Source organism: Cellulosimicrobium sp. I38E (assembly GCF_001647255.1).
GTDB classification, from domain to species: Bacteria; Actinomycetota; Actinomycetes; order Actinomycetales; family Cellulomonadaceae; genus Cellulosimicrobium; species Cellulosimicrobium cellulans_E.
Genome location: NZ_LUAZ01000061.1, coordinates 54,966 through 145,680 on the forward strand (window position 1 = coordinate 54,966; position 90,715 = coordinate 145,680).

A 90,715-nucleotide genomic window follows, 5' to 3' on the forward strand; every position below is an offset into this window, starting at 1 on the left:
GTCCGGTCGTCGCCTGCTCGTAGGTGATGAGACCGGCCGCGTATGCGAGGCTCCACACGGCCCAGGCGACCGCGGCGCAGCCCGCGAACCCGCCGAGGAGCGTCGCCAGCGCCGACCCCGCGATCCCGCGCCGTCGCCGCACGACCGCGTAGCAGATGGCCGCGATGGGGGCGAACTCCGGCCCGACCACCATGGCCCCGATGATGAGGATGGGCTGGTCCAGCAGCCGCCCGATCCCGGCGATGAGCGTCGCGAGGAGGAGGAACACGAAGAACGTGGCGGAGGGTCGGGAGTCCTCGCGCGACGTGTCCGCGAGCTGCGCCCACAGGACCCCGTCGGCGGGGTGGCCCGGCGCCGCCTCCTCGGCCGCGACCGCGGCGTCCGCCACGACCGTCACCGGCTCCGTGACGACGATGCTCCCGTCGGCCGGGACGCCCGCGTGCCGGAGGGTCCGCATGACGTTGTTCGCGTTCTCCCGCGCCATCTCGAACCACAGGACGTCGCCCCGGCCGTCGAGCGCCGCGCCGGGAACCACGGCCAGGTCGCACACGGTCGGGTCGGCGTCGAGGACGGGACGCAGACGTTCGACGAGGTCGTGCCCCGCGGTGACCCGCACACTCAGCATGGCGCCATCGTGCCAGCCGGGCGCCGCCCGTCGGGGACGCGTCCCGTCAAGGTTCCGGCAGAGGGCGTCAAGGTTCCGTCAGAGCCCCGTCCGGAGCCCTCCCGCCGGGCGTAGAACGGCAGTGCGCCCGGGTTCCGGACGCCGGCACGACGCCCCGCCGCGGGCGCTCGCCGACCCTCGTCGAGAAGGCGTTCCCACCATGGCCGACCTGGCCTTCCTCCTCCTCACCGTCGCGTTCTTCGCGACGGTCGCGCTCGTCGCGCGTCGTCACGGCTCCTCCGGAGGTGCCCGGTGATGGTCCTCGACTGGATCGCGCTCGGTGCCGTCGTCGCCGTGCTGGGCTACCTCTTCGTCGCGCTGCTCCGCAGCGACCGGGCCCGGTGAGCGCCGTGGAGACGACGGTCGACGCCGCGGTCGTGTGGGCGGCCGTCGGTCAGGTCGCGCTCCTCGTCGCGGCGCTCGCGGCGGTGCACGCGCCGCTCGGCGCGTACATGGCGCGCGTGTACACCTCGTCGCGCCACCTGCGGGTGGAGCGCGCGGGCTACCGGCTGGCGCGCGTGGACCCCGACGCGGAGCAGCGCTGGAGCACCTACCTCTTCTCGCTGCTGGGCTTCTCGCTCGCCTCGGTCCTCCTCCTCTACGCCCTGGGCCGCCTCCAGGACCACCTGCCGATGAACCTCGGGTTCACGGGGCTGGACCCCGCGGGTGCCTGGAACACGGCGGTCTCGTTCGTGACGAACACGAACTGGCAGTGGTACTCGGGCGAGGCCGCGGCGGGCCACCTCCTCCAGATGGCAGGGCTGGCCGTGCAGAACTTCGTCTCGGCCGCCGTCGGGATGTCGGTCGCGATCGCGCTCGTGCGCGGGTTCGCCCGCTCCGGGACCGACGCGCGGATCGGCAACTTCTGGACCGACCTCACCCGGTCCGTGGTCCGTATCCTGCTCCCGATCGCGTTCGTCGCGGCGGTCGTGCTCGTGGCGAACGGCGTCATCCAGAACCTCGGCCCGCACACCGCGGTCGAGACGCTCGCCGGCGGGACGCAGCACGTCCTCGGCGGTCCCGTCGCCTCCCAGGAGGCCATCAAGGAGCTCGGGACCAACGGCGGCGGGTTCTTCAACGCGAACTCGGCGCACCCGCTGGAGAACCCGAACCCGTTCACGAACGTCTTCGAGATCTTCCTCATCCTGCTGATCCCGTTCACCCTCCCGCGCACGTTCGGCCTCCTGGTCGGCGACCGCCGCCAGGGCTGGGCCGTCCTCGGCGCGATGGCCGGGCTGTTCGCCGTCGCGCTCGCGCTGACCACGTGGGCGGAGCTCGCCGGGCCGGGTGCCGCGCCCCAGGCCGCGGGCGCCGCGCTGGAGGGCAAGGAGACCCGGTTCGGTCTCGCCGCGAGCGCCCTGTTCGCGACCGCGACGACCGGCACGTCGACCGGCGCGGTCAACGCGATGCACGACTCGCTCACCGCGCCCGGCGGGGGAGTGGTGCTCTTCTCGATGCTGCTCGGCGAGATCGCCCCCGGCGGCGTGGGCGCGGGGCTCTACGGGATGCTCGTGGTCGCCGTCGTCGCGGTGTTCGTCGCGGGACTCATGGTGGGCCGCACGCCCGAGTACCTGGGGAAGAAGATCGGGCGCCAGGAGATCACGCTCGTCGCGCTGTACGTCCTGACGACCCCGGCGGTCGTGCTCGCCGGCACGGCGCTGTCCGTGGTCCTGCCCGACGGGCTCGCCGGGCAGCAGGAGGGTGGCCCGCACGGGCTCACCGAGGTGCTGTACGCGTTCGCGTCGGCCGGGAACAACAACGGCTCCGCGTTCGCCGGGCTGTCGGCCGGGACGCCGTACTACAACACGCTGCTCGGGCTGGCGATGCTCGTCGGCCGCTTCGTCCCCATCGCGCTCGTCCTCGCCCTCGCGGGGCGCCTCGCCTCCCAGCGGTCGGTCCCGCCGTCCGCCGGCACGCTGCCGACCCACCAGCCGCTGTTCGTCGGCCTGCTCGGCACGGTCGCGCTCGTCGTCGTCGGCCTCACGTTCGTCCCCGTCCTGTCCCTCGGTCCTGTCGTGGAGTCCCTGTCATGAGCACGCCGCTCGCTTCCGTCCCTCAGCTGCCCGGCACCCCGGCGTCCCCCGCGGGTGCGCCTGACGGCGGCCCGCACGGCGACCGTCCCGGCGGCGGGCGTCGTGCCCCGCGGGCGCTGTCTCTCGCACAGGTGGGCGCGGCGCTGCCCGCCGCGGTGCGCAAGCTCGACCCGCGGGTGCTGTACCGGTCGCCGGTGCTGTTCGTCGTGGAGCTCGGCGCGGCCGCGACGACGGTGCTCGCCGCGCTGGACCCGGACCTGTTCTCGGTCCTCGTCGCGGCGTGGCTGTGGGCGACGGTCCTGTTCGCGACGCTCGCCGAGTCCGTCGCGGAGTCGCGGGGCAAGGCGCAGGCGTCGAGCCTGCGCGCGACGCAGCGCAGCACGACGGCGCGCCGCGTGGACGCGCCGGCGGACACGCTCGCGGCCGGGTCGAGCCTGCACCTGCTGCCGACGGTCGACGTGCCGTCGTCGAGCCTGCGGGTGGGCGACGTCGTCGTGGTCGTCGCGGGGGAGACGATCCCGGGCGACGGCGACGTGATCGAGGGCGTCGCGTCGGTCGACGAGTCGGCGATCACGGGCGAGTCCGCCCCGGTGATCCGTGAGTCGGGCGGCGACCGCTCGGCCGTGACGGGCGGGACGGTCGTCCTGTCCGACCGCATCGTCGTGCGGATCACGGCGCCGGCCGGCCAGACGTTCGTCGACCGGATGATCGCGCTCGTCGAGGGCAGCGAGCGCCAGCGCACCCCGAACGAGATCGCGCTCAACGTGCTGCTCACGTCGCTGACGATCGTGTTCGTCCTCGCCGTCGCGACGCTCCAGCCGTTCGCCGTGTACTCGGGGGCGCGGCAGTCGCTCGTGGTGCTCGTCGCCCTCCTCGTGTGCCTCATCCCGACGACGATCGGCGCGCTGCTGTCCGCGATCGGCATCGCGGGCATGGACCGCCTGGTCCGGCGCAACGTGCTCGCGATGTCCGGGCGCGCGGTCGAGGCGGCGGGCGACGTCGACGTGCTGCTGCTCGACAAGACCGGCACGATCACGCACGGCAACCGGTTCGCGACCGAGGTGCTGCCCGTCGGCCGTGTGGGCGCGGGCGAGCTCGCCGACGCGGCGCGCCTGGCCTCCCTGTCCGACGAGACGCCGGAGGGGCGCAGCATCGTCGACCTCGTGACGTCGACGGACGGGCGTCCGGCGGCGGACCTGGTGCGCGAGACCGCCGGCGCGGAGTTCATCCCGTTCACGGCGCAGACCCGGATGTCCGGCGTGGACCTGCCGCTGCCCGACGGCGGCGTGCGGCGCGTGCGCAAGGGCGCGGGCTCCGCGGTCCAGCGCTGGGTGCACTCCACGGGCGGGAGCGTGACGGGCCCGGAGACGGACGAGCTCGCGGCGCACGTCGAGACGGTCAGCGGGCAGGGCGGCACGCCGCTGGTGGTCGCCGAGCAGGTGGGCGACGGCCCGGCGCGGGTGCTCGGCGTCGTCCGGCTCAAGGACGTCGTCAAGGACGGGCTGCGCGAGCGGTTCGACCAGCTCCGCGCGATGGGCATCCGCAGCGTCATGGTCACGGGCGACAACGCGATCACCGCGCGGGCCATCGCGGCCGAGGCGGGCGTGGACGACGTGCTCGCCGAGGCCACGCCCGAGGACAAGCTCGCGCTCATCCGGCGCGAGCAGGAGGGCGGGCGCCTCGTCGCGATGGCCGGCGACGGCACGAACGACGCGCCCGCGCTCGCCCAGTCCGACGTCGGCGTCGCGATGAACACGGGGACGACGGCCGCGAAGGAGGCGGGCAACATGGTCGACCTCGACTCGAACCCCACGAAGCTCCTGGAGATCGTCGAGATCGGCAAGCAGCTCCTCATCACGCGCGGCGCGCTGACCACGTTCTCCGTCGCGAACGACGTCGCCAAGTACTTCGCGATCCTGCCCGCGATGTTCCTGGGCGCGTTCCCCGCGCTCGAGGTGCTCAACGTCATGCGCCTGTCGAGCCCCCAGTCCGCGATCCTCTCCGCGGTGATCTTCAACGCGCTGATCATCGTGGTGCTCGTCCCGCTGGCGCTGCGTGGGGTGCGGTACCGCCCGGCGTCCGCGTCGGCGCTGCTCCGGCGCAACCTCCTGGTCTACGGGCTCGGCGGCCTCGTGGCGCCGTTCGTCGGGATCAAGCTCGTCGACCTCCTCGTCTCCCTCCTCCCGGGCTTCTGAGCCCGGTGCCGAAAGGAACTCCCGTGCCCACCTCCTCGCAGGTCCCGTCCGGCGCCCGTCCGTCGACCGCCGGCGGCGCCGTCTCCTTCGTCCGCCAGTCGTGGGCGGGGCTGCGCGTCCTGCTCCTCATGACCGTCCTGCTCGGCGGGCTGTACCCGCTCGCGGTGACGGGGGTCGGCCAGGCCGCCTTCGGGTGGCAGGCGAACGGCTCGCTCGTCCGCGCGGACGGGACGCGGGCCTCGTCGGTCGACGACACGGGGGCCGACGGCGCCCCGGTCGTCGGGTCCGCCCTCGTCGGCCAGGCGTTCGGCGAGCCGGGGACGGCGCCCGAGTGGTTCCACGGCCGCCCGTCCGCGGCCGGGGACGGTTACGACACCCTCGCGTCCGCGGGGTCGAACCTGGGGCCGAACAACCCCGACCTGGTCGCCGCGATCGAGGCGCGCCGGGCGGCCGTCGCCGCGGAGGACGGCGTCGACTCGGCGAGCGTCCCGCCGGACGCCGTGACGGCGTCGGCCTCGGGACTCGACCCGCACGTGTCGCCCGCCTACGCGGACCAGCAGGTCGAGCGCGTCGCCGCGGCGCGCGGGCTCGACCCCGCGGCGGTGCGCGCGCTGGTCGACGACGCCGCGGCCGGGCGCGTGGCCGGTGTGCTGGGCGACCCGCGCGTGAACGTGCTCGCGCTCAACCTCGCGCTCGAGAGCCTCGCGCCCACCGGCTCGGACGCGTCCTGACGTGCGGCGTGATGGACTGCGCACATGAGTGCCGACACGCCTGACGGGCGGCGCCGGGGGAGGCTGACGGTCTACCTCGGCGCCGCGCCGGGCGTCGGCAAGACCTTCGCCATGCTCGACGAGGCGGTGCGCCGCCGGGCCCGCGGGACCGACGTCGTGGTGGGCCTCGTCGAGACGCACGGGCGCCCGGCCACGGCGGCGAAGATCGGCGACCTCGAGGTGGTGCCGCGCCGCGCCGTCGGGCACCGGGGCGTCGAGCTCACCGAGCTCGACGTCGACGCCGTGGTCGCGCGCGGCCCGGACGTCGCGCTCGTGGACGAGCTCGCGCACACGAACGCGCCCGGCTCGCGCCACGCCAAGCGGTGGCAGGACGTGCACGACCTCCTCGACGCCGGGATCGACGTCGTGACGACGGTGAACGTGCAGCACCTGGAGTCGCTCACCGAGGACGTCGAGGCGATCACGGGCGTCCGCCAGCGCGAGACCGTCCCCGACCACGTGGTGCGCGAGGCCGACCAGATCCAGCTCGTCGACCTCTCTCCCCAGGCGCTGCGCCGACGGCTCGCGCACGGCAACGTCTACCGGGCCGAGCAGATCGACGCGTCCCTCTCCGCCTACTTCCGCGAGGGCAACCTCACGGCGCTGCGCGAGCTCGCGCTCCTGTGGCTCGCGGACCGGGTCGACGACGCCCTCACGCGCTACCGCGCCGACCACGCGATCTCGGGGACCTGGCCCGCGCGCGAGCGCGTCGTCGTCGCCGTCACCGGTGGGCCGGAGAGCGCGACGCTGCTGCGGCGCGGCGCCCGCATCGCCGAGCGGGCGGCCGGGTCGGAGCTGCTCGCCGTGCACGTGCTCGCGACCGACGGGTTGCCCACGGCGTCGCCCGCCGCGATCGCGGCCGACCGCGCGCTCGTCGAGTCGCTCGGCGGCACCTTCCACACGGTCGTCGGGGAGGACGTCGCGTCGGCGGTCGTCGACTTCGCGCACGGCGCCAACGCGACGATGGTCGTCGTCGGCGTCTCACGGCGCTCGCGATGGCGCGAGGCGTTCCTCGGCTCGACGAGCGCGGAGATCGCCCGGCTCTCGGGCTCGCTCGACGTGCACCTCGTCACCCACGAGCGCGCGCGGTCCGGGAGGGTCGCCCGTCGGGGCTGGAGCCCGTTGTCCGCCCGACGGCGCGTCGCGGGTTTCGTCCTCGCCGTCGCCGGCCCGATGGGTCTCACCGCCCTGCTCGACGCCGGCCGGGAGGCGGTCGGTCTCCCGACGCAGGTCATGCTCTTCCTCGCGCTGTCGGTCGGCGTCGCGCTCGTCGGGGGCATGTGGCCCGCTCTGGCCTGCGCCGTCGTCTCCTTCCTCTGCCTCAACTGGTTCTTCACGCCGCCCACCGGCCTGCTCACCGTCGCCGACCCGGAGAACCTGCTCGCGCTCCTCGTGTTCGCGCTCGTCGCGGCCGCCGTCGCGTCGGTGGTCGACCTCTCGGCGCGCCGCACGGTCCAGGCGTACCGGGCGCGCGCCGAGGCGTCGACGCTCGCCGCCCTCTCCCGGTCCGTCCTGTCCGGCGAGGACACGGCCGAGGCCGTCGTCGCGCGCCTCGCCCAGACCTTCCAGCTCCGCCGCGTCGCGCTGGAGGAGCGGGCGCGCACGGACGGGCGGGCCCAGGCGTGGTCGACCGTCGCGGTCGCGGACCGCGCCGTCGACACCGGGATCCCGGGCACCGCGAGCACGGACACCACGAGCCCGGTCCGTCGCGCCCGGCGCGGCCACGGACACGGTGAGGAGACCCGGACCGTGGTGAGCGTCGACGACGACCTCCGGCTCGTGCTCGACGGCCGTCCGCTGCCCGCGGGCGACCGCCAGGTGCTCGAGGCGTTCGGCGCGCAGGCCGGCATCGTGCTCGAGTACCGGCGGCTGCGCGAGGAGGCCGCGCACGCGGCCGTCCTCGCCGAGGCGGACGCGACCCGCACCGCCCTGCTCGCGGCCGTCTCCCACGACCTGCGCACCCCACTCGCGGCGATCCGCGCGGCCGTCGACGGGCTGCGCTCGCCCGGCGCGGTCCTGGAGCCTCAGGACCGGACGGCACTCGTCGAGACCGCGGCGTCGGAGACCGAGCGGCTCGAGCAGCTCATCGACAACCTGCTCGACCTCTCGCGCCTCCAGACGGGGTCCGTCGCCCCGGTCCTGCGGGACGTGTCGCTCGAGGAGATCGTCCCGGTCGCCGTCGAGCCGCACGGCCCGCGCGTCGCGCTCGACGTGCCCGAGGACCTGCCCCTCGTGCGCACCGACCCCGGCCTCCTCGAGCGCGTCGTCGCGAACGTCGTCGCCAACGCCGTGCGGTTCGCGCCCCCGGAGGAGCCCGTCCGCGTCCGGGCGTCAGCGTCAGGCGGCATCGTCGAGGTGCGGGTCGTCGACCTCGGGCCGGGCGTGCCCGACGACGCCAAGGAGCGGATGTTCGAGTCCTTCCAGCGGCTCGGGGACGCCGGCGGGCACGGCGTGGGGCTGGGGCTCGCCGTCGCGCGGGGGTTCTCCCGCGCCGTCGGTGCGACCCTCGTCCCCGAGGACACCCCGGGCGGAGGCCTCACCATGGTCCTGACCGTCCCCGTCGCGCCGCCGCGCGAGCCGGGGGCACGCACCGAGCGGGAGGAGCGCGCGTGAGCGACGACCCGGCGACCCACCACGTCCTCGTCGTCGACGACGACCCCGGCCTGCTGCGCGCGATCGCCATCACGCTGCGCACCCACGGCTGGAAGGTCAGCACCGCCACGTCGGGCGGGGCCGGCATCGACCTCGTCGCGACCGACACCCCCGACGTCATCCTGCTCGACCTCGGCCTGCCGGACCTCAGCGGGTTCGACGTCATCCGGGCCGTGCGGGCCTGGAGCACGGTGCCGATCGTCGTGCTCTCCGCGCGCCACCTCGGTGACGACAAGGTGGACGCGCTCGACGCCGGCGCCGACGACTACGTCACCAAGCCGTTCGCGATGCCCGAGCTCATGGCGCGGCTGCGTGCCGCCGTCCGGCGCTCGGCCGGCTCCGCGCGCGACGGGTCCGCGGTCGTCGAGGCGGGCGACCTGCACATCGACCTCGCGCGACGCCGCCTCCTGCGGCGCGGCGCCGAGGTGCGGCTGAGCCCCACGGAGTGGGCGCTCCTCGAGATCCTCGTCGCGCAGCGGGGCCGCGTCGTCGAGCGCGAGCACCTGCTGCGCGAGGTGTGGGGGCCGACCGCCACGCGCGACACCCACTACCTGCGGGTCTACCTCGCGCAGCTCCGCCGCAAGCTCGAGGACGACCCCGCGGTGCCCCGCCACCTCATCACGAGCCCCGGCATCGGCTACCGGTTCGAGGAGTGACCCGACGCGTCGTCCACGACGCGCGCGAGCTCGCGCACGACGGCGCCCGGCAGCGCGGGCGGGAACAGCAGCGCGCGCTGGAGCTCGCCCGCGCGCCAGCCGTCGCACGCGAGCGCCGCGAGCACGAGCGACGACGGCGCGCCCTCCTCGCGCCACGCGCGCAGCACGAGCGCGTGCACCGCGTGCTGCCCCTCGGGGACGTCGTCGCGCGCGACCCCGCCCAGCGCGTACAGGCGCAGGAGCGCCGCGGCCTTGCGCGAGTCGTCGAGCGCGGCGACCGACGCCGCGACCGCCGCGCGCGACGGGTCGAGGCGCAGCGGCGAGAGGTCGTCGAACCCGGACTGCAGGACCTCTAGCGCGACGTCGTCGACGAGCGTCTCCGCGTCGCCGAACATCGAGCGCAGCGTCGACTCGCTGCGCTCGCAGCGGCGGGCGACCGCGGCGAGCGTGACGTTCTCGACCCCCTCCTCGAGCGCGACCCGCAGCACGGCGTCCACGAGCGGGCGCTCGTCGTCGCGGAACGGGTCCTCGTCGAGGTCCACGTCGCGGAAGACGACGGCGCTCGCCGGCGGCCGCACGTCGGCGTACCGGGAGAGGTCGCCGATCAGGTCCTCCCACTCGGCCTCGGTGAGGTCGTACGCGTCCTGGTAGAGACCGAGCCACGTCCCCTCGAGCGCGAGCGCCGCGACCCACGTGCGCGGGTCGGGGACGCCCGCGGCGCCGTCCGGCCCTCGGCTCGGCTCCTGGGTGGGGATCGCGGCGACCCACTCGTGCAGGGTGGCCCTGGCCGAGCGCGTCGCGTCGCTCCGGTCGGGCGTGGACATGACCGTCACCTCCGTGGTCGGAAAAGGTGGATCGAGCCTAGCCGGAGGCCGCGACGGTCTCGCGTCAGGGACGCGGGACGTCGCGGCGGCGGAAGCCGACCAGGCCCAGCGCGACGAGCGCCACGGCGAGGAGCGTGAGCCAGACGAACGGCCACGGCTCGACGTCGGCCCCCGGGAGCTGGGGGACGTGCCAGAACGGCGAGACGCCGCTGGCCCAGGACGGGAGGTCGAGCAGGGCGCCGAACATCGTCACGACGAACGAGTAGGCGAGGAGCGCCCAGGCGAGCGCCGCGAGCCCCGGACGCCAGCCGAAGGCCGCGACCGCGACGCCCGCGACGACCGCGATCGCCGGGAGGTACGCGAACGACGCGGCGAGGTAGTCGCCGAACCCGAAGGCGTCCTCCCCGACGCTCAGCGCGCCGAGCCACAGCCCGACGGCGCTCACGGCGAGCAGCACCGACGTCCCGACCAGGGTCACGACGAGCTGGGCCCCGAGCCAGCGGACGCGCCCGACCCCGGTCGCGAGCACGGGCTCGAGCCGCCCCGCCGTCTCCTCGCCGCGGGCCCGCTGTGCCGACGCGACCGCGAAGCCGCCCGCGCCGAGCCCGAGGAAGAGGGCCATGATCGCGACGAACCCGCCCACGAGGTCGGTGGCGTCGCCGAGCATCTGCGCGATCTCGGGGTTGTCGGCGACCATGTCGCCCACGGAGTCGACGAACGTCCCGCACGCGAGCGCGGTGACGCCGACCCCCACGGCCCACGCGACCACGGACGCGCGCTGCTGGCGCCACGCGAGGGCGAGCGGGCTCGCGAGCCACCCGGCGGCGTCCGGCCGGCCCGCGCGTGGAGGGACCAGGCCCGCGCCGAGGTCGCGACGCGCGGCGAGCGCCGCGCCCAGGGCGAGGAGCAGCACGACGAGCGCGACCGAGAGGCCGAGGGGCCACCAGCGCAGGTCGACGAACGCGCGGATCTGCTGCGCCCAGCCGATGGGGGAGAGCCACGAGACCCAGCTCCCGTGCTCCTCCTGGACGTCGCCGACGGCGCGCAGCAGGAACGCGACGCCGAGCACGGCGAGCGCGAGGCCGCTCGCGGCGCGCGCGTGCTCGGTGACCTGGCTCGTCACGACCGCGACGGCGCCGAACACGAGCCCCGTGACCCCGACGGCCGCGCCGAGCGCGAACGAGTCGACGGCGTCGAGCCCGGTCGCGACGAGGACCGCTCCCGTCGCGAGCGCGATCGCCGCGTTGGCGACGAGCGCCGCGACGAACGCCGCCGTCGCGGGGGCGTGGCGCCCGACGACGCCGGCCCGGACGAGCTCCGCCCGCCCGGTCTCCTCCTCGGCGCGCGTGTGCCGCACGACGAGGGAGATGCTCATGATCGCGACGGCGACCATCACGGTGAGCGCCATCTCGTTCGCGATCATCGCGCCGAGCGTGTAGTCCTCGATCCCGTACTGCGGTCCGGACAGCATGATCCCCGCGGGGCTCGAGACGAGCGCCGCGCGCGCCTGGCGGTCGGCCGCGGTGGGGTAGAGCGTGTCGAGCGCGACGGCCGCGTACCCGAACAGGAGCGCGATCGACGCCGTCCACACGGGGATGCGGACGCGGTCGCGGCGCAGCACGAAGCGCAGCAGCGTGGTCCAGCCCGTGGCCGCGCGGCCGCGCCGGTGCGGCTCGGGCGCGACGGCGGCGCGCCGCCTGCTCGGTGGTGCCGCCGTGCGAGCGGACCCGGGGGCGCTCACAGCGCGCCCGCCCCGTCGAGCACGGCGAGCTCGTCGCCGTAGTGGCGCAGGAACAGCTCCTCGAGCGACGGGGGGTTGACCGTCACGGAGCGCAGGCCGAGGTCGGTGAGCGCGCGCAGCACGGCCTCGACGTGGTCGTTGTCGACGTCGAACCGCGCCCGCGTGCCGTCCGCGCCCGGCTCGACGACGAGGTCGTGCACGCCGTCGAGCGCGTCGAGCGCCGAGGGGTCGCGCTCGGTCACGGCGGTGACCGACGACCGCGTGAGGTGCCGCAGCTCGGTGAGCGTCCCCGACTGGACCGTGCGGCCCGCGCGGATGATCGTCACGGTGTCGCAGAGCTTCTCGACCTCGGCCAGGATGTGGCTCGAGAGCAGGACGGAGCGGCCCTCGGCCGTCACCTCGCGCACGCACTGCGTGAACACGGACTCCATGAGGGGGTCGAGGCCCGACGTCGGCTCGTCGAGGACGAGCAGCTCGACGTCGGACGCGAACGCCGCGACGAGCGCCACCTTCTGCCGGTTCCCCTTGGAGTAGGTGCGCGCCTTCTTCGACGGGTCGAGCTCGAAGCGGTCGAGCAGCAGCTTCTTGCGCTGCGGGTCGACGCTCCCGCGCAGGCGGGTGAGCAGGTCGATCGCCTCGCCGCCGGTGAGGTTGGGCCACAGGTTGACGTCGCCGGGCACGTACGCGAGGCGCCGGTGCAGGTCGACGGCGTCGTGCCAGGGGTCGCCGCCGAGCAGCCGGGCGCTGCCGGAGTCGGGGCGCAGCAGCCCGAGCAGCACCCGGATGGTGGTCGACTTGCCCGCGCCGTTCGGTCCGAGGAACCCGGCCACCTCGCCCGCGCGGACGGTGAGGTCGAGGCCGTCGAGCGCCTGCACGTGGCCGAAGGCCTTGCGCAGGTCGTGCACCTCGACGGCGGGGGTCGTGCTCGTCATCGCGTCTCCTCCTGGTGGGTGGTGTGCTGCACGTAGGCGTCGAGCAGCGTCGGCTCGACGAAGAGTCCTTCGGTGAAGACCTCGAGCGCGGGGAGCATCACGCGCTCGACGTACTCGCGGAGGTCCGCCTCGGGGTCGCGCGGCTCGCTCCGCTCGCGCAGCGCGCCGTCGATCAGCAGCGAGCCGAGCGAGAGCGAGACGAGGTAGCGCGCGCGGGCGGCCTCGTCGCGGCTGGGGCGGATGACGCCGGCGGCGACGCCGGACTCCATGTACTCGAGCGTGACCTGCGTGAGGTGCTCGACGAACGACCGCGCGAGGTCCCCGCCCGCCTGGAGGCTGCGCAGCGTGTACTCGAACACGGGCGCGTAGTCCTCGATCCCGGCGAGCTGGGTGAACAGCGCCATCGGCCCGGCGGCCGGGTCCTGCGGCGAGATGGCGTCGGTCTTGGCGGCGCGCACGGCGTCGAACACGTAGTCGTCGCACGCGCGGCGGAGCCCGTCCTTGGACCCGAAGTGGTGCACGACGAGCGCCGCGCTCACCCCGGCGTCGGCGGCGATGGTGCGCAGCGGGGCGCCGAACCCGTCGCGCGCGAACCGCGAGATCGCGGCGTCGCGGATGCGGGCGCGGGTCGTCAGGTCGTCGGTGGTCGACGGCGCGGGGCGGGCGCGGCCGGTCGGTGAGGGTTTGTCTGAACGCACGTTCAACAGACTAAACACTTGTTCAATGCCTGTCCACCACGGGGGAGCGCTCTGCCGCGGCGCACCCCTTGACGCCGCTGGCCGGGGCCGGTTGAGTGGAGGTCACGACGCGATGGGAGCGCTTCCATCCGTCGTCCCGCACCCCGTGTCGATCGAAGGAGATCCGCATGAGACGTCGTGCCGTCCTGTCCGCCGCCGCCGGGCTCGCGCTCGCGGCCCCGCTGCTCGTCGTCGGCGGGAGCGCCGGCGCCGCCCCGACCCCCGCCGCGCCCCGGGCGACGGCCGCCCCCGCGGCGGACGACGTCGTCGGGCCGGAGACCCGCCTCTACGTGGACCCCTTCTCCACGACTCTCCAGGCCGCCGCCACCCTCACGGGACAGGCGCGCGCGGACGCCCAGCTCCTCGGGTCGTTCCCGTCGGCCTCGTGGTTCACCGGCGGCACGCCCGACGAGGTGCGCGACGACGTCGCGTCCGTCGTGCAGGCGGCCGCGACGGACGGCGCGGTGCCCACCGTCGTCGTCTACAACCTCCCGTTCCGCGACTGCGCGCAGTACTCCGCGGGCGGCGCCGCGGACACGGCCGCCTACACGGCGTGGGTGGACGCCGTCGCCGAGGGGATCGGCGACGACCCGGCGATCGTGATCCTCGAGCCGGACGGGCTCGGGATCATCCCCTGGTACACCGACATCAACGGGAACGCGGAGTGGTGCCGCCCCGCCGAGCTCGACCCGGAGACCGCCGCGGCGGACCGGTTCGTCCAGCTCAACCACGCCGTCGACGCGCTCACGGCGCTCCCGGCCACGTCCGTGTACCTCGACGGGACGCACAGCGGGTGGCTCGGGGTCGGCGACATCACCGACCGCCTGATCAAGGCGGGCGTCGAGCGTGCCGACGGCGTGTTCGTCAACGCGTCCAACTACGTCGAGACCGAGCGCCTCGTGAAGTACGGGACGTGGATCAGCGACTGCGTCAACCTGTCGGTGAACAGCTGGTGGGAGCCCGCGTGGTGCGCGAGCCAGTACTACCCGGCGAACCCGGACGACTTCTCCACCTGGGGCCTCACCGACGCCGCGTACGCCCAGGCGTACGCGGACACGGGCGTCGTGCGCGACCCGGCGGTGCAGAAGCACGTCGTCATCGACACGAGCCGCAACGGCCAGGGCCCGTGGACCGCGCCGCCCGGCGCGTTCCCCGACCCGGAGGTGTGGTGCAACCCGCCCGACCGGGGCCTCGGCGAGCGGCCGACGACGGACACCGGCGACCCGTTCGTCGACGCCTACCTGTGGATCAAGGTGCCGGGGGAGTCCGACGGGAAGTGCTACCGGGGCACCGGCGGCCCGCTCGACCCCGCCCGCGGCATCGAGGACCCGGCCGCGGGGCAGTGGTTCGTCGAGCAGGCGGCCGAGCTCCTCGCGCTCGCCGTGCCCCCCGTCGAGCGCCCGACCTGCGAGGTCGCGTACACCGTCCACGGGACGTGGCAGGGCAAGAAGGGCAGCGGCTTCATCGCCCAGGTCGAGCTCCGCAACACCGGCACGGCGCCGCTCGACGGGTGGGAGCTGCGCTGGACCCCCGACGGGGACCAGCGGCTCACCGACGTGTGGGGCGCGCGGGCCGGGCGCGACGGTGACGCGGTCACCGCGCACAGCCTGTCGTGGAACGCGACCGTACGGCCGGGCGCGACCACGACGTTCGGCTTCGTCGCGTCGGGCACCCCGGGTGCCGACCCGCAGCTCGTGACCCTCGGAGGGCGCCCGTGCCACGTCGTCTGACCCCTCGCCAGGGGGTCCGGGCCGCCCAGGTCGCACAGATCACGGGCACTCGGGGCGAGAGACCCCTGCCGTTCCGGGCCAGACACCCGTAGGCTGGGGGTAGCCGTCGGCGGCACCGCCGGCGCCACGTCCCGGCGCGTCGGACCGTCGGGACGTCGAGAGGCCCGTCGCACTCGTGCGACGGGCCTTTTCGGTGCCGGTGCCTCGACGCCGTGCGCCGGGCGACGACGAAGGGCCCGCCGCGAGTGCGGCGGGCCCTTCGGTCTGCGGAGGATGGGGGATTCGAACCCCCGAGGGCTGTTAACCCAACACGCTTTCCAAGCGTGCGCCATAGGCCACTAGGCGAATCCTCCTGGTGCGACGGCCGGACGCGCCCAGGGCGCACCGACAGCAGCGCAACGAGGATACCGGACCGCGGCGCCCGGGCCGAATCGCCCTCACCGGAGCGGGTTTCTGGTGGGGCGCCGACCTGGGCTAGGGTGGGTGCAGACCCCTCGTGCGGCATCATCTCGCCGAACTCCCCCAGGGCCGGAAGGCAGCAAGGGTAGGTGAGCTCTGGTGGGTGTGCGGGGGGTCCTTCATGTCTCCGGGCGCCCTGTCTCCGGACGGGCGCCGGCCCACCGCCGCGGAGCCGGCCGGTGTGGCGCAGATCTCTTCCTGCTCGAGCGAGACGGGCACCCCCGGGGCGCCTGACGCCCGATATATCCCGGTTCAGTCGCCCGAGTTCCCGACATGCGACCAGTTTGGCGTCCACATGATGGACGATCCGGCTCGGGGATTGGCGCGCGGGGCGTCGCCGTGCTCATGATGTCGGCATGACCCGGAACCACGTCGCCACCACGACCCCGCGCGCAGCGTCCTGCGCCGGCACGTCGTGCTGTCGTGGCGTGCACACCGGGCGAATGTGCGGCTGCTGACGCCGTCGTGACCCGCAGGGAGACCTGCGCCGCACCTGCCGCGTCGTCCTGACGACGCCGCCCCCGCTCGCCGCGTGGCTGATGGCCCGCCGGAAGCACCCCGAACCCCACCCCTCGCAGGACCGTCCCTGCACCCCGGCCCGCCGGTCGCCACCCGTGACCGACGCCGCCGCCACCGGAAGGAACTCCCATGTCGTTCTCGACCACCCGCAAGCGTCTGACCTGGACCGCGATCGCCGCGACGGCCGCCCTCACCCTGACCGCCTGCGGCGGCGGCGACGACACCGCGGGCGGTGCCGCGAGCGGTGACGCGGCGGACCCGATCCGCGTCGGCGTCGTCGGCGCGTCCGACGACAAGTGGGCCGTGTTCCAGGAGCAGGCCGAGGCCGAGGGCATCGAGATCGAGCTCGTCGACCTCCAGGACTACACGCAGGCGAACCCGGCGCTGTCCCAGGGCGAGCTCGACGTGAACCAGTTCCAGCACCTGCAGTTCCTCGCGGGCTACAACGTGGACGCGGGCGACGACCTCCAGCCGATCGGCGCGACCGCCGTCTACCCGCTCGGGCTGTACTCGTCCAAGCACACGTCGCTCGAGGAGATCCCCGACGGCGGCCAGGTCGCCGTGCCGAACGACCCGACCAACCTCGCGCGTGCGCTCCTCGTGCTCCAGGAGGCCGGCCTGGTCGAGCTGAAGGACGGCGGGAGCTCCATCTCCACCGAGGCCGACGTGCTGCCCAGCTCCAAGGTGACGGTCACGCCCGTCGACGCCGCGCAGACCCCGATCCAGCTCCAGTCCGTCGACGCGTCGATCATCAACAACGACTTCGTCGAGGATGCGGGCCTCAAGCCCGAGGACGCCCTGTTCCAGGACGACCCCGACTCCGACGCCGCCAAGCCCTACATCAACGTGTGGGTCGCGCGGGCAGAGGACAAGGACGACGAGACGCTGCTCAAGCTCGCCGAGATCTCCCACTCGCCGGAGGTCGTCGAGGCGGAGAAGAAGGCCTCGGGCGGTACCGCCGTCATCAAGGAGAACTCGCCCGCCGAGCTCCAGGAGATCCTCGCCGGCATCGAGGACGACATCCGCAACTCCTGATGCCGTCGCCGCGAGGGCGGGCGCGCACGTCGCGTCCGCCCTCGCGCGCCGTCGTGCCCGGGGGAGGACGATGGCAGGCGAGCGGCACACCCCGACAGGCGGCCCTGACGACATGCCTGGTGATCCCAGGTGACCCAGGCGGCCCCGGCCCGGAGGCCCGGCCTCCGACGAGAGGAACCCGACGTGACCGACGTCCCCCGCGACGAGGGCGGTGACGAGCAGCCCGCGATCGAGCTGCGCCACGTGAGCAAGACGTTCGGCGAGGGTGACGGTGCCGTGCACGCCGTCGACGACGTCTCGCTGAGCATCCGCCGCGGCGAGATCTTCGGCGTCATCGGCTACTCGGGCGCCGGCAAGTCGACGCTCGTGCGGCTCGTCAACGCGCTCGAGAGCGTGACGAGCGGCGAGGTCGTCGTCGACGGCCAGGTGATCACCGGGCTGCCCGAGCGCCGCGTGCGCGAGGTGCGCTCGCGCATCGGCATGGTCTTCCAGCAGTTCAACCTGCTGTCGTCGCGGACGGTCGCGGGGAACGTCGCGTACCCGCTCAAGGTGGCGGGCTGGCCGCGCGAGAAGCGCGCCGCGCGCGTCGCGGAGCTCCTCGCGTTCGTCGGCCTCGCCGACAAGGCGAAGGCGTACCCGCGCCAGCTCTCGGGCGGGCAGAAGCAGCGCGTGGGCATCGCCCGCGCGCTCGCCGCGCAGCCGACGATCCTCCTGGCCGACGAGGCGACGTCCGCGCTCGACCCCGAGACGACGCGCGAGGTGCTCGCGCTCCTGCGGCGCGTCAACGGCGAGCTCGGCATCACGATCGTCGTCATCACGCACGAGATGGAGGTCGTGCGCTCGACGTGCCACCGCGTCGCCGTGATGGAGCACGGCAAGGTGGTGGAGACGGGCGACGTGTACGACGTCTTCTCCGCGCCCGGCGCGGACGCCGCCCAGCGGTTCGTCGGGACGGCGCTGCACGACCGCCCGTCGCGCGACACCCTCGCGCGGCTGCGCGAGCGGCACCCCGGCCGGCTGGTCACGGTCGGCGTGCGGGAGGGCGCGCACACCGGGTCGGACCTGTTCCGCCTGCTGCGCGAGCACGACGTCGACGGGTCCGTCGTCTACGGCGGGATCTCCGAGGTGGGGGAGCGGCCGTTCGGGTCGCTCACCGTCGAGCTCGACGCGCCCGAGGACCGCATCGCGCCGTTCCTCGTCGCGCTCGCCGAGCGCGCCGACGTCGTGGACCTGGGGACCGCGGCCCAGCCGCTCGACGATCCGCGGGTGGCGCGGCTCGACGCCGACCCGGGCGGCGATGACGCCACCGCCGACGGCCCCGCCGCAGGGCGAGGCGACTCGCTCGGTGCACCCGGGGTCTCCTTCCGCCACGGCATCCCCGGAGGTCTGTGATGAACCGCGACTGGTCCACCCTGTGGCCCATCCTCTGGGAGGCCTTCGGGCAGACCCTCCAGATGGTGTCCATCGCGCTGCTCACGGGCGGTGTCGCGGGCCTGGCGCTCGGCATCGCGCTCTACGTCACGCGGCGGGGGAACCTGCTCGACAACCGGTGGGTGTTCGGCGTGCTCAACGTGCTCGTCAACATCGTGCGGCCCATCCCGTTCATCATCTTCGTCACGCTGCTCGGGCCGGTGACGCTCCAGGTGGTCGGGACGACGCTCGGCACCGAGGCGTTCATCTTCCCGCTGTCCGTGATGACGGCGTTCGGCACGAGCCGCATCGTCGAGCAGAACCTCGTCGGGATCGACCCCGGCGTCATCGAGGCGGCACGGGCCATGGGGGCGTCGTCGTGGCGCATCATCACGACCGTGCTCGTCCCCGAGGCGCTCGCCCCGCTCATCCTGGGCTACACGTTCCTCTTCATCGCGGTGCTCGACATGTCCGCGGTCGCAGGCCTCATCGGCGGTGGCGGCCTGGGTGACTTCGCGATCCGGTACGGGTACCAGCGCTACAACTGGGGCGTCGTGATCGTGACGGTGCTCGTCATCATCGCGATCGTGCAGGTCGCGCAGCTCCTCGGCAACTGGCTCGCCCGCAAGGCGCTGCACCGCTGAGGACCGGCCTCGTGCGTGTGGGTCGCGGCGTCTAGAGTGACCGGGGTGAGCACCGCCCTGTACCGCCGCTACCGGCCCGAGACCTTCGCCGAGGTGATCGGTCAGGACCACGTGACCGCGCCGCTCATGCAGGCGCTGCGCAGCGGTCGGGTGAACCACGCCTACCTGTTCTCCGGCCCGCGCGGGTGCGGCAAGACGACGAGCGCGCGCATCCTCGCGCGCACGCTCAACTGCGAGCGCAACACCCCCGAGACGCCGCTCGACACCCCGTGCGGGCAGTGCCCGTCGTGCGTCGAGCTCGCGCGCGGGGGTCCGGGCAGCCTCGACGTCGTCGAGATCGACGCGGCGTCGCACAACGGCGTCGACGACGCGCGCGAGCTGCGCGAGCGCGCCGCGTTCGCGCCGGCCCGCGACCGGTACAAGATCTTCATCCTCGACGAGGCGCACATGGTGACGCCCCAGGGCTTCAACGCGCTGCTCAAGCTCGTCGAGGAGCCCCCGGAGCACGTGAAGTTCGTCTTCGCGACGACGGAGCCGGACAAGGTCATCGGGACCATCCGCTCCCGTACGCACCACTACCCGTTCCGCCTCGTGCCGCCGGACGTCCTCGGCCCGTACCTCGAGGAGCTGTGCGCCGCCGAGCGCGTCACCATCGGCAGCGGGGTCGTACCGCTCGTCACGCGCGCCGGGGGCGGCTCGGTGCGCGACTCCCTCTCGGTCATGGACCAGCTCATCGCGGGCGCGGAGGACGGCGCCGTGGAGTACGAGCGCGCCGTCGCGCTCCTGGGCTTCACGCACGCGACGCTGCTCGACGACGTCGTGGACGCGCTCGCCGCGCGCGACGGCGCGAGCATCTTCCGGGTCGTCGACCACGTCATCGCGACGGGGCACGAGCCCCGGCGCTTCGTCGAGGACGTCCTCGAGCGCCTGCGCGACCTCATCGTCATCGCGGTCTCCGGCGACGAGGCGCAGGCCGTGCTGCGCGACCAGCCCGCCGACCAGCTCGCGCGCATGCGGGCCCAGGCGCAGAACCTGGGTGTGGCCGAGCTCTCGCGCGCGGCTGACCTCGTCAACGCGGCCCTGACGGAGATGACCGGCGCCACCTCGCCGCGGCTCCACCTCGAGCTCCTCATGGCGCGACTCCTCCTGCCCGGCGCCGACGACGGCGCTGCCGGGTTCGCGGCGCGCCTCGACCGGCTCGAGCGCGGGGGGCTGGGCGCGGTCGCCCTCGCACCGGCAGCCGTCGCACCGGGATCCGAGGCGTCGCCCGCCCCGGGCGCTCCGGTGAACGACGGCGCGGGGCGGGGGCCGGCCACGACCTCACCGTCGTCCGGGCTCACCGGTGCTGCCGCTGTGCGCGCCGCGCTGCGCCCCAACCGGTCCACCCCGTCCGCCCCCGCCGCACAGCCGGGTATCGCCGCCGCACCGGCCGACGCGCGGCCCTCCGCCGAGGCGGCCGAGCCCAGCCCCACCGTGGCTGCTCCCACAGAGGTCGTCGAGGACGAGCGGGCCTCGGCGCCAGCGTCCGCCCCGTCGGCACCCGACCAGGGGACCTCGTCCGCTCCGGGCGAGGGCGCTGTCGCGTCGAGCATCACCGGGCCCGCGCGCGAGGACTCCACGGCGCCTGCCGCGCCCGTGCCGCCCTCTCCCGCGACCGCCACGGTCGAGCAGGTCGAGCCGACCGGTCCTGCCACGCAGGCCGGCCCGACCCCGCAGGACGGCGCGGTGTCGCCGGCGCGCAAGGAGGCTGCGCCTCCCGGGCGTGCCGACGCCGCCCCCGCGCAGCCGGAGGCAGGCCGCCCGGCACAGCCTGCGGGGAGCGCTCCGTCCGGCGACGCGAGCCCGGCGCTCACGACCGAGGAGCTGCGGCGGCGCTGGCCGGAGGTCCTCGAGAACCTGCGCGCCAGCCCCGTGACGTGGTCCCTCGTCAGCGCGAACGCGCAGGTGGCAGAGCTGGGACCGGACGTCCTCTACCTCGCGTTCCCGTCGCCGGGGCTCGCGCGGACCTTCTCCTCCGCGCGGCACACGAGCGCGGTCCAGGACGTCGTCTACCAGACGCTCGGGCTCCAGGTGCGGGTCGAGCCGCGCCTCGACGAGGGCGGTGCGGGCGGCGGCGGTCAGGCCCCGGCCCCTGCCGCCCCGGCGCCCGGGTCCTCCGCTCCGGCCCCCGTCGCAGCCGGCCCGGGCGGATCGCGTCCTGAGCCGGGCCCGGGGGAGCGCCGCCAGGACGTTCCCCTGGCGTCGGTCAGCGCACCGGGCCGTGTCGTGGCGTCGGGCGCGGGCACGGCCCCGACCGCGCTCGCGTCGGGAGCGGTCGCACCGCGCGGCGCCGTCGCGTTGCAGGAGCGACCCGTCGCGACGGAGGCCCCCGTGGCCACCGTGGGCGACGACGGTGGCGTGCCGGTCGTCGACGACGCGGACGAGGCCTGGCTCGCCGGAGCCTCGGCACCCGAGCCCGTACCCGCGCCCCGTGTCGACGCGGCGGACGAGGCGTGGCTCGCGGGGGCGCCCGCCGAGCCGCCGGCCGACCTCGACGACGGCCCCGAGCCGGAGCCCGTCCTCGAGAGCGCCCCCGCGCGCACGACGTCCGCAGCGCAGGCACCGGACTCCCCGGCACCGGCCACGCCTGGGACCCCGCCGCGCCAGGAGCCTTCTGCCCGTGCGGGGGTCCCCGTCGCGACGGTGGACGCGTCGGGCGCCCCGTTGCGCGGCGTCTCCGCGGCGCGCGCGGCGATCGCCGCGGCCACGACGGCGCGCGTCTCCCGGCCGGCCGAGGCGCCCGCCCGACGGGACGCGTCGTCCACGGTCGACCCGATGGACGACCTCCCGTCCGCAGACGACCCCGACATCGTCTCGACGGGCCTCGTCGGGACGGCGCTCGTCGTGAGCCTGCTCGACGGCAAGATCATCGAGGAGATCCAGGACCAGGTCTGACGCCGCCGCCCGAAACAGGGTGCCCGGTGCCGGACACGAAGAGGGCATGAGCCCACCTCCCGTGGCGGACCGCGCCGAGCGGTTCCGCGCCCTCTACCAGGACACGTACGCCGACGTGCTGCGGTTCGTGCGCCGGCGTACCGACGAGGACCGCGCCGAGGACGTCGTGCACGAGGCGTTCGTCGTCGCGTGGCGACGGATGCACGACCTGCCGCCGTCCCGTGACGCGCAGCGGGCCTGGCTGTTCGGGGTCGCGCGCGGCTGCCTCCTCAACGACCGGCGAGCGAGCACGCGACGCGGCGCGCTCGGCGTCCGGCTCGCCGCCCAGCCCGAGCCCCTGCTCCCGTCCCCGGACGAGCTGACGGCGGCGCGGTCCGAGCTCGCCACGGCGTGGCACCGGCTCGCGCCCGACCACCAGGAGGTGCTGTCGCTGCTGCTCTGGGAGGACCTGACGTCCGCGGACGCCGGGCGGGTCCTCGGCATCTCCGCGGTCGCGTACCGGCTGCGCCTGTACCGCGCACGTGCGGCGCTCCGGCGCCTGCTGTCCGCGGACGAGGGGCCGGGCGTGGACGGTCCTGGGCGCCGGCCCGCCGTCCCGCTCGCTCGATCCTTCGACGTCCCCGCCCAGGAGGTGCTCCGATGACCCACGACGACCTGACCACCCTCCGGGGGCTCGACCGCGCCCCCGCGTCCGGCCTCTCCGCCGCCGAGGCCGCGCGCGCGGCGCAGGGCCTCGACCGCATCCTCGCCGGCGAGGAGCCGGACGGGGCGGGCGCCCGCGCGGTCGGGCACCTGGCCGCGCAGGCACGGCGCCGCGCCGTGCGCCGGGTCGGTGTCCCGGTCGGTGTCGCCGCGGTGGCCGCGGCGGCGTTCGCGCTCCCGTTCGTCGGCCCGGCGCCGCACGCGCTCGCGTCGTGGACACCCGAGCCCGTCCCGCTCTCCGCGCAGGACCTCGCGGTCCTGGACGAGGCGTGCCGTGCGCGCATCGGCCCGGAGCGGAGCGTGACGGCCGACGACGTGGTGCTCGCCGAGCGACGCGGCTCCTGGGTGGCGGTGATGTACCTGTACGACGACGACGCACGAGCGCAGACCCTGGAGTCGTCGTGCGTCGGGTACCTGCCGCCCGGCGCGGACGAGGCGGAGGACGTGTCCGGGGGGACCGCGAGCGCGGGCGACCTCGTCCCGTCGTCCCGCGGTGTCACGGAGGGGTCGATGTCCCAGTGGGGCGGCAGGCCGTACCCCTGGAGCCGCGAGCGGCCGGTGCTGTCGATGACGAACGGGCAGGCCGGTGCCGACGTCGCGGCGGTGACGCTGCGGCTCGCCGACGGCACGGCCGTCGAGACCACGATCGAGGACGGCGTCTTCGTCGCCTGGTGGCCGGGCGAGATCTTCGACCCGACGACGGTCGGCGGGCCCAGCGGACGGGGCGGCCCGGAGCCCGCGATCACGTACGAGGTGACGTACACGGACGGGTCCACGCGGACGGTGGCGCCCGAGCTCCCGGAGTGACCCTCGTCCGAGCACGGTCCCGGCCCCGCCATGACGGCGCCGGGCCGGGACCGACCCGGCCACGACGGCGGCGGGCCGGGCCCGGCATGTGGGCCGTGCCCCGTAGGCTGGGGGCGTGTACGAAGGCGCTGTCCAGGACCTGATCGACGAGCTCGGCCGACTTCCCGGCGTCGGGCCCAAGAGTGCGCAGCGCATCGCGTTCCACCTGCTCGCCGCGGACGCCGCGGACGTGCGCCGGCTCGCCGACGCGCTCACCGAGGTGAAGGCGCGCGTGCGCTTCTGCGAGACGTGCGGCAACGTCGCGGAGTCCGAGCAGTGCCGCATCTGCGCGGACCCGCGCCGCTCGCCCGAGGTGATCTGCGTCGTGGAGGAGCCCAAGGACGTCGTCGCGATCGAGCGCACGCGCGAGTTCCGCGGGCGGTACCACGTGCTCGGCGGCGCCATCAACCCGATCGAGAACGTGGGTCCGGGCGACCTGCGGATCGCCGAGCTCATGGCCCGGCTCGCCGACGGGCAGGTCACCGAGGTGATCCTCGCGACCGACCCCAACGTCGAGGGCGAGGCCACGGCCACGTACCTCGCGCGCATGCTGGGCCCGATGGGCCTGCGCGTGACCCGCCTCGCGTCCGGGCTGCCGGTCGGGGGAGACTTGGAGTACGCGGACGAGGTGACGCTCGGCCGGGCTTTCGAGGGCCGACGTCTCGTCGGCGGCTGACGAGAGGTGACAAGCATGGGGGAGATCGAGAACGACCCCGACCTGCGGGAGATCGCCGAGGGCATGGCCGCGCAGGCGCGCGCGTTCCTCACGACGGCGACCCAGGTCGCGTCGGGGGCCGCACCCGGGGCCGTGCTGCCCCTGCTGCTGCTCGCGCTGTCCGACGCGCTCGCCGCGGGCGCACGGCTCGGGGCGATGGGCGACGTCGTCCCGGTCGAGCGCTTCGAGCCCGACGCCGGCCGCGACACCGACGTGGACCCGCTGCGGACCGCGCTCTCCCAGCTCTTCGACGGGTTCGACGACTACGCCGAGATCACCGACCCGCTCGTGGGCGCCGAGGTCGGGGCCGCGTCCCTCTCGGGCGATCTCGCGTGCGTCGCCGAGTGCCTCGCGAAGGGCCTCCAGCACTACGACGGCGGCCGCGAGCTCGAGGGCCTGTGGTGGTGGCAGTTCTCCTACGTCTCGCTCTGGGGGGAGCGTGCCGCGAGCGCGCTGCGCGTGCTCCAGCTCGCGCTCGCGCACCTGCGCCTGGACGTCGAGGACGACGTCGCGGCCGAGGCGGAGTACGACGCCCTCCAGTCCTGAGGCGCGGCCCGCGGGCCGCGCGCCGCGATCAGGCCGGTGCGTTCTTCGAGCCGTAGTGCGCCGCGAGCGCAGGGTAGTAGCTGTCCCACACCACCGTCGCGGGGTCGCGCCCGGCGCGTGCGGCGGCCAGGCGGTCGAGGTAGTACTCCCACCCCGGTCCGATCGACCCGGCGTCCTCGTCCGGGCCCAGCGCCTGGCGGAACACGAGGGCGGTGGTGCCGCCGTCGTCGTTTAGGTCGATCTCCAGGTGCCACGACGTCTCGCCGACGGCGGTCTCGACCACGAGCCGGTGCGGTGGGTCGCAGCGCAGGACCCGGCACTCGTCGCCCTCCGTCGCGCCCTCGGCGGTCATGACGAAGCGCACGCTCCCCGTGGTTGGGTCCCCGTCCCACGTGCCGATCCACGGCTCGAGCCCCGCCGGCTCGGTGAGGCTCGCCCAGACGTCCGCGACGGGTGCGGCGAAGGTCCGGCGCAGCACGATCCACCGGCCGTCGTCCTCGCGCACGACGGAACCGGTCGGCTCGACCTCAGGGTTCTCGGACGTCTCGGTCATCACAGCAGCGTAGGCAGACCCAGGCCCACGGGGAAGTGTGCGGCGTGGTACCACTAGGGGGTGCTGCCCGCCTTCTCCCTCCCGGTCTCCGGCGGGCTCGAGATCGACGGCCTGACCGTCCTCCTGCTCGTGCTCGCCGCCCTGACGGCGGGGTGGATCGACGCCGTCGTCGGCGGGGGCGGCCTCGTCCAGCTCCCCGCGCTGCTCCTCGTGCCCGGCATCAGCCCGGTCCAGGCGCTCGCGACGAACAAGCTCGCGAGCATCATGGGCACGTCCGTGAGCGCCGCGACGTACTACCGGCGGGTCGGGCCCGACCTCCGGACGGCGGGCCCGATGGCGCTCGCGGCGCTGGTCGGCGCGATCGGCGGCGCAGCCCTCGCGTCGCGCATCCCCGCCGAGCTGTTCAAGCCGATCATCCTCGTGGTGCTCGTCGGGGTCGCGGCCTACACGATCGCGAAGCCGAAGCTGGGGCACACGACGAACCTGCGCTGGGAGGGCAACGGGCACCGCTGGGCCGCGGCCGGGATCGGCCTCGTCATCGGCACGTACGACGGCCTGCTCGGCCCGGGTACGGGGACGTTCTTCGTCATCGCGCTCGTGAGCATCCTCGGGTACGCGTTCCTGCCCGCGTCGGCGCTCGCGAAGATCGCGAACTTCGCGACGAACGCGGGGGCGCTGATCTTCTTCGTCCCGTACGGTGCGGTGCTCTGGGGCCTCGGCCTGCTCATGGGAGCGGCGAACCTGCTCGGCGCCTACGTCGGCGCGCGCATGGCGGTCGCCAAGGGGAGCGCGTTCGTCCGGGTCGTGTTCGTCGTCGTGGTGGGGGCGCTCATCCTCAAGCTCGGGTACGACGTCGTCGCCGACCTGACGGCCTGACCGCGGTATCCGAGGCCGGCGATCCCGGCCTGGTGTCAGGTGGTGTCAAGAATGTTGTCGCCAGGTCTTGCAGTGACACCACGAGTGGTGCCATGATGGCGTCATGGACCTCACCCCGTATGTCGACGACCTCCAGACCCGCCTCGCCGCCGCCGCGGACGCCGCCGGGGACGACGGCCGTCGGCTCGCCGAGCGGCTGACCGCGCCGCTCGACGCCGCCGTACGGCTCGTCCTGCTCGACGCGCTCTCGGACGCGGCGGGCGAGATCTCCGCGGAGCTCGCGCCCGGATCGGTCGACGTGCGACTGCGGGGCGGCGCCCCGGAGTTCGTCGTCGCCGCCCCGGCCCCCGCGGCCCCGCCCACGGCTCCCGGTGAGCCGGCCTACGGCGTCGCTCCGGCGTCCGCGGCGACGCCCGCCGCGCCGCCCGCCGTCGGGCCGGCCGACGTCGAGTCCGGCGCCACGACCCGCACGACCCTGCGCCTGCCCGACCACCTCAAGACGCAGGCCGAGACCGCCGCCGCCCGCGACGGCGTCTCCGTCAACACCTGGCTCGTGCGCGCGGTCGCCGCCGCGCTCGAGCAGTCCACCGGACGCCCGGCCGCGCAGGCCCGTCCGCAGCCGCGCGGCTCCGCCCGCGTCACCGGCTGGGTGCGCTGACCGCTCCCGGTCCGCGCGCTCGCCCCTCCCACCACCCGCTGACACCACACCGACACCACCGTTGGAGCTCCGTCATGCCCACTTTCCCTGCACCGCACCCCGTCCCGGTCGTCGTGGACGTGCCCTTCGCCAACCTGCACGTCGTCGCCGGCGACCGTGACGACGTCGTCGTGACCGTCCTCCCCACGGACCCCTCGAAGTCCGGCAGCGTCCGCGCGGCCCAGGACGTCCGGGTCGACCGCGACGGGGACGCCGTCACGATCCTGTACCCCGGGTCGTGGAAGCAGTTCGTCCTGCCGTTCGCGGCCGGGACCGCCGACATCACCGTCGAGCTCCCGGCCGGCTCCGACCTGCGCGGCAAGGCGGGCACCCTCTACACCGAGGGGTCCCTCGGTGCCGTCGACATGACGCTCTCCGTCGCCGACGTCCGGCTCGAGGACGTCGAGCGGCTGGACCTCAAGGCCTCGGCCGGGTCGGTCGTCGTCGGCCGGGTCGCCGGCACCGCGGACGTCAAGGTCAGCGCGGGCTCCGTGCGGATCGGCGAGATCGCCGGCGACGGCACGATCAAGGCCAGCAACGGCACGACGACGGTCGGCGCCGTCACGGGCAGCCTCGCCGTGCAGGGCGCGCACGGCGAGATCGCCGTGACCCGGGTGGTCGGCACCCTCACCGCGAAGTCCGCGCACGGCGGCATCCGGGTCGACCGCCTGGAGTCCGGCAGCGTCACCCTCAGCACGTCGTTCGGCTCGATCGACGTGGGCGTGCCGGAGGGCACGGCCGCGTTCCTCGACGCGAGCTCCGAGCACGGCAGCGTGCGCAACCACCTCACGCCCACGGAAGGCCCCGTCGAGGACGAGGCCACCGCGGAGATCCACGCCAGCACCGGCTTCGGCGACGTCGTCGTCCGCCGACCCTGACCCCACCTGAGAGAGACGGAGACCTGGACATGTCTGTCGACCAGTCCCTCGCGCCCGCCGTGCGGGTACGAGGCATCGAGAAGTCGTTCGGCGACCTGCGCGTGCTGCGCGGGGTCGACCTGGACGTGACCACCGGGAGCATCTTCGCGCTGCTGGGGTCCAACGGGGCGGGCAAGACGACGCTCGTGCGGATCCTGTCGACGCTGCTCACGCCGGACGCCGGGACCGCGAGCGTCCACGGGCACGACGTCGTCGACCAGCCCGGGCAGGTCCGGGAGTCGATCTCTCTCACCGGGCAGTTCGCCGCGGTCGACGAGGTCCTCACGGGCCGGGAGAACCTCGTGCTCGTCGCGCGCCTGCGCCACCTGAAGGATCCCGGCCACGTCGCGGACGACCTGCTCGCCCGCTTCTCCCTGACCGACGCGGGCTCGCGCCGGGCGGGGACGTACTCCGGCGGCATGCGCCGCCGCCTCGACATCGCGATGAGCCTGATCGGCGACCCGCCGGTCATCTTCCTCGACGAGCCCACGACCGGCCTGGACCCGCAGGCGCGCATCGAGGTCTGGGCCACGGTGCGCGAGCTCGCCCAGGGTGGCACGACCGTCCTGCTCACGACGCAGTACCTCGACGAGGCAGAGCAGCTCGCGGACCGGATCGCGATCCTGCACCGCGGCACCATCATCCAGAACGGCACCCTGGCCGAGCTCAAGGCGCTCCTGCCGCCCGCGCAGGTCGAGTACGTCGAGAAGCAGCCGTCCCTGGAGGACGTGTTCCTCTCCCTCGTCGGCGAGACCGGCGAGGACCCCACGACCCCGACGACCGCCGAGGGCACCCAGCCCGCCGGAGAGGAGCTCCGATGACCACGCACGTCCTGGCCGACACCCGTGTCCTGACCGGCCGCTCGCTGCGCCACATCCTGCGCAGCCCGGACACGATCATCACGACCGCCGTCACCCCGATCGCGCTCATGCTGCTGTTCGTCTACGTCCTCGGCGGCGCGATCGACACCGGCGCCGCCGGGTCGTACATCGACTACATGCTGCCCGGCATCCTGCTCATCACCGTCGCCTCGGGCGTCGCGTACACGTCCTACCGGCTGTTCCTCGACCTCCAGGGCGGCATCTTCGAGCGCTTCCAGTCGATGCCCGTCGCGCGGTCCAGCGTCCTGTGGGCGCACGTGCTGACGTCGCTCGTCGCGAACCTCGTCTCGGTGACGATCGTCGTCGGCGTCGCGCTCCTCATGGGGTTCCGCACCGGGGCGTCGATGGGCGCCTGGCTCGCCGTGCTCGGCATCCTCGTCCTGTTCACGCTCGCCCTGACGTGGCTCGCGGTGGTCGCCGGCCTCTCCGCCAAGACGGTCGACGGCGCGTCGGCGTTCAGCTACCCGCTGATCTTCCTGCCGTTCATCAGCTCCGCGTTCGTCCCCACGGACACCATGCCGGCGCCGGTCGCGTGGTTCGCGGAGAACCAGCCGGTCACCGCGATCGTCGACACGCTGCGCGCGCTGTTCGGCGGGCAGCCCGTCGGCTCCGACATCTGGGTCGCGCTCGCGTGGCTCGTCGGGATCCTCGCCGTCGCGTACGCGTGGGCCGTCGCGATCTACCGGCGCAAGATGCGCTGACCGGGGGACGCGAACGGTCCCGGCACGGTGGAGGCGTGCCGTCCGAGCCAGGGGCGTGGCGCGGACGGCGTCCCGTGCCGGGACCGTCTGCCGGTGAGGGGCCGTGGTACGGCCCCTCACCTGTCTGTGCGGCGACCGCTACGCGGAGCGCTCGGGCCGGCCGGCCGGGATGACGTCCGGTCCGCCGGTCGCCTGGTCGGCCTCCGTCACCGCACCGATGTCGTCGCCGTGCACCGGCGCGCCCGGCAGGTCGACGTGCGGGGAGTCGGGCGGGGGCGGGGTGACGCTGCCCTCGAGCAGGTCGGGGCGGTCGGCGACGGTCGTGATGCCGCTCGAGACCTTGTAGCCCTTCTTGCGCATGGCGCGCGCCCGCTCGCCGGCCGACCGCAGGCGCGGGTTCACGTACTCGTCGATCCCGAAGTTGATGAGCGACAGGGCCATGCCGAGCAGCGCGATGCACAGGCCGGCGGGGACGTACCACCACCAGTAGTCGGGGAACGCGCCGTTCTGCTGGGCCCAGAAGAGGATCGTGCCCCAGTTGAGGTTCGTGATGGGGATGACCCCGATGAAGGCGAGCGTCGTCAGGCCGAGGACCGCGGCGGTCACGGTGCCGACGAAGCTCGACGCGATGATCGCGGTGAGGTTCGGCAGCATCTCGACGGCGATGATGCGGTGGATCGGCTCGCCGTTCGCCCGTGCCGCCTGGATGAAGTCCCGGTTCCGGAGCGACAGCGTCTGCGCCCGCAGGACGCGCGCGCCCCACGCCCAGCCCGTGATCGCGAGCACCGTGGAGACGAGCAGGAGGCTCGGGTTCTCCTGCTGGGACGCCACGATGATCATGAGCGGCAGGCCCGGGAGCACGAGGAAGACGTTCGTGAGCGCCGAGAGCGACTCGCTGCGCCAGCCCGCGATGTACCCCGCGGTCACGCCGATGATCACCGCGACGAGCGTCGCGATGATGCCGGAGACGAACCCGACGACCAGCACGCCCCGCGTGCCGTAGATGATCTGGCTGAGGACGTCCTCGCCCATGTGCGTCGTGCCGAGCAGGTGCTGCGCGGACGGCGGCTGCTTGAGTGCGGTGAAGTCCTTCTCGAGCGGGCCGTAGGGCGCGAGGAGGTCGCCGAAGATCGCGACGAGCGTGAACACGCCGAGGATGATCAGGCCGGTGAGCGACTTGCCGTTGCGGAACATCGCGAACGACGCCCCGGCACGGCTCGCGAGGCCGCGTCCGGAGGAGCCGCCCGGGGGGGCCGGCGGGGTCGCGGGCGCGGTGGCCTCGCTCGTCGCGGTCGTGGTGGTGGACGTCATGGCTCAGGCCTCCGTCTGACGCGTGCGCGGGTCGAGGGCGGCGTAGGCGACGTCCGCCAGGATGTTCGCGACGAGGACCGAGAGCGTGATGACGAGGAAGAGTCCCTGCATCAGCGGGTAGTCCTTCGCGTTGGTGGCGTCGAGCAGCAGCTTGCCCACCCCGGGGTAGGAGAAGACGAGCTCCATGACGAGCGTGCCGCCGACGATGAAGCCGAGGGACAGGGCGAAGCTCGAGAGCTGCGGCAGCACCGCGTTGCGCGACGCGTAGCGCGTGAGCACCTTGCGGGGCGGGAGGCCCTTGGCCTGGGCCACCGTCACGTAGTCCTCGTCGAGGACGGTGATCATCATGTTCCGCATCCCGAGCACCCAGCCGCCGAGCGACGCGACGACGATGGTCAGGGCGGGCAGCGTGCCGTGCTGGATCACGTCCCAGGCGAACTCCCACGACCACTCGGGCGACGCGCCCTTGCTGTACGCGTGGGACGCCGGGAACCAGCCGAGCATGCTCGAGAAGACCGCGATGGCGATGAGGCCCATCCAGAAGTACGGGACGGTCGAGAAGAACGTCGAGATGGGCACGATCGCGTCGGCCTTGCTCCCGCGGCGCCAGCCGATGATCGCGCCGAGGCCGCTGCCGAGGAAGAAGCTGAGGATCGTCGCGATGCCGACGAGCCCGAGCGTCCACGGCAGGGCGGCGGCGATCACGTCGCCCACGGGGGCGAGCCCCTTGGAGAACGAGCGACCGAGGTCGCCGCTGAGCATGAGGCCCCAGTAGTCGATGTACTGCTGGAAGAGCGACCGGCCGTCGTCGAGCCCGAAGAGGGTGCGCAGCGACTCGGCCGCCTCGGGGCTGATCTTCCCCTGGTTCTTCGCGAGGTACGCGGAGACCGGGTCGCCCTTCATCATGCGGGGCAGGAAGAAGTTGATCGTGATCGCCGCCCAGGCGGTGAACAGGTAGAAGGCGGTGCGGCGGGCGAAGAATCGCAACGGGATCAGCTCCTCGACGATGCGGGGCCGGTGCCGGAGAAGTGGACCTCCGGGTTGGGCGAGGCATCGCGTAGCGCGCGGGTGTAGGGGTGCTGGGGCTCGAGGATCACGTCGTCGGCCGGCCCGTGCTCCACGACCTTGCCGTGGTGCAGGACCATGATCTCGTCGCTGAAGTGGCGCGCGGTCGCCAGGTCGTGCGTGATGTAGAGGACCCCGAGGTTCGCCTCGCGCTGGAGCTCGGCGAGGAGGTTGAGGACGCCGAGGCGGATCGACACGTCGAGCATCGAGACCGGCTCGTCCGCGATGAGCAGCGACGGGCGCGACGCGAGGGCGCGCGCGATCGCGACGCGCTGGCGCTGCCCGCCGGACAGCTCGTGCGGGCGGCGGTCCACGACGCCGCCGTCCAGGTGGACGCGGTCGAGGAGGCGGTGTACCTCGGCGTCGACGTCGTCCTTCGGGACCACGTGGTCGAGGCGCAGCGGGCGCTCGAGGTGGTGGCGGATCGTGTGGCACGGGTTGAGCGACGCGAACGGGTCCTGGAAGACCATGCGGATCTGCTGCCGGTAGCGGCGCAGCGCCCGTCCCCGGCGGGGGATGGGGGCGCCGTCGAGCAGGATCTCGCCGGACGTGGCGCGCTCGAGCTGCGTGAGGATCTTCGCGATCGTCGACTTGCCGCTGCCGCTCTGCCCGACGAGCGCGATGGTGCGCCCCGAGGTGAGCGTGAAGCTGACGTCGTCGAGCGCGAGCAGGTCGCCGGAGCCCCGGACCTTGTACTTCTTGCTGACGTGCGAGAACTCGAGGGTGGTCATCAGACCTGGCCTCCTGCGCTGGTCGTGGCAGTGCTCGCGGCCGCGGCCGCGGGCTCCGACCGGCCGCGCACGAACCCGCCTCGCTCCCCGGTGAGGCTCGGGAACGAGCCGAGGAGCGTGCGCGTGTACTCGTGCTGGGCGTGGTGGTAGATGTTCGCCGCGGTGTCGAGCTCGACGATCCGGCCCTGGCGCATGACCGCGATCCGGTCCGAGATCTCGAGGAGCAGCGGGAGGTCGTGCGTGATGAAGATGACCGAGAAGCCGAACTGCTTCCGCAGGTCGGAGATCTGCTGGAGGATCTCGCGCTGCACGAGGACGTCGAGCGCCGTCGTCGGCTCGTCCATGATCATGAGCTGGGGCTTGAGCGCCAGGGCCATCGCGATCATGACGCGCTGGCGCATGCCGCCGGAGAGCTCGTGCGGGTAGGAGCGCAGCCGGTCGCGTCCGACGCCGACGAGGTCGAGGAGCTGGGCGCTCTCCTCGGTCCGCTCGGCCTTGCTCATGCGGGGGCGGTGCGCCTCGAACACGTCGCCGAGCTGCTTGCCGACGGTGGCGACCGGGTTGAGCGCGTTCATCGCCCCCTGGAACACCATCGACGCCTTGTCCCACCGGAAGCGGCGCATCGCGTCGTCGTCCAGCGCGTTGAGGTCGACGTCCTCGCCCGACTCGTCGTGGAAGATCGCCGATCCCGAGGGGATGACGGCCGGCGGCTTGAGGAGCCGCTGGATGCCGTACGCGAGCGACGTCTTGCCGCAGCCGGACTCGCCGGCGAGGCCGAGGATCTCCCCGCGGTGCAGCGTGAGGGAGACGTCGCTGACGGCCTCGACGGGCGGGTCCACGTCGTAGACCACGCTGAAGTGCGAGACGGTCAGCAGGGGTTCGGTGTTCACGGGTCCTACCTGTTTCTGTGCTGGGGCCGGGCCGCACCGAGGCTCGCGCGGCGCGCGCCGCGCGAGCCTCGGTGCCCTCACTCGGCCGGCTTGAGCTGGGTGAGGATCAGCACCGCGGTCGGCTGCGTCGGGTCCGCGTTGATGTACGGGTCGTCGTCGCTCGGCCAGCCGACGTAGTTGCGCGTGTTGAACTCCGTGATGAACGGGCGTGTGCCGATCGGCATGACCGGGACCTGCTCCACGAAGATCTTCTGCGCCTCGGCGATGGCCGTCGCGCGGTCCTCGTCCGTCGTCGCCGCGAGGTACGCGTCGAGGGCGGCCGTGGCCTCCGGGCTGTCGAAGCGGCCGAAGTTGTAGTCGGCGGCCTCGCCGATCGGCTTGAGCCAGCGGGCGTCCATCGTGTCGCTGTAGATGTCGTACGGCGTCGCGCCGGTCTCGGTCCAGTGCAGGATCGCGTCGAAGTCGCCCGTGCCCTTGGCGGCCCACCACGAGTCCGAGTCGGGCGTGTCGACCGTGGCCTCGACGCCGATCGCCTTGACCGACTCCGCGATGAGGCTGATGCCGGTGACGTAGTCGTTCCAGCCCTGCGGGACGCTGAGCTGGAAGGTGACGGGCTCGCCGTCGGGGTCGATCAGGGCGTCACCCTCGAACGTGTACCCGGCGTCGGTGAGGACCTTCTTGGCGCCGTCGACGTCGACCTCGTACTCCTCGCCCGCGAACTCGTCCGAGATGAACGGGTCGCCGGCCGGGGTCGGCAGTCCCGTGACGGAGGTGAGCAGGGGGACGCCGCCCTCGCGGGCGATCTGCTGGTGCTGCTCGCGGTCGATGACCATGTTGACGGCCTGGCGGAACGCGACGTCGTCGAACGGCTTCTTGGTCGTGTTGACGAACATCGCGTCGATGCCGAGACCGGCGGGGGCCCAGTACACGTTGTGCTCCGGGTCCTTGTCGACGAACGCCGACTGCACGTTCGGGAGGAACGCCTGCGCCCAGTCCGCGTCGCCGTTGGCGAGCGCGGTCGTCAGGGCGCTGTTGTCGTTGTAGGAGACGTAGTACAGCGTCGGGACCGCGAGCTCGCCGCCCCAGTAGTCGTCGCGCGCGTCGAGCTGGACGCTCTCCGTGCTGAAGCTCGTCAGCGTGTACGGGCCGGTGCCGACGGGGTCGGGGTTCGTCTCCGTCGTCGGGTCGGCGACGCCCTCCCACACGTGCTTCGGGACGACGAACCGGTGCAGCACCTTGTCCTGCTTGGCGAACATCGGCGTGCCGAACGTGACGGTGACCTTGTCGCCGTCCACGGCGACGTCCTTGATGTCGAGCGCCGCGGTGTTGAGCTCGGGCGTGTCGACCAGGATCTGGTACGAGTACGCGATGTCGTCGGCCGTGAGGTCCTTGCCGTCGCTCCACTTCACGCCCTCGCGGGTCGTGAGCGTCACTGACGTGTAGTCCTCGGACCACGTGATCTCGGACGCCAGCCACGGACGGACCTCGTCCGACGGGTTGACGACGTTGACGATGCCGACGGGCTCGTAGATGGCGTTGACGTAGCCGAGCTTGAGCGCGGACGAGTCGCCGATCCACGGGTTGTTCGACTCGGTCGCGATCGCGCCGTCCGGCTTGGCGATGGTGAGGGCGGCGCCCGCGCCGGAGCCGGTCGTCTCGTCGTCGTTGTTGCCGCCCGTCGACGAGCAGCCGGTCAGCACGAGTGCTGTCGCGATGCCGAGGGCGATCGCGGAGGCCTTCAACCTCATGAATCTCTCTCCTTCGAGGGAACATCGTCCCCGGCGCGGTGCCGGGGCGGTGGAGCGTACGGGTGAAACGGAAGGTGGCGTGGGGCGCTGGGTCGCCCCGCGTGGACCGCGGTCCGGGCTACTCCTGTTCGGTGGTGCTGCCCTGCACCCGGACCGCGGTGTCCAGGCGGAGGTCGTGGACGGAACGCCCCACCCGGAGCCGGTAGGTACCGGCCGGGAGGTGCCAGCGTCCGCTGTCGGTGTCCCACACCTCGAGCTGACGGCGGGGGACGGTCACGGTGACGTCGGCGGAGGCCCCCGCGGCGACGTCGACGACGGCGAACCCGCCGAGCCAGCGGACCGGGCGGTCGCGCTCGGCGACCGGGGCCGACGCGGGCGCGACCGGGGGCTCGACGTAGACCTGGACGACCTCGCGGCCGTCGCGGGACCCGGTGTTGGTGACGCGGACCGTGAGGATCACGTCTCCGTCGGGCGTGCGGGCGGGCAGGTGCTCGGCCTCGTCGGACGCGTCGTACGACCACGTCGTCCAGCCCAGACCGTGCCCGAAGGGGGCGGCGGGGACCGCGCCCGAGCGCTCCCACGCGCGGTAGCCGACGTGGACCCCGTCGGCGTACTCGACGACGCCCTGGTCGGGGACCGCGTGCGGGACGGGGACGTCGGCCTCGGCGGCCGGGAGGGTCCAGGGGAGGCGGCCGGCCGCCTCGACGGCGCCTGCGAGCACGTCCGCGATCGAGTGCCCGGCCTCCTGGCCGGGGAACCAGACCCACAGCACGGTGCGGGCGCGGTCGAGCCAGGGGAGGAGTACGGGCGCGCCCGCGTTGACGACGACGACCGCGTCCGGGTCGGCGTCGAGGATGCGCTCGACGAGCTCGTCCTGGCGGCCGGGCAGCGCGAGCGACGTGCGGTCCCAGCCCTCGGACTCGACCTCCTCGTTCGTCCCGACCACGACGACGGTCAGGTCGGCGGCGCGGGCGGCCTCGACCGCCTCGGCGATCTCCTGCTCGGCGCTCGGCGCAGGGACGCGGTGGCGCAGCTCCGCGCGGACGAGGTTGCCGTAGCCCTGGGCGCGCGTGACGAAGAGCGAGGCACTGACCCGCACGCGCCGCGGCGCGTCGACGTGCACGGTCGCGGGGACGCCCGCCGGGTTGTTGATCGACGAGTCGAGGATGACCTCGACGCCGGAGCGGCGGTCGTCCTTCGCGACGACGACGCCGTCGATCTCGATCGTGTGGCCCGGGACCGTGCCCACCTCGAGCACGTGGTCGCCGGGCTCGTCGAGGAGGACGTCGACGTCGAGCACGACGGTGTCGACCTCGGCGGGCAGGTCGCGCAGGAACCCGTCCCAGCGGGGCAGGACGGACTTGCGGAGCGTCGCGCCCTCGGCGTCGAGCCACGTCACCGCGACGGCGGCCCCGTCGGCGCTGCGTCCTTCCACGTCGAGGCGGGGGGCGAACCGGCGCGCGTCACCGCCGCGGGCCACCGTGAGCGTGGCGTCGGGCCAGCGCGCGGCCAGGCCCTCGGCGGGGGTGACGACGTGCGCGGGGTTGACGGTCGAGCTGCCGCCGCCGAGCACGTGCGGGCGCACGGCGTTGGGGCCGACGAGCGCGATCGACCGCGGCGCGGGCCGGTCCCAGACGGGGTTCTCGGCGTCGGAGCGCAGGACGACGGTGCCCGCGGCGGCGGTGCGGCGGACCAGGGCGCGCAGGTCGCCGTCGTGCGTGACCGGGCGCGCGGGCTCGTCGAGCGCGCCGACGCGACGCGCGAGCAGGAGGATGCGCGCGACCTTGTCGTCGATCTCGCGCTCGGGGACGCGGCCGTCCTCGACCGCGCGGACGAGGGCGTCCTCCCACGGGCCGCCGGGTCCGGGCATGACGACGTCGAGCCCGCCGTTCGCGGAGAGCTCGGTCGTGTGCGTCGCGACCCAGTCCGAGACCACGGCGCCGTCGAACCCGAGCTCGTCCTTGAGGACGTCGGTGAGCAGGTGCCGGTGCCCGGTCATGGGGCCGGACTCCACGCCGTCGTCCACCTGGTTGTAGGCCGCCATGACGGACCACGCCCCCGCCGCGACCGCGTCCTCGAACGGTGCGAGGTAGACCTCGCGCAGCACGCGAGGGTCGACGTGCGACACGTACGACGTGCGCTGGGTCTCGGAGTCGTTGGCGACGTAGTGCTTGACGCACGCGGCGACGCCCTGGTCCTGGAGCCCGCGCACGACGCTGGTGCCGATCTGGGCGGTGAGGTACGGGTCCTCGGAGTAGCACTCGAAGTGCCGTCCCCCGACGGGCGTGCGCTGGATGTTGACCTGAGGGGCGAGGACGACGTCGACGCCGTGCGTGCGCGCCTCGCGGGCGAACGCCTGACCGGTCTCGTGCGCGGCGGCCCGGTCCCACGTCGCGCCGATCGCGCTGGGGGAGGGGAAGAGGATCGAGGTCTCGCCCTCGACCTCGCTCGTGCCGCGGACCCCGACGGGCCCGTCGGACATGACGACGGGGCGCAGCCCGAGCTCGTCCAGGGCGTGCAGGCGCCACATGGACCGGCCGGTGAGGAGGCGGACCTTCTCGCGGAGGGGCAGCTCCTGCGCGCGGGTGCGCAGGGTGTCGAGCTCCGCGGGGTCGCGCTCTCCCGCGAGGGACTGCGATGTCACGTACGTGCTCCTCGTCGTCGAGTCGTCTGTCGAGCGGAGAACTTACCGTGCAGTCAGTAAGTTGGCAAGAATCTGCGTTTCCGCAGGTCAGATCGATATCTCACCGTGACATTCGGCGAGAGTGTGGCTCGGAGGTGGCGTCGCGTGCGTAGGATCACCCCCGGACGGCGACGGACCGAGGACGTGCTCGGTGCACGGAACGCCGACGTCGGCGCCGACGGTGGCGCACCGGGCACCACGACGAGGAAGTGACGAGGCGATGACCACGAGCAGGCGGCGCCCCCGCGTGCGGGAGGAGACCCTCCGGCGCCGCGAGGAGATCCTCAAGGCCGCCATGGCGACCTTCGGGAGCAAGGGCTACCACAACGGCCCCCTGGCGGAGATCGCGGAGCAGGTCGACATGACCCACGCCGGGATCCTGCACCACTTCGGGTCCAAGGACCACCTCCTCCTCGAGGTGCTGCGCTACCGCGACGAGAGCGACGTCGCCGGCCTCGACGGGCAGCACATCCCGGGCGGCATCGACATGTTCCGCCACCTGGTCCGCACGGCGTTCCTCAACGCGCAGCGCGCCGGGATCGTGCAGACGTACGCCGTGCTCTCCGCGGAGTCCGTGACCGACGACCACCCCGCGCGCGCCTTCTTCGAGGGCCGGTACCGCACGCTGCGGAGCGAGGCCGTCGAGGCGTTCGAGGCGCTGTGCGCGGAGCGGGGCGTCGCCGTCCCCGCGAGCGTCCGGCACGCGTCGGCGTCGATCCTCGCGGTCATGGACGGGCTCCAGGTCCAGTGGCTCCTCGACCCCACGCAGGTGGACCTCGGCGAGGCGAGCCAGTTCGCGATCGAGGCGATCGTCGCCGCGGTGCTCGACCCGCGACCGTCCCCGCTCGGCCTCGACGGCACGGGTGACGGCGAGCAGCCCGTGGCGCTCGACGGCGTCGTGCCCGCCGAGGCGGCCGGACAGCCCGTGGGGGCCGTGGGGGCCTGACCCCGGGCCCGGCGCTCCGTCGCCCGCGGACCTTCGGTCCCGCGTGGTCACGACCACGGGCCCTGTCCGGGGCGTCCGGCGACGGCGAGGATCGAGGTCGTGCAGACCCTCGCCCAGGCGTTGACCACCCAGTCGGAGGCGGCCCGGAAGAAGGTCGGCTCGGCGAGACGCCCGGCGCGCTACCTCGTCGCCGCGATGCTCGCCGGCGCGTACATCGGCGTCGGCGTCGTGCTCATGGTCGCGACGGCCGGGCCCTTCCTCGCGGCCGGGTCGCCGGGGGAGCGGCTGGTCGCCGGGGGCGTGTTCGCCGCGGCGCTGACCCTCGTCGTGTTCGCCGGGGCCGAGCTCGGGACCTCGGCAATGATGATCCTCGCCCAGGGCGTCGCGACGCGCGCCGTCCGGGTGCGCGACGCCGTCCTCACCCTCGGCCTGTGCCTCGTCGGCAACCTCGCCGGCTCGATGCTCTTCGCGTTCGCCGTGACGAAGGCCGGGGTGCTGCACTCCAACGCGGCCGCGGGGGAGATGGTCGCGTCCATGCTGCGCGCGAAGGCCCACGAGACCGGCGGCGAGCTCTTCTTCCGCGGCGTCCTGTGCAACCTCCTCGTGTGCGCCGCGATCTGGGCCTGCGGTCGCCTGCGTTCCGAGGCGGGCAAGGCGATCGTCCTGTTCTGGGCGATCCTCGCGTTCATCGCCTCCGGGTTCGAGCACGTGGTCGCCAACATGACGACCTTCTCGCTCGGCCTCCTCGGCGGCCTGGGCCCGACGACGTGGGCCGACTTCGCCCGCAACCTCACCTGGGTCGGCCTCGGCAACCTCGTCGGCGGCGCCCTCGTCGTCGGCCTCGCCTACGTCGTCGTCGCGGGCCCGGCGCGAGACGCCGAGCGGGGTGCGCGCTCGACGGACGCGACCTCGAGGCCGGTCGTGCTCCCCGTGCCGGCGATCCGGCGCGCGACCGCACCCCTCGACCGGAGCCATCGCGCGGGCTGACGCCGTCGCCGCCCGGCCCGCATGGCGGGACGGGCTTGGCCGGAGCGCGGGACGCGTGCGTATCATCGATCGACCCACAAGCACCCGGCGGGCCGTTGAGAGAGACGGAGGCCGGCGACAGATGGAGCAGCACGTGGCACTTGTCGTGCAGAAGTACGGCGGTTCGTCGGTCTCGGACGCCGAGAGCATCAAGCGCGTGGCCAAGCGCATCGCGCAGACCAAGCGGGCCGGTCACGACGTCGTCGTCGTGGTCTCGGCGATGGGCGACACGACGGACGAGCTCATCGACCTCGCGCAGCAGGTCACCCCCCTCCCGCCGCAGCGCGAGATGGACATCCTCCTCACCGCGGGCGAGCGCATCTCGATGTCGCTGCTCGCGATGGCGATCAACAGCCTGGGCGTCAAGGCGAAGTCGTTCACGGGCCAGCAGGCCGGCGTCATCACCGACGCCGTGCACGGCAAGGCGCGCATCGTCGACGTCGTCCCGCACCGCATCCGGGAGACGATCGAGCGGGGCCAGGTCGCGATCGTCGCGGGCTTCCAGGGCGTCACGCAGTCGACGAACGACGTGACGACGCTCGGACGCGGCGGGTCGGACACGACGGCCGTCGCGCTCGCGGCGGGCCTCGACGCCGACGTGTGCGAGATCTACACCGACGTGGACGGCATCTTCACGGCCGACCCGCGCATCGTCCCGAGCGCGCGCAAGATCGACCGCATCACGTACGAGGAGATGCTCGAGATGGCGGCGAGCGGGGCCAAGGTCCTCGCGCTGCGCTGCGTCGAGTACGGCCGCCGGTACGGCGTGCCGATCCACGTCCGCTCGTCGTTCAGCGGCAAGGAGGGCACGTTCGTCAGCGCGGACGCCTATTCCGCGCCCCGTCCCGCCGACGCCGCCCCCCGCTCCGCAGACCTTCCCGAGGAGACCGTCATGGAAGACCCGATCATCTCCGGCGTCGCGCACGACCGCAGCGAGGCCAAGATCACCGTCGTCGGGGTGCCCGACGTGCCCGGGACGGCCGCGCGCATCTTCGAGGTCGTCGCGGGCTCGGGCGTGAACATCGACATGATCGTGCAGAACGTCTCGGCCGCCCGGACGGGCCTGACCGACATCTCGTTCTCGCTGCCCGAGGGCGACGGCCCGGCCGCGATGTCGGCGCTGTCCGCGCTCCAGGGCGAGATCGGGTTCGACTCGCTCCAGTTCGACGACCAGATCGGCAAGCTCTCGCTCGTCGGGGCGGGCATGAAGTCGCACCCGGGCGTCTCCGCCAAGCTCTTCGGCGCGCTGCGCGACGCCGGCATCAACATCGAGATGATCTCCACCTCGGAGATCCGCATCTCCGTCGTGACCCGCGAGGACTCGCTCGACGACGCGGTGCGCGCCGTGCACACCGCGTTCGAGCTCGACGCCGCCGACGGCGAGGCCGTCGTCTACGCCGGCACCGGCCGCTGAGAGGACGAGGAACCATGAGCACCGAGAACCGTCAGGGCCTGCACGTCGCCGTCGTCGGCGCGACCGGCCAGGTGGGCGCCGTCATGCGCCGCCTCCTCGACGAGCGCGACCTCCCCGTCGCGAGCATCCGCTACTTCGCGTCGGCGCGCTCGGCCGGGTCGACGCTCCCGTGGCGCGGGACCGACGTCGTCGTGGAGGACGTCGCCGCGACCTCGACCGACGACCTGCGCGGGATCGACGTCGCCCTGTTCTCCGCGGGCGGCGCGACCTCCAAGGCGCAGGCGGAGCGCTTCGCCGAGGCGGGCGCCGTCGTCATCGACAACTCGTCCGCGTGGCGCATGGACCCCGACGTCCCCCTCGTCGTGTCCGAGGTCAACCCGGGTGCGCTGCGCGAGGCGCGCAAGGGCATCATCGCCAACCCGAACTGCACGACCATGGCCGCGATGCCGGTGCTCAAGCCGCTCGCGGACGAGGCCGGGCTCGAGCGCCTCATCGTCGCGACGTACCAGGCCGTGTCCGGCGCCGGTCTCGCCGGCGCGGAGGAGCTGCGCGCGCAGGCCGTCGCGGGCGCGGCGGCCGAGGGAACGGGTGCCGGGCTCGTCGGGCTCGTGCACGACGGCGGCGCGGTCGCCTTCCCGGAGCCCGCGGTCTTCCCGCGCAACGTCGCGTTCAACGTCGTCCCGCTCGCCGGGTCGATCGTCGACGACGGGCAGGAGGAGACGGACGAGGAGAAGAAGCTGCGCAACGAGTCGCGCAAGATCCTCGGCCTGCCCGAGCTCGCGGTCGCCGGGACCTGCGTGCGCGTCCCGGTGTTCACCGGCCACTCGCTCGCGATCCACGCCGAGTTCGGCGCCGCGATCACGCCCGACCGCGCGCGCGAGATCCTCGCGTCCGCGCCGGGCGTGGTGCTCGCGGACGTCCCGAACCCGCTCGAGGCGGCCGGCCAGGACCCGTCGTTCGTCGGCCGCATCCGGACCGACCAGTCCGTCCCCGGCGGGCGTGGCCTCGTGCTGTTCGTGTCGAACGACAACCTCCGCAAGGGCGCCGCGCTCAACGCGGTGCAGCTCGCCGAGCTCGTCGCGCAGGACCTCGACGCCGTCCGCGCGGCGTTCACCCCGGCCCTCGCGAAGTAGAGCCCCGGTCACCCGAGGTAGAGCCCTGGTACCGCGAGGTAGAGCCCTGGTCATCGACCAGGGCTCTACCTCGCGGGAGAAGGTCCGGGGCTCAGCCCTCGACCATGCGAGCCATGTTCTCGCCGTCGGCGAGGCCGACGATGTTGCCGGCCGGGTCGGTGAACCAGGCGCCGTCGCCGCCCTCCATGAATCCGCGCACGATGCCCTTCTCGTCCTGGTCGAACCCCTCGTAGCGCTCGAACGTCACGCCCTTCGCGGTGAGCTCGTCGACGACCTGGTCCACGTCGTCGACGGTGAGGTGCATGACCGTGAAGGCGGCCGGCCGATGGTCCTCCTTCGGGTAGACGAACACGTCCGAGCCGCCGCCCAGGTGGAGCACCAGACCGCCCCCGTCATCGAGTGCCGTGACGGGGAGCCCGAGGGTGCTCCCGTAGAAATCGCGCGCCGCGTCGAGGTCGTCCGCCGAGAAGCTGGAGAACCCGCGCCGAATGGTGACCATCGTCGTCTCACTCCTTCGTGACCGCCGGCGGCCGGAGGGCGTGACCCGCCGCGGACGCCGGATCCTCCCAGGGTCCCACCAGCAGGCCGCCGTGGGTACCGCAGGGAGCGGGTGAACGGTCCGCGGTCAGGACGTCGTGCGGGTCCCGAGCGTCGGGGCGAGCAGCCACAGCGCGGCCGCGGCGAGCACGTGCCAGACGGCGTGCCCCTGGAGCGTGACGCCGAGCGGCCCGCCGGCGTCGCACAGCGGCCACCCGGGACGCGACAGCGTCCCGACCCCGCCGCCCACGGCGAGGAGGGCGAGCGCGGCGACCGTGCGCCGTCGGACCGCGGGGCGACGCCACGCGCGCAGGGCGCTCGCGCCCACGGCGACGGTGGCGGCGACCACCTGCGCGGCGGTCGAGGCGGTGGGCGACGCCGCGGCGAGCGGCACGCCCAGCAGCGTCGGGGCGAGCCACCACCACGTCCGCAGCCGGCGCCCGGTCAGGTCCGCGACCGCGTCCGCGGCGACGAGCGCGAGCGCGCCGAGCAGCGGCGGGTCGTGCACGACCGGGTTCCACGACGGTGACGGTCCGTGCTGGACCACCGAGCCCGCGCCGACCAGGGCGACCAGGATCCCGAAGGCGACGCGCAAGCTCCGGGCCGCAGCGCCGTCGGGCAGGGGTGGTCCCGACGGCGTCCCCCGGCGAGCCCGGAGCGCCGCCACCACGATCGCCGCGCCCGCGACGACGAACGCGAGGCTCGTCCCTGTGCTCAGCGGCTCGGCCCAGGGCGTCCCGCCCGCAAGCTCGCACGCTGCGTCCACACCGCCTCCCGCGAGGTAGAGCCGTGGTCACTCCCAGGGTGCCTCCTCGCATGACCAGGCCTCTACCTCGCGAGACCAGGGCTCTCCCTCGACGTACCAGGGCTCTACCTCGCGAAGAGGTTGCGGCATCGTCCGCATCTGTGGTTCATTAGTGGAGTAATGAACCACAGAACACGCGAGGCGGGAGAGGATGGGGCCCATGTTCGACGGACCGGAACCCATCTACCTCCAGATCGCGCAGATGATCCGGGCACAGGTGCTCGCGGGCGAGCTCGCGGAGGAGGAGCAGGTCATGTCGACGACGCAGTTCGCGACGACGTTCCGCATCAACCCGGCGACGGCCGCCAAGGCGTTCGCCGGCCTGGTCGACGAGGGCGTCCTCTACAAGCGCCGCGGGCTCGGCATGTTCGTCGCCCCGGGAGCGCGCGAGCAGCTCCTCGCCGACCACCGTGCCCGGTTCTTCGACGAGGTCCTCGCGCCCGCGCTCGCGCAGGCCGACCTCCTCGACATCCCGACGGCCGAGATCGTGGACTACGTCCTCGGCCGGCCGCGACCCGCCGGCTCGTCCGGCGACCCTCGTACCGGCCCGACCACCGACCCCGCCCCGAGGTGAGACCCGTGACCGCCCGGCCCACCCGCCGCACCCCCGACCAGAAGCCGTCCACCCCAACCGCGACCACGGCCCCGGAACCCTTCGCCGCCGAGGTGCGCGACGTCGTCGTGCGCTACCCGCGCAGCAGCGACGACGTCCCCGCGCTGGACGGCGCGACGCTCACCGTCCGCCCCGGCGTCATCACCGGCCTCCTCGGGCGGAACGGCGCCGGGAAGACGACGCTCGCCGCCCTGCTCGCGGCGTTCCGCCGGCCCACCGCCGGGACGGTGCGCGTCGGTCCCGCGGGCGAGCTGGAGGACCCGTTCGAGAACGTGTGGGCGACCATGCACACGCAGCTCGTCCGCGAGAGCGGCGACGTGTGGGAGACCGACAAGGCCCGGGACACGCTCGAGTACTACGCGGACCTGCGCCCGCACTGGGACGCCGACCTCGCCGCCCGCCTGCTCGACGAGCTCGAGGTGGACGTCCGCAAGAAGCCGACCGAGATGTCGCGCGGCAAGCGGTCCGCGCTCGGCGCGGTCGTCGGCCTCGCGTCGCGCGCGCCCCTGACGATCTTCGACGAGGTCTACCTCGGCATGGACGCCCCGAGCCGCTACGCGTTCTACGACGCGCTCGTGGCGGACTACGCCGAGCACCCGCGCACGATCCTGCTGTCGAGCCACCTCATCACCGAGGTGGAGCGCGTGTTCGAGGACGTCGTCATCATCGACCGCGGTCGTGTCCTGCTCGCCGAGAACGCCGACGACGTCCGGGCCCGGGGCGTGAGCCTCACCGGCCCGGCCGAGGTGGTCGAGCGGCACGCGGCCGGTCGCGAGGTGCTCGCCCGGCAACGGCTCGGCGGCACGGCGCAGGTGACGCTCTTCGGCACGTTCACCGACGACGAGCGCGCCACCGCCGTGGAGGCCGGGCTCGAGGTCGGCGCGGTGCCCGTACAGGACCTGTTCGTCCACCTGACGCGCAACGGGCGCCCGGGTTCCGAGGCCGGGACGGAGACGACGCGATGACCGCCACGACCCACCGCACCGCCGAGCGCCGCGCTCTCGAGTCCGCCGCCCACCGGCGCGGCGTCAACGCCGTCGCCTGGTACTTCATCGGCGGCACCTGGTACGTCGGGGTCTGGTTCTGGGCCATCGCGCTCGCCGTCGGAGCGCTGATCCTCTGGATCATGGAGCGCAACGACGACGTGAGCATCGAGGCGGTCGGAGGAGTCGCCGGCTCGGCGAAGTTCTTCCTCTTCGTGATGGGGATCATCCTGCCCCTCATGACGATCGCCGTGCACGTGGCGTCGGGCGGCACGCGCCGCTCGTACACGCACGGGCTGTGGATCGGCGCGGCCGTGTCGGGCATGACGTTCGGCGTCGCGACGGCGCTCGTGAAGTGGGGCGAGTGGGCGCTGTTCCGCCGCTCCGGGTGGTCGACGGAGCCGGAGCTCGCGCAGCTCTACGCCGACGGCTCGCAGGTGGGCCTGGCGATGCTCGTCGAGGGGCTCTTCTGCGTCGTCTACTACCTCGCCGGCATGGTCATCGCTGCCGGCTTCTACGGGTTCGGGTTCCTGCGCGGCGTGCTCCTCGTGCTCGCGTCGCTCGTCCCCGTGGTGGTCAGCGAGATCTTCCTGCGGTCCGGGTTCTTCGGCCACGCGCTCGCGCGCGTCGTCGGTCTCGACGGCACCCCCGTCGCGCTCGCCGTCCTCGGCGGGGCGCTCGGGGTCGTGCTCGCCGCCCTGCTCCTGCGCGTCGTCCTGCGGGGCGTCGCGATCCAGCCGGTCGAGTTCGCCGCCAGCGCGAGCGCCTGACCGCTCTCAGCACCACACACCGAAGCCCCTCCCGGGCGGCGCGCCGCGCCGTCCGTGGGTGGCGCACACCCTCCAGGAGGCCACCATGAGCACCGCTCCACCGCCCACCGGCGCCGCGACCGTCGCGTCGCCCGCCCCGACCGGCGCCTCGTCGGCCGGCACGTCACCGGTCGTCGAGGTCCGGAACCTGCGCAAGACCTACCCGGGGCCCCGTGGCTCCGACGCCCGCAAGGTCGCCGTCGAGGACGTGAGCCTCTCCGTCGCGCCGGGCGAGATCTTCGGCATCCTCGGCCCGAACGGTGCCGGCAAGACGACGACGGTCGAGTGCCTCGCCGGCCTGCGCGAGGCCGACGGCGGTGCGATCCGCGTCCTCGGGGTCGACCCGCAGGCCGACCCGGCCGCGGTGCGCGACGCCGTCGGCGTCCAGCTCCAGGAGGCCGCGCTCCACGAGAAGATCACGGTCGAGGAGGCGCTGCGCCTCTTCGCGTCCTTCTACGAGGCCCCGTCGGACGTCGAGGAGCTGCTCGACCTCCTCGACCTCGCCGAGCACCGGCGCGTCGCGTTCGGCAAGCTCTCGGGCGGGCAGAAGCAGCGCCTGTCGATCGCCCTCGCGCTGGTCGGCGACCCGCGCGTCGCGATCCTCGACGAGCTGACCACCGGCCTCGACCCGGCTGCCCGCCGGGCGACCTGGGAGCTCGTCGAGCGCGTGCGGGACCGGGGCGTGACGATCCTGCTCGTCACGCACTTCATGGAGGAGGCGGAGCGCCTGTGCGACCGGCTCGTCATCATCGACGGCGGCCGCGTCGTCGCGCAGGGCACGCCCGCGGAGCTCATCGACTCGGTCGACACGTCGCGCACGGTGCGCCTGCGGGTGCCCCCGACCGACCACGACCTGACGCTCCACACGCTCGCCGGGCTCGCCGACGTCGAGCACGTCGAGGTGGACGGGCGCGAGATCGAGGTGACCGGGACGCGCCGGGTGCTGCTCGCCGTCGTGCTCGCGCTCGCCGAACAGGAGGTGGTGCCCGACGACGTCCGGACCGTCTCGCGGACGCTCGAGGACGTGTTCGTCGCCGTGACCGGCCGGACCTACGACCACGCCGCGGACTCCGCGGCCCCGCACGAGGGAGACGCACGATGACCGCCGCGACCACGACCCTGCCCCGCGTCCCGACCGCCCGTGCGGGGTGGCGGGGCTTCGGGACGCTCCTGCGGACCGAGGCCCGCCTGTTCCTGCGCGACGGCACGGCCGTGTTCTTCGCGCTCGTGTTCCCCACGGTCCTGCTCGTCGGCGTCGGGTTCGCGATCCCGGGCATGCGGGAGCCGATCACGGGGGCGGGCGCGCCCTGGGACGGTCTGACGGCGATCGCGACCTACGTGCCGATCGTCCTCGCCGCCGCGGTCGCCACGCCCGCGCTGACGACGATGCCCGTGACCTTCGCGACCGCCCGCGAGAAGGGGCTGCTCCGCCGGCTGTCGACGACGCCGATGCGCCCGCAGGGCGTCGTCGTCGCCCACCTGCTCATCAACCTCGGCGCGATCGCCGTGTCCGCGGTGCTCGCGCTCGTCGTGGGTCAGGTCGTGTTCGGCCTCGCCGCGCCGGTCAGCCCGCCGACGGTCGTGCTGGCCTTCGTGCTCACCGTCCTGTCCATGCTCTCGCTCGGCATGGTCGTCGCGGCGGTCGCGGCCAAGGGGAGCACGGCGTCGGCGATCGGGAACCTCGTCTACTTCCCGATGCTCTTCCTCTCGGGCATGTGGACGCCGGGGCCGATCATGCCCGACGTCGTGCGGGACATCGGGCAGTTCTCCCCGCTCGGGGCCGCCGCCCAGGCGATGTCGGCGGGCTGGTTCGAGACGGAGGTCCCGACGCTCCAGCTCGTCGTGATGGTCGCGTGGACCGCCGTGCTCCTCCCGCTCGCGGTGAAGCTCTTCCGCTGGAGCTGAGCCTCAGATCGCCCGCGAGCCCAGCTCGCGGGCGATCTGGGCGAAGGCACGGACCTCGGCGGTCTCCCGGTCGCGCGACCAGACGAGCACCCACTCGGTGTCGGGGACGTCGACGATCGGCACGTAGACGACGCCCGGGTGCGTGTAGTACCGCCGGACGTGCGCGTTGAGCGGGGTGACCGCCTCGCCCGAGGCGACGACGGTGAGCACCTCGTGGAACGTGCGCGCGACGGGCCCCCGCAGCACGGGGCGCCCGGCGGGCGTGCGGCGGGGCACCATCGCCTCCTCCCAGTACGAGGGGACGCCGGCGCCGAGGTCGAGCACCGTGTGGTCCCCGAGGGCCTCGACCGAGACGCCGTCCTCGCCCGCGAGCGGGTGACCCGCCGCGACCGCGAGGACGCGGCCTTCCGTGAGCACGCGCGGCCCCACGACGACGTCGGGCTCGCGCACGGGCGTCCACGTCACCTGCAGGTCGGCCACGCCCTCGCGCAGCGACCCGAACGGGTCCGAGAAGTGGAACTCACGGCGCTCGACCGAGCACCCCGGGTGCCGGGCGGTGAACTCGTCGACCACGGGCTGGAGCTCGTGGCCGACGATGCCCATCGCGGCGACGCGCAGGAGCCCGGCGGGGCGCTCACCGGTACGGCTGGCCGCGGCGATGCCCGACTGGATGAGCTCGTACCCCTGGCGCAGGTCGTCACGGAGGCGGGCGCCCACCGGCGTGAGCTCGACGCGGCGGCTCGTCCGCTCGAAGAGGGTGGTCCCCATGCGGCGCTCCTGCCGGCTGATCGCCTGGCTGACGCGCGCGGGGGAGACGTGGAGCCGCTCCGCGGTCCGGCCGAAGTGCAGCTCGTCCGCGAGCGTCAGGAAGATCTCGATGTCCCTCAGGTCCACGCAGCCACCTCTGCCTCCGTCTCCGCGCACCGTTCACACCGGGTGAACGATCGCCCCAGCATGCGTCATTGATCACGTATCGGCGGAATCCGAGGCTGGAGCCATGAGACGACTCACCTACTTCGTGGCCCTGTCCATCGACGGCTTCCTGTCCGGCCCCGACGACGAGGTCGACTTCTACCCGTCCTCCGACGCGTACAGCGCGCGCATGATCGACGCGTTCCCCGACGTCCTGCCCACGCACGGACGCCGCCAGCTCGGGGTCGACGACCAGCCCAACCGGACGTTCGACACGATCGTCATGGGCCGGCGGACGTACGAGCCCGCGCTCGACCTCGGGATCACGAGCCCGTACGCGCACCTGCGCCAGTACGTCGTCTCGTCGTCGCAGCCCGAGCTCGACCCGGCGGTGACGATCGTGCGGGACGACCCGGTCGCGCTCGTGCGCGCGCTCAAGGCCGAGGACTCCTCGCTCGACATCTACCTCGCGGGCGGCGGCGTCCTCGCGGGCGCGCTCCTCGACGAGATCGACCGGCTCGTCGTCAAGCTCTACCCGGTGGTCGCGGGCGCCGGGCGGAACGCGTTCGGCGCGGCCGCGTTCCGGCCCACGACCTACGACCTCACCGACGTCGCCACGTTCGACGGCGGCAACGCCGTCCTCACGTACGACCGTGCCTGAGCGCGTCCCGGCGCGCGTGCTCCGGCGTCGCGCGTCGATCCTCACGGCCCGCGCGGTCGTGACCGTCCGGCTCCTGCGGCCGCACTGCCGCCGGCGCGCGCGCCGGCGGCACCGAGCGGGCGACGTCGCCGCCGCCCCGGTCGGCGGGCTCGACGACCTGGGCGCGCGGCCCCGGCGCGGACCTGCGCCCACCGCGGGCGTGGGCGCGCCCACGCACCTAGCCTGACGCGCATGAGGCCGTTCCTGCTGCTCGCGTCGCGGGCGGAGGACCCCGCCGCGGACGGCGAGCACGCCGCCGTGCTCCGGTACTCCGGGCTGGGCACGGACGCGCTGCACCGCGTCCGGATGGAGGCGGGGCCGCTGCCGGCGATCGACCTCGACGCGTACTCCGGGGTGATCGTCGGCGGCAGCCCGTTCGACTCGTCGCTGCCCGAGGCGGACAAGTCCCCGGTGCAGCGGCGCGTCGAGCAGGAGCTCGCTCCGCTCCTCGACGAGATCGTCGAGCGCGACGTCCCGTTCCTCGGCGCGTGCTACGGCGTCGGGACGCTCGGGCTGCACGAGGGAGCGGTCCTCGACGACACCTACGCCGAGCCCATCTCGCCCGTGACGATCCGGCTCACCGCCGAGGGCCGGGCCGACCCGCTGCTCGCCGACCTCCCCGACGCGTTCGAGGCGTACGTCGGCCACAAGGAGGCCGTGCGGGAGCTGCCGGCGCACGCGGTGCTGCTCGCGACGTCGGACGCGTGCCCGGTCCAGATGTTCCGGGTCAAGGAGAACCTCTACGCGACGCAGTTCCACCCGGAGCTGGACCTGGAGGGGATCCTCACGCGCATCGGCGTCTACCGCGACTACGGGTACTTCGCGCCCGAGACCGCGGGCGACGTCGAGGCGACGGTCCGCCGCGGCGACGTCCGGGAGCCGCACCGCATCCTCGCGGCGTTCGTCCGCCGCTACGCGCGCGACTGACGAGCAGGCGGTCGTCGCTGCTCGGCGTGGGTCGGGTCAGCGGGCGACGGGCTCCGGCTGCGGCGCGGGAGAGTCGGTCGGCGTCCCTGCAGCCGTCGTCGCGGCCTCGAGAGCGACGGCCCGGCGGTGCGCCCGGACGGACCACGCGACGGCCGCGGCCCACACGACGGCGACCAGCCCGAGCACGACACCCTGGACGGCGCCGCTCGCGTCGACCCAGTCGGAGCGCAGCAGGGTGCGGACGTTGGTGAGGACGATGACGCCACCGACCGCCGAGCCGAGGATCCGCGGCGGCAGGAGCCGCACGAGCCACGCCGCGATCGGAGCCGCGACCAGACCGCCGAGCAGCAGCGCGCCCACCCACAGCAGGTCGATGCCCTGCGAGCCCAGCGAGACGAGGAACCCGAGCGACGCGGCGATCGCGACGAGGAACTCGCTCGTGTCGATCGAGCCGATGACCTTGCGCGGCTCGATCCGCCCCGACGCGAGCAGCGCCGGCGTCCCGACGGGGCCCCAGCCGCCGCCGCCCGTGGCGTCGACGAAGCCCGCGACGAGGCCGAGCGGAGCGAGGAACCGCTTGCGCAGCGGCAGACCCTGGCGTCCCTTCGGCAGCCCGACGAACGTGAAGCGGGACAGCACGTACACGCCGAGCCCCAGGAGCAGCAGCGACATCACCGGGGCGGCGACCTCGGTCGACAGGTTCGACAGGAACGTCGCGCCCGCGAACGCGCCGATCGCGCCGGGGACGCCGATCCGTACGACGACCTTCCAGTCCACGTTCCCGAACCGCCAGTGCGCCGCACCCGACGCCAACGTCGTCCCGATCTCCGCCAGGTGGATCGTCGCCGACGCCGCCGCGGGGTTCGTCCCGATCGCGAGCAGGAGCGTCGTCGACGTCACGCCGTACGCCATGCCGAGGCTGCCGTCGACGAGCTGCGCACCGAGGCCGACGAGGGCCAGCAGGATGAGGGTCCGCACCGCGTCTCCTTGCTCGGGTGGCCGGGGCGGCCCCGACGTGTCCTGACAAGGTTGACCGAACGAGTCCAGTATGTGAAGCGCCGCCCACATCGTGGGCCAGTGTTAACGGGCTCGTCGGTCGCACGGCCGTCCCGGCCGAGGCGGCACGTCGAACCGCACCGCCCGACCGCGGGCTCAGCGGGTCAGGGGTTCTCCCAGGCGTCGGCGCGGGCGGCGAGGGCGTGGACGTCGTCGGGGAGGTCGCGACGGACGACGTCGTCGATCGTGACGCGGTCGAGCACGTCGCGGACGCTCGCGCGGAGCGCGACCCAGACCTCCAGGAGCGCGGCCGCGGAGCCCTCGTACTCGAGGCTCGGAGGGCGCTCGTCACGCACGGTGACGAGCGGTCCGTCGACGGCGCGGAAGACGTCGGCCAGGGTCACCTCGGACGCGGGGCGGGCCAGGCGGTGGCCGCCGGAGCGACCGCGGACGCTCGCGACGATGCCGGCCCGCCGCAGGTCGCCGAGGATGCGCTCGAGGAAGCTCACGGGCAGGCCCTGGCCCGCCGCGAGGTCCTCCGCCCGCACGGGGTCGCCGTGGGGTGACGCCGCGAGCTCGGCGCACGCCCGCACGGCATAGTCAGCCTTCGCCGAGACACGCATGAGGACATTGTGCCGTGCGCGGGGTGGCCGACCGCCGTGCCGGGCCCGGGCCGGAGCGATCTCACCCGCGCGGGCCCTGCTCTCCCGTTCAGGTTCCCCTCTACGCTGTGACCCGTGGACGTGCGCGAACGCAACAACGTGCGTGTCGCGGGGCCGTCGGGTGCACCGACGATGGTGCTCGCGCACGGCTTCGGTTGCGACCAGTCGATGTGGCGCTTCGTCGCGCCCGTCTTCGCGGCGGACCACCGGGTCGTGCTCTTCGACCACTCGGGGTGCGGCGCGTCCCACCCGGCGTCGTGGGACCCCGCGCGGCACGGGGAGCTCGCGGGGTACGTCGCGGACCTGGTCGAGATCGTGGAGGACGTCGCGGACGAGCCCGTGATCCTCGTCGGCCACTCGGTGAGCGCGGTGATCGCGCTCCTCGCCGCGGCGGACCGGCCCGACCTCGTCGACCGCCTGGTGCTCGTCGGGCCGAGCCCCCGGTACATCGACGACGAGGGGTACCGCGGCGGGTTCTCCGCGGAGGAGATCGACGAGCTCCTCGAGACGATGGACGCGAACTACCTGGGCTGGACGCAGGCCATGGCGCCGGTGATCGTCGGGAACCCCGACCGGCCGGCGCTGGGGGACGAGCTCGCGGAGGTCTTCCGGCGGAACGACCCGGCGATCGCCCGGCAGTTCGCGCGCGTGACGTTCCTCGGCGACAACCGGGCGGACCTGGCGCGCGTGCGGACCCCCAGCCTCGTCGTGCAGAGCCGCGAGGACGCCATCGCGCCGCAGGCGGTAGGTCGGTACGTGCACGAGCACCTGCCGGGGAGCGAGCTCGTCGTGATCGACTCGGTCGGGCACTGTCCCAACCTCTCGCACCCGGCGCTCCTCGTCGCGGCGATGCGGGACTGGCTCGGGGGCCCCTGATGGTGATGTCGCGCGGCGAGCGCTGGGTGCTCGCGCCCGTCGCGCTCCTGCTCCTCGACGCGGAGGGGCGGGTGCTCGACGCGAACGACGAGTTCCTGCGGCTGCTGGACGTGCCGGACGTGGAGGCGGTCGCCGGGCGGCGGCTCGCGGACCTGCTCACGGTGGGTGGCCGCATCTACTGGGAGACGCACCTCGGTCCGCGCCTGCACATCGAGGGCCGGGTCGACGAGGTCGCGGTCGAGCTGCGCACGCCGCGGGGGCGCGAGCCGGTGCTGCTCACCGCGATCGGGCGCGAGGTCCGGGGTGAGCGCCTCGTCGAGGTCGCGATGCTGGGGGCGCGCGAGCGGTCCCGGTTCGAGCACGAGCTGGTGGGGGCGCGGCGCGCGGCGGAGGAGGCGGAGCGCCGCGTCCGGCTGCTGCACGGCATCGCGGCGGACCTCGCGAGCGTCGCCGGTCTCGACGGCGTCGCGTGGGTCCTGCTCCGGGCGGCGGTGACGATGCTCGGGGCGGGCGACGCGGCCCTGTGGACGCCCCAGGAGGGCGGGCCGCTCCGACGCTGGGGCGGTGCGGCGGGGGTGACCGCCCCGACGATCGACGAGCTGGCCGAGGCGGGCGTGCGCTCGGACGGGACCGTCGTCGTCCCGCTGCGCACGGCCGGGGCGCTGCTCGGCGTCCTCGCGCTGGAGCCGCGTCGGGCGGCGGGCTCGGAACCGGTCGACCTCGGCACGGCCGCCGCGGCCGGCCAGCTCGCGGCGCTCGCGCTGGCCCGGGCGACGACCCACGAGCAGAGCGTGTCGGTCGCGAGCGAGCTCCAGGGCGCGATGCTGTCGGACGGGATCGTCGCCGACCCGCACGTGGAGATCGCCGCGTGCTACCGCCCAGGGGTCCACGACCTCCAGGTCGGCGGCGACTGGTACGACACGTTCCGCGTCGCCCCGGACGTCGTCGCGCTCTCGGTCGGGGACGTGGTGGGGCGCGGGCTCAAGGCCGCGACCGCGATGGGGCAGCTGCGGACGGCGGTCCGCGCGGCGTCGGACACGGGCCTGCCGCCGGAGGAGGTGGTGGAGCGGCTCGACCGCTTCGTCGACCGGACGGGGACCGGCTTCATGGCGAGCCTCGTGTACGGGGAGCTCGAGCTGCTCGAGGGGGTGCTGCGCTACACGTGCGCCGGTCACCTGCCGCCGCTGCTCGTGCGCGCGGACGGGTCGGCGGGCTACCTGTGGGAGGCGCGGTCCACACCGTTGGGCGTCCGGGGCACGACGCCGCGCGTCGCCGACACCGTCACGCTCGCCCCGGGCGACCTGCTGCTCCTCTTCACCGACGGCGTCGTCGAGCGCCGCGACCGGCCGCTCGCGCTCGCGCTCGACGAGCTCGCGGAGATCGTCACGAACGCGCTCGGGGCCGGGCTGCGCGGCGCGGAGCTGCTGGAGGCGGTCGTCGCGCGCGCGCCGGAGGACGACGACGCGTGCCTGCTCGCGGTGCGCTGGCTCGGCCCGGCGGCGTCGGGCGCGTCCGCGACGGAGACGCAGCGCGTGGCGTCAGCGGACGAAGAAGGGGCCGGCTGAGGGATCGGCGAGCCGGCCGAGCGCGTGGCCGAGGCGCTCGACGGTGGAGCGCGCGAGGTCGTCGGGCAGGTCGTCCGGGGCGAACCACGCGACCGCGAGCGACTCGTCGTCCGCGACGTGCGCCGCCGCCGCGGCGGCGGGGGACACGGGTCGGCACAGGAACGCGAGGTCGAGGTACTGCGACCGGTCGCCGTTGGGGTACTCGACCGGTTCGGTGACGGTCACCGCGACCAGCCTGTCCACGACGACGTCGACTCCCGTCTCCTCGCGCACCTCCCGTGCGAGCCCGACCGCGGGGTCCTCGCCGGGCTCGAGGATCCCGCTGATCACGGCCCACTGCCCGGTGTCGGCCCGCTGTCCGAGCAGCAGGCGGCCGTCGTCGTCCACCACGACGGCCGACACCCCCGGCATCCACAGCAGGTCGGTCCCGATGCGGGAGCGGAGCGCGGCGACGAACTCGGGGATCGGCATGCCCCGAGCCTAGGTCGCCCGACCGGCACGTGAGACGCGCCGTCCGGCCCTCGGAGCCCCTGTGCTACGGTCACCTCGTGACTTCTCAGTGGTATTGGCGCTTTACGCAGGCTCCCGGTGGGGCCGTGCGGGCGTTCGCCTGACCACAGATCACCACCCGGAGCCAGCACAGGGCCTTGGACGCGGACCGCGTCCGGGCCCTTCGTCGTGAGACGGGCCGCTCCGGGACCACGGGCGGCAGCAGGCCGGTGAAGCGCCGCTGGGCACCGCTGAGCACTCCGATCTCACGGCGGCCCCCGACCACCGCCGCACAGACCAGGAGCCTCCCGTGACCAGCACGACCACCCCGCCCGAAGCCACGGCGTCCACCCCGACGTCCACCGCGTCGACCGACCGCGTGACGAGTACCGTCGACCCCGTGGACAGCCCCGAGCTCCAGGCCCGCACGAGCGACCTGCGGGTCCGCGCGCTCGACGCGCTCCCCGCCCCGCGCACGATGCTCGCCGACCTCCCGCTCGGCGCCACGCGCAGCGACCTCGTGACGACGTCGCGCCGCGAGGTCCGCGACGTCCTCGCGGGCGACGACGACCGCCTCCTCGTCATCGTCGGCCCGTGCTCCGTGCACGACCCCGAGGCCGCGCTCGAGTACGCGGGGCGCCTGGCCGCCGTCGCGCACGAGCTCGCGGACGACCTCATGATCGTCATGCGCGTGTACTTCGAGAAGCCGCGCACCACGGTCGGCTGGAAGGGCCTCATCAACGACCCGCACCTGGACGGCTCGCACGACGTGCACCACGGCCTGCGCCTCGCGCGCGAGGTGCTGCTGGGCGTCCTCGACGCCGGCGTCCCGGCCGCGTGCGAGTTCCTCGAGCCGACGAGCCCGCAGTACATCGCCGACGCCGTGTCGTGGGGTGCGATCGGCGCGCGCAACGCCGAGTCGCAGGTGCACCGCCAGCTCGCCTCGGGCCTGTCCATGCCCGTCGGGTTCAAGAACGCGACCGACGGCGACGTGCAGATCGCGGTGGACGGCTGCATCACCGCGGCGAGCGAGCACACGTTCTTCGGCATGGACTCGCTCGGCCGGGCCGCCGCCGTGGAGACCGCGGGCAACCCCGACTGCCACGTCATCCTGCGCGGTGGCCGCTCGGGCCCCAACTACGGGGCCGACGACGTCGCGGCGGCGCTCGCGGTCGCGCGCACCTCGGGCCGGGGCGGGCTCACGGAGCACGGGCTGGTCGTGGACGCCTCGCACGGCAACTCGGGCAAGAGCCACGTGCGCCAGGCAGAGGTCGTGCGCGAGGTCTCCGCGCGCCTCGCCGAGGGCGAGCAGGGGATCACGGGCCTCATGATGGAGAGCTTCCTCGTGGCGGGCGCGCAGAAGCCCGCGCCGAGCGGCCTCGTGTACGGGCAGTCGGTCACCGACGCGTGCATCGACTGGGGCACGACGGCCGACCTCCTGCGCGAGCTCGCCGCCGCGGTCCGCACCCGGCGCGCGCTCTGACCGGTGCCCCCGGGACGGGAACCCATCCGTCCGCGCGTCGGCGCCGAACCGAGGGTGTCCCGGACGGACCGGGACGGCGCTGGCGACGGGAGGTCGGGTGCCGAGAGCCGTGGTCGACGCGCCGCAGCGCGTGGGGGAGGCGCCCGTGCTGCACACTGACCGGGTGCCACCTCCCGTGACGACGAACCCGGCGGTCGACGCTGCGCTGTCAGCGTGCGCCGGCGGTGACCCGGCGGCGTTCGCGCCCGTCTACGACGCGCTCGCGCCGGTCGCCTACGGCACGTGCCTGGGCGTCCTGCGGGACCCGGACCACGCGGCGGAGGTCGTGCAGGAGGTGATGGTGGAGGTGTGGCAGACGGCGGCGCGCTACGACGCGACCCGCGGCTCGGCGCGCACGTGGGTCGCCACGCTCGCGCGGCGGCGCGCGGTGGACCGCGTGCGGGCCGAGCAGGCGCGCCGTGACCGCGACCAGCGCGACGTGGACGCCTCGACGGCCGCGGCACCGCGGGACGTGGTGGTGGAGGACGTCGAGCGACGTCTCGAGGGCGCGGCCGTGCGGCGCTGCCTGGACTCGCTCACGGCGACGCAGCGGGAGGCGGTCGTGCAGGCGTACTACGGCGGGCTCACCTACCGGGAGGTCGCGGAGCGGCTCGACGCCGCGCTGCCGACCGTGAAGTCCCGCATCCGGGACGGGCTCCTGCGGCTCCGCGACTGCCTGGGGGTGCGTCGTGGCTGACCTGACCACGCCCCGCGGTGACGGCGCGGACGACCGTCCGGACGTCCGCGACCTGCTCCCCGCCTACGCGCTCGACGCGGTGGACGACGTCGAGCGGCGCGCCGTCGAGCGCCTGCTCGCGGCCGACCCCGACGCGCGGCGCGAGCTCGACGAGTACCGCGACGTCGTGGCGGCGTTCGCGGTCGAGAGCGCCCCGCCGCCCGCCCTGCGCGACGCCGTGCTGGCCCGGGTGGCGGCGTCCGCGGCCCCGGTCCCGTCCGCCGGGGAGAGCACGGGGGGTGGCGTCGTCGTGGACCTCGCGGCCGCCCGCCGCGCGCGTCGACGGCGCTGGACCGGGCTCGCGGCGGCGGTGGCCGCGGTGGTCGCGGTGGCCGTCCCGACCACGGTCGCGGTCCGCGCGACGCAGGAGCAGTCGCGCCTGGAGGCGCAGGCGGACGCGATCGAGCGCATGCTCGCCGACCCCGACGCGACGATCCTGCACGGCGACGTCGAGGGGGGCGGCCAGGCGTCCGTGCTCGCCGCCGGCGACGACATGTACTTCCGTGCCTCCGACCTTCCCGACGCGGGCGACGACCGCGACTACCAGCTCTGGGTGGTCGAGGCCGATGGTGCCGTCGTCTCGGCGGGCGTCCTCGACGTCCAGGACGGCAGCACGTCCCGGCTCGTCCAGGGCGAGCCGGGCGTCGGCATGGCCGTGACGGTCGAGCCGGCGGGCGGCTCGGAGCAGCCCACGGCGGACCCGGTGGTCGCGCTCGTCGGCTGAGCGGTGCGGCTCGGAGGGGTCGGGACGCGCGCGAGAAAAACTCGTGCCGATCCCGACCCATCCACCCGGGGCGGCGCTCCGAACCCTCGGCATGACGCCCCGCACCGGCGGGGCGACGACCCGAGGAGAGACCGATGAACGTTCGCACCCGCACGTCGTACGCCGTCGCCGGCATCGCCACGCTCGCCGTGCTCGGCCTGTCCGCGTGCAGCTCGGACACGGACACGGGGTCCGACTCGACGACGACCGACTCCCAGTCCGACACCATGACGGACGACTCGACGTCCGACGACATGACCGACGACTCGACCGAGGGCTCGGACGACATGGCGGCCGACCCCGCCGCGAACCTCGTGGGCCCCGGCTGCGCGGCCTACGCGGAGCAGGTGCCCGACGGCGCCGGGTCGATCACGGGCATGTCGACCGACCCCGTCGCCGTGGCGGCGTCGAACAACCCGCTGCTCACGACGCTCACCGCGGCCGTCTCGGGTGAGCTGAACCCGGACGTCGACCTCGTCGACACGCTCAACGGCGGCGAGTTCACCGTGTTCGCCCCCGTCGACGACGCGTTCGCGAAGATCGACGCCGCGACGCTCGACTCGCTCAAGACGGACTCCGACACGCTGACGAAGATCCTCACGTACCACGTGGTGCCCGGCCAGCTCACGCCCGACCAGGTCGTCGGCGAGCACGAGACCGTCGAGGGCGGCACGGTCGAGGTGACCGGCTCGGGCGACGAGCTCATGGTCAACGACGCGGCCGTCGTGTGCGGTGGCGTGATGACGCAGAACGCGACCGTGTACCTCGTCGACTCGGTGCTCATGCCGACCATGTGACCCTCCCGGCGCGTCCAGAAGCGGGCGCGCGGTGGACCTGCGCGAGCGGGTCCCGACGGCCCCGACCGGACGGTTGGGGCCGTCGTCGTGCGCCCGGCGACGTGCCCTCGGCGCGTGGCGGACCCATCCGCGAGGGCCGCCGGTCCGAACCCCGGGCATGGAGACGCTCATCGTCATCGGCCTGCTCGGGGGACTCATCACGGGGATCTCGCCGTGCATCCTGCCCATGCTGCCCGTCATCTTCTTCGCGGGCGGCGTGCAGGGCGCGCGCACGGGGGAGCCGCCGTCGGGCACCTCGGAGCCCGGGACGGGCGGCGTCTCCCCGAGGCTGTTCGCGGGCGTCCCCGACGCGGTCCGCGTCGGCGGCCGCCCGGCGGCAGGGCTGCGTGGCCGGGGCGGCCCGGGCGGCGCGCAGGAGGCCCGCGGGACGCGGGAGGTCACGGCGCGGCCGACGCGCGGCGGGACGCTCGCCCTCGACCTGTCGACGGGGGACGCCGCGGAGCCCGCCACCCCGGTCGACGGCGGACCCGGGCGCCGTGCGTCCCGGCGGGCCGCGCGCCGCTCGTGGCGCCCCTACCTCGTCATCGCGGGCCTGGTCCTCAGCTTCAGCGTCTTCACGCTCCTCGGCTCCCTCCTGCTGACCGCGCTCGGGCTCCCGCAGGACCTGCTGCGCTGGGCGGGCATCGTGCTCCTCGTCGCGATCGGCGTGGGGATGATCGTGCCGCGCGTCGAGGAGGTCCTGGAGCGGCCGTTCCGGCGGATCGCGGCGCTCGGGGCACGACGCGGCGCCGCCCGACAGGACCGCGGGGCGTTCGTGCTCGGCCTCGGCCTCGGCGTGCTGTACGTGCCGTGCGCCGGGCCCGTCCTCGCGGCGATCACCGTGGCGGGGGCGACGGGGAACATCGGCCCGGGGACCGTCGCGCTGACGGTGTCGTTCGCGGTCGGGGCGGCGGTCCCGCTCCTCGTCTTCGCGCTCGCCGGGCGACGTGTCGCGGAGCGGGTCCGCGGGTTCCAGCGACACACGCGCGGCATCCGCGTCACGGGCGGCGTCGTGATGATCGCGCTCGCGGGCGCGCTCGCGCTCAACCTTCCCGCCGCGCTCCAGCGCGCCCTGCCCGACTACACGGGCGCGCTCCAGCAGCGGGTCGACGAGAACGACGCCGTGCGCGAGGCGCTCGACCTCGGCGGGCTCGTCACCGACGAGAACCGTGAGCTGTCGAACTGCTCGAACGGCGCGCCCGTGCTCGAGGACTGCGGCACCGCCCCGGAGCTGCGTGGCATCGACACGTGGCTCAACACCCCGGGCGGCGAGGCGCTGACGCTCGAGGGGCTGCGCGGCAAGGTCGTGCTGGTCGACTTCTGGACCTACTCCTGCATCAACTGCCAGCGCGCGATCCCGCACGTCAACGCCTGGTACGACCGGTACCGCGACGTCGGCGCGGGGTTCGAGGTCGTCGGGGTCCACACGCCCGAGTTCGCGTTCGAGCGCGAGACGCGCAACGTCGTCGCGGGCGCGCAGGACCTCGGCGTCACCTACCCCGTGGCCCAGGACAACGCGTACGCGACCTGGACCGCCTACCGGAACCGCTACTGGCCCGCGCAGTACCTCGTCGACGCCGACGGGACCGTGCGTCACATCCGCTTCGGGGAGGGCGGGTACGAGGACACCGAGCGCCTGGTTCGCGAGCTCCTCGAGGACGCGAACCCGGGCGTCGAGCTGCCCGCGCCCACCGCCGTCGGCGACACCACGCCGCAGGACGAGACGACGCCGGAGACCTACTTCTCGATCAAGCGCGTCGTCAACTACGCGGGCGAGCCGCGCTACGCCGCGGGGCAGCAGGACTTCACGCTCGCCGACGACCAGCGGCAGGACACGTTCTCGCTCGGCGGCACGTGGGACGTCGACTTCCAGGGCGCGACCGCCGTGTCCGACGACGCGCGCGTGCGCCTCGCGTACCGCTCGACCGACGTGTTCACGGTGCTCGGCGGCGAGGGCACCGTCACGGCGCGCGTCACGACGGACGGGCGGACCACGACCCGCGAGATCGACGTCTCCGGCAGCCCGACGCTCTACCCCGTCCTGGAGGGCGACGGCCCGACGGAAGGACTCGTCGAGCTCGACGTCCCGCCCGGCGTCCAGGTGTTCACCGCGACGTTCGGGTGAGTTCCGAGGGCCGTGCCGCGATCGCCCGAACAGCCGTGTCGGCGGTGCCCGCTGCCGGTGTACATTTCCGCCAGCCGCCGCGCGAGGACCTGGTCGAGGACGACCCAGGGCCACGCGGGTACCTCGCCGAGGAACGGCGAGCGGGATGATCGGGGGAGACGTGAGACGAACGACGCGCGGGACGACGGCCGTGCTGCTGAGCGTGGTGCTGGCCCTCACGGGCCTGACCGCCGGTGCGACGACGGCGAGTGCCGTACCGGTACCGAGCACCGGGGCCGCCGAGGCTGGTGCACCCCTCGTCCTCGACGGTGACGGTGTCCCACGGACCGTGCTGCGGTCGGCGCTCCCGCGGTCGGCATCCGGATTCGCCTTCGAGGGCCCGCAGGTCGTCGGAGGGTGCGCCTCCGGTCTCCTCTGCACGGTTCTGGGCGAGTCGCGTGTCGCGTGGGACTTCACCGACGCCGTCGCATCGGCCGTGCCCGTGGGCGCGACGGTCTCTCGCGCGACCTTGACGACGTCCGGCGTGCAGGGCGCGCAGTGCCGGACGAGCCCGGTCACGGCGCACGTGGTGGGCGCGGTGGTCCGGTCGAGCGTGTGGGCGAACCATGCCTCGACGTGGGGACCCACTGTGGCTTCGGCGACCTCGTCCGCACGCTGCGACCGTTGGGGCGTGGTGTCCTGGGACGTCACCGCGCCCGTCGTGGAGGCGGTCGCGTCCGGCGGTCCCGTCGCGCTCGGCCTCTCCGGCGCACGGTCCGGGCTGGCCGTGCTCGGTGCGGAGGCGGCGCTCGAGCTCGAGCTCGCACCTGCGGCCGGAGCGACCGCGACCGCGCTCGGGACCGCGGACCCCGAGAGCGCGTGCGTGACGGGCGATGGCCGACCGACCGTGCGGTCGAGCACTCCGACGCTCCGGGCAGAGCTCTCCGGCGGGGGGTCCGGGGCGCTCCTGGCTCGGTTCGCCCTGCAGGACGTCGCGACGGGCGCCGAGCTGTGGACGGCGGAGACGCTGCCCCAGTCCACGGGGACGGTCGCGGCGGTGGTGGTGCCGTCGGGTCTGCTGCAGCACGACGGCGTGTACTCGTGGGAGGCACGGGCGGCCACGGCGGACGGCGGGGCCTGGAGCGAGGCGAGCAGGTGCGAGTTCGTCGCCGACCTCGTGCGGCCCGAGCTGGAGCCAGTGATCACGCCCGTCGAGGGTGAGCCCGCGGTCTACCGGGAGGGTGCGACGACCGGCGGTGTCGGCGTGCGCGGCGCGTTCGTGCTGTCCACCGACGAGCCGGGGGTCGTGGCGATCCGCTACTCGTTCGACTCGGAAGCGCTCGACCGTTCGACGGTGCCGGGCGAGCGGGTCGAGTTCACGCCGACGACGAGCGGAAGCCACCGGATCTCCGCGCAGGCGGTCGACGCTGCCGGGGGAACGGGCCCGGTGCGCCTCTACCGGTTCTCCGTGGCGAGCGCGGCGCCGGTGCGCTGGGCGTTCTCCGAGGGCTCGGGGCCGGAGGCGCGAGACGCCTCGGGCAGCCGCTCGCTCACCCTCGCGCATGACGGCATGTGGGGTCGCGGGTACCTCGCGGACTTCGAGATCGACCCGTCGGACGGCGCGCTCGTGATCGCCGACGACGCGTCCGCCGCCTGGTCCGCGACGCCCGTGGCGCCGACGGGCGGTGCCTTCTCCGTGGGGGCGACTGTGCGGGCCGACGCGACCGGGGCGACGCGTGCCGCCGTGAGCCAGGTGGGGGACCGGGCGAGCGCGTTCTCCCTGGGCGTGCGGCACGACGCCGCGTGCGGGACGGCGTCCGGCACGTGCTGGGCGTTCTGGACGGCGGACAGCGACGCCGACGGCTCGGCGTCGACCATCGCGTTCTCCGGCGTCGACGTGAAGCCCGGGTCGTGGGTTCGGCTGACGGGCGTGCGGGATACCGCCGCGGGTGAGCTGCGCCTCTACGTCTGCGAGATCGGCTCGGTGGACGACCCGGGTGCTGGCGAGACGACGCTCGCGGGAACCGTCGCGACCTCGAGCCCGGGCTGGCCGTCGAGCGGTGCTCTCCAGGTCGGTCGGGCGCAGCGCGACGGCACGTGGACGGACCACTGGCGAGGCGCGGTCGACCGGTTGTCGGTCGTCGACGGTGTGCAGTCGGAGAGCCAGATGGTTCGGGAGTGCCTGAGCTGATGCCCCGCAGCCCGCGAGCTCGTCACCCCGTCCGGGCAGGTGCCCACGACCCGATCGTCGCGGTCCCGCCGCCGAGCAGGTCGAGGCCGTCGCCGACGCCGGGGATCCCCGCGAGCCCGACGACCGACTCTGGGTCGCCCGGGTGCGGGGCCACGAGCAGCGTCGTGACGAGCGGCGGGTCGTCGGCCGTCGACCCGCCGCGCCACGAGAGCGCGGCCCAGGCGGTGGCGCCGGGTGCGAGCGTGAGCGGAGCGAGGCCGTCGTCGTCCGGCTCGAGGAGCACGTCCGTCTCCGAGCCGCCGTCGGCGACGAAGCGGACCGCGGGCGCGCCGGCGAGGACGCACTCCGCGGTGCTGTCGTTGCGCGCCGTGACGGTGAGGAAGCGGCGCCCCGCCGCGGCGTCGAACCCCAGTGCCCCGAGCGCGAGGTCGCCGGGCGCGCACGCGCCCGCAGGGTGGGTCCCGGCCGTCGGGGCGACCCCCGCGACGAACCCGGAGCGCGTCGCGGACGCGCCGCCGTCGGTCGCGCCGTGGACCTGGTACGCGAGCACGGGGCCCGGGTAGGCCGCGCCGTCGAGCACGCGCGCGACCACGGCCGCGTCGCCCGAGGTGACCACCGTGAGCAGGGGGTCCTGCGGGAACGTGTCGCGGACGGCGTCGTGCACGACCTGCGTCACGCCGGGCTCCGCCGCGACGTCGGCCAGGAGCGTGAGCAGGGCGTCGTCGGGGACGGTCAGCCCGTCGCCGTCGTAGGTGCCGACACCGGAGCCGTCGACGCCGAGGCTCGTCAGCCCGCGGCCCTCGGCGCGCACGAGCCCGGCGACGGGGACGAGGTCGTCGGCCGAGCGGACGTCGACCGAGGCGGCGCCCGGGGCGAGGTACACGCGCCGCACGGAGTCGTGGGCGACGAGGCGCACGGCGTCGGCGACCGGGTCGGCCCCGAGGAGGTCGGGGCGCGGCTCCCCGGTGGCCGGGTCGACGCCGGGGACGGTGGCCGCTCCCGGGCCGTGCTCGACGGCGAGCGTCCCGCCGCCGGTGCCCGTGCCCTCGACGCGGAGCGACCACGCGCCGCCCCCGGGCACGGCCGCGACGATCGCGCTCGCGTCCCTGGCGGTGCGCTGCGCGACCTCGGGGTCCGGGAGCGGAGTCACGAGCGTGATCTCGGCCGACGTGCCCACCCGCCCGTTCGTCTGCACGTCCTCGACGCCCGGCAGGGCGAGGAGGAGCGCGATCATGTCCTCCGTCCCCTGTCCCGGATCGCCCGCCCTGGGCGACGTCGCCGTCGACCCGTCCGGTGGCGACGACGGGAGCGCGGCCGGGCCGTCGGTCACGGCGGTGTCGAGGACCGCGGGCGCGAGGAGCGAGGCGACGACCGCGAGGCCCACGCCGGCGACCGACGCGACGACGGCGACCGCGCCCCGCGGGACCCGGCGTGCGCTCGCGGGTCGAGGTCCGTGGGTGCCGTCCGCCGTCGGTACGGTGCGCTCGTCGTCCACGGCCGAGACGCTACCCACAGGGACACCCCGGCGTGACCGCGCGGACGCGGTCTGCGCGGGCTCGCCGCCGAGTCTTCACACCCAGACCGTGACGGCCCGAACGATCGGTGGTCGGTCGTGCCGCAGGAGCCCTTCCGAATCGGTCTTTCAGCCCATCGGGGGACCTGCCGGGCGCCGCTCCATAGCAGGACTCCTGGTTACCGGCAACATCTGGCATGATCCGGCCATGACAGTGAGGACGGCAGCGGAGCTGGCGGCGGTCGACGACCCCGCCTGGCCGACGCTCTCCCGCATGCTCGGGCGCGGTGGCGTGGAGGTCGTGCCGGCCCCGGCGTGGTCGCTCGAGGTCCTCTTCCGGCTCCAGGTCACCGTCCGCTCGACGCTGGGCGCGCTCGCGCTGCACACCGGCGGGGTGCTCGTCGACGGCGGGTGGCTGCGGATCATCGGTGGGGGCGGGGCCGGGCTGCCCGACCTCGCGACCGTCAACGGGCTCGGCGAGCCGGGTGACGACAGCGTCGCGCCGTCGGTCCTGGTCGTCGCGTACGACGTGCTCGGCGGCACGTTCGCGATCAACGGCGGCGGCCTCCCGGGCCAGCTCGGCAACGTCAACTACTTCGCGCCCGACTCGCTCACGTGGGTCGACCTGGGCTTCGGCCAGGCCGCGTTCCTCGAGTGGGCGGTGAGCGGCGGGACGACGGAGTTCTACGCCTCCGTCCGGTGGCCCGGCTGGTACGACGAGATCGGGGCGGTCCGCCTCGACGAAGGGCTGAGCCTCTACCCGCCGTTGTGGTCGGAGGAGGGGCGCGACGTCGCGCGGTCGTCGCGCACCACCGTCCCCCTCGGCGAGCTGGTCGACTGGCACTTCGAGATGGCCGAGCGCATGACGCCGGTCGACGACTACGTGCGCGACGCCGACGAGCACCTCGACGGCTACGGCGCTTGGCCGGCCGGCGACTACCGGCCGTAGCCCGTCAGGGCCACCACGGACCGGCGTCGTCGAGCAGGCCCGGCGGCACCGTGCTCAGCTTGTCCGGGTTCCGCACGATGTCGAGCGCCACGATGCGGCCGTCCGCGAGCGTGAAGGCCAAGACCGTGAGCACCCCCGAGCCGTCGACGAGCGCGAGCCCCGGGCTGCCGTTGACGTCGACCGCCCCGGCGCCGCGCGGCCGGTTGCGGAGGTAGGAGAGCAGGACCTCCCCGACGCTCTGTGCCCCCTGGACCGGGTGCCGCAGCGCGCGGACCTTGCCGCCGCCGTCGCCTCGGAGCATCACGTCGGGGTCGAGCAGGCCGAGCAGCGTCGGCAGGTCGTCGCCCGCGCACGCCGCGACGAACGCCTCGACGACGCGCTCCTGCTCGGCGCGCGACGTCCGGCCGCGCGGCCGTCCCGCCTCGACGTCCTTCCGGGCGCGTGACGCGAGCTGGCGCACCGCCGCGGGGGAGCGCCCGACGACGTCGCCCACCTCCTCGAACGGCAGCCCGAAGACGTCGTGCAGCACGAACGCGACGCGCTGCGCGGGGGAGAGGCGCTCGAGCACGACGAGCAGCGCCATGCTCACCTCCTCGTCGAGCGTGGCGCGGTCGGCGGGATCGGCGGCGTCCCGCGCGGTCGCGGCGGACGACGCGACCGGGGACCGCGCGCCGGGCGCGGTGACGACGGGCTCGGGCAGCCACGTCCCGACGTAGCGCTCGCGCCGCACGCGCGCGCTGCCGAGCACGTCGAGCGCGAGGCGGCCGACCGTCGTCGTGAGCCACGCCGCGAGGTTGCGGATCGACGCGGGGTCCTGGGTGCGCAGGCGCAGCCACGCGTCCTGCACGCAGTCCTCGGCGTCCGACCACGATCCCGTGGTCGCGTAGGCGAGGCGCAGGAGGCGCGGGCGCTCGGCCTCGAAGGCGTGCGCGAGGTCGTCGGTGCTCATCGCGCGGCCGGCGCCGTGGAGCGCTGCGCGGCGAGCCAGCCGGCGAACGTCGTCGTGCCGCGCGCGTCCGGGTGCGGGTCCGTGAGGCCGCCCGCGCGCAGTGCGCGCCCGAGACGCCCGGGCAGCGGCACCCGTACGGGGAGCGCCCGGGAGCCGGTGGCCGCACGCCAGGCGCGCGCCACGTCCCGCAGGTCGAGCACCTCGGGCCCGGCGACGGTCGTGGTCGAGCGGAGCGGCTCGCGCCCCGCGGCGTCGGCGACGGCCGAGCCCGCGTCCCGCGCCGCGACGGGCTGGACCGGGACGCGCAGCAGCGGGACGACACCGCGCCGCGCGGCGCCCGCGAGCGTCCCGGCGACGAACTCGTGGAACTGCGTCACCGCGACGACCGTCCACGGGACGTCGCCGGCCGCGACCGCCCGCTCCTGCTCGACCTTCACGCCGTAGTAGGCCATCGGCACATCGTGGCATCCCACGATCGAGACGAGCACGTGGTGCCGCACCCCGGCGTCGCGCTCGGCCGCGAGCAGCCGGCGCGTCCCGTCGACGAGCGTCGCCCGCGAGGTCGCCGTGGACGACGCCGCGTTGCTCGCGTCCACCACGACGTCCACCCCGGCGAGCGCGGCGGCCAGGCCGACGCCCGTCGTGAGGTCGACCGGGTAGTGCTCCGCGTGCCGGCTCAGCGCGCGCACCTCGTGCCCCCGCGCGGTCAGCTCCGCGACGACGTGCCGGCCGATCGTCCCTGTCCCACCTGTCACTGCGATCCTCATGCCCGTACGACGCCGCAGCGCCCCGGGATGTGACACGCTCACCCGCGACCGACACTTGTATACAAGTGCGCAGTCCGTGTGGCACGATGGCCGGGTGACGACGACGCCCGACCTGCGCGCCGCCGTCGGGCAGGCCGCGACGGCCCCCGGCGACGCGGGCCTCGCGCGCCGTCAGTCCGGCGCCCGCGCGGTCTACGACCTCCTCCGCGGCCGCATCATCGACGGCTCGCTCGCGCCCGACGCCCGCCTCACCGAGCCCGTGCTGTCCGCCGAGCTCGGCGTCTCCCGGACCCCGGTGCGCGAGGCGCTGCGCCTGCTCCAGGCGGAGGCGCTCGTCGTCGAGCTGCCCACGGGGGGAGTGCGCGTCGCGCCGCTCGACCTCGCGGACGCACGTCGCGTCTACGACGTGCGCGCCCGCCTCGAAGGGCTGCTCGCCCGGGACGCGTGCGAGCGCGCCACGCCCGACGACGTCGCGCGCCTCGTCCGGCTCGTGACCCTCATGGACGCCGTGCGCGACCACGAGGACGAGGTGCTGCGCGTCGGCGCACAGTTCCACGGCGAGATCGAGGCGCTCGCCGACAACCGCTGGGGGTCGGCGCTCCTGCGCCAGATCCGCGGCCACGTCGACCGGTACCGCGCGCTCGCCGCACGCCGCCGCGTCGGCACCACCGACCACGTCGACGAGCACCGCGCCGTCGCGGACGCGATCGCGAGCCGCGACCCCGCCGCGGCCGAGGCCGCGATGCGTGCCCACATCGAGCGCAGCGCGGCCCTCGCCGAGCAGTCCCTGCGCGGCGTGGGGTCGGCGGCCGACGACCTCCCCTGACCACCGCCCACCGCACGACGGAGACACCGATGCCGTACACCCACCACCTGCGCGTCTACCCCAGCGCGGAGCCGCTCGACCGCACCGACCAGCTCGCGTGGAAGCTCGCCGAGCTCGCGACGGACCCGGTCGAGGTCACGCCCGAGGTCGTCGACATGGTGATCAACCGCGTCATCGACAACGCGGCCGTCGCGGCGGCGAGTCTGACGCGCGGCCCCGCGGTCGCGGCGCGCGGCCAGGCGCTCGCGCACCCGTACACGCCGGGCGCGACGGTGTTCGGCTGCGGCCTCACCACCGGCACGAGCCCCGAGTGGGCGGCGTGGGCGAACGGCGTCGCGGTGCGCGAGCTCGACTTCCACGACACGTTCCTCGCCGCCGAGTACTCCCACCCGGGCGACAACATCCCGCCGATCCTCGCCGTCGCGCAGCACGCCGGGTCCGACGGCGCCGCGGTCGTGCGGGCGATCGCGACCGGCTACGAGATCCAGGTCGACCTCGTGCGCGCGATCAGCCTGCACCGGCACAAGATCGACCACGTCGCGCACCTCGGGCCGTCGGCCGCCGCGGGCATCGGGACGCTCCTCGGCCTCGACACCGAGACGGTGTTCCAGGCGATCGGCCAGGCCCTGCACACGACGACGGCCACGCGCCAGTCCCGCAAGGGCCAGATCTCCACGTGGAAGGCGCACGCCCCGGCGTTCGCGGGCAAGGTCGCGGTCGAGGCCGTCGACCGGGCGATGCGGGGGCAGACGTCGCCCGAGCCGATCTACGAGGGTGAGGACGGCGTCGTCGCGTGGCTGCTCGACGGCCCGGACGCGGCGTACGACGTCGTGCTCCCCGCACCGGGCGAGCCCAAGACCGCGATCCTCGACACGTACACCAAGGAGCACTCCGCGGAGTACCAGTCGCAGGCGCTCATCGACCTCGCCCGCGCGCTGCACGACGAGCACCCGTGGCTCGCCGACCCCGAGAACGTCACGTCGATCGTCATCCACACGAGCCACCACACCCACTACGTCATCGGCTCCGGCGCGAACGACCCGCAGAAGTACGACCCGACGGCGTCGCGCGAGACGCTCGACCACTCGATCCCCTACATCTTCGCGGTCGCGCTGCAGGACGGCGGCTGGCACCACGTCGACTCGTACACGCCCGAGCGCGCCGGCCGCCCCGACACCGTCGCGCTGTGGGCCAAGGTCACGACCGCCGAGGACCCCGAGTGGACGCGCCGCTACCACTCGACCGACCCGGCCGAGAAGGCGTTCGGCGGGCGCGTAGAGATCGAGCTGGCCGACGGCGGCCGCCTCGTCCGCGAGATCGCCGTCGCCGACGCGCACCCGCTCGGCGCGCGGCCGTTCGGGCGCGAGCAGTACGTCAAGAAGTTCCGCACGCTCGCCGCGGGCGTCCTCGAGGACGCCGAGATCGAGCGCTTCCTCGACCTCGCGCAGCGGCTCCCGGAGCTCACGCCCGCGGAGGTGCGCGAGCTGACGATCGTCGGGCGCCCCGGGCTCCTCGACTCCGTCCCGACCCCGACCGGCCTGTTCGAGCTGGGGCGTGACGACGCCGGCGAGGCGCCGGCCGAGTTCGAGGGCGAGGGCTTCACCATGCACGAGGCGGACGAGCCTGCGACCGAGGGAGAGGCCCGCTGATGCTGTACAGCCAGGTGACGTCGTCGGACAAGCGGCGCGCGTTCCGCGCGGCGCTCGACGCCGCGGCGACCACGGGAGATCCGCTGCGGCTCCCGGGCGCGTTCAACCCGCTGTCCGCGCGCCTGATCCAGGACAAGGGCTTCGACGGCGTGTACGTGTCGGGGGCCGTGCTCTCGGCGGACCTCGGCCTGCCCGACATCGGCCTCACGACCCTCACCGAGGTCGCGGGGCGCTCGCAGCAGATCGCGCGCGTCACCGACCTGCCCGCGCTCGTCGACGCCGACACCGGGTTCGGCGAGCCCATGAACGTCGCGCGCACGGTCCAGACGCTCGAGGACGCGGGCGTCGCGGGCGCGCACGTCGAGGACCAGGTCAACCCCAAGCGGTGCGGTCACCTCGACGGCAAGGAGGTCGTCGGGCTCGACGAGGCGGCCAAGCGCGTCCGTGCGGCCGCCGACGCGCGGCGCGACCCCGGCTTCCTGATCATGGCGCGCACCGACGTCCGCGGCACCATCCCCGGTGACGCCGGGCTGCGGGCCGCGATCGACCGCGCGAAGGCGCTCGTCGACGCGGGTGCCGACGCGATCTTCCCCGAGGCCATGAAGGACCTCTCGGAGTTCGAGGCCGTCGCGTCGGCCGTGGACGTGCCCGTGCTCGCCAACATGACCGAGTTCGGCAAGTCCGAGCTCTTCACCCGCCGCCAGCTCGGCGACGCCGGCGTGCGGCTGATCATCTACCCCGTCACGCTCCTGCGGGTCGCGATGGGCGCCACCGAGCGCGCGCTCGACGAGATCGCCGCGACCGGCACCCAGGCGGGGCAGGTCGAGGGCATGCAGACGCGCGCCCGCCTCTACGAGCTGCTCGACTACGCCGCCTACAACACGTTCGACGAGGGCATCTTCACCTACCGGCCCTGACGACCCCGCCGGTGCCGCGCGCCCGTGGGCCGCGGCACCGGCATCTCCCCGCGACCCGTGCAGCACGAAGGAGTGACCGCATGACCACCTCCCCGACCACCGCCGAGGGACCCGAGATCCGCAAGGGGCTCGCGGGCGTCGTCGTCGACGTCACCGCGATCTCCAAGGTCAACCCCGACACGAACTCGCTCCTCTACCGCGGCTACCCGGTGCAGGACCTCGCCGCGCGCCGCAGCTTCGAGGAGGTCGCGTACCTCCTGTGGCACGGCGAGCTCCCCACGCCCGAGCAGCTCGCCGAGCAGACCGCCGTCGAGCGCGAGCACCGCGCCCTGCCCGGGAACGTACGCAACGCGATCCTCGAGCTCCCGACGACGTGCCACCCCATGGACGTCGTCCGCACCGCGATCTCGCAGCTCGGCGCGCACGACCCGGACGCCGAGGACTCGTCGCCCGAGGCCGAGCAGGCCAAGGCGGTCCGCCTGTGGGCCGTGCTGCCCGCCGCCGTCGCGCTCGACCAGCGCCGTCGACGGGGCCAGCAGATCGTCGAGCCGCGCGACGACCTGACCTACGCCGAGAACTTCCTGTGGATGACGTTCGGCGAGGTCCCCGAGACCGCCGTCGTGCGCGCGTTCGAGGTCTCGATGGTGCTGTACGCCGAGCACTCGTTCAACGCCTCGACCTTCACCGCGCGCGTCATCACGTCGACGCTGTCGGACCTGCACTCCGCCGTGACCGGCGCCGTCGGCGCGCTCAAGGGCCCGCTCCACGGGGGCGCGAACGAGGCTGTCATGGCGACGTTCGCCGAGATCGGGTCCGCTGACCGTGCCGAGGCGTGGCTCGACGACGCGCTCGCGCACAAGCGCAAGATCATGGGATTCGGTCACCGCGTCTACAAGCACGGTGACTCGCGCGTCCCGACCATGCGCGCGACGCTCGACGACCTCGTCGTGCACTACGGCCGCCAGGACCTCCTCGACCTCTACGTCGCTCTCGAGACCGCGATGACCGAGCGCAAGAACATCCTGCCGAACCTCGACTACCCGGCCGGCCCCGCGTACCACCTCATGGGCTTCGACACGCAGATCTTCACCCCGCTGTTCGTCGCGTCGCGCGTGGTCGGCTGGACTGCGCACGTCATGGAGCAGCGCGCTGCCAATGCCCTCATCCGCCCGCTCAGCGAGTACGTAGGCCCGGATCAGCGCGACCTCCCCTGACGCCGAGGTAGGGGCCCTGGCCCGCGAGGTAGCGCGTGGTCGCGCGAGGTAGAGCCGTGGTCGGCCGACCACGGCTCTACCTCGGCGGGTCAGACGGCTCTCTCGTTCAGGCGACGAACGACTCCAGCTCGGCGCGGTCGACGGCGTCGCGGTGGATCAGCGCCTTGACGTCCTCCATGCGGTCCCACACGTTGACGGCCATGCCGGCCTCGACGCGGCCGTCCTTGACCCAGAACGCGACGAGCTCGCGGTCGGGGACGGAGCCGGAGACCACGACCTCGTCGTAGGCATCGGGCCCGGCGACGAAGCCGAGGTACTCCATGCCGACGTCGTACTGGTCGGAGAAGAAGTAGGGCAGCTCGGGGTAGGGGTCGGTCGCGCCGAGCATCGCACGCGCGGCGTGCGGGCCCTGGTTGAGCGCGGTCGCCCAGTGCTCGACGCGCACCGACCGCCCGTAGCGTGCGGTCGGCACGCTCGCGATGTCGCCGGCGACGAAGACGTCGGGGTCGGTGGTCTGGAGCGTGGCGGAGGCGACGACGCCGCCCGTCGCGGAGTCGAGGGCGAGGCCCGCGTCGCGGGCGAGCGCGACGTTCGGGACCGCGCCGACGGCGACGAGCACGAGGTCGGCGTCGACGTGCGTCCCGTCGGCGATGTCGACGCCGGTCGCTCGGCGACCCTCGCCCGAGATGCCCGTGACCTGGGCGCGGCGGTGGAGGTGGACGCCGTGGTCGGTGTGGACCTGTCCGTACAGCTCGCCCATCTCCGGGCCCAGAACCCGTTCGAGGGGGTGCGTGCCGAGCCCGATCACCGTGACGTCGAGGCCGAACGAGCGGGCGGAGGCCGCGACCTCGAGCCCGATCCAGCCGTCGCCGACGATCGCGAGCCGCCCCGCGCCGCCGTCGTGGGCAGCGCGCAGCGCGGTGGCGAGCGCGTCGCTGTCGTCGAGCGTGCGCAGCTCGTGGACACCGTCCAGGTCGAGGCCAGGCAGCGGGATCCGGCGCGGGTCCGAGCCGGTCGCGAGGAGCAGCTTCTCGTACGGGAGCGTCCGGCCGTCGGAGAGAGCGACGCTGCGACCGGCGAGGTCGACGGCGCTCGCCTCCGTCTCGGTGAGGAGCTCGACGTCGTGCTCGTCGTACCAGTCCGCGGAGAGGGGGAACACCGACTCGCGCTCCGCCTCGCCGCGCAGGTAGTCCTTGGACAGCGGCGGCCGCTCGTACGGTCGGTGCGGCTCGCGCGCGACGACGGTCAGGCCACCGTCGTAGCCCTCGTCGCGCAGCGTCTCGACCGCCTTCGCCGCGGCGAGCCCTCCTCCGACGACGACGTGACGACCAGCGCTCATGGCGACCTCCGCGGTGACTCGGGCGCCCGGGACTCGGGCGGACTGCCTCAGTCTCGCGCGATCTCGTGCGCCGTGCGAGGTGCGGCGGCGGGTGCCGGCAGGCCCCTGGGCAAGGCTCCTGGGCACGGGCGGACGCCAGGTCGCGACGCCGCGCCGCGGTGGCGTTCATGCGTTTCGCGTGACGACCCCGCGCGGTGTCCACGGGCAGGCTGTCCAGGACAGCACCCGCCGTGCGGCGGGACCCGCGGAGGAGGTGCCGTGAGCATCGTCGTCGGCGCGATCGTGACCGTCCTCGTCGTCGCGGTGGCCGTCGCGACGATGCTGCTCGTCCGGCGGCGCGCACCCGCCGGGAGCCGGTTCAGCGACGGCGACCGGGCGTCCGGGGTCTTCGGCGTGGTCGCCACCGGCTTCTCGGTGCTCCTGGGCTTCATCGTCTTCCTCGCGTTCGAGTCGTACGACGAGGCGCGGAGCGGCGCCGAGTCGGAGGCGCGGATCGTCGTGCAGCAGCTCGAGACCGCACAGTTCCTCGCCCCCGACGACGCGGCGCGGCTCTCCGGCGAGCTCGTCTGCTACGCCCGGTACGTCGTCGCGAACGAGTGGGAGCAGATGGCGGACGGCGAGCTCGGCGAGGCGGTGAACCCGTGGGGAGTCGCGCTCTACCGGACGATCCGCGACGTCGTCCCCGCGTCGGACACCCAGCAGTCCGCCTACGACCGGTGGATGGACCAGACCGCGGCGCGCGAGGACGCCCGCCAGTCCCGCGTGCACGGTGCGGAGGGTCTGATCCCCCTCCCGCTGTGGCTGGTGCTCTTCGTCGTCTCCGGGACCGTCTTCGTCTTCCTGCTGTTCTTCGCCGACTCGGCGGAGCGTGCCGCGACGCAGGGTCTCCTCATGGGCAGCGTCGCGCTCGTCATCACGCTCCTGCTGTGCCTGCTCGCGTTCTTCGACCACCCGCACGGGCACCAGGTCGGCAAGCTGCGACCGACGGCGATGGAGCGCGCCCTCGTCCTCCTGGTGGGGGAGGCGGAGGCCGCGGGGGTGGAGATCGACCCGCCGTGCGACGCCGCCGGGACCGCGACCGGTCTCGCCGCCGACCGGTCCTGAGGACGTGCGGCGCGACCCCCGAACCCCGGCGGGCGCATGGTGCAGGCATACGACGAAGGCCCGGAATCGTGGCGATTCCGGGCCTTCAGCCTGGTCGGGGTGACAGGATTTGAACCTGCGACCTCTTCGTCCCGAACGAAGCGCGCTACCAAGCTGCGCCACACCCCGGTTGCTCGTCCGTGCGATGGTCGACGAGGAGACCTCGTCTTCCGCGCGGGAAGCCTGCCCAGAATAGCCGACGAAGTGCCGTGCCACGAAACTCGATCCGCGTGACCCCCGCGACACCCGGTGGCGGCCCCTCCCACGCGTGGGCGAGGGCCGGCTCAGCGCGCCGTCAGGGTGAGCAGCGTCGCCTCGGGTCGGCAGGCGAACCGCACCTGCGCGTACGGCGAGGTGCCCGCCCCGGCGGAGACGTGCAGCCACGTCGAGTCCTCGCCGCCGGGTGCGTCGGGTCGTGCGCCGGGCCAGCCGTGCAGTCCCTTGGCCCGCTGGCGGTCGATGTCGCAGTTCGTCACGAGCGCGCCGAACCCGGGCACGCAGAGCTGCCCGCCGTGGGTGTGGCCGGCGAGGACCAGGTCCGCGGCGTCGTCGTGCATGGCGTCCAGGACGCGCCGGTACGGCGCGTGGGTCACCCCGACGCGGAGCACCGGGCCGTCGCTCGACGGCGCCCCGGAGCCTGTGCGGGGGTCGTGCGGTGCGGAGGGAGCCGGGAAGACGTCCCGGTCGAGGTGGGGGTCGTCCACGCCGACGAGGTCGAGGCGGACCCCGCCGACGTCGAGGGCGTCGCGACGGTTCGTGAGGTCGACCCACCCTGCGTCACGCATCGCCGCCGCCAGCTCGCCGGCCGGGAGCAGCCGGGCCTCGCGGGCGAACGGCACGCGCGCGTCCGGCAGGAGGTAGCGCGCGGGGTTCTTGGGGACGGGTGCGTAGTAGTCGTTCGACCCCATGACGAAGGCGCCGGGCGTCGACAGCAGCGGCTCGAGCGCGTGCAACAGCGGGTCGAGGGAGTCGACGTGCGCGAGGTTGTCGCCCGTGTCGACGACGAGGTCCGGCTCGAGCTCGGCGAGCGAGCGCACCCACTCGATCTTGCGGCGCTGGCTGGGGACCAGGTGGAGGTCCGAGACGTGGAGCACGCGCAGCTCGGGCGTGCCGGCGGGCAGCACGGGCACGGTCACCCGGCGGAGCGTGAAGAGCTTCGTCTCGACGTGCGCGTACGCGACGCCCGCCGCGCCGACAGCGGCGAGCGCGCCGAGCCCGCGCAGGGCCCGGCGCCGGCCGACGGCGCTCAGCCGTTCCCTCCGCCGCCGAGGGTGTCGAACCACTCGCCGAGGTCGACGTCGTCGCGGCCGGCCCCGTTCCCGCGGTCACCGCGGTCGCCACGCCCTCCGCCGGCGTCGGCGTCAGGCTCGTCGCCGCCGCCCTGGTCACCGCCGCCCTGGTCGCCGCCACCGCCCTGGTCGCCGTCGCCGTCGTCCGGGTTGGAGGGCGCAGAGGGCGGCGGGGCCGGGGCGTTCACGCGCTTCCAGTCCGGGTCGGCGAAGCCCGGGGCGGGCTTGCCGGCGAGGATCTGGTTCATGTAGTCGCGCCAGGTCGGGGCGGCCAGGCTCGAGCCGTACCAGAAGGACCGTGACTTGCCGTTGATCGTGAACCAGCGGCCCGTGTCGAGCATGTTCATCGGGATGTCGCTCTCGGCGTTGCCGATCCACACCGCGGTGACGACCTGCGGCGTGTACCCGATGAACCACGTGTGCGTGTTGTTGTTCGCCGTGCCGGTCTTGCCGGCGGCGGGACGCCCGTCGGCAAGACCGTTGCCGCGCCCGGAGCCCTGCGTGAGGACCTGCTGCAGCGCGTACGTGACCGTGTTCGCGATCGTGGGGTCGATGGCGTTGGGCTGGCAGTCCGCGGACGGCACGGGCAGCTCCTTGCCGTCGGAGTCGAGGACCTTGGTGATCGCGACGGGCGAGCAGTAGGTGCCGCCGCTCGCGAACGTCGCGTAAGCCGCCGCCATCTGGAGCGGGGACGAGTTCTGGGTACCCAGGATCATCGACGCCTGCACGTCCACGACCCCTTCGTCCTTGAGCATCGACGGTTGGAAGCCGGCGGCCTTGGCCGTGTTCGCGATGCCGCACAGGTCGAGCTGGCTCGCCATCGTCGTGTACGCGGTGTTGACCGAGTTGTACGTCGCCTTGAGGACCGACATGGACCCGCTGCCGGGGCCGTCGGAGTTGGCCGGCGTCCACTGGTCGGTGCCGAGCCGCTTGCAGCTCGCGTGGAAGTCGCGGTTGATGGTCCAGGTGCGCTTGGTGGCGCTCACCGTCTCGTAGAGCGAGTGCCCCTGGTTGAGCCATTCGGCGAGCACGAACGGCTTCCACGTCGAGCCCGGGGAGAACCCGTTCGACGATCCGTGAGCCTGGTCGACGCTGTAGTTCACCGCCGTCGTGTTCGGCGCCGGGTCCTGCGTGTTGTCGAACGCGCGGTTCTGCGCCATGGCGAGGATCTTGCCGGTCCCCGGCTCCACGGTGACGATCGCGTCCTCGATCTTGCTCGGGTCGTCCGCCGGCACCGCCGCCGACGCGTGCTGCTGCGCGGCCTTCTGCATCGCGGGGTCGAGCGTCGTGTAGATGTCGAGACCGCCGCGGTAGAGCCGCGCCTGGCGCTCCTCCTTGGTCTCGCCGAACACCGGGTCGGACATGATGATCTTCGTGACGTAGTCGCAGAAGAACGCGGCGCCGTCCTGCGCGGCCTGGCAGCCGGCCTCGAGCGGCTGGATGGCCAGGGTGTCGGCGATCGGCTGGGCGCGGCCCGAGTCGTACTCCTCCCGCGTGATGTACCCCTGCTGGTACATCTGGTTGAGCACGATGTCGCGCCGCTTCTGGGCGTTCTCCGGCTGCGTCGTCGGGTCGTACGTGGACGGGGCCTTCGTGATCCCCGCGATCGTCGCGGCCTCGACGAAGTTCAGGTCGATCGCGCTCTTGTTGAAGTAGTGCCGCGCCGCCGTCTCCACGCCGTAGACCGAGCGGCCGAACTGCGCGATGTTGAGGTAGCCCTGGAGGATCTCCTCCTTGGTCATCTTCTTCTCGAGCGCGATGGCCAGCTTGGCTTCGCGCGCCTTGCGCCCGAGCGACTTCTCGTTGGCCTCGTAGAGCGCCATGGTGTCGTCCTCGCGGACCGCCTGCTCGATGAGGACGTTCTTCACGTACTGCTGCGTGAGCGTCGAGGCACCCTGGGTGTCTCCACCGGTGATGTTGTTCACGACCGCGCGGGGGAGGCCTTCGACGTCGACGCCGCCGTGGTCCCAGAAGCGCTTGTCCTCGATCGCGATGACCGCGTTCTTCATCGCGTCGGAGACCTGGTCCAGCGGCACCACGATGCGGTTCTCGGTGTAGAACGTCGCGAGGCGCGTCGTGCCGTCGTTCGCGTAGATGCGCGACTGCTCGGACAGCGGGCCGGGCTCGAGGTCCGCCGGCAGCTCGTCGAAGACCTCGACCGCGGTGTCGGTCGCCGTGTTCGCACCGGCGGCGAGCGGGACGAGCAGCCCGGCGGCGAGCACGCCGCCCACACCGGAGACCAGCACGAACGCCAGGAAGAGGGCGACGAGCTGGTACGCGTTGATCTGCCGGCCGCGAGGACGCACAGGGGAAGCCATGGTGACAACCCTACGGGAGCGACCCGGGGAGGGCCCCGGGATCCCGGGGCTCGCGGGTGTGCGGGTTGTGTAAGCATCCCGCGCCGGTGCGCGCGGGTGGCGCCCGCGGCGGCCGACTACGCTCGCCCCATGGCAACCACGTGGGAGTACGCGACCATCCCCCTCATCATCCACAACACCAAGGCCGTCCTCGACCAGTGGGGCTCCGACGGCTGGGAGCTCGTCCAGGTCGTCACGGGCCCCGACGGCAACGGCCTCGTGGCCTACCTCAAGCGCCCGACCGGTGAGAAGTAGTGGCGGGCTTTCCCGCCGGGACGATCGCCGCGCGCCTGACGGAGCTCGGTCTCGCCCTCCCTCCGGTGGCGGCGCCCGTCGCCGCCTACGTGCCCGCGGTGCGCTCGGGCCGGTACGTCCACACGTCGGGCCAGCTCCCGTTCGTGGACGGCGCGCTGCCCGCGACGGGCAAGGTGGGTGACGGCGAGGGCCTCGTCGCGCCCGCGGACGCCGCGGCACTGGCCCGCCAGTGCGCGCTCAACGCGCTCGCCGCCGTGCACGACGTCGTGGGGAACCTCGACCAGGTCGCCCGCGTCGTGAAGGTCGTCGGGTTCGTCGCGAGCGACCCGTCGTTCACCGGTCAGCCCGGGGTGGTCAACGGTGCGAGCAACCTCCTCGGGGAGGTCTTCGGCGAGGCGGGCGTCCATGCCCGCAGCGCCGTCGGCGTCGCGGTCCTGCCGCTCGACGCCCCGGTCGAGGTCGAGATCGTCGTGGAGCTCGCGGAGTAACGCGCCTCCGGCACGAGAACGGGGTCGGCGGCCAGGTCCTCGTGGACCGGGTCGCCGACCCCGTTCTCGTCGGTGACGGTCGGTCAGCGCGCGCGGCGCTCCAGGCGGTCCATGTCCAGCAGGACGACGGCCCGGCCCTCGCGGCGCACCCAGCCGCGCGTCGCGAAGTCGGCGAGCGCCTTGTTCACGGTCTCGCGCGACGCGCCGACGAGCTGCGCGAGCTCCTCCTGCGTGAGGTCGTGCGCGACGCGGATGCCCTCGTCCGTCTCCTCGCCGAAGCGGGTCGAGAGGTCGAGCAGCGCCTTGGCGACCCGGCCGGGGACGTCCGAGAAGACGAGGTCGGCGAGCGTCTCGTTGGTGCGGCGCAGGCGCCGCGCGAGGGCGTTGAGCAGGTGCTTGGCGACGCTCGGGTGCTTCTCGATCCACTCGACGAGCTGGTCGTGGCCGAGCTCGTAGATCACGGAGTCGGCGACGGAGCTCGCGGTCGCGGTGCGGGGGCCCGGGTCGAAGAGCGAGAGCTCGCCGAACATCTCGCCGGGGCCGAGGATCGACAGGAGGTTCTCGCGGCCGTCGTTGGAGCGGCGCCCCAGCTTGATCTTGCCGCTCGCGATCACGTAGAGGCGGTCGCCCGGCTCGCCCTCGCGGAACAGCACGTCTCCGCGCGAGAGCTCGATCTGCTGCATCGACTCGAAGAGGGTGCGCGTCTCGTCCGCGTCCATCGTCGCGAACAGGGGGGCGGAGAGCACAACGTCGTCGTCCACGCGGGGTGTCCTATCGTCTCGTCCTCGGAAATGTTCCAGGACAAGTCTGCCCTACCGCTGCAACTCGGGTGTCGGGGGCGGCGGCTACGGTGGGTCCGTGACCACCACGGAGCAGGCCCGCACGGGGGCGCCGAAGCCCGAGTCGCACCTCGCCCTGGTCCGGCGCGCGCGCCGCACCAACCGCGAGCTCGCCGTCACCTATCCGGACGCCCACTGCGAGCTGGACTTCACGACGCCGCTCGAGCTGCTGATCGCGACGGTCCTGTCCGCGCAGACGACGGACAAGCGCGTGAACCTGACGACTCCCGCGCTCTTCGCGCGCTACCCGGACGCCGCGGCGTACGCGGGGGCAGACCGGGAAGAGCTCGAGGAGCTGCTGCGGCCCACCGGCTTCTTCCGCGCGAAGGCGCAGTCGGTCATCGGCATCGGCCAAGCCCTCGTGGAGAGGTTCGGCGGCGACGTGCCCGCGCGACTGGAAGACCTGGTGACCCTGCCCGGGGTCGGCCGCAAGACGGCGAACGTCGTGCTCGGCAACGCGTTCGGCGTGCCGGGGCTCACCGTGGACACCCACTTCGGCCGCCTCGTGCGCCGCCTGGCGTGGACCACCGAGGAGGACCCGGTCAAGGTCGAGCAGGTGGTCGGCGGGCTCGTCGAGAAGTCCGAGTGGACGATGCTCTCGCACCGGCTGATCTTCCACGGCCGCCGGGTGTGCTTCGCGCGGAAGCCCGCGTGCGGCGCGTGCACGATCGCCCGGTGGTGCCCGTCCTTCGGCATCGGCGAGGTCGACCCGGTCAAGGCGGCGAAGCTCGTCAAGACGAGCTGAGGGTCAGCGCTCGCGCTCGGCCCGGGAGGTCGTGGGGAGCCAGTCCAGCAGCAGCTCCGTGACGGCGTCGGGCGCCTCCTCGGGGAGGAAGTGGCCGGCGCCGTCCACGACCTCGAAGCGGAAGTCGCGGGCCAGCGCGGCACCGTCGGCGTCGGCGAGGTCGCGACGCACGAGCCCGTCCTCCTCGGCGTGGACCTGGAGCGCGGGGACGTCGACCGGGCGGCGGAGCGCGGCGAGGAAGCGTCGGCCGTCGGGGCGGGGCGTCGACCGCACCGCCCAGCGCAGCGACTCCATCGCGGTGTGCGCCGCGAAGGGGATGCGCATGACGGTGCGGTAGGTCTCGACGACGTCGGGCGCGAAGGGCGTCGCCGCACCGGTCGCGAGCACGTCGTCCACGAGGTCGCCGCGGACGAGGGCGCGCTCGGGCAGGGTCGGGACCTGGTAGAACGCGAGCTGCCGCAGCGCGGCGGGCGTGAGCAGGCGCCGCGCGGAGGTGTGCATCCGTGCGGGGTGCGGGGCGGAGAACGCGGCGACGCCGGCCGTGACGGCGGGCTGGAGCGCGGCCATCGCCCACGCGAGGCTGCCGCCCGTGCCGTGTCCCACGACGACGGCGCGCCCGGACCCGAGGGAGCGCACGACCCCGGCGATGTCGCGCGTGCGGGTCGGGGCGTCGTAGCCGATCGGCGGCTTGTCGGAGGCGCCGACGCCCCGGATGTCCATCGCGGCGACGCGGTAGCCCGCGGCGGCGAGCGGCTCGATCTGGTGGCGCCAGGCCCACCAGAACTGCGGAAACGAGTGCAGCAGGACGACGAGGGGCGGTCCCGGGTCGCGCACGCCGCGGTCCTCGGGACCCGCGAGCGCGACGTGGAACCGCGCGCCGTTGGCCGGGACGAACTCGTGGCGCCACGGCCCGTCGGGCAGGGCGGACGTGAAGTCGGAGGGGTCGGGCGTCACCCGGACGAACCTACCGGGGTCCCGGGGCCGTTGTCGGCCGAGGAGCCCGCGGCGTCGGACACGGTGGCATCGGTGCCCTCGGCGGGACGGCGGTCCTTGGGCGGGTCGAACCGGTACCCGACGTTGCGCACGGTCCCGATGAGCTGCTCGTGCTCGGGGCCCAGCTTGGCGCGCAGGCGCCGGACGTGGACGTCGACCGTGCGCGTGCCGCCGTAGTAGTCGTAGCCCCAGACCTCCTGGAGGAGCTGGGCGCGCGTGAAGACGCGACCCGGGTGCTGGACCAGGTACTTGAGGAGCTCGAACTCCTTGTACGTGAGGTCGATGGGGCGGCCGCGCAGCCGGGCCGTGTAGCCGCTCGCGTCGATCGCGAGCTCGCCGGCCGCGATCTCCTGCGGCCCGTCCTCGGCGGGACCGCGCGCGGACCGCTCGATGACGAGACGCAGCCGCGCCTCGACCTCCGCGGGGCCCGCCCCCTCGAGGAGGAGGTCGTCCGCGCCCCACTCCGCCGTGACGACGGTCAGCCCGCCCTCGGTGAGGACGAGCACGAGCGGGACGGTGAGTCCGGTGGCGTGCAGGAGGCGGCACGTGGTGCGAGCCGCGACGAGGTCGCGGCGCGCATCCAGCAGCACGACGTCGGAGTCCGGTGCGTCCACGAGCGCCGAGGGCTCCATGGGCAGAACCCGGATGCGGTGCGAGAGCAGGCCGAGCGCGGGCAGCACCTCGACGGAACCGCCTGTCGCGGGGGTGAGGATGAGCAGGTCCGCCATCCGGCACCTCCTTCCGGGTCGCGGGGCGCGGGGGCGCCCCCGGGCGTCGACGCGTGGCGACCGGGCCGGGACGTACCTCTGCGGGGCTCGCCACGTCATCGGCCACGTTCTCGGTCCGTGGATGGTTACCGTATCGCGTGCTGGCCGTGCAGACGGCGAACGTCTCACGGGCGCGCGTGCCGGGGCCGGTAGGCGGTCGGGCGGGAGACTCTGCGACACTCTGAGGCGTGCTGCACGACCCGACGCCCTCCCGCGACCCCCGAACGGGGCGCTGACCGCGTGGACCTCTCGACCCGGGCCGTCGTCACGGCGTGCCTCGCCGCGGGCATCGCCGTCGCCGCGTTCTTCGGCCCGCTCCCGCTCGCCGCGGCGTCGGGGGCCCTGGCGCTGATCGTCGCGATCGGGTGGCCGCGCCTGCTCGACATCCCGGTCCACGGCGGCACGCGCGTCGTCATCGCGATCGCCGGTCTCGGCGCCGTCGGCGCCACCGCCGCGACGCACGGCGAGCCCGCGCTGCGCCACCTGCCCGTGGTGCTCGCCCTCGCCGTCGTGCTCGCCTTCGTGGCCGAGCTCCTGCGGCGCGACGGGCGGCCGCGCCTGGTCGAGTCGCTCATCGGGACGGTGAGCGGGATCGTCGTCGCGACGTCGTGCGCGGGCTGGATCGCGACGGGTCGCACCGACGCCGGCGAGTCCCTCGTCGTGACGTGCGCCGTGGCGCTGGCCGTGGCCTCGGCGGTCTCAGCGCTGCCGCTCGGCGGGTGGACCAACGCGGCGCTCACGCTCGGCCTCGCGGTCGCCGCGGGCGGGGCCGTCGGGTACGTCATGCCCGACCTCGACCTGCTGAGCGGTGTCTGGTCCGGCGTCGTCGCGGGCCTGCTCGTCGCCTCGCTCCACGCGCTGTTCGACCAGCTCCCGGAGCTGCGGGGGCGCCTCGGCGCGTTCTCCGCCACGGCCCTCCCGGTCGCGGTCGGCGGGACGCTGATCTTCGTCGTCGGGCGGGTGATCGTGGGATGATGTCCTCCGCGCTGCCCGTCGTCCTCCTCGGGGTCACCCTGCTCGCGACGCTCGCGCTCGGCGTGTGGTGGCAGCGGCGTCAGGGGGTCGTGCGGACGGCGCGCTCGACGTCGCCCCGAGCCACGGCGAACCCGGGCGCTGCGCCCTTCGACTGGCCCGCCCACGGCGTCGCGCTCGGAGCCCGTCGCACGTTCGTCCAGTTCTCCGCGGAGCTGTGCGCTCCGTGTCGGGCGACGGCGCGCGTCCTCGGCGAGGTCAGTGCGGCGCACGACGACGTGACGCATCGTGAGATGGACGTCGACGACCACCTCGACCTGGTGCGAGCATTCGGCATACTGCGCACGCCGACCGTCCTCGTGCTCGACGCGGAGGGCCGGGAGGTCGCCCGCGCGAGCGGGGGGATGAACCGGGCCCAGGCGCTCGCGGCGCTCGCCGTCGCGGACCCGGGCTCGATCCCCACGGGCGTGCGCGACGCCTGACCGCGCCGTCCCCGACGGCCAGAACCCGAGGGAGACCGCATGAGCGACCAGGCCGGCCGTGGGGACACCGCCCCCGAACCCCCGGCGGCGCCCGCCGGCATCGACCCGCGCGGCCCGCGCGCGGGGGCCGGCATCACGGCGCTGCTGCTCGCGGTCGTGATCCTCCTGTGGACGTCGCCCGCCGCGCTCGTGCTCCTCGCGGTCGTCGCGGCGAGCTTCCTGGTCGGCGCCGTCCGCGGTGCCCAGGGCACGTGGCAGGCCTGGGTCTACCGGGTGGTCGTCCTCCCGCGCATCGGCCCGACGGCGGAGCGCGAGGACCCCCGGCCGCCGCGGTTCGCGCAGGCGGTCGGCCTCGTCATCACCGGCGCGGGAGTCGTGCTGGGGCTGCTGGGCGTCGACGGCGCAGTGCCCGTCGCGGCGGCGCTCGCGCTCGTGGCGGCCGTCCTCAACGCGGCGTTCGGCCTGTGCCTGGGTTGCGAGCTGTACCTGCTGCTGCGCCGGGTCGCGCCCGCGCGCTGACGCCCCCCGGACGGGCGCTGGCTGCCGCCGGACGGGCGCGGGCGGGTGCCCGGGTCAGTAGACGAGAGCCTGCGCGCCGTCGCGCAGCGCCTCCTCGACGAACACCGCGGCGCCCGCGATGCGCACGCCGGGCAGCACGTCGTCGGCCGTGATGCCGCGGCGTGCGGCGCACTGCGTGCAGACGGTGAGGGTGCCGGCGGCGAGCACGGCCTCGAGCAGGTCGGGCAGCGGGGCCGCGTGCTCGAGCTCCAGCTCGGCGGCACGGCCCGGGAGCCCGAACCATGCGGCCTCCCCGGTGAGCCACACGCTCACCTCGACGCCCGCGGCGACGGCCGCGGCGGCGACGGTGAACGCCTGGTTGGCGGCCTCGGGGCGGTCGAGCCCCGACGTGGCCTTGACGACGAGCGAGCGCTGACGGGGGGCCGCGGCGAGCGGCGCGGTATCGGTCACGCGGCCGAGCGTAGCCCTCCGCCGGGAGCCGCTCCCGGGCCGCGACGTGGCGCGGCCACCCGGCCGGTAGGATCGGGCGCATGAGTCCGCACACTCTCGAGCTGATCTTCCTCGGCCTGCTCCTCGCGGCGACGGTCACCATCACGTGGTTCGCGGGGTACGTCGTCTACAAGCTCTACAAGGGCCAGCGCTGACGCTGCCGCGCGGGACCGTGCCCCGCGCGTGCCCGTCGCCCCGCCCGACTCCGAGAGGTGGTCGCTGATGCCGTTCGAGTTCCCCGAGGGACTCGCGCCCGAGGTCTACCCGCTCGCCTGGCTCGTCGGGAGCTGGCGCGGCGAGGGTGTCGTCAAGTACCCGGGCGTCGAGGAGACGCCGTTCGTCCACGACGTCGTGTTCGACCACGACGGCGGCCCCTACCTGCGCTACGAGTCGACGCTGCGCGTGCTCGAGGCCGAGGTCCCCGAGACCGTCCCGGACGAGGGGGCCTGGCCCGAGCGTGACGGCGCGACGCTGGACGCCGCGGCCGCCGACGCTCCCGTGTGGTCCACCGAGACGGGCTACTGGCGCGTCTCGACGGACCGGCCCGACGGGCTCGAGGACGACCGTCACCCGCTCGAGGTGCTGATCGCCGACCCCGCGGGCCGCGTGTCCGTGTACCTCGGCGCGGTCGGCAACGGCCGGGTCGACCTGGCGAGCGACCTCATCGCCCGCACGTCCACCGCGTCGGAGGTGACCGCCTCGAAGCGCCTCTACGGGTTCGTGGAGGGCCAGCTCCTGTGGGTGTGGGAATTGGCGGCCTTCGGCGAACCGTTGCAGTCGTACGCGTCCGCGAAGCTGACCCGGCGCCCGTCGGCCTGACCGGCGGCCCCGGGGACACGCCGGCAGGCCCGGACGTGCCGACGAAGGAGGACCACCCGTGACCACCGGCTACACCAGCCCGCTCCTGTCGCGCCACGGCGCGGTGCCCGCGACCGGCCCCGACGAGGGCGTCGCCTGGCACTACGGCGACCCGACGGGAGAGCAGCGCGCCCTGCGCACCGGCGGCGCCGTCGTGGACCAGTCGCACCTGGGCGTCGTCACGGTCACGGGCCCGGACCGGCTGAGCTGGCTGCACTCCATCACGTCGCAGGACCTGACGAACCTCGCCCCGCGCACGTCGACGGAGCTGCTCGTGCTCTCGCCGCAGGGCCACGTCGAGCACGCGGCCTCTGTCGTCGACGACGGGGCGACGACGTGGCTCGTCACCGAGCGCTCGCACGCGGTCGACCTCGCCGCGTGGCTCGACCGCATGAAGTTCATGCTCCGCGTCGAGATCGCCGACGCGACCGACGACTGGGCGGCGCTCGGCGAGCCCGTCGACGCCGAGGGCGCCGAGGGCGAGCCCGTCACCTGGCGCGACCCGTGGCCGCGCGTCACGGGCGGCGGCACGCGCTACGGACCGCCTGAGGCCGAGCACCCCGGCACGGAGCGGCCGTGGCGGCTCGTGCTGGTGCCGCGGGCCGAGCTGCACGACGCCGTCGCGGCGCGCGAGGCGGCCGGCTGGCGTCTCGTCGGCACGTGGGCGAGCGAGGCCGCGCGCGTCGAGGCGTGGCGGCCGCGCCTCGCCACGGAGATCGACCACCGGTCGATCCCGCACGAGACCGACTGGCTGCGCACCTCCGTCCACCTCCACAAGGGCTGCTACCGCGGCCAGGAGACGATCGCGCGCGTGCACAACCTCGGTCGCCCCCCGCGCCGGGTCGTCATGCTGCACCTCGACGGCTCCGGTCACCTGCTGCCCGCGCCGGGCGCCGAGGTCACGCTCGACGGTCGCGCCGTCGGCACGGTGACGTCGGTCGCGCGCCACCACGAGCTCGGCCCGATCGCGCTCGCGGTCCTCAAGCGCAGCGTCCCCGAGGACGCCGAGCTCCTCGTCGACTGCGACGGCGGAGCGATCTCCGCGGCGCAGGAGGTCGTGGTGCCGGGCGAGGGGGTCTCCGTCGACCGCCCCGCCCCGCGCGGCCCCGTCGGCCGGGGGATCACGCCTCGCGGCGAGGGCGCGCCCACGAGCATGCTGTGAGCCGCGGGCCGGCGTCGCGCGAGGACCCCGGTCCCGGCGCGGTCGACGTCGCCCGGACCGCGTGGCGCCGGCTCCTCCTGCGGGCGCGGATCCGGCAGGGCGCGTCGCGCGTCCGCGTCGCGCTCTGGCCCATCCTCCAGGCGTCGGCCGCCGCGGGCCTCGCGTTCGGCATCGCCCGGTACGGGCTGGGCCACACGGCGCCGTTCTTCGCGCCGGTCTCCGCGTGGATCTGCCTCGGCTTCAGCCAGGACCGCCAGCTCCGGCGCGTGCTCGAGCTCGCGGTCGGGGTCGCGATCGGCGTCGGGCTCGGCGACCTCGTGGTCCACGCGATCGGGTCGGGCTGGTGGCAGGTCGCCGTCGTGCTCGCCGTCTCCGCGCTCGCGGCGCGGTTCATCGACCGTGGCGCGATGCTCACCACGCAGGCCGGTGTCCAGGCGATCGTGATCGTGGGTCTTCCGGCCGCGCAGGCGGGCGGACCCCTGGGTCGGTGGACCGACGCGCTCGTGGGTGGCGCCGTCGCGCTCGCGGTCGCCGCCCTCACGCCGGGCGACCCGCGGCGTCGGCCCCGGCTGCTGGGGTCCGAGGCGACGACGGAGCTCGCCGGCGTGCTCGACGTCCTCGCGCGAGGTCTGCGCACGCGCGACCGCGCCGACCTCGACGCGGCGCTCGTCAAGGGCCGGGCCTCGGAGGGCGCGCTCGAGGAGTGGCAGTCGTCCGCGTCGTCGGCGCGCGAGCTCGCGCGCGTGAGCGCGGCGGGGCTGCGGCACCGGGACGAGCTCGGCGGGCTCGAGCGCCAGGCGGTCCTCGTGGACCGCGCGATGCGCAGCGTGCGCGTGCTCGCGCGGCGCGCGATGCCGGTCGCGAGCGGCCCGGACGAGCGGGAGCTCGGCGGCGTCGCGGACCTCGTCGCGCGGTTCGGCGCGGGCGTGCACGTGCTCGCGGAGGCGGTCGGCGCCGGGCGCGACCCGGCGGTGGCGCGCGAGGTCCTCCTGGAGGTCGCGCACGGTGCGGACCCGCACGCCCTCGGCGACGGCGACTGGCAGGTGCAGTCGCTCGTCATGCTCGTGCGGTCGCCGATCGTGGACCTCCTCGAGGCGGCCGGGGCCTCGCCGGAGCAGGCGCGCGACGCCCTCCCCGAGCTCTGAGCGGGCGATCCTGGCCTGCCGGGCGAACCGGACGATCTTCACCCTGCACAGCGGCGCCCCGGGCCGGTACCGTCGGGGCATGGAGGTCCCCGTCAGCGCCCTGCGCGCCGAGCTCAAGTCATGGATCGAGCGGGCCAGGGAGGGCGAGGAGGTCGTCATCACCGAGCGCGGCGTCCCCGTCGCCCGGCTGACCGGCGTCGCGACGGCCGACCTCGTCACCGAGCTCGTGCGCGACGGCGTCCTGGTCCCCGCGGCGGGCGAGCGACCCGTCCACGCGGTGCCCGGCGGGGACGCCGACGCGCGGCCCGCGAGCCCGGACGGCGCGCGACCCGCCGACGGTGCCCGGTCGGCCCGTGGGGGCGGCGTGGCGGCGCTCGTGCGCCGGATCCGGCGCTGAGGCCCCGATGGCCCTGGTCTACTTCGACGCGAGCGCGCTGGTGAAGCTCTGCGTCCCCGAGGCGGGCTCCGCCCTGGCGAGCCGCCTGTGGAACCGCGCGGACGTCGTCGTGACGAGCCGGCTCGCCGACGTCGAGGTGCGGGCAGCCCTCGCCGCCGGCGCCCGCGGCGGCGTGCTCGACGGCCCGGGGCACGCGCGCGCCCTCGGCACGTGGGACGTGCTGCGCCCGGCGCTGCACGTGGTGGAGGTCTCCGGCGACGTCGCCGACCGCGCGTCGGAGCTCGTCGCGGCGGGTGCGCTGCGCAGCAACGACGCGGTGCACGTGGCGAGCGCCCTGGCCGTCGCGCACGACGACACGCTCGTGGCGGCCTGGGACCCGCACGTGGTGACCGCCGCGCGGTCGGTCGGGCTGCGGGTGGTGCCGTGGCCGCTCGGCAGACCGTAGGCTCGTGCCCGTGGGAATCATCGGGTCGCTCCAGTGGATCGTCTTCTTCGTGCTCATGCTCGTCGTGTTCGTGACGGAGCTCGTCGCGCTCGTCGACGCGATCCGACGCCCCGCGAGCGCGTTCACGGCCGAGGGCAAGCTGACCAAGCCGATCTGGCTCGCGATCCTCGGCGTCGCGGCAGCCCTCGGGTTCGTCTCGCTGCCGCCGATGAGCGTCGGGGGCTTCTTCGGGATCATCGGCGTGGTCGCGGCGATCGTCTACCTCGTGGACGTGCGTCCCCGGCTCCTGCCGTACGGGAACGGCCGCGGCAACGGGTCGTCCGGCCGCCCCGGCGGCTGGTGACCCGCCGGTGACCGCGCACGTCCAGGGCGGGATCGAGCGCGCCGCCGTCCCGCTCGCCATGGTCGTCCGGGGGGACCTCGTGGAGTCGGTCCACGCCGGGCACCTCGTCCTGCTGGGCGACGGGGGTGAGCCGGTCCTCGAGCGTGGCGACGCCGACGCCGTGATCTGGCCGCGGTCGAGCGTCAAGCCGTTCCAGGCGGTCGCGATGCTGCGGCACGGTCTCGCCCTCCCGCCCCGGCTCCTTGCGCTGGCCGCCGCGAGCCACAACGGCGAGCCGGAGCACCTCGCCGGCGTCCGGGAGATCCTCGAGGGCGTCGGGCTCGACGAGTCGGCGCTGCGGAACACGCCCGACATGCCGCTCCACCCGCCCGCCGCGTTCGCGTGGCAGCTCGAGGGCCACGGGCCGTCCTCCGTCACGCAGAACTGCTCGGGCAAGCACGCGGCGATGCTCGCGACGTGCGTCGTCGCCGGCTGGGACACCGCCACCTACCTGGACGTCGACCACCCCCTCCAGGCCGCGGTCCGCGAGACCGTCGCCGAGGCGACCGGCGTGCCGGTGGAGCACGTGACGGTCGACGGCTGCGGCGCGCCGCTCTTCACGACGACGGTGCGCGGCCTCGCACGCGCGTTCGGGCACCTCGCGGCCGCTCCGGAGCGCGACCCCCTCTCCCCGGAGGCGCAGGTCGCGCGCGCGATGTCGGCGTTCCCGGAGATGGTCGGCGGGACGGGCCGGGACGCGACGCTCGCGATGCGCGCGGTGCCCGGCCTGGTCGCCAAGGACGGTGCGGACGGCGTCTACGGTGCCGGCCTGCCCGACGGCAGCGCCCTCGCCTTCAAGGTGCTCGACGGCGCGTCGCGCCCGCGACCGGCGGTGCTCGCCGCTGCGCTCCGGCGGCTGGGAGCGCAGGACGTGACCGGGGCCGACGACGCGGCGCTCGCCATGCTCGGCGACGTGCCCGTGCTCGGCGCGGGCCGGCCCGTGGGCGCCGTGCGGCCGGTCCTCGACGGCGCGACAGCGGTCCCGAGCGGTGACGCGGAGCGCCGCTCGTGAGGGCCGTCGTGCAGCGCGTCTCGCACGCGAGCGTGAGCGTCGTGGCCGAGGACGGGACGACGGAGGTGGTCGGGGCGATCGACCGCCCGGGTCTGCTCGCGCTCGTCGGCGTGACGCACGACGACGGCGACCCGCAGGTCGAGACGATCGCGCGCAAGATCGCCGAGCTCCGGATCCTCGCGGGGGAACGGTCGGTGCAGGACGAGGGCGCGCCGGTGCTGGTCGTCAGCCAGTTCACGCTCTACGCCGACACGAAGAAGGGCCGCCGCCCGTCGTGGAACGGCGCTGCGCCCGGGTCCGTCGCCGAGCCCCTCGTCGAGGCGGTCGTCGATCGACTCCGGGAGCGCGGGATCGAGGTCGCGACCGGACGGTTCGGCGCGCACATGGCCGTCGAGCTAGTCAACGACGGCCCGGTCACGCTCCTCCTCGAGGCCTGACCGCCTCCGCGCCGAGCACCCACCGCGGGTGGGCCGAGGTAGAGCCGTGGTCACCCTGCCCGACGGCGTGTGGTTGGCCTGGGTGGGCGGGGTGGGTGGTGGTGCCGCGTCTACCATCCGCCGCTCGTTCCTCGCGGCTCCCGCCAGGCCCGCCACGACGCGGCACCAC

At 74.3% G+C, this 90,715-nt stretch carries 87 protein-coding genes, 2 tRNA genes, 1 other RNA gene and 1 pseudogene (1 of these 91 running past the window's edge); 61 read left to right on the plus strand and 30 right to left on the minus strand.

Annotated features, from left to right (window positions below; translation table 11 throughout):
• A protein-coding gene (locus A0J59_RS17455; RefSeq protein ID WP_064316952.1) for a DUF389 domain-containing protein crosses the window boundary here: on the minus strand, positions 1 to 625 show its 5' portion. Its footprint begins 341 nt before the window's first position; 625 of the gene's 966 nt are visible here — the first part of the coding sequence; it begins with the start codon at positions 623 to 625; its stop codon lies off the left edge, out of view.
• A 294-nt stretch (positions 626 to 919) separates the two neighbouring features.
• Between A0J59_RS17455 and A0J59_RS21710 the strand changes: the two genes are divergently transcribed.
• From A0J59_RS21710 to A0J59_RS17480, 6 genes are read left to right on the plus strand one after another with little or no spacing between them, the layout of a single operon-like run.
• On the plus strand, positions 920 to 1,009 hold the full coding sequence (locus A0J59_RS21710) for a potassium-transporting ATPase subunit F (RefSeq protein WP_141389068.1): 90 nt from the start codon (positions 920 to 922) through the stop codon (positions 1,007 to 1,009).
• A gap of 5 nt (positions 1,010 to 1,014) precedes the next feature.
• Positions 1,015 to 2,697 (plus strand): potassium-transporting ATPase subunit KdpA, encoded by a 1,683-nt coding sequence (gene kdpA / locus A0J59_RS17460; RefSeq protein ID WP_064316998.1) that lies wholly within the window; start codon positions 1,015 to 1,017, stop codon positions 2,695 to 2,697.
• A complete protein-coding gene (kdpB, locus tag A0J59_RS17465; protein ID WP_064316953.1) occupies positions 2,694 to 4,892 on the plus strand; it encodes a potassium-transporting ATPase subunit KdpB in 2,199 nt (732 codons plus the stop codon). The genes kdpA and kdpB overlap by 4 nt, the downstream gene beginning before the upstream one ends.
• A 23-nt stretch (positions 4,893 to 4,915) precedes the next feature.
• Positions 4,916 to 5,623, plus strand: coding sequence for a potassium-transporting ATPase subunit KdpC (kdpC, locus tag A0J59_RS17470; protein ID WP_082919145.1), 708 nt, complete (start codon positions 4,916 to 4,918; stop codon positions 5,621 to 5,623).
• Positions 5,624 to 5,647: 24 nt separating this feature from the next.
• The gene (locus tag A0J59_RS17475; RefSeq protein WP_064316954.1) at positions 5,648 to 8,275 is read left to right on the plus strand and encodes a DUF4118 domain-containing protein; all 2,628 of its coding nucleotides are present in this window, start codon (positions 5,648 to 5,650) and stop codon (positions 8,273 to 8,275) included.
• Positions 8,272 to 8,970, plus strand: a complete 699-nt coding sequence (locus A0J59_RS17480; protein WP_064316955.1) for a response regulator — start codon at positions 8,272 to 8,274, stop codon at positions 8,968 to 8,970. Before A0J59_RS17475 ends, A0J59_RS17480 begins: the two co-directional genes overlap by 4 nt.
• On the opposite strand, the gene A0J59_RS17485 is transcribed toward A0J59_RS17480, so the two are convergent.
• From A0J59_RS17485 to A0J59_RS17500, 4 genes are all read right to left on the minus strand, one after another.
• The gene (locus tag A0J59_RS17485; RefSeq protein ID WP_047232295.1) at positions 8,952 to 9,794 is read right to left on the minus strand and encodes a hypothetical protein; all 843 of its coding nucleotides are present in this window, start codon (positions 9,792 to 9,794) and stop codon (positions 8,952 to 8,954) included. The genes A0J59_RS17480 and A0J59_RS17485 overlap by 19 nt on opposite strands.
• A gap of 64 nt (positions 9,795 to 9,858) precedes the next feature.
• Positions 9,859 to 11,535 (minus strand): ABC transporter permease, encoded by a 1,677-nt coding sequence (locus A0J59_RS17490; protein WP_220084513.1) that lies wholly within the window; start codon positions 11,533 to 11,535, stop codon positions 9,859 to 9,861.
• Positions 11,532 to 12,467, minus strand: a complete 936-nt coding sequence (locus A0J59_RS17495) for an ABC transporter ATP-binding protein (protein WP_047232294.1) — start codon at positions 12,465 to 12,467, stop codon at positions 11,532 to 11,534. The genes A0J59_RS17490 and A0J59_RS17495 overlap by 4 nt, the downstream gene beginning before the upstream one ends.
• Positions 12,464 to 13,165: a TetR/AcrR family transcriptional regulator gene (locus A0J59_RS17500; protein WP_053371789.1), complete on the minus strand. Its 702-nt coding sequence runs from the start codon at positions 13,163 to 13,165 to the stop codon at positions 12,464 to 12,466. Before A0J59_RS17500 ends, A0J59_RS17495 begins: the two co-directional genes overlap by 4 nt.
• Positions 13,166 to 13,332: 167 nt before the next feature.
• Here A0J59_RS17500 and A0J59_RS17505 point away from each other — a divergent pair, with 167 nt between their 5' ends.
• Positions 13,333 to 14,934 carry a glycoside hydrolase family 6 protein gene (locus A0J59_RS17505; protein WP_064316956.1) on the plus strand — a complete coding sequence of 534 codons (1,602 nt, stop codon included), beginning with the start codon at positions 13,333 to 13,335 and terminating at the stop codon, positions 14,932 to 14,934.
• Between the two features lie 267 nt (positions 14,935 to 15,201).
• Here A0J59_RS17505 and A0J59_RS17510 read toward each other — a convergent pair.
• A tRNA-Ser gene (locus tag A0J59_RS17510) sits at positions 15,202 to 15,287 on the minus strand.
• Between the two features lie 132 nt (positions 15,288 to 15,419).
• Between A0J59_RS17510 and ffs the strand changes: the two genes are divergently transcribed.
• The 9 genes from ffs to A0J59_RS17555 all read left to right on the plus strand — a co-directional run bounded on the left by ffs (position 15,420) and on the right by A0J59_RS17555 (position 24,744).
• Positions 15,420 to 15,516: signal recognition particle sRNA small type (ffs, locus tag A0J59_RS17515), an RNA gene on the plus strand.
• Between the two features lie 525 nt (positions 15,517 to 16,041).
• A complete protein-coding gene (locus tag A0J59_RS17520; RefSeq protein WP_047232292.1) occupies positions 16,042 to 16,947 on the plus strand; it encodes a MetQ/NlpA family ABC transporter substrate-binding protein in 906 nt (301 codons plus the stop codon).
• A gap of 183 nt (positions 16,948 to 17,130) precedes the next feature.
• Positions 17,131 to 18,339, plus strand: a complete 1,209-nt coding sequence (locus tag A0J59_RS17525; protein ID WP_082919147.1) for a methionine ABC transporter ATP-binding protein — start codon at positions 17,131 to 17,133, stop codon at positions 18,337 to 18,339.
• On the plus strand, positions 18,339 to 19,001 hold the full coding sequence (locus A0J59_RS17530; RefSeq protein ID WP_047232291.1) for a methionine ABC transporter permease: 663 nt from the start codon (positions 18,339 to 18,341) through the stop codon (positions 18,999 to 19,001). Before A0J59_RS17525 ends, A0J59_RS17530 begins: the two co-directional genes overlap by 1 nt.
• Before the next feature lie 45 nt (positions 19,002 to 19,046).
• Positions 19,047 to 21,935 (plus strand): DNA polymerase III subunit gamma and tau, encoded by a 2,889-nt coding sequence (locus A0J59_RS17535; protein WP_064317001.1) that lies wholly within the window; start codon positions 19,047 to 19,049, stop codon positions 21,933 to 21,935.
• Positions 21,936 to 21,981: 46 nt separating this feature from the next.
• On the plus strand, positions 21,982 to 22,578 hold the full coding sequence (locus A0J59_RS17540) for an RNA polymerase sigma factor (protein WP_082919148.1): 597 nt from the start codon (positions 21,982 to 21,984) through the stop codon (positions 22,576 to 22,578).
• Complete coding sequence (locus A0J59_RS17545; RefSeq protein WP_047232290.1) at positions 22,575 to 23,444, plus strand: hypothetical protein; 870 nt, start codon at positions 22,575 to 22,577, stop codon at positions 23,442 to 23,444. Before A0J59_RS17540 ends, A0J59_RS17545 begins: the two co-directional genes overlap by 4 nt.
• A 115-nt stretch (positions 23,445 to 23,559) precedes the next feature.
• Positions 23,560 to 24,159, plus strand: coding sequence for a recombination mediator RecR (gene recR / locus A0J59_RS17550; protein ID WP_024841680.1), 600 nt, complete (start codon positions 23,560 to 23,562; stop codon positions 24,157 to 24,159).
• A 15-nt stretch (positions 24,160 to 24,174) separates the two neighbouring features.
• Positions 24,175 to 24,744 (plus strand): DUF5063 domain-containing protein, encoded by a 570-nt coding sequence (locus tag A0J59_RS17555; RefSeq protein ID WP_053371787.1) that lies wholly within the window; start codon positions 24,175 to 24,177, stop codon positions 24,742 to 24,744.
• 28 nt (positions 24,745 to 24,772) lie between these two features.
• Here the strand turns inward: A0J59_RS17555 and A0J59_RS17560 are convergent, their stop codons facing one another.
• Positions 24,773 to 25,297 (minus strand): SRPBCC family protein, encoded by a 525-nt coding sequence (locus A0J59_RS17560; RefSeq protein ID WP_082919149.1) that lies wholly within the window; start codon positions 25,295 to 25,297, stop codon positions 24,773 to 24,775.
• A 60-nt stretch (positions 25,298 to 25,357) separates the two neighbouring features.
• Between A0J59_RS17560 and A0J59_RS17565 the strand changes: the two genes are divergently transcribed.
• From A0J59_RS17565 to A0J59_RS17585, 5 genes are all read left to right on the plus strand, one after another.
• Positions 25,358 to 26,173, plus strand: coding sequence for a TSUP family transporter (locus tag A0J59_RS17565; RefSeq protein ID WP_231581763.1), 816 nt, complete (start codon positions 25,358 to 25,360; stop codon positions 26,171 to 26,173).
• A gap of 103 nt (positions 26,174 to 26,276) precedes the next feature.
• A complete protein-coding gene (locus A0J59_RS17570; protein WP_064316958.1) occupies positions 26,277 to 26,831 on the plus strand; it encodes a hypothetical protein in 555 nt (184 codons plus the stop codon).
• A gap of 74 nt (positions 26,832 to 26,905) precedes the next feature.
• Positions 26,906 to 27,748, plus strand: coding sequence for a DUF4097 family beta strand repeat-containing protein (locus tag A0J59_RS17575; protein WP_053371785.1), 843 nt, complete (start codon positions 26,906 to 26,908; stop codon positions 27,746 to 27,748).
• A gap of 29 nt (positions 27,749 to 27,777) precedes the next feature.
• The gene (locus tag A0J59_RS17580) at positions 27,778 to 28,608 is read left to right on the plus strand and encodes an ABC transporter ATP-binding protein (protein WP_053371784.1); all 831 of its coding nucleotides are present in this window, start codon (positions 27,778 to 27,780) and stop codon (positions 28,606 to 28,608) included.
• Positions 28,605 to 29,369: an ABC transporter permease gene (locus A0J59_RS17585; protein ID WP_064316959.1), complete on the plus strand. Its 765-nt coding sequence runs from the start codon at positions 28,605 to 28,607 to the stop codon at positions 29,367 to 29,369. Before A0J59_RS17580 ends, A0J59_RS17585 begins: the two co-directional genes overlap by 4 nt.
• Positions 29,370 to 29,507: 138 nt before the next feature.
• Here the strand turns inward: A0J59_RS17585 and A0J59_RS17590 are convergent, their stop codons facing one another.
• The 6 genes from A0J59_RS17590 to A0J59_RS17615 form a co-directional block, all read right to left on the minus strand.
• Positions 29,508 to 30,680, minus strand: coding sequence for an ABC transporter permease (locus A0J59_RS17590; protein WP_082919150.1), 1,173 nt, complete (start codon positions 30,678 to 30,680; stop codon positions 29,508 to 29,510).
• 3 nt (positions 30,681 to 30,683) lie between these two features.
• Complete coding sequence (locus A0J59_RS17595) at positions 30,684 to 31,667, minus strand: ABC transporter permease (RefSeq protein WP_047232284.1); 984 nt, start codon at positions 31,665 to 31,667, stop codon at positions 30,684 to 30,686.
• Between the two features lie 5 nt (positions 31,668 to 31,672).
• A complete protein-coding gene (locus tag A0J59_RS17600) occupies positions 31,673 to 32,476 on the minus strand; it encodes an ABC transporter ATP-binding protein (protein ID WP_064316960.1) in 804 nt (267 codons plus the stop codon).
• On the minus strand, positions 32,476 to 33,366 hold the full coding sequence (locus A0J59_RS17605) for an ABC transporter ATP-binding protein (RefSeq protein WP_064316961.1): 891 nt from the start codon (positions 33,364 to 33,366) through the stop codon (positions 32,476 to 32,478). Before A0J59_RS17605 ends, A0J59_RS17600 begins: the two co-directional genes overlap by 1 nt.
• Positions 33,367 to 33,443: 77 nt before the next feature.
• The gene (locus tag A0J59_RS17610; protein ID WP_047232281.1) at positions 33,444 to 35,114 is read right to left on the minus strand and encodes an ABC transporter substrate-binding protein; all 1,671 of its coding nucleotides are present in this window, start codon (positions 35,112 to 35,114) and stop codon (positions 33,444 to 33,446) included.
• Between the two features lie 118 nt (positions 35,115 to 35,232).
• Entirely contained in the window at positions 35,233 to 37,758 is a 2,526-nt protein-coding gene (locus A0J59_RS17615; RefSeq protein WP_064316962.1) for a beta-glucosidase, read from the minus strand.
• A gap of 259 nt (positions 37,759 to 38,017) precedes the next feature.
• Here A0J59_RS17615 and A0J59_RS17620 point away from each other — a divergent pair, with 259 nt between their 5' ends.
• The 4 genes from A0J59_RS17620 (at position 38,018) to A0J59_RS17635 (ending at position 42,316) form a co-directional block, all read left to right on the plus strand.
• Entirely contained in the window at positions 38,018 to 38,743 is a 726-nt protein-coding gene (locus A0J59_RS17620; protein WP_082919151.1) for a TetR/AcrR family transcriptional regulator, read from the plus strand.
• A gap of 99 nt (positions 38,744 to 38,842) precedes the next feature.
• Positions 38,843 to 39,730 (plus strand): formate/nitrite transporter family protein, encoded by an 888-nt coding sequence (locus A0J59_RS17625; RefSeq protein WP_064316963.1) that lies wholly within the window; start codon positions 38,843 to 38,845, stop codon positions 39,728 to 39,730.
• Positions 39,731 to 39,863: 133 nt separating this feature from the next.
• A complete protein-coding gene (locus A0J59_RS17630; protein ID WP_064317003.1) occupies positions 39,864 to 41,183 on the plus strand; it encodes an aspartate kinase in 1,320 nt (439 codons plus the stop codon).
• Between the two features lie 14 nt (positions 41,184 to 41,197).
• Positions 41,198 to 42,316, plus strand: a complete 1,119-nt coding sequence (locus tag A0J59_RS17635; protein WP_064316964.1) for an aspartate-semialdehyde dehydrogenase — start codon at positions 41,198 to 41,200, stop codon at positions 42,314 to 42,316.
• A gap of 91 nt (positions 42,317 to 42,407) precedes the next feature.
• Here the strand turns inward: A0J59_RS17635 and A0J59_RS17640 are convergent, their stop codons facing one another.
• Together A0J59_RS17640 and A0J59_RS17645 are read right to left on the minus strand one after the other, a co-directional pair.
• Positions 42,408 to 42,815: a VOC family protein gene (locus A0J59_RS17640; protein WP_047232276.1), complete on the minus strand. Its 408-nt coding sequence runs from the start codon at positions 42,813 to 42,815 to the stop codon at positions 42,408 to 42,410.
• Positions 42,816 to 42,941: 126 nt separating this feature from the next.
• Positions 42,942 to 43,619, minus strand: a complete 678-nt coding sequence (locus tag A0J59_RS17645; RefSeq protein ID WP_064316965.1) for a hypothetical protein — start codon at positions 43,617 to 43,619, stop codon at positions 42,942 to 42,944.
• 199 nt (positions 43,620 to 43,818) lie between these two features.
• Between A0J59_RS17645 and A0J59_RS17650 the strand changes: the two genes are divergently transcribed.
• From A0J59_RS17650 to A0J59_RS17670, 5 genes are all read left to right on the plus strand, one after another.
• A complete protein-coding gene (locus A0J59_RS17650) occupies positions 43,819 to 44,232 on the plus strand; it encodes a GntR family transcriptional regulator (protein WP_053371777.1) in 414 nt (137 codons plus the stop codon).
• A 5-nt stretch (positions 44,233 to 44,237) separates the two neighbouring features.
• On the plus strand, positions 44,238 to 45,236 hold the full coding sequence (locus tag A0J59_RS17655; protein ID WP_082919152.1) for an ATP-binding cassette domain-containing protein: 999 nt from the start codon (positions 44,238 to 44,240) through the stop codon (positions 45,234 to 45,236).
• Positions 45,233 to 46,024 carry a hypothetical protein gene (locus tag A0J59_RS17660; RefSeq protein WP_064316966.1) on the plus strand — a complete coding sequence of 264 codons (792 nt, stop codon included), beginning with the start codon at positions 45,233 to 45,235 and terminating at the stop codon, positions 46,022 to 46,024. The genes A0J59_RS17655 and A0J59_RS17660 overlap by 4 nt, the downstream gene beginning before the upstream one ends.
• Positions 46,025 to 46,109: 85 nt before the next feature.
• Positions 46,110 to 47,165: an ABC transporter ATP-binding protein gene (locus tag A0J59_RS17665; RefSeq protein WP_082380154.1), complete on the plus strand. Its 1,056-nt coding sequence runs from the start codon at positions 46,110 to 46,112 to the stop codon at positions 47,163 to 47,165.
• On the plus strand, positions 47,162 to 47,968 hold the full coding sequence (locus A0J59_RS17670; RefSeq protein WP_052877527.1) for an ABC transporter permease: 807 nt from the start codon (positions 47,162 to 47,164) through the stop codon (positions 47,966 to 47,968). The genes A0J59_RS17665 and A0J59_RS17670 overlap by 4 nt, the downstream gene beginning before the upstream one ends.
• Before the next feature lie 3 nt (positions 47,969 to 47,971).
• On the opposite strand, the gene A0J59_RS17675 is transcribed toward A0J59_RS17670, so the two are convergent.
• Entirely contained in the window at positions 47,972 to 48,862 is an 891-nt protein-coding gene (locus tag A0J59_RS17675) for a LysR family transcriptional regulator (protein ID WP_053371776.1), read from the minus strand.
• A 103-nt stretch (positions 48,863 to 48,965) separates the two neighbouring features.
• Here A0J59_RS17675 and A0J59_RS17680 point away from each other — a divergent pair, with 103 nt between their 5' ends.
• From A0J59_RS17680 to A0J59_RS17690, 3 genes are read left to right on the plus strand one after another with little or no spacing between them, the layout of a single operon-like run.
• Positions 48,966 to 49,541 (plus strand): dihydrofolate reductase family protein, encoded by a 576-nt coding sequence (locus tag A0J59_RS17680; protein WP_064316967.1) that lies wholly within the window; start codon positions 48,966 to 48,968, stop codon positions 49,539 to 49,541.
• Entirely contained in the window at positions 49,534 to 49,767 is a 234-nt protein-coding gene (locus tag A0J59_RS17685; protein ID WP_064316968.1) for a hypothetical protein, read from the plus strand. The genes A0J59_RS17680 and A0J59_RS17685 overlap by 8 nt, the downstream gene beginning before the upstream one ends.
• A gap of 5 nt (positions 49,768 to 49,772) precedes the next feature.
• On the plus strand, positions 49,773 to 50,507 hold the full coding sequence (locus tag A0J59_RS17690) for a glutamine amidotransferase (RefSeq protein WP_047232269.1): 735 nt from the start codon (positions 49,773 to 49,775) through the stop codon (positions 50,505 to 50,507).
• Between the two features lie 36 nt (positions 50,508 to 50,543).
• Here the strand turns inward: A0J59_RS17690 and A0J59_RS17695 are convergent, their stop codons facing one another.
• Together A0J59_RS17695 and A0J59_RS17700 are read right to left on the minus strand one after the other, a co-directional pair.
• Entirely contained in the window at positions 50,544 to 51,485 is a 942-nt protein-coding gene (locus tag A0J59_RS17695) for a sulfite exporter TauE/SafE family protein (RefSeq protein WP_064316969.1), read from the minus strand.
• A 182-nt stretch (positions 51,486 to 51,667) separates the two neighbouring features.
• Positions 51,668 to 52,126, minus strand: a complete 459-nt coding sequence (locus A0J59_RS17700) for an Rrf2 family transcriptional regulator (protein ID WP_047232267.1) — start codon at positions 52,124 to 52,126, stop codon at positions 51,668 to 51,670.
• 114 nt (positions 52,127 to 52,240) lie between these two features.
• On the opposite strand from A0J59_RS17700, the gene A0J59_RS17705 reads away from it, so the two are divergent.
• Both A0J59_RS17705 and A0J59_RS17710 read left to right on the plus strand, forming a co-directional pair.
• Complete coding sequence (locus A0J59_RS17705; RefSeq protein ID WP_053371770.1) at positions 52,241 to 53,041, plus strand: alpha/beta fold hydrolase; 801 nt, start codon at positions 52,241 to 52,243, stop codon at positions 53,039 to 53,041.
• The gene (locus tag A0J59_RS17710) at positions 53,041 to 54,606 is read left to right on the plus strand and encodes a SpoIIE family protein phosphatase (protein WP_064316970.1); all 1,566 of its coding nucleotides are present in this window, start codon (positions 53,041 to 53,043) and stop codon (positions 54,604 to 54,606) included. The genes A0J59_RS17705 and A0J59_RS17710 overlap by 1 nt, the downstream gene beginning before the upstream one ends.
• Here the strand turns inward: A0J59_RS17710 and A0J59_RS17715 are convergent.
• Positions 54,580 to 55,077: an NUDIX domain-containing protein gene (locus A0J59_RS17715; protein ID WP_064316971.1), complete on the minus strand. Its 498-nt coding sequence runs from the start codon at positions 55,075 to 55,077 to the stop codon at positions 54,580 to 54,582. The two genes, A0J59_RS17710 and A0J59_RS17715, sit on opposite strands and share 27 nt — an antisense overlap.
• 397 nt (positions 55,078 to 55,474) lie before the next feature.
• Here A0J59_RS17715 and A0J59_RS17720 point away from each other — a divergent pair, with 397 nt between their 5' ends.
• The 6 genes from A0J59_RS17720 to A0J59_RS17745 all read left to right on the plus strand — a co-directional run bounded on the left by A0J59_RS17720 (position 55,475) and on the right by A0J59_RS17745 (position 63,247).
• Positions 55,475 to 56,578, plus strand: coding sequence for a 3-deoxy-7-phosphoheptulonate synthase (locus A0J59_RS17720; RefSeq protein WP_220084515.1), 1,104 nt, complete (start codon positions 55,475 to 55,477; stop codon positions 56,576 to 56,578).
• A 163-nt stretch (positions 56,579 to 56,741) separates the two neighbouring features.
• Positions 56,742 to 57,314 (plus strand): ECF RNA polymerase sigma factor SigK, encoded by a 573-nt coding sequence (gene sigK / locus A0J59_RS17725; RefSeq protein ID WP_064317006.1) that lies wholly within the window; start codon positions 56,742 to 56,744, stop codon positions 57,312 to 57,314.
• Positions 57,307 to 58,077, plus strand: a complete 771-nt coding sequence (locus A0J59_RS17730; protein ID WP_064316972.1) for an anti-sigma factor — start codon at positions 57,307 to 57,309, stop codon at positions 58,075 to 58,077. Before sigK ends, A0J59_RS17730 begins: the two co-directional genes overlap by 8 nt.
• A gap of 134 nt (positions 58,078 to 58,211) precedes the next feature.
• Positions 58,212 to 58,913, plus strand: a complete 702-nt coding sequence (locus A0J59_RS17735) for a fasciclin domain-containing protein (RefSeq protein ID WP_064316973.1) — start codon at positions 58,212 to 58,214, stop codon at positions 58,911 to 58,913.
• 157 nt (positions 58,914 to 59,070) lie between these two features.
• The gene (locus A0J59_RS17740; RefSeq protein WP_064316974.1) at positions 59,071 to 61,077 is read left to right on the plus strand and encodes a cytochrome c biogenesis protein DipZ; all 2,007 of its coding nucleotides are present in this window, start codon (positions 59,071 to 59,073) and stop codon (positions 61,075 to 61,077) included.
• Between the two features lie 670 nt (positions 61,078 to 61,747).
• Complete coding sequence (locus A0J59_RS17745) at positions 61,748 to 63,247, plus strand: LamG-like jellyroll fold domain-containing protein (protein WP_156533141.1); 1,500 nt, start codon at positions 61,748 to 61,750, stop codon at positions 63,245 to 63,247.
• Between the two features lie 22 nt (positions 63,248 to 63,269).
• Here A0J59_RS17745 and A0J59_RS17750 read toward each other — a convergent pair whose 3' ends face one another.
• Positions 63,270 to 64,742: a DUF4232 domain-containing protein gene (locus A0J59_RS17750; RefSeq protein WP_064316976.1), complete on the minus strand. Its 1,473-nt coding sequence runs from the start codon at positions 64,740 to 64,742 to the stop codon at positions 63,270 to 63,272.
• Positions 64,743 to 64,968: 226 nt separating this feature from the next.
• Here A0J59_RS17750 and A0J59_RS17755 point away from each other — a divergent pair, with 226 nt between their 5' ends.
• The gene (locus tag A0J59_RS17755; RefSeq protein ID WP_082919154.1) at positions 64,969 to 65,709 is read left to right on the plus strand and encodes a DUF2625 family protein; all 741 of its coding nucleotides are present in this window, start codon (positions 64,969 to 64,971) and stop codon (positions 65,707 to 65,709) included.
• A 4-nt stretch (positions 65,710 to 65,713) separates the two neighbouring features.
• On the opposite strand, the gene sigJ is transcribed toward A0J59_RS17755, so the two are convergent.
• Both sigJ and A0J59_RS17765 read right to left on the minus strand, forming a co-directional pair.
• Positions 65,714 to 66,658 carry an RNA polymerase sigma factor SigJ gene (sigJ, locus tag A0J59_RS17760; RefSeq protein ID WP_064316978.1) on the minus strand — a complete coding sequence of 315 codons (945 nt, stop codon included), beginning with the start codon at positions 66,656 to 66,658 and terminating at the stop codon, positions 65,714 to 65,716.
• Entirely contained in the window at positions 66,655 to 67,413 is a 759-nt protein-coding gene (locus A0J59_RS17765) for an SDR family oxidoreductase (protein WP_220084514.1), read from the minus strand. Before A0J59_RS17765 ends, sigJ begins: the two co-directional genes overlap by 4 nt.
• Positions 67,414 to 67,519: 106 nt before the next feature.
• Between A0J59_RS17765 and A0J59_RS17770 the strand changes: the two genes are divergently transcribed.
• From A0J59_RS17770 to A0J59_RS17785, 4 genes and pseudogenes are all read left to right on the plus strand, one after another.
• Positions 67,520 to 68,251 (plus strand): GntR family transcriptional regulator, encoded by a 732-nt coding sequence (locus A0J59_RS17770; RefSeq protein WP_064316980.1) that lies wholly within the window; start codon positions 67,520 to 67,522, stop codon positions 68,249 to 68,251.
• Positions 68,252 to 68,280: 29 nt separating this feature from the next.
• Positions 68,281 to 69,795, plus strand: a pseudogene (locus A0J59_RS17775) (MmgE/PrpD family protein); the annotation flags it as partial.
• Positions 69,796 to 69,899: 104 nt separating this feature from the next.
• Complete coding sequence (gene prpB, locus A0J59_RS17780; RefSeq protein WP_064316981.1) at positions 69,900 to 70,817, plus strand: methylisocitrate lyase; 918 nt, start codon at positions 69,900 to 69,902, stop codon at positions 70,815 to 70,817.
• 80 nt (positions 70,818 to 70,897) lie between these two features.
• Positions 70,898 to 72,031, plus strand: a complete 1,134-nt coding sequence (locus A0J59_RS17785; RefSeq protein ID WP_064316982.1) for a bifunctional 2-methylcitrate synthase/citrate synthase — start codon at positions 70,898 to 70,900, stop codon at positions 72,029 to 72,031.
• A gap of 106 nt (positions 72,032 to 72,137) precedes the next feature.
• On the opposite strand, the gene A0J59_RS17790 is transcribed toward A0J59_RS17785, so the two are convergent.
• Positions 72,138 to 73,370, minus strand: coding sequence for an NAD(P)/FAD-dependent oxidoreductase (locus tag A0J59_RS17790; RefSeq protein WP_064316983.1), 1,233 nt, complete (start codon positions 73,368 to 73,370; stop codon positions 72,138 to 72,140).
• A 258-nt stretch (positions 73,371 to 73,628) separates the two neighbouring features.
• Here A0J59_RS17790 and A0J59_RS17795 point away from each other — a divergent pair, with 258 nt between their 5' ends.
• The gene (locus A0J59_RS17795) at positions 73,629 to 74,474 is read left to right on the plus strand and encodes a DUF4239 domain-containing protein (RefSeq protein WP_064316984.1); all 846 of its coding nucleotides are present in this window, start codon (positions 73,629 to 73,631) and stop codon (positions 74,472 to 74,474) included.
• 91 nt (positions 74,475 to 74,565) lie between these two features.
• Here A0J59_RS17795 and A0J59_RS17800 read toward each other — a convergent pair.
• The 3 genes from A0J59_RS17800 to A0J59_RS17810 form a co-directional block, all read right to left on the minus strand.
• Positions 74,566 to 74,642: transfer RNA gene (locus A0J59_RS17800), tRNA-Pro, on the minus strand.
• Between the two features lie 155 nt (positions 74,643 to 74,797).
• On the minus strand, positions 74,798 to 75,796 hold the full coding sequence (locus tag A0J59_RS17805; protein WP_255365322.1) for a metallophosphoesterase: 999 nt from the start codon (positions 75,794 to 75,796) through the stop codon (positions 74,798 to 74,800).
• Complete coding sequence (locus tag A0J59_RS17810; RefSeq protein ID WP_047232251.1) at positions 75,760 to 78,120, minus strand: transglycosylase domain-containing protein; 2,361 nt, start codon at positions 78,118 to 78,120, stop codon at positions 75,760 to 75,762. The genes A0J59_RS17805 and A0J59_RS17810 overlap by 37 nt, the downstream gene beginning before the upstream one ends.
• A gap of 129 nt (positions 78,121 to 78,249) precedes the next feature.
• On the opposite strand from A0J59_RS17810, the gene A0J59_RS21860 reads away from it, so the two are divergent.
• Together A0J59_RS21860 and A0J59_RS17820 are read left to right on the plus strand one after the other, a co-directional pair.
• Positions 78,250 to 78,414, plus strand: coding sequence for a hypothetical protein (locus A0J59_RS21860; protein WP_021481786.1), 165 nt, complete (start codon positions 78,250 to 78,252; stop codon positions 78,412 to 78,414).
• Positions 78,414 to 78,902, plus strand: coding sequence for a RidA family protein (locus A0J59_RS17820; RefSeq protein WP_197088769.1), 489 nt, complete (start codon positions 78,414 to 78,416; stop codon positions 78,900 to 78,902). Before A0J59_RS21860 ends, A0J59_RS17820 begins: the two co-directional genes overlap by 1 nt.
• 83 nt (positions 78,903 to 78,985) lie before the next feature.
• Here the strand turns inward: A0J59_RS17820 and A0J59_RS17825 are convergent, their stop codons facing one another.
• Complete coding sequence (locus A0J59_RS17825) at positions 78,986 to 79,663, minus strand: Crp/Fnr family transcriptional regulator (RefSeq protein ID WP_021481784.1); 678 nt, start codon at positions 79,661 to 79,663, stop codon at positions 78,986 to 78,988.
• A gap of 97 nt (positions 79,664 to 79,760) precedes the next feature.
• Here A0J59_RS17825 and nth point away from each other — a divergent pair, with 97 nt between their 5' ends.
• Positions 79,761 to 80,486: an endonuclease III gene (nth, locus tag A0J59_RS17830; protein ID WP_047232249.1), complete on the plus strand. Its 726-nt coding sequence runs from the start codon at positions 79,761 to 79,763 to the stop codon at positions 80,484 to 80,486.
• 3 nt (positions 80,487 to 80,489) lie between these two features.
• Here nth and A0J59_RS17835 read toward each other — a convergent pair whose 3' ends face one another.
• Both A0J59_RS17835 and A0J59_RS17840 read right to left on the minus strand, forming a co-directional pair.
• Positions 80,490 to 81,440, minus strand: coding sequence for an alpha/beta fold hydrolase (locus tag A0J59_RS17835; protein ID WP_064316985.1), 951 nt, complete (start codon positions 81,438 to 81,440; stop codon positions 80,490 to 80,492).
• Positions 81,437 to 82,207 carry a response regulator transcription factor gene (locus A0J59_RS17840; protein ID WP_047232247.1) on the minus strand — a complete coding sequence of 257 codons (771 nt, stop codon included), beginning with the start codon at positions 82,205 to 82,207 and terminating at the stop codon, positions 81,437 to 81,439. Before A0J59_RS17840 ends, A0J59_RS17835 begins: the two co-directional genes overlap by 4 nt.
• Before the next feature lie 279 nt (positions 82,208 to 82,486).
• On the opposite strand from A0J59_RS17840, the gene A0J59_RS17845 reads away from it, so the two are divergent.
• From A0J59_RS17845 to A0J59_RS17855, 3 genes are read left to right on the plus strand one after another with little or no spacing between them, the layout of a single operon-like run.
• The gene (locus tag A0J59_RS17845) at positions 82,487 to 83,221 is read left to right on the plus strand and encodes a hypothetical protein (protein WP_047232246.1); all 735 of its coding nucleotides are present in this window, start codon (positions 82,487 to 82,489) and stop codon (positions 83,219 to 83,221) included.
• On the plus strand, positions 83,221 to 83,700 hold the full coding sequence (locus A0J59_RS17850; protein ID WP_064316986.1) for a thioredoxin family protein: 480 nt from the start codon (positions 83,221 to 83,223) through the stop codon (positions 83,698 to 83,700). The genes A0J59_RS17845 and A0J59_RS17850 overlap by 1 nt, the downstream gene beginning before the upstream one ends.
• Before the next feature lie 39 nt (positions 83,701 to 83,739).
• Positions 83,740 to 84,219 carry a DUF4395 domain-containing protein gene (locus A0J59_RS17855; protein WP_064316987.1) on the plus strand — a complete coding sequence of 160 codons (480 nt, stop codon included), beginning with the start codon at positions 83,740 to 83,742 and terminating at the stop codon, positions 84,217 to 84,219.
• A 54-nt stretch (positions 84,220 to 84,273) separates the two neighbouring features.
• On the opposite strand, the gene A0J59_RS17860 is transcribed toward A0J59_RS17855, so the two are convergent.
• Positions 84,274 to 84,669 carry a DsrE family protein gene (locus A0J59_RS17860; protein WP_064316988.1) on the minus strand — a complete coding sequence of 132 codons (396 nt, stop codon included), beginning with the start codon at positions 84,667 to 84,669 and terminating at the stop codon, positions 84,274 to 84,276.
• Between the two features lie 261 nt (positions 84,670 to 84,930).
• Here A0J59_RS17860 and A0J59_RS17865 point away from each other — a divergent pair, with 261 nt between their 5' ends.
• From A0J59_RS17865 to dtd, 8 genes are all read left to right on the plus strand, one after another.
• The gene (locus A0J59_RS17865; protein WP_053371825.1) at positions 84,931 to 85,527 is read left to right on the plus strand and encodes an FABP family protein; all 597 of its coding nucleotides are present in this window, start codon (positions 84,931 to 84,933) and stop codon (positions 85,525 to 85,527) included.
• A gap of 58 nt (positions 85,528 to 85,585) precedes the next feature.
• Positions 85,586 to 86,728 carry a folate-binding protein YgfZ gene (locus A0J59_RS17870; RefSeq protein WP_064316989.1) on the plus strand — a complete coding sequence of 381 codons (1,143 nt, stop codon included), beginning with the start codon at positions 85,586 to 85,588 and terminating at the stop codon, positions 86,726 to 86,728.
• Complete coding sequence (locus A0J59_RS17875; RefSeq protein ID WP_082141092.1) at positions 86,725 to 87,873, plus strand: aromatic acid exporter family protein; 1,149 nt, start codon at positions 86,725 to 86,727, stop codon at positions 87,871 to 87,873. The genes A0J59_RS17870 and A0J59_RS17875 overlap by 4 nt, the downstream gene beginning before the upstream one ends.
• A gap of 79 nt (positions 87,874 to 87,952) precedes the next feature.
• A complete protein-coding gene (locus tag A0J59_RS17880) occupies positions 87,953 to 88,270 on the plus strand; it encodes a type II toxin-antitoxin system Phd/YefM family antitoxin (protein ID WP_047232241.1) in 318 nt (105 codons plus the stop codon).
• Between the two features lie 7 nt (positions 88,271 to 88,277).
• Positions 88,278 to 88,715, plus strand: a complete 438-nt coding sequence (locus A0J59_RS17885; RefSeq protein ID WP_047232345.1) for a type II toxin-antitoxin system VapC family toxin — start codon at positions 88,278 to 88,280, stop codon at positions 88,713 to 88,715.
• A 10-nt stretch (positions 88,716 to 88,725) separates the two neighbouring features.
• Entirely contained in the window at positions 88,726 to 89,058 is a 333-nt protein-coding gene (locus A0J59_RS17890) for a DUF2516 family protein (RefSeq protein ID WP_313663758.1), read from the plus strand.
• A gap of 7 nt (positions 89,059 to 89,065) precedes the next feature.
• A complete protein-coding gene (locus A0J59_RS17895; protein ID WP_082919157.1) occupies positions 89,066 to 90,109 on the plus strand; it encodes an asparaginase in 1,044 nt (347 codons plus the stop codon).
• Entirely contained in the window at positions 90,106 to 90,546 is a 441-nt protein-coding gene (dtd, locus tag A0J59_RS17900; RefSeq protein WP_064316990.1) for a D-aminoacyl-tRNA deacylase, read from the plus strand. Before A0J59_RS17895 ends, dtd begins: the two co-directional genes overlap by 4 nt.
• The last annotated feature ends 169 nt before the right edge of the window (positions 90,547 to 90,715 follow it).

Excerpts from the sequence above, each read along its gene's own strand:
- A0J59_RS21710 (WP_141389068.1), top strand. The coding sequence starts at position 920 with ATGGTCCTCGACTGGATCGCGCTCGGTGCCGTCGTCGCCGTGCTGGGC.
- kdpB (WP_064316953.1), top strand. The coding sequence starts at position 2,694 with ATGAGCACGCCGCTCGCTTCCGTCCCTCAGCTGCCCGGCACCCCGGCG.
- A0J59_RS17475 (WP_064316954.1), top strand. The coding sequence starts at position 5,648 with ATGAGTGCCGACACGCCTGACGGGCGGCGCCGGGGGAGGCTGACGGTC.
- A0J59_RS17485 (WP_047232295.1), bottom strand. The coding sequence starts at position 9,794 with ATGTCCACGCCCGACCGGAGCGACGCGACGCGCTCGGCCAGGGCCACC.
- A0J59_RS17495 (WP_047232294.1), bottom strand. The coding sequence starts at position 12,467 with ATGACGAGCACGACCCCCGCCGTCGAGGTGCACGACCTGCGCAAGGCC.
- A0J59_RS17505 (WP_064316956.1), top strand. The coding sequence starts at position 13,333 with ATGAGACGTCGTGCCGTCCTGTCCGCCGCCGCCGGGCTCGCGCTCGCG.
- A0J59_RS17520 (WP_047232292.1), top strand. The coding sequence starts at position 16,042 with ATGTCGTTCTCGACCACCCGCAAGCGTCTGACCTGGACCGCGATCGCC.
- A0J59_RS17530 (WP_047232291.1), top strand. The coding sequence starts at position 18,339 with ATGAACCGCGACTGGTCCACCCTGTGGCCCATCCTCTGGGAGGCCTTC.
- A0J59_RS17540 (WP_082919148.1), top strand. The coding sequence starts at position 21,982 with ATGAGCCCACCTCCCGTGGCGGACCGCGCCGAGCGGTTCCGCGCCCTC.
- A0J59_RS17545 (WP_047232290.1), top strand. The coding sequence starts at position 22,575 with ATGACCCACGACGACCTGACCACCCTCCGGGGGCTCGACCGCGCCCCC.
- A0J59_RS17555 (WP_053371787.1), top strand. The coding sequence starts at position 24,175 with ATGGGGGAGATCGAGAACGACCCCGACCTGCGGGAGATCGCCGAGGGC.
- A0J59_RS17560 (WP_082919149.1), bottom strand. The coding sequence starts at position 25,297 with ATGACCGAGACGTCCGAGAACCCTGAGGTCGAGCCGACCGGTTCCGTC.
- A0J59_RS17570 (WP_064316958.1), top strand. The coding sequence starts at position 26,277 with ATGGACCTCACCCCGTATGTCGACGACCTCCAGACCCGCCTCGCCGCC.
- A0J59_RS17575 (WP_053371785.1), top strand. The coding sequence starts at position 26,906 with ATGCCCACTTTCCCTGCACCGCACCCCGTCCCGGTCGTCGTGGACGTG.
- A0J59_RS17580 (WP_053371784.1), top strand. The coding sequence starts at position 27,778 with ATGTCTGTCGACCAGTCCCTCGCGCCCGCCGTGCGGGTACGAGGCATC.
- A0J59_RS17585 (WP_064316959.1), top strand. The coding sequence starts at position 28,605 with ATGACCACGCACGTCCTGGCCGACACCCGTGTCCTGACCGGCCGCTCG.
- A0J59_RS17590 (WP_082919150.1), bottom strand. The coding sequence starts at position 30,680 with ATGACGTCCACCACCACGACCGCGACGAGCGAGGCCACCGCGCCCGCG.
- A0J59_RS17600 (WP_064316960.1), bottom strand. The coding sequence starts at position 32,476 with ATGACCACCCTCGAGTTCTCGCACGTCAGCAAGAAGTACAAGGTCCGG.
- A0J59_RS17610 (WP_047232281.1), bottom strand. The coding sequence starts at position 35,114 with ATGAGGTTGAAGGCCTCCGCGATCGCCCTCGGCATCGCGACAGCACTC.
- A0J59_RS17620 (WP_082919151.1), top strand. The coding sequence starts at position 38,018 with ATGACCACGAGCAGGCGGCGCCCCCGCGTGCGGGAGGAGACCCTCCGG.
- A0J59_RS17635 (WP_064316964.1), top strand. The coding sequence starts at position 41,198 with ATGAGCACCGAGAACCGTCAGGGCCTGCACGTCGCCGTCGTCGGCGCG.
- A0J59_RS17640 (WP_047232276.1), bottom strand. The coding sequence starts at position 42,815 with ATGGTCACCATTCGGCGCGGGTTCTCCAGCTTCTCGGCGGACGACCTC.
- A0J59_RS17650 (WP_053371777.1), top strand. The coding sequence starts at position 43,819 with ATGTTCGACGGACCGGAACCCATCTACCTCCAGATCGCGCAGATGATC.
- A0J59_RS17660 (WP_064316966.1), top strand. The coding sequence starts at position 45,233 with ATGACCGCCACGACCCACCGCACCGCCGAGCGCCGCGCTCTCGAGTCC.
- A0J59_RS17665 (WP_082380154.1), top strand. The coding sequence starts at position 46,110 with ATGAGCACCGCTCCACCGCCCACCGGCGCCGCGACCGTCGCGTCGCCC.
- A0J59_RS17670 (WP_052877527.1), top strand. The coding sequence starts at position 47,162 with ATGACCGCCGCGACCACGACCCTGCCCCGCGTCCCGACCGCCCGTGCG.
- A0J59_RS17680 (WP_064316967.1), top strand. The coding sequence starts at position 48,966 with ATGAGACGACTCACCTACTTCGTGGCCCTGTCCATCGACGGCTTCCTG.
- A0J59_RS17690 (WP_047232269.1), top strand. The coding sequence starts at position 49,773 with ATGAGGCCGTTCCTGCTGCTCGCGTCGCGGGCGGAGGACCCCGCCGCG.
- A0J59_RS17700 (WP_047232267.1), bottom strand. The coding sequence starts at position 52,126 with ATGCGTGTCTCGGCGAAGGCTGACTATGCCGTGCGGGCGTGCGCCGAG.
- A0J59_RS17710 (WP_064316970.1), top strand. The coding sequence starts at position 53,041 with ATGGTGATGTCGCGCGGCGAGCGCTGGGTGCTCGCGCCCGTCGCGCTC.
- A0J59_RS17715 (WP_064316971.1), bottom strand. The coding sequence starts at position 55,077 with ATGCCGATCCCCGAGTTCGTCGCCGCGCTCCGCTCCCGCATCGGGACC.
- A0J59_RS17735 (WP_064316973.1), top strand. The coding sequence starts at position 58,212 with ATGAACGTTCGCACCCGCACGTCGTACGCCGTCGCCGGCATCGCCACG.
- A0J59_RS17740 (WP_064316974.1), top strand. The coding sequence starts at position 59,071 with ATGGAGACGCTCATCGTCATCGGCCTGCTCGGGGGACTCATCACGGGG.
- A0J59_RS17755 (WP_082919154.1), top strand. The coding sequence starts at position 64,969 with ATGACAGTGAGGACGGCAGCGGAGCTGGCGGCGGTCGACGACCCCGCC.
- sigJ (WP_064316978.1), bottom strand. The coding sequence starts at position 66,658 with ATGAGCACCGACGACCTCGCGCACGCCTTCGAGGCCGAGCGCCCGCGC.
- prpB (WP_064316981.1), top strand. The coding sequence starts at position 69,900 with ATGCTGTACAGCCAGGTGACGTCGTCGGACAAGCGGCGCGCGTTCCGC.
- A0J59_RS17785 (WP_064316982.1), top strand. The coding sequence starts at position 70,898 with ATGACCACCTCCCCGACCACCGCCGAGGGACCCGAGATCCGCAAGGGG.
- A0J59_RS17790 (WP_064316983.1), bottom strand. The coding sequence starts at position 73,370 with ATGAGCGCTGGTCGTCACGTCGTCGTCGGAGGAGGGCTCGCCGCGGCG.
- A0J59_RS17810 (WP_047232251.1), bottom strand. The coding sequence starts at position 78,120 with ATGGCTTCCCCTGTGCGTCCTCGCGGCCGGCAGATCAACGCGTACCAG.
- A0J59_RS21860 (WP_021481786.1), top strand. The coding sequence starts at position 78,250 with ATGGCAACCACGTGGGAGTACGCGACCATCCCCCTCATCATCCACAAC.
- A0J59_RS17840 (WP_047232247.1), bottom strand. The coding sequence starts at position 82,207 with ATGGCGGACCTGCTCATCCTCACCCCCGCGACAGGCGGTTCCGTCGAG.
- A0J59_RS17850 (WP_064316986.1), top strand. The coding sequence starts at position 83,221 with ATGTCCTCCGCGCTGCCCGTCGTCCTCCTCGGGGTCACCCTGCTCGCG.
- A0J59_RS17855 (WP_064316987.1), top strand. The coding sequence starts at position 83,740 with ATGAGCGACCAGGCCGGCCGTGGGGACACCGCCCCCGAACCCCCGGCG.
- A0J59_RS17865 (WP_053371825.1), top strand. The coding sequence starts at position 84,931 with ATGCCGTTCGAGTTCCCCGAGGGACTCGCGCCCGAGGTCTACCCGCTC.
- A0J59_RS17880 (WP_047232241.1), top strand. The coding sequence starts at position 87,953 with ATGGAGGTCCCCGTCAGCGCCCTGCGCGCCGAGCTCAAGTCATGGATC.
- A0J59_RS17885 (WP_047232345.1), top strand. The coding sequence starts at position 88,278 with ATGGCCCTGGTCTACTTCGACGCGAGCGCGCTGGTGAAGCTCTGCGTC.